Origin of the sequence: Pseudomonas sp. PS01301, from assembly GCF_029960215.1 — a bacterium.
GTDB classification, from domain to species: Bacteria; Pseudomonadota; Gammaproteobacteria; order Pseudomonadales; family Pseudomonadaceae; genus Aquipseudomonas; species Aquipseudomonas coleopterorum.
This window is the reverse complement of sequence record NZ_JASCPM010000009.1, coordinates 1-115,343: the sequence shown is the minus strand read 5'-3', so window position 1 is coordinate 115,343 and position 115,343 is coordinate 1. Positions and strand designations below refer to the sequence as shown.

The following is a 115,343-nucleotide window of genomic DNA, read 5'->3' as shown; positions in this document are numbered from 1 at the left end:
CCATCGGCTGTTGCGCGGGCTGGTGGAGGAGGGCATGGTCGAGCAGGATGCCCGCAGCAAACGCTATCGGCTGAGCCTGGAATTCTTCGCCCTGGCCGCGCGTGCCGGTAACGGCAGCAACCTGCGCGAGCTGGCACGGCCCAGCCTGCTGCGGTTGTCGGCCTCTTTGGGTGACTCGCTGTTCCTGCTCGCGCGCAGTGGTTTCGACGCGATCTGCCTGGACCGCAGCGAAGGGCCTTACCCGATTCGGACCTTCACCGGCGACATCGGTGGCCGCGTCGCACTGGGGGTAGGCCAGGGCAGTCTGGCCATCCTCGCGTTCCTGCCCGAGGATGAGCGCGAAACCGTGATCCACTACAACCTGCCGCGGCTCAGGGACCTGCACCTGTACGACGAAGTGCTGCTGCGTTCGGAGGTCGCCAGCGTGCGCCAGCTCGGTTATGCCGCGCGCAACACCGGCGTGTTGCCCGGCATGGCGGGCCTGGCGGTGCCGATACTCGACCGCGACGGCCATGCGGTCGCAGCCCTCAGCGTCGCCACCATCAGCGATCGGCTCGGCCCCGACCGACTGCCCACGGTGGTCGAGCTGCTCAAGCGCGAGGCTGCCGCCATCGGCCCGCGCCTGAACCCCTTCGACCCGACCCTGCGCCGACCGTCGCAGACTTTCGGCAAGAGCTGAATCCACAGCTCATACTCATAGCGCGTGGCCCTGAGCGCGCAAGCGCTTGTACAGGGTGTTGCGGCTGACACCGAGGCGCCGGGCCAGGCGGGAGATGTTGCCGTCGCTGGCCTGCAGCAGCTCACCCAGGTCGCTGACCTTGGCCAGGGTCAGCAGTGGCCGAGGCGAGGCAGGTGCCTGCGCTGGTTGCAGACCGGCTTCGAGGAGGAAATCTTCAGGCAGATGCTCAAGGCCAATGACGTCCTGATCGGCCAGCACCAGCGCCACCTTGACCACCGCTGCCAGCTGGCGCACGTTGCCCGGCCAGGGATGGACCATGAAGGCCGCCCACACCTCGTCGCTGAAACCGGCAGTCTGCTGTGCTTCGCGGTGCGTCTCCCACACCTGCTCGATCAGTTCACGCTTGTCGCTGCGTTCGTTCAGGGTCGGGAGGTGCAAGGTCATGCCCGCCAGGCGATAGTACAGATCCTCGCGGAATAACCCGGCCTGTACCCGTTGGCGCAGGTCTTCATGGGTCGCGGAAATCAGGCGGATATCGACCGGTATTGGATCGCCGCCCCCCAGCGGCTGGATGCAGCGCTCCTGCAGCACGCGCAACAGTCGCGCCTGGGTGGGCAGCGGCATGTCACCGATCTCGTCGAGGAACAGGATGCCTTTGTCGGCCTTGCGCACCAGGCCGGGGCTGCCCTTGTGGCTGGCGCCGGTGAAGGCGCCACGTTCGTAGCCGAACAGCTCCGACTCTACCAGATCGGCGGGAATCGCCGCACAATTGACCGCAATCAGTGGACACGACCCGCGGCTGCTGGCCCGGTGCAAGGCCTTGACCAGCACCTCCTTGCCGGTGCCAGTGTCGCCGCGCAGCAGCAAGGGCACATCCTTCTCCAGCAGGCGCAGCCCTTGTTGCAAGGCCTTGTCCAGGCGCGGGTCGGAACCACGTCGCGCGGCGGGCGGCGCAGGGCGCAGGGCGGGCTTCTTGAGCAGGCATTGCAGGCGGCTGCGTCCTGGCGGCTGCAGGGCAAAGGTGCGCTCCGGCGGATGGTCGAGCAGAGCCTGGGGCGTCAGTCGGAACAGCTGTTGCAGGGTCAGGCCAGGCAACTCGGCACCCAGCAGGCTGTCGGCGCGACGATTGGCGGCCAGCACGCGACCGCTGTCGTCGAACACCAGCAGCCCGGCCCACTGGCTGTCGAGGTTGTTCACCCCAGTGTTGAAAATCAGTTGGTGATGCCGATCGGCGAACGCCTCCAGGATCAGGCGGTTCTCGACCGTCTGGCTCATCATCTTCACCAGCCCCAGGGTGTGCGAAGGCGGCAGGTGGCTGTCACTGGAGACGTCCAGTACCGCCACCATCTGCCGCTGGGCATCGAAGATCGGTGAAGCCGAACCGTTCATCAGGCGGTTGGCCAGCAGGAAGTGTTCGTCCGGCTCGACATGCACGGCCTGGCGACAAGCCAGCGCCGTGCCGATCGGATTGGTCCCGGCGGCCGCTTCCAGCCAGCAGGCGCCGGGTGCGTGGCCCAGGTGACCGGCACCCGCGCCGGGCTGCGCACCCCAGGACCTGAGCAGACGGGCCTGCGGGTCGGCCAGGCGGATCAGACAACGCGAGTTGCCCAGGATGTGTTCGTAATAGGGCAACACTTCGCGGTGGGTGGTGTGCAGCAAGGCCTGGTGACCGTCGAGCATCTGTTGCAGCGCAACGCGCGCGAGTGGCTCGAACCGCGGCACGTGATGATGCTCCAGCCCCGCCTCGCGACAGCGCGCCCAGGAGCGTTGAATGAGTTGATCGTGGGCGAGGGTTGGGTTGGATACGGACATGATTCAGGTATCCCGGCGCGCGGCCTTGTTGTTTTTGTTCATGCAGTGTTGTTCACGGTTGTTCATTGTCAATGCGCCAGGCGTTCATTTTTGTTCAGGGGCGAACCTGACCTCCGGCCCACACCTGCGCCCGAACCGTTTGGCTCGCGCCTGCCGGCATGGCAGACGGCAATTGGCACGGTTATCGCTCTGGGTTTGCCAGCAGTCGTACCGACGCAAAGCTGCAACCGCTTCCAATAATAAAAAAGGCGCCGCCATGTCCCTTGTGCTCGAGCAGGTCACTCGTCGTGTGGAAAACCAGTTGTACATCGACAACGCATCGCTGGTACTGGAACCCGGTTCGTTCAATGTCCTGCTGGGACGCACGCTGTCCGGAAAGACCAGCCTGATGCGGCTGATGGCCGGCCTCGACAAACCCGATCAGGGCCGTGTGTTGATGAACGGTGTGGACGTCACCGGCAAGCCGGTACGCCAGCGCAACGTGTCCATGGTCTACCAGCAGTTCATCAACTACCCGACCATGACCGTCTTCGACAACATTGCCTCACCGCTGCGCCAGGCCGGCATGGCGCGCGAGCAGATCGAAGAGCGGGTGCTGCAGACCGCGCGCATGTTGCGCATCGAGCCGTTCCTCAAGCGCCATCCACTGGAACTGTCCGGTGGCCAGCAACAGCGCACGGCCATGGCCCGGGCGCTGGTCAAGGATGCCGAGCTGATCCTGTTCGACGAACCCCTGGTCAACCTCGACTACAAGCTGCGCGAAGAACTGCGCTTCGAAATGCGCGAACTGTTCCTGACCCGCCATACCATCGCCGTCTATGCCACCACTGAACCCAACGAAGCCCTGGCATTGGGCGGCACCACCACGATCCTCCACGAAGGGCGGGTGATCCAGAGCGGCAAGACGTCTGAGGTCTATCACCGGCCGGCCAGCGTGCTGGCGGCCGAACTGTTCTCCGAGCCGCCGATCAACCTGATCGATGGCCGCATCGGCGGCCAGGAAGTCAGCTTCGCCAATTTCGTTCACTTCGCTCGCAACGTCGATCTGTCTGCCGTGCCGGATGGCGATTACCGCTTCGGCGTACGACCCAGCCACATCGGCCTGACGCCAAGCAACGACGATGACCTGGAGCTGGCGGTGACCGTGGAGTTGGCGGAGATCAGTGGTTCGGAGACCTTCCTGCACGTACGCAACGAGTATTTCTCCCTGGTGCTGCACCTGCCGGGGGTCCACGACTACGCCGTGGACGCGGCGATACCGGTGTACATCCCGACCCACAAGCTGTTCGTGTTCCAGCCCGGTGGGCAATTGGTCCAGGCCCCCGGCCTGCGTGTGGCGAGGGCTGCCTGATGGCCGAGATCCGTTTGCAGCACCTGGCGCACAGCTACAGCACGCACCCGTCGGCGCCAGAAGACTATGCGATCCGCGAGATGGATCACATCTGGGAGCAGGGCGGCGCCTATGCCTTGCTCGGCCCGTCCGGCTGTGGCAAATCGACCTTGCTCAACATCATTTCCGGCTTGCTCAGCCCGTCCCACGGGCAGGTGCTGTTCGACGGCAAGGTGGTCAACGACCTACCACCGGAGCAACGCAACATCGCCCAGGTGTTCCAGTTCCCGGTGGTGTACGACACCATGACGGTGTTCGACAACCTGGCCTTTCCCCTGCGCAACCAGGGCAAGTCGCCTGAACAGGTGCAGGCCCGAGTGCAGGAAGTCGCCGAAGTCCTGGACCTGCAGCGACTGCTGCAGCGCAAGGCGCGCAATCTCAGCGCCGATGAGAAGCAGAAGGTGTCGATGGGTCGCGGCCTGGTCCGCGATGACGTGTCGGCGATCCTCTTCGACGAGCCGCTGACGGTCATCGACCCGCACCTGAAGTGGAAACTGCGACGCAAGCTCAAGCAGATCCACGAGCAGTTCAACATCACCATGGTCTACGTCACCCACGACCAGCTCGAGGCCTCCACCTTCGCCGACAAGATCGCCGTGATGTACGGCGGTCAGATCGTCCAGTTCGGCACCCCGCGCGAGCTGTTCGAACGACCGGCGCACACCTTCGTCGGCTACTTCATCGGTAGCCCCGGCATGAACCTGGTCGACGTGCTGCCCGAGCGTGGTGGCGTCGGCTTCGGCGGCATTCACGTGCCGTTGTCGGAAGCCTTGCAGGCGCGGATCGCCCAGGGCGGCTGGCAACGCCTGCAGATCGGCATTCGCCCCGAGTTCATCCGCGTCTGGGACGAGAGCTTCGAGGCCGCACTGCACGGCGAACGGGTGCACCTGGAAGACCTGGGTACCTACAAGATCCTGACCCTGGCGCTCGGCGGGCAGACCTTCAAGGTACGTCTGCCCGAGGACCGCGCCGTGCCGGAAGGCACCGTATTCATCAGCTTCCCCGCGCAGTGGCTGATGGTCTACGCCGATGATCGCTTGCTGGAGGTGCACCCATGAACAAGGTCCAGAACAACAAGGCCTGGTGGCTGGTGCTGCCGGTGTTCCTGCTGGTGGCCTTCAGCGCGGTGATCCCGATGATGACCGTGGTCAACTATTCGGTGCAGGACATCTTCGATCAATCCAGCCGCTATTTCGTGGGCGCCGACTGGTATCGCCAAGTCCTGCAGGACCCGCGCCTGCACGACTCGCTGTTGCGCCAGTTCATCTATTCGGCCTGTGTGCTGCTCATCGAAATACCCTTGGGCATCGCCATCGCCCTGACCATGCCGGCCAAGGGCCGCTGGTCGTCGCTGTGCCTGATCGTCATGGCCATCCCCCTGCTGATTCCGTGGAACGTGGTGGGCACCATCTGGCAGATCTTCGGCCGCGCGGACATCGGTCTGCTGGGCTACACGCTCAATGCCATGGGGATCAGCTACAACTATGCCTCCAATACCTTGGATGCCTGGGTCACGGTGCTGATCATGGACGTCTGGCACTGGACCTCGCTGGTGGCACTGCTGTGCTATTCGGGCCTGCGCGCCATTCCCGACGTGTACTACCAGGCCGCGCGCATCGACCGTGCGTCGAACTGGGCGGTATTCCGTCACATCCAGCTACCGAAGATGAAAAGCGTGCTGTTGATCGCGGTGATGCTGCGCTTCATGGACAGCTTCATGATCTACACCGAACCCTTCGTGCTGACCGGCGGCGGGCCGGGCAACGCCACCACGTTCCTCAGCCAGACCCTGACCCAGATGGCCGTGGGGCAGTTCGACCTGGGCCCGGCCGCGGCCTTCTCGCTGGTGTACTTCCTGATCATCCTGCTGGTGTCCTGGCTGTTCTATACGGCCATGACCCACAACGACAAGCAAGGTTGAGGCGGCCATGAACAAGCGCAAACTGATCCCCCTGCTGCTGTACATCCTGTTCCTGCTGGTGCCCATCTATTGGCTGCTGAACATGTCGTTCAAGAGCAACGGCGAAATCCTCGGCGGGCTGACGCTGTTTCCCCATGAGTTCACCCTGGCCAACTACCGGGTGATCTTCACCGACCCGAGCTGGTACACCGGCTACATCAATTCGCTGTACTACGTGAGCCTCAACACGCTCATTTCGCTCAGCGTTGCGCTGCCGGCCGCGTATGCCTTCTCGCGCTACCGCTTTCTGGGCGACAAGCACCTGTTCTTCTGGTTGCTGACCAACCGCATGGCCCCGCCGGCGGTGTTCCTGCTGCCGTTCTTCCAGCTGTATTCCTCCATCGGCCTGTTCGACACCCACATTGCCGTGGCCCTGGCGCACTGCCTGTTCAACGTGCCGCTGGCGGTATGGATCCTGGAAGGCTTCATGTCCGGCGTGCCCAAGGAAATCGACGAAACCGCCTACATCGATGGCTACAGCTTTCCGAAATTCTTCGTAAAGATCTTCATGCCCCTGATCGGCTCGGGGATCGGCGTGACGGCCTTCTTCTGCTTCATGTTCTCGTGGGTCGAGCTGCTGCTGGCGCGCACCCTGACCTCGGTCGATGCCAAGCCGATCGCGGCGGTGATGACCCGTACGGTTTCCGCCTCGGGTATCGACTGGGGCGTGCTGGCTGCTGCCGGTGTGCTGACCATCGTGCCCGGCATGCTGGTGATCTGGTTCGTTCGCAACCATGTGGCCAAGGGCTTCGCCCTGGGCCGCGTATGAGGAGCCTGTGATGGAGTGGATGGCCTGGACTCTACCGACTGCCCTGTTCTTCGGCGCCATTGCGCTGTTGCTCGCCGGCATGACGTTCTACGAACTGCGCGTGCCCTGCACCGAGCGGCGCGGATTTCTACCGATCGCCACCACCCGTGGCGACCGCTTGTTCATCGGTCTTCTCGGAAGCGCCTACCTGCACCTGCTGGTGATCGGCGTGACCGACTGGAACATCTGGGTCGCCTCGACGCTGTCCCTGGTGTGGTTGCTGGCGGTGATGCGTTGGGGCTGAGCCATGCGGGTCTGCGCAGCGCGAAAATTTCAAACAGGAGGTCACTATGTACAAGAACAACAACAAACTGCGACATAGCATTGCCCTGGCGACCGCACTGGCGTGCGCTGGCCTGAGCGCCGCAGCATGGGCGGATGCCTACGAAGACGCGGCGAAGAAATGGGTCGGCGCCGAATTCAAGCCGTCCACCCTCACGCCCGAGCAGCAGATGGCGGAGATGCAGTGGTTCATCGAGGCGGCCAAGCCTTTCCGCGGCATGAGCATCAACGTCGTGTCGGAAACGCTGACCACCCATGAATACGAAGCCAAGACCCTGGCCAAGGCGTTCAGCGAAATCACCGGGATCAAGCTCACCCACGACCTGCTGCAGGAAGGCGACGTGGTCGAGAAGCTACAAACGCAGATGCAGTCGGACAAGAACATCTACGACGGCTGGGTCAACGATTCGGACTTGATCGGTACGCACTTTCGCTACGGCAAGAGCGAGTCGATCACCGACATGATGGCCAGCCCCGAGGGCAAGAAAGCCACCTCGCCGACCCTGGACTTGAAGGACTTCATCGGTATCTCCTTCACCACCGCACCCGACGGCAAGATCTATCAGCTGCCCGACCAGCAATTCGCCAACTTGTACTGGTTCCGCGCCGACTGGTTCGAACGGCCCGAGTTGAAGGCCAAGTTCAAACAGATCTACGGCTATGAGCTGGGGGTTCCGGTCAACTGGTCCGCCTATGAAGACATCGCCAAGTTCTTCTCCGAAGACGTCAAGGAAATCGACGGCAAGCGCATCTACGGGCACATGGACTACGGCAAGAAAGACCCTTCACTGGGCTGGCGCTTCACCGATGCCTGGTTCTCCATGGCCGGTGGTGGCGACAAGGGCCTGCCCAACGGCTTGCCGGTGGACGAGTGGGGCATTCGCGTGGAGGACTGCCATCCGGTGGGTTCCAGCGTGACCCGTGGCGGCGACACCAACGGCCCGGCCGCCGTGTATGCCACCCAGAAGTACGTCGACTGGATGCGCGCCTACGCACCACCTGAAGCCCAGGGCATGACCTTCTCCGAATCCGGACCGGTACCGGCCCAAGGCAACATCGCCCAGCAGATCTTCTGGTACACCGCGTTCACCGCCGACATGACCAAGCCTGGCTTGCCGGTGATGAATGACGACGGCACGCCCAAGTGGCGCATGGCGCCATCGCCCAAGGGCCCGTACTGGGAGGAGGGGATGAAACTGGGCTATCAGGACACCGGTTCCTGGACCTTCCTCAAGTCCACCCCCGAGAAGCAACGTCTGGCCGCCTGGCTGTATGCGCAGTTCGTGACGTCGAAGACGGTGTCGTTGAAAAAGACCATCGTCGGTCTGACCCCGATTCGCGAATCGGACATCAATTCCCAGGCCATGACCGATCTGGCGCCGAAGCTGGGTGGTCTGGTGGAGTTCTACCGCAGCCCGGCCCGCGTGCAGTGGACCCCGACCGGCACCAACGTGCCTGACTATCCACGTCTGGCGCAGCTGTGGTGGAGTCACATTTCCGAGGCGGCCAGCGGCGAGAAGACCCCGCAGCAGGCGCTCGACGGCCTGGCCAAGGATCAGGACGCGATCATGACCCGCCTGGAACGCAGCAAGGTGCAGCCGGTGTGTGGGCCGAAGATGAACCCCGAGCGCGACGCCCAGTACTGGTTCGACCAACCCGGCGCGCCCAAGCCCAAACTGGCCAACGAAAAACCCCAGGGCCAGACCGTGGGCTACGCCGAACTGGTCAAGTCGTGGGAGGATGCAAGGAAATAGCAGCGCTACGGTGCGTCCGATGAACCGTGGCGCCTGCTTCGCGGCCAGGGACCGCTCCTACGGGACGTCGATTCATCCGTAGGAGCGGTCATTGGCCGCGAAAGGGGCTCAGATCACTTGTGCAAGGTCTGTGCTGCATAGAGGGTATTTTCCAGCAGGCAGGCGCGGGTCATCGGACCCACGCCGCCTGGCACCGGCGTGATCCAGCCGGCGCGAGGCAGGGCGGTTTCGTACACGACATCGCCCACCAGCTTGCCATCGGCCTGACGGTTGATGCCCACGTCGATGACGATAGCACCTTCCTTGATCCATTCGCCCTTCACCAACCCCGGCTTGCCAGCGGCGACCACCACCAGGTCGGCGCGGCCTACGTGGCCCGCCAGGTCTTTGGTGAAACGGTGCGTCACGGTCACGGTGCAGCCTGCCAGCAACAGTTCCATGGCCATGGGCCGACCGACGATGTTGGAAGCGCCCACTACCACCGCGTCCATCCCGTACAGATCCTGGCCGGTGCTTTCCAGCAGCGCCATGATCCCTTTGGGCGTGCAGGGGCGCAGCAACGGAATGCGCTGGGCCAGGCGGCCGACATTGTAAGGATGGAAACCATCAACGTCCTTGTCCGGGCGGATGCGCTCGAGCAGCAACGAGGCATCCAGGTGCTCGGGCAGCGGCAACTGCAACAGGATGCCGTCGATATCGGTATCGGCATTGAGGGTGTCGATCAGCGTCTCCAACTCCAGCTGCGAAGTCGTGCTCGGCAGGTCAAAGGCGCGGGAAACGAATCCGACTTCTTCGCAGTCCTTGCGCTTGTGCGATACATAGACCTGGGAAGCGGGGTCGGTGCCCACCAGAATCACCGCGAGCCCTGGCGTGCGCAGGCCCTGCTGACGACGCTCGGCAACCTGATGAGCGATCTGCTGGCGCAGGTTGGCGGCGATCGCCTTGCCGTCGATAAGTTGTGCAGTCATGACGCGTGATTAACCATCGAAAAGGAATGAAAATGTGCGCGCATTCTCGCATGTCGCACGCCCAGGGCAAAGGCGCTTGCTTCGCGAAACCTCCTAAGCCCTTTAATTAAATGAATTTTTTTGAAAAAAGAGTTGACGACCCCAAGGCTCGTCTATAACATTCGTCGCACTTGTCGGGCAGGGCCTAGCACTGGTGAAGAAGGTAGGGCAAAGCAAGCGGTTCCAAAGCTTGTTTGTCATCACCGACTGAAGCTCTGGATTTGTAATCTGCAAGGACTACAGACTCAAAAGCGCCCGTAGCTCAGCTGGATAGAGCATCCGCCTTCTAAGCGGATGGTCGCAGGTTCGAGTCCTGCCGGGTGCGCCATTAGGCAGCTTTGGCATAAGTAACGCAGTAAACGCAATATGGTGGGCGTAGCTCAGTTGGTAGAGCACAGGATTGTGACTCCTGTTGTCGTGGGTTCGATCCCCATCGTCCACCCCATATTCCGAAAGGCGCCCGATTCTTACCGATCCGGCGCCTTTGCTTTAAAAGCTACACGCGGACGTGGTGGAATTGGTAGACACACTGGATTTAGGTTCCAGCGCCGAAAGGTGTAAGAGTTCGAGTCTCTTCGTCCGCACCAACCAGAATGGCAAGGCCCACGCCTGCCGCTCAACGTGAAAGCCGCCTCAGGGCGGCTTTTTCGTGTCTGCGATTTGGCGAACGCTTCACCCGCTCAAGGCTTCACGCCTCCACCGGTTGGACCATGCTGAACGTGATGACATTGCCGTTCTGCTCGACGCTCAGGTTGCCGCTGTGGGCTACCGCGATTGCCTGGGAAATATACAGGCCGATCCCCAGCCCATTCTTGTTGCGCAGGTTCTCGGCGCTGTGCGGCTTGAACGGCTGGAACAGCGTCGCCAGTCGCTCGGGCGCCACCGGAGTGGTCTGATTGAGCACGGACAATCGCGTGTTCTGCTGTTCGGTGCTCAAGCTGATCAGTACCGGGGTGTCGGGCGTGCCGTGGTAGCGAGCATTGCCCAGCAGGTTGGTGATGACCTGCGCGTAGCGATCCGGATCGACCATGGCGCGTACTTCCGGCTCGATGCGGGCTTCGATGGTCAGGCCGGGAAAAGCCACGGCGGTTTCGTGGACGATGCTTTCCACCAGTGTCGACAGATCGGTCTCGACCCGATTGACCATGATGCCGAGGCCCGACTGCAGGCGACTCATCTCCAGGATCTGGCTGATCAGCCGTTCCATGCGACCGCTGGAGTGGCTGATGTGCTTGCGCAGTTCGGTGTCGCGCGTCTCGTTCGAAGACAGCATGGCGGCGGCCATGGAAATGGACTGCAGCGGGTTGCGCAGGTCGTGACCGAGCATCGCGATCAGGCGCTGGCGCATGCCATCGATCTCGCTGGCACGGCTCAGGCACAACTCGACCAGGTCACGTCGCAGCTTCTCGGCGATGGCGATGTCGGTATCCCCCCAGCTGGCCGAGCGTCCGCGCACCACTTCTTCCCAGGCTTCGAACGAGCCTCGGGGTGTCAGCCGGGCGCCCGAGGGCCCAACCTTGATGATCTTCTCCGGCTTGCCGCCCCAGCGCACGTTGTTGATTTCTTCCTTGCGCAGCCACATGACCCAACCCGATTCCTGTCGGTGGAAGCGGACCGCCAGAATGCCACAGTAGCCGCTGGTGTTGCGCTCGCTTGCCGAGCCTTGCCAATGCTCGGTATGGAACACCTCGAGGTTCGGGTCCTGTTCGACGTGTTCGAGCACCTGGCGGCACAGGGCGTCGAAATGCCCGCCGATGCTCTGGGTACGTCCCGACATCACCACCGCAGCGCCATCGCACGGAATCAGCGAGGCAATATTGTCCGGATCACCCGCCAACGCGCTGACCAGATCTTCGGAGTCGCGGGCCAGGGTCATGAGTCTCTGTTGCTGGTCGCTTGCCTGCTTCAGGGTCTGTGTGGCCAGGTTGTGTTCCAGGCGTTCGACCAGTGCGCTGCAGACCTGCGAGATGACCTGGAACGACATGCGCAAGGGGTGAGCCATCGTCTTGGGCGACATGTGGTGGCAGGAGAACAGCCCCCACAGCTTGCCACCCACGACGATGGAAACGCTCATCGAGGCGCGCACGCCCATGTTGGTGAGGTACTCGCAGTGGATCGGTGAAACGCTGCGCAGGGTGCTGAAGCTCAGGTCGAACGGCTGGCCGGTTCGCGGATCCAGTGACGGGATCAGTGGCGCTGGCGCATAGGTCACGTCGGCGATCAGGCGAATCGGATTCAATATATAGAGCAGGCGAGCCTGGGCAGGGATGTCCGAGGCCGGGTAACGCTGGCCCAGATAGCTTTCGAGGTCTTCGCGATGGGCCTCGGCGATGACTTCGCCTGACAGGTCGGGACGAAAGCGATAGGCCATGACCCGGTCGTAGCCCGTCATGTTGCGGATTTCCTGGGTCACGCGGCTCAGCAGGGCATCGATGTCGTGGCGGTTCTGCATCTGGCTGATGATGCGTTGCGCGTACAGGGCGAACTGGCTGAAGGAGCCGCTGGCCGTACGGCGCGGTTCGAATTCCAGATACAGGATCTGCAGATGGCGATGGGCAACCACGTCGAACAGGCGGCCGAGCAGCACGCTTTCGACACTGTTGGCCCAGTGATCGCTGCTGGCAAGCCCCTCGGCGATCAGTGCCAGGACATCGCCGCCCAGCAACTCGCCGTCCGGCGTGCTGCCCGGCAGTACATCCAGCCCGATGGTCGCCATCAAGTTGGCGCTGCGGCTCAATACGCGACCTTCGGCATCCAGCGCGATCAGTGCGCCATGAGGCTGGATCGCGCCCGGCCGATGGATGGGCTCGTCCTCGCAATTGGCGAGGGAAACCAGCGGCACGGGGTTTATGGCCATGAAGGTCCTGCGATGGTGGGCATTGTTACCGGAAACGACAGAATGGTCGTGCTCTCCGCATAGAGGTGCAAGGTAATGACTTTATCCGCTGACAGAATACCAGCGGGCCCATCATTGTCTTGCAAAAGTTGTCCGAGAGATCACTTTTCATCCCTGAACAGGCCTTGTTTTGCTGCCGTTGGACGGTTTCTGCAGCGACTTTCCGCGCATCCATGTGCATAGGGTGACTTCTTGAGTTCGAGCCACTAGAATGCTTGCCCTTGATCTGGGGTCGGAAATGGCCGGCTAACGTCTGTGCAACGAGGAAAATCCATGCAAGTTTCTGTTGAAAACACTTCCGCTCTCGAGCGCCGCATGACCATCGGCGTTCCCGCCGAGCGCATCGAGGCCGAAGTCAACAAGCGTCTGCAACAGACCGCCCGTAACGCCAAGATCCCGGGCTTCCGTCCAGGCAAGGTGCCTATGAGCGTCATCCGTCAGCGCTACGAGGCTGACGCGCGCCAGGAAGCTCTGGGCAACGTCATCCAGGCTTCCTTCTATGAAGCCGTGGTCGAGCACAAGCTCAACCCAGCCGGCGCACCCGCCGTCGAGCCGAAAGTGTTCGAGAAGGGCAAGGATCTGGAATACATCGCTACCTTTGAAGTGTTCCCCGAATTCGAAGTCGGCGCGTTCGACAGCATCGAAGTCGAGCGCCTGAGCGCCGACGTCGCCGACAGCGACCTGGACAACATGCTCGAAGTGCTGCGCAAGCAGAACGTGCGTTACGAGCAGGTCGAGCGCGCTGCCCAGACCGAAGACCAGCTGAACATCGACTTCGTCGGCAAGATCGAAGGCGAGGCGTTCTCCGGTGGTTCGGCCAGCGGTACCCAGCTGGTACTGGGTTCGGGCCGCATGATTCCCGGTTTCGAAGACGGTCTGGTCGGCGCCAAGGCCGGTGAAGAGAAGGTGCTGAACCTGAACTTCCCCGAGGACTACCAGAACCTCGAGCTGGCCGGCAAGGCCGCCGAGTTCACCGTCACCGTCAACAGCGTTTCCGAGGCCAAGCTGCCTGAGCTGAACGAAGAGTTCTTCGGCCAGTTCGGCATCAAGGAAACCGGTCTCGACGGCTTCCGCGCCGAAGTTCGCAAGAACATGGAGCGCGAGCTGCGTCAGGCCATCAAGGCCAAGATCAAGAATCAGGTCATGGACGGTCTGGTATCGACCAACCCGATCGAAGTGCCCAAGGCGCTGCTGGACAACGAAGTCGACCGTCTGCGCGTTCAAGCCGTGCAGCAGTTCGGTGGCAACATCAAGCCCGACCAACTGCCGGCCGAGCTGTTCACCGAACAGGCCAAGCGCCGCGTCGTGCTGGGCCTGATCGTCGCCGAAGTGGTCAAGCAGAACGAGCTCAAGCCTGACGAAGCACGCGTACGCGAGCTGATCCAGGAAATGGCCTCGGCCTACCAGGAGCCCGAGCAAGTTGTATCGTGGTACTACAAAAATGACGAGCAGCTGAACGAAGTCCGTTCGGTTGTGCTGGAAGAACAAGTTGTGGATACTGTTCTGCAGAAGGCTAAGGTGACCGATAAAGCGGTCTCTTACGAAGAAGCAGTCAAACCGGCGGAAGCAGCACAAGCCGACTGATTGTCCAACTCGTTGGAAATTCAACCACAAGCCAGCCTCGCGCTGGCTTGTGCGTTTTCAAGACATGACTATTTGGGAGTAACTGCAGAGCATGTTCCGTAATTCCTATATTCAGCAGAACTCTGATATCCAGGCCGCTGGCGGCCTGGTCCCGATGGTTGTCGAGCAATCCGCTCGTGGCGAACGCGCCTACGATATCTACTCACGCCTGCTAAAGGAGCGAGTGATCTTTCTGGTTGGCCCGGTAGAGGACTACATGGCCAACCTGATCTGTGCGCAGCTGCTGTTCCTTGAGGCGGAAAACCCGGACAAGGACATCCATCTCTACATCAACTCCCCAGGCGGTTCGGTCACTGCAGGCATGTCGATCTACGACACCATGCAGTTCATCAAGCCGAACGTGTCGACCACCTGCATTGGCCAAGCCTGCAGCATGGGCGCATTCCTGCTGACCGCCGGTGCCGAAGGCAAGCGTTTCTGCCTGCCGAACTCACGCGTGATGATTCACCAGCCACTGGGCGGCTTCCAGGGCCAGGCGTCGGACATCGAAATCCATGCCAAGGAAATCCTGTTTATCCGTGAGCGTCTCAACGCGCTGATGGCCAAGCACAGCGGGCGCACTCTGGAAGAAATCGAGCGCGACACCAACCGCGACAACTTCATGAGTGCCGAAGCTGCGCAAGCCTATGGCCTGATCGACAAAGTGATTGACCGTCGCCCCGCTTAACATGAGCCGCTCAAAATAGGGCTGGTTGGCATGCCCGACCATTGCCGGGCTTGAAAAAGCCCGCAATAGCCTTCATCTTGTGTTGCAAGCCTATCGGATTTGGATCGATCGAATGACTGACACCCGCAACGGCGAGGACAACGGCAACAAGCTGCTCTATTGCTCCTTCTGTGGCAAAAGCCAGCATGAAGTGCGCAAATTGATTGCCGGCCCCTCGGTCTTTATCTGCGACGAGTGCGTCGACCTGTGCAACGACATCATCCGCGAGGAGGTGCAGGAAGCCCAGGCCGAGAGCAGCGCGCATAAATTGCCCTCGCCCAAAGAAATAAGCGGCATCCTGGATCAGTATGTGATTGGCCAGGAGCGCGCCAAGAAGGTTCTCGCGGTAGCGGTGTACAACCACTACAAGCGCTTGAACCAGCGTGACAAGAAGAATGACGACGTAGAGCTCGGCAAGAGCAACATCCTGCTGATCGGCCCGACCGGTTCGGGCAAGACGCTGCTGGCCGAAACCCTGGCTCGCCTGCTCAACGTCCCGTTCACCATCGCCGATGCCACCACCCTGACCGAAGCCGGTTACGTGGGTGAGGACGTCGAGAACATCATTCAGAAGCTGCTGCAGAAGTGCGACTACGATGTCGAGAAGGCCCAGATGGGCATCGTCTACATCGACGAAATCGACAAGATTTCGCGCAAGTCGGACAACCCGTCCATCACTCGTGACGTTTCGGGCGAAGGCGTGCAGCAGGCGCTGTTGAAGCTGATCGAGGGCACGGTTGCCTCGGTACCGCCTCAGGGTGGTCGCAAGCATCCTCAGCAGGAGTTTCTGCAGGTCGACACGCGCAACATCCTGTTCATCTGCGGTGGCGCATTCTCCGGCCTGGAGAAGGTCATCCAGAATCGCTCCACCCAGGGCGGTATCGGTTTCAGTGCCCAGGTGCGCAGCAAGCAGGAAGGCAAGAAGGTTGGCGAGTCGCTGCGCGAAGTCGAACCCGATGACCTGGTCAAATTCGGTTTGATTCCCGAGTTCGTCGGTCGTCTGCCGGTGCTGGCTACCCTGGATGAGCTGGACGAAGCGGCACTGATCCAGATTCTCACCGAACCCAAGAACGCGCTGACCAAGCAATACGGCAAGCTGTTCGAAATGGAAGGTGTGGATCTCGAGTTCCGTACCGACGCGTTGAAATCGGTTGCCCGTCGCGCGCTCGAGCGCAAGACCGGTGCCCGTGGCCTGCGTTCGATCCTGGAAGGCATTCTGCTCGACACCATGTACGAGATTCCTTCGCAGACGGATGTCAGCAAAGTGGTCATCGACGAAAGCGTGATCGAAGGGACGTCCAAGCCGCTGTTGATCTACGAAAACAGCGAGCCGCCGGCGAAGGCTGCACCCGACGCCTGATCGAAAATCTGAGCTGAAACAAGGAAGGGGCCTACGGGCCCTTTTCGTTTTTCAGACAGCGAACTTGTTTTTTGCCGGGCAAGCCCCCACATTGAAGGCATGTTCAATTCCATCTGTTTACGGCCTTCGGGGCCGCTGTAGAGGCGAAATCATGAAGACAACCATCGAATTGCCTCTCCTGCCATTGCGCGATGTCGTCGTCTATCCGCACATGGTCATCCCGCTGTTTGTGGGTCGTGAGAAGTCCATCGAAGCCCTCGAGGCGGCGATGTCGGGCGAAAAGCAGATCCTTTTGCTCGCGCAGAAGAATCCCGCCGATGACGATCCAGGTGAAGACGCCTTGTACCGTGTCGGCACTGTCGCCACCGTCCTGCAGTTGCTCAAACTGCCCGATGGCACTGTCAAGGTGCTGGTCGAAGGCGAGCAGCGCGGCCGTGTCGAGCAGTTCCTGGAGATCGACGGCCACGTGCGTGCCGAAGTGCAGTTGATCGACGAGGTCGACGCTCCGGATCGCGAGTCTGAAGTGTTCGTGCGCACCTTGCTGGGCCAGTTCGAGCAGTACGTGCAGCTGGGCAAGAAGGTTCCGGCCGAAGTACTGTCCTCGCTCAACAGCATCGATGAGCCCGGTCGCCTGGTCGACACCATGGCCGCGCACATGGCGCTGAAGATCGAACAGAAGCAGGAAATACTCGAAATCATCGAACTGCCTGCGCGTGTCGAGCATGTGCTGGCCCTGCTGGATGCCGAGATCGACCTGCTGCAGGTCGAGAAGCGCATTCGCGGACGGGTCAAGAAGCAGATGGAGCGCAGCCAGCGCGAGTACTATCTGAACGAGCAGATGAAGGCCATTCAGAAAGAGCTGGGCGACGGTGAGGAAGGGCACAACGAAGTCGAAGAGCTGAAAAAGCGCATCGATGCGGCGGGCCTGCCCAAGGACGCCCTGGCCAAGGCCACGGCTGAGTTGAACAAGCTCAAGCAGATGTCGCCGATGTCGGCGGAAGCGACCGTGGTGCGCACCTACATCGACTGGCTGGTGCAGGTGCCATGGCAGGCGCAGAGTAAGGTGCGTCTGGACCTGGCGCGCGCTGAAAGCATCCTCGATGCCGACCACTACGGTCTGGAAGAGGTCAAGGAACGTATCCTTGAATACCTCGCCGTGCAGAAGCGGGTGAAGAAGATCCGCGGTCCGGTGCTGTGCCTGGTAGGGCCGCCGGGTGTGGGCAAGACTTCCCTGGCCGAATCCATCGCTCATGCCACCAACCGCAAGTTCGTGCGCATGGCCCTGGGTGGCGTGCGTGACGAGGCCGAGATTCGGGGTCACCGTCGCACCTACATCGGCTCGATGCCCGGTCGCCTGATCCAGAAGATGACCAAGGTGGGCGTTCGCAACCCGCTGTTCCTGCTCGACGAGATCGACAAGATGGGCGGCGACATGCGCGGCGATCCGGCCTCGGCGTTGCTGGAGGTGCTGGATCCGGAGCAGAACCACAACTTCAACGACCATTACCTGGAAGTGGATTACGACCTTTCGGACGTGATGTTCCTGTGCACCTCGAACTCGATGAACATCCCGCCGGCGCTGCTCGACCGCATGGAAGTCATCCGTCTTCCGGGCTACACCGAAGACGAGAAGATCAATATCGCGATCAAGTACCTGTCGCCCAAGCAGATCGAAGCCAACGGCCTGAAGAAGACCGAGGTCGAGATCGAGGTCGATGCGATTCGCGACATCATCCGTTACTACACCCGCGAGGCGGGCGTGCGTGGACTGGAACGTCAGATTGCCAAGATCTGCCGCAAGGTGGTGAAAGAGCATGCGCACCTGAAGAAATTCACGGTCAAGGTCACGCCCGATTCGCTGGATCACCTGCTGGGCGTGCGCAAGTTCCGCTACGGTCTGGCCGAGCAGCAGGATCAGGTCGGTCAGGTCACCGGCCTTGCGTGGACTCAAGTGGGCGGTGAGTTGCTGACCATCGAAGCGGCAGTCATCCCAGGCAAGGGCCAGTTGATCAAAACCGGTTCGCTGGGTGACGTGATGGTCGAATCCATCACTGCGGCGCAGACGGTGGTGCGCAGCCGTGCCAAGAGCCTGGGAATCGCCGCGGACTTCCACGAGAAGCACGACACGCATATCCACATGCCCGAAGGTGCGACCCCCAAGGATGGCCCGAGCGCCGGTGTCGGCATGTGCACCGCACTGGTCTCGGCGCTGACCCAGATTCCGGTACGCGCCGATGTCGCCATGACCGGCGAAATCACCTTGCGTGGCCAGGTATTGGCCATCGGCGGGCTGAAGGAGAAGTTGCTGGCGGCCCATCGTGGTGGAATCAAGACGGTAATCATCCCTGAAGAAAACGTGCGCGATCTCAAGGAAATTCCCGACAATATCAAGCAGGATCTGCAGATTAAACCTGTTAAATGGATTGACGAAGTCCTGCAAATTGCGCTGCAATACGCGCCGGAGCCCTTGCCCGATGTGGCTCCCGAGATTGTCGCCAAGGATGAGAAACGCGATACGGATTCCAAGGAACGAATCAGCACGCATTGAGCCTTGATTTGACTGGGTGGCTTTCTTGACAGCTTTTTTGAGCCCTTGTTATAAAGCGGCACTTGCTGTGTCGACAGCCACCCGGCGCACGTTTCACCACATACTTAGAAACAACTCAAAATATCGATATAAGGGGACTTATAGTGAACAAGTCGGAACTGATTGACGCAATCGCCGCATCTGCTGATATCTCCAAAGCTACAGCTGGCAAGGCGCTGGACGCCGTGATCGAATCCGTGACGGGTGCCCTGAAATCCGGTGATTCGGTTGTGTTGGTAGGTTTCGGTACGTTCTCCGTGACTGATCGCCCAGCGCGTACCGGTCGCAACCCGCAAACCGGCAAGGCCCTGGAAATCGCGGCTGCCAAGAAGCCCAGCTTCAAAGCCGGTAAAGCCCTGAAAGAAGCTGTCAACTAAGCTTCGGCTACGCCTTTGCTACCTGCTGCCAGGCAATGCCGGCAACAGGAGTGGAGCTGAGCAAGCTCCGCGAGTTACGAGAAGGCGCATCCTCGGATGCGCCTTTCTTCTATCCGGATTCCTATTACTCTCCGCGGTCGCTCTATCTGTACGGCCGTTTTCGGGGGATGCATGCTGCAGAACATCAGGGATAACTCCCAGGGCTGGATTGCCAAGACCATCATCGGTTTGATCATCGTATTGATGGCGCTGACCGGTTTCGACGCGATCTTCCAGGCCGCCAGCCATAGCCAGGACGCTGCAAAGGTCAACGGTGACGAGATCACCTTGAACGAACTCAGTCAGGCGACCGAGATGCAACGTCGCCAACTGATGCAACAGTTGGGCAAGGATTTCGATCCAGCCCTGCTCGACGACAAGATGCTGCGCGAAGCGGCCCTCAAGGGTCTGATCGATCGCAAGCTGCTGCTGCAAGGTGCCCATGACGCCAAGTTCGCCTTCTCCGAAGGTGCGCTCGACCAGATCATGCTGCAGACGCCTGAATTCCAGGTCGACGGCAAATTCAGCGCCGAACGCTTCGATCAGGTCATTCGCCAGATGGGCTACGGCCGTCTGCAGTTCCGTCAGATGCTCTCCGAAGAGATGCTCATCGGCCAGCTGCGTGCCGGCCTGGCGGGCAGCAGCTTCGTGACCGACGAGCAGGTTGCCGCGTTCGCTCGCCTCGAGAAGCAGACCCGTGATTTCGCTTCGCTGACGTTCAAAGCAGACCCGTCGGCGACCAAGGTCACCGACGACGAGGTCAAGGCGCATTACGACGAACACGCCAAGGAGTTCATGAGCCCTGATCAGGTGGTCATCGACTACGTCGAGCTGAAGAAGTCTTCGTTCTTCGACCAGGTCACCGTGAAGGACGAGGATCTTCAGGACGCCTACCAGAAAGAGATCGCCAACCTGTCCGAGCAGCGTCGTGCCGCGCACATTCTGATCGAGGTCAATGACAAGCTCGATGACGCGCAGGCCAAGGCCAAGATCGAGGAAGTGCAGGCACGTCTGGAGAAGGGTGAGGACTTTGCCAAGCTGGCCAAGGAAGTCTCCCAGGATCCAGGCTCGGCCAGCAATGGCGGTGACCTCGGTTTCGCCGGCAATGGCGTGTACGACCCGGCGTTCGAAACCGCGCTCAATGCCCTGAGCAAGGGCCAGGTTTCGGCGCCGGTGCGCACCGATTTCGGCTGGCACCTGATCAAGCTTGAAGACGTGCAGGCTCCGGACGTACCGACCTTCGCCAGCCTCAAGGCCAAGCTGACCAGCGACCTGAAGACTCAGGAAGTTGAACAGCGCTTCGTGACCGCCACCAAGCAACTGGAAGACTCGGCGTTCGAAGCCTCGGACCTGGGGCAGCCTGCGCAGGAGTTGGGCCTCAAGGTCCACACGTCCGAGCCGTTCGGCAAGGAAGGCGGCAGCCAGGGCGTGACTGCCAGCCGTGCCGTGGTGCAGGCCGCATTCAGCCCTGAAGTGCTGGAGGAGGGTTCCAACAGCGCTGCGCTGGAGCTGGACCCGGAAACTATGGTTGTGGTGCGCGTGAAGGAGCATCGCAAGCCTGAGCAACTGCCGCTGGAAGCCGTGGCCGGACCGATTCGTGCCGAGCTGGCCAGGCAGCACGCCGCAGCCCAGGTGAAAGCCAAGGGCGAAGCGCTGCTGGCCGGTCTGCGCGACGGCAAGGTGCCGCTGGCGGCCAGTCAGGAAGGTCAGTCCTGGAAAGTGCTGGAAGCGGTCAGCCGCGGCCAGGACGGCATCGAGCCGGCCGAGCTGCAGGCACTGTTCCGTATGCCCAAGCCGCAAGCCAAGGACAAGCCCGAGTTCAGCAGCGTGACGCTGAAGGACGGTAGCTTCGTGGTTCTGCGCCTGGACGGCGTGAACGAAGCTGCGGCGCCTAGCGATGAAGAGAAGACCCAGTACCGTCGCTTCCTGGCGTCGCGCATGGGTCAGCAGGATTTCGCGGCGTACCGCAAGCTGCTGGAAACCAAGGCGGACATCACCAAGTATTGAGGTGATGGATGTTTGAACAAAAGGCCGCGTATGCGGCCTTTTGTTTTTTGGTGGATTCAAGGGCCTCTTCGCGGGCAGAGCCCGCTCCCACATGTCACCACTACTCCTTGCGCCACCGATGAACCGAGCGATAAAAAAACGCCGCTGAAATCAGCGGCGTTTCTTCAACCGACCGAAGCCAGCTTACTCTTCGATATCACCCATGGCGGTGGTGTTGAAGCCGCCGTCCACGTACATGATTTCGCCGCTGATGCCCGACGCCAGGTCGGAGCACAGGAACGCGCCGGCGTTGCCGACTTCGTCGATGGTGACGTTGCGACGCAGCGGGGTCTGCGCTTCGTTGGCGGCCAGCATCTTGCGGAAGTTCTTGATGCCCGAGGCTGCCAGGGTGCGGATCGGGCCGGCCGATACGGCGTTGACGCGAGTGCCTTCCGGGCCCAGGGAGCCGGCCAGGTAGCGCACGCCGGCTTCCAGCGAAGCCTTGGCCATGCCCATGACGTTGTAGTTGGGCATGGTGCGCTCGGCGCCCAGGTACGACAGGGTCAGCAGGCTGCCGTTGCGGCCTTTCATCATTTCGCGACCGGCCTTGGCCAGGGCCACGAAGCTGTAGGCGCTGATGTCGTGAGCGATGCGGAAGCCTTCGCGGGTGGTGGCCTGGGTGAAGTCGCCATCGAGCTGGTCGCCCGGGGCGAAGCCGACGGAGTGAACGATGACGTCCAGGCCGTCCCACTTCTTGCTCAGGGCTTCGAAGACCGAGGCGATTTCAGCATCGCTGGCCACATCGCAAGGGAAGCACAGATCGGCGCTGGAGCCCCAGCCTGCGGCGAATTCCTCGACGCGGCCCTTGAGCTTTTCGTTCTGGTAGGTGAAGGCAAGTTCAGCACCCTCGCGATGCATGGCGGCAGCGATGCCGGATGCGATGGACAGTTTGCTGGCGACACCGACGATCAGGACGCGCTTACCGGCGAGAAAACCCATGTGTTGTTCCTCTTCAGGTTAATCGACAGCCGTTGGGGCCAAAAAGGCTGCTTCCAACAGCTGCTGTGTATAAGGGTGCTGCGGCGCGGCAAAGATCTCCCGCGCCGCCCCTTGTTCGACGACCTGACCGTGCCTGATCACCATCAACTGGTGGCTCAGCGCTTTGACTACCGCCAGATCATGGCTGATAAACAAATAGGTCAGGTTGTATTTCAGTTGCAGTGAACGCAACAGCTCCACTACCTGGCGCTGAACGGTGCGGTCGAGCGCCGATGTGGGCTCGTCCAGCAGGATCAACGCCGGCTTCAAAACCAAGGCCCGGGCAATGGCGATACGTTGCCGCTGCCCGCCGGAGAACTCGTGAGGGTAACGATGCCGGGTCTGTGGGTCCAGCCCAACCTCTTCGAGCGCGGCAATGATAGCCTGTTCCTGCTCGGCTTCGTTGCCGATCTTGTGTATTCGCAGGCCTTCGCCGACGATCTGGCTCACGCTCATCCGCGGGCTGAGGCTGCCGAAGGGGTCTTGGAACACCACCTGCATCTGCTTGCGCAGCGGGCGCACCTGCTGCTGGGGCAGGCCGTCCAGGGCCTCACCCTGAAAGCGGATCGAGCCACGGCTGGCGATCAAGCGCATGATGGCCAGGCCTAGTGTCGACTTGCCCGAGCCACTTTCGCCGACGATGCCCAGGGTCTGGCCACGAGGCAGCTCGAACTGGATGCCGTCGACGGCCTTGACGTGATCCACGGTGCGCCCCAGAAACCCCTTTTTGATGGGAAACCAGACGCGCAGGTCGTCGACCGACAGAATCGGCTCGCCGATCTGCGTTGCCGCAGGCGCTCCGCTGGGTTCGGCCCCCAGCAGCACCTGTGTGTACGGATGCTGTGGTGCACGAAACAATTCTTCGCAGCTAGCCTGTTCGACGATGCGACCGCGCTGCATGACACATACCCGGTGTGCAATTCTCTTCACCAGGTTCAGGTCGTGGCTGATCAGCAGCAGGGCCATGCCCAGTCGGGCCTGCAGTTCCTTGAGCAATTCGAGGATCTTCAGCTGCACCGTCACGTCGAGCGCGGTCGTGGGCTCGTCGGCGATCAGCAATTCAGGTTCGTTGGCCAGGGCCATGGCGATCATCACGCGTTGACGCTGGCCGCCTGACAGCTCGTGTGGCAATGCCTTGAGCCGTTTGTGCGGTTCACCGATGCCGACCAGTTCCAGTAACTGCAGGGTGCGCTGGGTAGCGGCTGCTCCGGTCAGCCCTTTGTGCAGAGCGAGCACTTCGCCGATCTGCTTGCCGATGTTGTGCAGCGGGTTGAGCGAGCTCATCGGCTCTTGGAAAATCATGGCGATGCGATTGCCGCGAATCTGCCTGAGTTGTTTTTCCGGCAGCGTCAACAGATCGCGACCATTGTAGGCAATGGTGCCGCTGGGGTGCTGGGCGAGCGGGTAGGGCAGCAGGCGCAGGATGGAGTGCGCCGTCACCGATTTGCCCGAGCCACTTTCGCCTACCAGCGCCAGGGTTTCGCCCCGGCGGATATCGAAGCTGATGTTCTCGACCACGCGTTGGCGGCTCTCACCGGCGACGAACTCGACGGCCAGGTCGCGGACCTCGATCAGATTGTCCTGGCGCATGTCATTTCCTCGGGTCGAAGGCGTCACGGGCGGATTCGCCGATGAACACCAGCAGGCTGAGCATCAGGGCCAGCACGGTGAAGGCGCTGATGCCCAGCCAGGGCGCTTGCAGGTTGGACTTGCCCTGGGCCACCAGCTCGCCCAGCGACGGTGAGCCGGCAGGCAGGCCGAAGCCGAGAAAATCCAGCGCGGTCAGGGTGCCGATCGCACCGGTGAGGATGAACGGCATGAAGGTCATGGTCGAAACCATGGCGTTGGGCAGGATATGGCGAAACATGATGGCGCCGTTCTGCATGCCCAGCGCGCGGGCGGCGCGCACATACTCCAGGTTGCGGCCACGCAGGAACTCGGCGCGGACTACGTCCACCAGGCTCATCCAGGAAAACAGCAGCATGATGCCCAGCAGCCACCAGAAATTGGGCTGCACGAAGCTGGCCAGGATGATCAGCAGGTACAGCACCGGCAGGCCGGACCAGATTTCCAGAAAACGCTGGCCGGCCAGGTCCACCCAACCGCCATAGAAGCCTTGCAACGCCCCGGCGATCACCCCGATGACCGAGCTGGCGATGGTCAGGGTCAGGGCGAACAGCACCGAAATGCGAAAGCCGTAGATCACCCGCGCGAGCACGTCGCGGCCCTGGTCGTCGGTGCCCAGCCAGTTCTGCGCGGACGGCGGCGCCGGTGCCGGTACGCTGAGGTCGTAGTTGATGCTCTGGTAGCTGAACGGAATCGGTGCCCACAGCGTCCAGCTCTGCTTGGCCGCCAGCAGCTCGCGGATGTAGGGGCTCTTGTAATTGGCTTCCAGGGGAAACTCGCCGCCAAAGGTGGTTTCCGGATAGCGCTTGAAGGCCGGGAAATACCATTCGCCGTCGTAGCGCACCGCGAGCGGTTTGTCGTTGGCAATCAGCTCGGCGCCCAGGCTCAGGCCGAACAGCACCAGGAACAGCCACAGCGACCACCAGCCACGCTTGTTCGCCTTGAACCGCTCGAAGCGGCGTCGGTTGAGGGGAGACAGGTTCATCTCAATGCTCCCGGTGGCCAAAGTCGATGCGTGGATCGACCAGGGTGTAGGTAAGGTCGCCGATCAGTTTCACTACCAGCCCCAACAAGGTAAAGATGAACAGGGTGCCGAACACCACCGGATAGTCACGGTTGATCGCGGCCTCGAAGCTCATCAGGCCCAGACCGTCGAGGGAGAAGATCACCTCCACCAGCAGGGAGCCGGTGAAGAAGATCCCGATGAAGGCCGAGGGGAAGCCGGCGATCACCAGCAACATCGCGTTGCGGAACACATGGCCGTACAGCACACGATGATTACTCAGGCCCTTGGCCTTGGCGGTGACCACGTATTGCTTGCCGATTTCGTCGAGGAAGCTGTTTTTTGTCAGCAGCGTCATGGTGGCGAAGTGGCCGATGACCAGCGCGCTGACCGGCAGCACCAGGTGCCAGAAGTAATCGAGTACCTTGCCGCCCCAGCTCAGCTCCTCGAAATTGTTGGAGGTCAGGCCGCGCAGTGGGAACCAGTCCAGGTAGCTGCCGCCGGCAAACACCACGATCAACAGGATGGCGAACAGGAACGCGGGAATGGCGTAGCCGATGATGATCGCCGAGCTGGTCCAGACGTCGAAATGGCTGCCGTGGCGGGTGGCCTTGGCGATGCCCAGGGGGATCGACACCAGGTACATGATCAAGGTGCTCCACAGGCCCAGCGAGATCGACACCGGCATCTTTTCCACGATCAGGTCGATGACCTTGGCGTCGCGGAAAAAGCTGCTGCCGAAGTCCAGTCGCGCGTAGTTCTTGATCATGATCCACAGGCGTTCGGGGGCCGGCTTGTCGAAGCCGTACATCTTCTCGATTTCCTGCACCAGGGCCGGATCCAGGCCCTGTGCACCGCGGTAACTGGAACCGGCGACCGCCACTTCGGCACCGCCACCGGCGATCCGGTTGGTGGCGCCGTCGAACCCCTCCAGCTTGGCGATCATCTGTTCCACCGGCCCGCCGGGCGCGGCCTGGATGATGGCGAAATTGATGATCAGGATCCCCAATAGCGTGGGGATGATCAGCAGCAGTCGGCGCAGGATGTAGGCCAGCATCTTATGGCGTCCCTGAAGGCGTGGTGGTGACCGCAGGCGTGGCCTGGGGCTTGCTCCACCAGGTTTCCACGCCGATGTCGTAGCGCGGCGTGATGGCGGGGTGGCCGATGTGGTTCCAGTACGCCACGCGCCAGGTCTTGATGTGCCAGTTGGGGACCACGTAGTGGCCCCAGAGCAGTACCCGGTCCAGGGCGCGGGTGTGGTCGATCAGGTCCTGGCGCGAGGAGGCATTGATCAGGCTCTCCACCAGGCTATCGATGGCCGGGTCCTTGAGGCCCATGAAGTTGCGGCTGCCCGGCTTGTCGGCACTGGAGCTGGCCCAGTACTCGCGCTGCTCGTTGCCGGGCGAGGTGGACTGGGCGAAGCTGCCGACCATCATGTCGAAGTCGCGCGAGCGAACCCGGGTGACGTATTGCGAGACATCGACACGCCGGATCACCAGTTCGATGCCCAGATCCGCCAGGTTGCGCTTGTAGGGCAACAGCACCCGGTCGAAGTCGGCCTGGGTCAGCAGGAACTCGATCTTCACCGGTGTGCCCTGGGCATCCACCATCTTGTCGTCGACGATGCGCCAGCCGGCCTCCTGCAGCAGTTTGTAGGCTTGGCGTTGCTGCTCGCGCAGCATGCCGCTGGCGTCGGTGACCGGGTTGCTGAACGGCGTATCGAAGACGCGTTCGGGAATCTGTCCGCGTAGCGGTTCGAGGATGTTCAGTTCGGCCGGGCTGGGCAGCCCGGAAGCCGCCATCTCGGAGTTCTCGAAATAGCTGTCGGTGCGCAGGTAGGCGCCGTTGAACAGTTGCTTGTTGGTCCACTCGAAATCGAACACCAACGCCAGAGCCTCGCGCACGCGCACGTCCTGGAACAGCGGCTTGCGCAGGTTGAAGACGAAGCCTTGCATGCCGGTCGGGTTGCCGTTGGGGATTTCCTCGCGCAACAGGCGTTTCTCGCGAACCGCCGGGATGTCGTAGGCGGTGGCCCAGTTCTTCGCACTGCTTTCCAGCCAGAAGTCGAATTGCCCGGCCTTGCCGGCTTGCAGGGCCACGGTGCTGTCGCGGTAGTACTCGATATCGAGCACATCGAAGTTGAACAGCCCGCGGTTCATCGGCAGGTCGCGGGCCCAGTAGTCCTTGACCCGCTCGTAGCGTATCGAGCGGCCCGCCTTGACCTCGGCAACCTTGTAGGGACCACTGCCCAGGGGGATGTCCAGGCTGCCCTTGGTGAAGTCTCGGCCCTGCCAGAAATGCTTGGGCAGTACCGGCAGCTGACCGAGGATCAGCGGCAGTTCCCGGTTGTTGCTGTGCTTGAACTTGAACAGAACCCGCAGCGGGTCTTCGGCGACGACATCGGCGACATCGGCGTAGTAGCCTCGGTAGAGCGGCGAGCCGCTTTGCATCAGGGTCTGGAAACTGAACACGACGTCTTCGGCGCGCATGGGCTGACCATCGTGGAAACGCGCCTCGGGACGCAGGTAGAAGCGCACCCAACTGTTGTCCGGAGCTTTCTCGATGCGGCCGGCCACCAGGCCGTACTCGGTGAAGGGCTCGTCCAGACTCCGCCGCGCCAGGGTGTCGTAGATCAGGTCTATGTCGTCGGCGGGCACGCCCTTGCTGATGAAGGGGTTGAGGCTGTCGAAGCTGCCCACGCCTTTCTGGCGAAAGGTGCCGCCCTTGGGGGCGTCGGGGTTCACGTAGTCATAGTGCTTGAAGTCCGCAGGGTATTTGGGCGCTTCGTCGTACAGCGTGAGTGCATGCTGCGGCGCGGCGTGCGCCACGCTGGCGGCGATGCACAGCGCGACAGCGCTCAGGGCCTTGCTCAGGGCACGTAAGGGCATCATCGAATCTTCTCCGTAGGCTTGATCCACCAGGCACTCAGGCCCAGGGTGTACGGCGGGGTGGTGACGAAGGCCAACCGGCTGCGGTACGCCAGGCGGTGGTAGTCCAGGTACCAGTTGGCAACCATGTAGTGCTGCGACAGGAGCACGCGGTCGAGCGCCCTGGCGGCGGCCACCTGGTCGTCGCGGCTCTGGGCGGCGAGCGACTGTTCGAGCAGACGGTCGACCACCGGGTTGGCGATGCCTGCGTAATTCTTGCTGCCGCGCACGGCGGCCTGGCTGGAGTGAAAGTACTGCCATTGCTCGAGCCCCGGACTCAGGGTCTGCGGCAGGGTCAGCGAGATCATGTCGAAATCGAACTGGTCCAAGCGCTGCTTGTACTGCGCGCGGTCCACGCTGCGCAGGTTGGCCTGCACGCCGATGCTGGCCAGGTTGGCGACATAGGGGCCCAGGATGCGCTCCAGATTGGAATTGACCAGCAGGATCTCCAGGCGCAGCGGCTGCCCCGCGGCATTGCGCAGGCGGTCGCCCTGCAACGTCCAGCCGGCCTCGCCAAGCAGGTGCAGTGCCTGGCGCAGCGTGGCCCGGGGAATGCCGTTGCCGTCGGTGGCGGGCATGCTTGGCGCCTCAAGGAACAAGGCCGGGCTCAGCGCGCTTTTGTACGCAGACAACAGCAGACGTTCCTTGCCGCTGGGCAGGCCGGTGGCGGCGAATTCACTGTTGGGGTAGTAGCTTTCGGTGCGCCGATAGGCGCCGCTGAACAGGGCGCGGTTGGTCCATTCGAAATCCAGCAGCAGGCCCAGCGCCTCGCGCACGCGTGGATCGCTATAGGCCGGGCGACGGGTATTGAAGAACAGGCCCTGGGTCTGCGTCGGGATCTTGTGGGGGATCTGCGCCTTGATCACGTCGCCGCGGCGCACGGCTGGAAAGTCGTAGCCGTTGGTCCAGTTCTTGGCCTGGTGCTCGATGTAGATGTCGAACTCGCCCGCCTTGAACGCTTCGAAGGCTACGTCGCTGTCCCGGTAGAACTCCACTTCCATGCGGTCGAAGTTGTACTTGCCGCGATTGACCGGCAGGTCCTTGCCCCACCAGTTGCGATCCCGCTCCAGCACCAGCCTTCTGCCCGGCACCACCTGGGTGATCCGATACGGGCCGCTGTTCACCGGCACCTCGAAGGTGGTGGCCTGGAAGTCCCGACCTTGCCAGTAGTGCTTGGGCAGGATCGGCAACTCGCCCAGGCGCAGGATCAGCAGCGGGTTGCCCGAACGCTTGAACACGAAGCGGATCCGCGTGGGGCTCAGCACATCGACCCGCAGCACTTCCTGCAGGTTGGTCCGGTACATCGGATGACCCTGGCTCAACAGCGTTCGGTAGGAGAACGCCACGTCCGCGGTGGTGATCGGATGGCCATCGTTGAAGCGCGCCTGCGGCCTGAGGTTGAACACGACCCAGCTGCGGCTTTCGTTGTATTCCACCGATTGGGCGATGAGGCCGTAGCTGGAGGTGGGTTCATCACCCGAAGGCGCGTATTGCCCGGTGCCGACCATCAACGGCTCGTTCAGCTCGTTGATGCCGTACTGCAGGAAGTTGGCGGTCTGGACTGGGCTGATGCCCTTGAAGGTGTAGGGGTTGAGCGTGTCGAAGGTGCCGAAGGCCATGGTGCGCAAGGTGCCGCCCTTGGGAGCGTCGGCGTTGACCCAATCGAAGTGGCTGAAGCGAGCCGGGTATTTGAGCGATCCGAATTGCGCATAGCCATGGCTCTGGGTGATCGTCGCGTTGGCACAGGTGCTCAACGCAAGGCCCAGCAGGCTGAGAAGGAGGGGACGCATCAATTCATGAATCCGAACCGGTCGGCAATGACTTTGTTGCGCTTACAGTAACAGTTTGTCTCAGCAGGAAGAAGAGTGGTGATGGCATGCGGCCGTCCCTGCAACGTCCGCCAGAGCGGATCGTTGCGGGGTCAGGCGCACTCAGCGACGGTTCAGGTAGACCGTGAGGGTCTGGCCGGGCTTGAGCGCGTGTCCGCTGCGCGGATTCCAGCGCTTGAGGTGCTGCATCTCGACGTTGAAGCGCTTGGCGACCAAGTACAGTGAATCACCCTTGCGCACCTTGTAGGTGGTGGTTTTCTGCGCATCGCTGGCGGCCGACCCAGCCTTGGCTACCACCCGACCCTTGGCTTGTGTCTCGGCCTGCATCACCAGGGTCTGACCAACCTTGAGGTTCTTGCCGGTCAGGCGGTTCCAGCGCTGCAGGTCACGGGTGTCGACCTTGTTCGCCTTGGCGATCGACGCCAGGTTGTCGCCGCGGCGCACGGTGTACGACTTGGGTCGGCTGGGCTGTACCACCGCCACTTCGTCGAAGATACGCTGGGCAGGGGCCAGGGTCAGCAGTTCTTCGGGCTTCATGTTCGACAGGCTGGCGGTCAGCAATTGCGCCTTGGCCGTGGGCACCAGCAGGTGCTGGGTGGGCTCCATGGTCACGCGCTTCTTGAACGCCGGGTTGAGCTGGAACATCTCGTCTTCGTCGATGCCGGCCAGTGCCGCAACGCGCGACAGGTCGACGCGCTGGTTGACCTCCACCACATCGAAGTAAGGTTGGTTGGCGATCGGGTTGAGGTTCACACCGTAGGCTTGAGGCGACTGCACCAGTTCGGCCAGGGCCAGCAGCTTGGGCACGTAGTCACGGGTTTCCTGCGGCAGTGGCAGGTTCCAGTAATCGGTGGGCAGGCCCAGTTTCTCGTTGCGCTCCATGGCCCGGCTGACCGTACCTTCGCCGGCGTTGTAGGCCGCCAGGGCCAGCAGCCAGTCGCCGTTGAACATCTCGTGCAGCTTGCTCAGGTAGTCCAATGCCGCGCCGGTGGAGGCGGTGACATCGCGACGGCCATCGTAGAAGTTGGTCTGGCGCAGGTTGAAGTAGCGACCCGTGGAGGGAATGAACTGCCACAGTCCGGAGGCATCGGAGCGCGAGTAGGCCATGGGGTTGAACGCGCTTTCGATGACTGGCAGCAGGGCCAGCTCCAACGGCATGTCGCGTTCTTCCAGGCGCTCGACGATGTAGTGCATGTACAGGCTGCCGCGACCGCTGGCGCTTTCCAGGAACGACGGGTTGCTGACGAACCACAGGCGCTGCTGCTCGACGCGCGGGTTCATGGCAATGCTGTCTTGCAGCTGGAAACCGTCGCGGATGCGCTCCCACACGTCGTGCGGAGCCTTCTTGGCCTGGGCCTGATTGACGAAGATCGGCTTGGGCCGCACGTGAGCGGTCAGCGCGTGGGGGCGGGCGTCCTGGCCAGTGCCTGAAGAGACGCTCGCCGTGCTCTGGCAACCGGCCAGACCGGCGCACAGGGTGACCGCGATCGCTTGGGCCAGTCGCGTCAATGCGTCGGACTTGAGGGTTGTGCGTATGGATGACGACATTGGCTGGAGGATAGTTCCGCGCGAAAATGTCGGGCGATTCTAGAAAGTGACCGAAGGTCGGTCAACCTTTGAGAAATTTCCGACACAAATCAGCGGCCTTCAGAACTTATCTTTCCAACTACGTAAGGTTGCGAACACCGCCTGCGCCGTGCCATGAGCCGTTCCGGCCCGTTCGTCCGCTTTTTGTTTAACGGATGTTTCAGCAACGCGCAGAAAAGGGTTGGTGCGCTTTTCCAGGCCGATCGAAGTGGGCAGGGTGATAGCGTTGCGCTCACGCAACGCGGTGACCTCTTGCAGCCGCTGAACGATGTCGGGATTGTTGGGCTCCACCGCCACGGCGAATTTCAGGTTGCTCAGGGTGTATTCGTGGGCACTGTAGACCTGAGTGTCGTCGGGCAGTTGGGCCAGGCGCGACAGCGAGGCGTGCATCTGCTGCGGCGTGCCTTCGAACAGGCGACCGCAGCCGGCGGCGAACAGCGTGTCGCCCGGAAACAGCAGGGGCTGGGTATCGCTGGCGTGATAGAAGGCGATATGACCTGCCGTGTGCCCTGGTACGTCGTGCACCTGCAGGTGCAGACCGAGCACGTCCAAGGTGTCGCCGTCGTGCAGCGCGCGGTCGCGGGCCGGTATCGATTCCTGGGCGGGCCCGCTGACCTGGGCGCCGGTGCGGCGCTTGAGCGCTTCGACGCCGCCCACATGATCATTGTGGTGATGGGTGATGAGGATGTCGGTCAGGCGCATGTCGGGGTGGGCGTCCAGCCATCGCTCGACCGGCCCGGCGTCGCCCGGATCCACCACTGCACATTCGCCCGCCGCAGTGTCTTGTAACAACCAGATGTAGTTGTCGGAGAAAGCGTTCAGCGCTTGAATCTGTATCATGGCTCGGTTCGCTTGATTTCGATTAATGGTCCATCTTAGTGCCGCGTCGGCATTAGGTGAACCTCAGCGTGGGAGATCGTCATGACCGATACCGCCTTTGCCCAGGCCGACCCACAGTGGCTGGACCTGATCGGCCAGGCCCGCGAGTGGTTTGCCGGGCCGCATGGCCAGTTGCTGCTGCGTGAGGAGCAGCGCCTGCTCGAGGAAGAGCTGGCGCGTTTCTTCGGTGGCTACCTGGTGCACTACGGCCCCAGCGCCGAGCCGCCACCGGTGGCCGGGCAGATCCACCGCAACGTGCGCATGGGCGCGCCGTTTCCTGGAGTCGAGATCGTCTGCGAGGAACAGGCCTGGCCTCTGGGTGAACACGCCGCCGACGTCGTGGTGCTGCAGCACGGGCTGGATTTCAGTCTGTCGCCCCATGGCCTGCTGCGCGAGGCGGCCAGCGCGGTACGGCCGGGCGGGCACCTGCTGATCGTCGGGATCAACCCGTGGAGCGCCTGGGGCGCACGGCGGGTGTTCGCCAAGGACGCCCTGCACAAGGCCCGCTGCTTCTCCGCCTCGCGGGTCGCCGACTGGCTGAACCTGCTGGGCTTCGGGCTGGAGAAACGCCGGTTCGGGTGTTATCGTCCGCCGCTTGCTTCGCCCAGCTGGCAGGCGCGTCTCGCCGGTCTGGAGCGAGTTGCCGGCAAGTGGCAGAGCGGCGGCGGAGGCTTCTATATATTGGTCGCGCGCAAGATGGTGGTGGGGCTGCGGCCACTGGTGCAGCAACGCCGCGAGCCCATGGGCAAGCTGTTGCCGCTGCCAATGGCCAAGGTCAACCGAGACAATCCGAACATCGATGGAAAAGCCTGATGAGTGACACTGTGGAAATCTTCACCGACGGCGCCTGCAAGGGCAATCCGGGCCCGGGTGGCTGGGGTGCGTTGCTGGTGTGCAAGGGCGTGGAGAAAGAGTTGTGGGGCGGCGAAAGCACCACGACCAACAACCGCATGGAGCTGACCGCTGCCATTCGCGGCCTGCAGGAGCTCAAGCGTGGCTGCAGCGTGCTGCTGGTGACCGACTCCGAATACGTGATGAAAGGCATCAACGAGTGGATGGTCAACTGGAAGAAACGCGGTTGGAAGACCGCCGCCAAGCAGCCGGTCAAGAACGCTGACCTTTGGCAGCAGCTCGATGAACAGGTCAATCGCCATGAAGTGAAATGGCAGTGGGTCCGCGGGCACAATGGCCATCCGGGCAACGAGCGCGCCGATGACCTGGCCAACCGCGGGGTCGATGAAGTGCGGGGGATGCGTCAGGCGTAGCCAGGCAGCCGGTCAGGTAGCCCGAGGCAGGTCGCTGGGAGCGCCTGCCGTGCTGTGCTAGAGTTTCACTGCTCCCGGTTCGATCTTCTCGAACCGACAGCTCTTCGTTTTACCCCCGATTTCCGCTTACCCGCTCGAGAGTTTTTGCCCATGGCCGTTCGTTCCGTAGTATTCGACACCGAAACCACCGGTATGCCGGTCACCGATGGCCATCGCGTGATCGAGATCGGCTGCGTCGAATTGATGGGACGCCGGTTGACCGGGCGCAACTTTCACGTCTACGTGCAGCCTGACCGGCCCAGTGACGAGGGCGCCATTGGCGTGCACGGCATCACTGACGAGTTTCTGGTCGGCAAGCCCCGTTTCGCCGAGGTTGCCGACGAGTTCTACGAATTCATCCAGGGCGCGCAGATCATCGCGCACAACGCGACCTTCGACGTCGGCTTCCTGAACAACGAATTCAAGATCGCCGGCATGCCCGAGCGGGCCAACATTGCCGAGTACTGCACGGTGATCGACAGCCTGGCCATGGCGCGTGAGCGTCATCCGGGGCAGCGCAACAGCCTCGACGCGCTGTGCAAGCGCTACGGCATCGACAACTCGGGGCGCGAACTGCACGGCGCTTTGCTCGACTCGGAGATCCTTGCGGACGTCTACCTGGCCATGACCGGGGGGCAGACCAGCCTGTCGCTGGCCGGCAACGCCAGCGATGGCGACAGCAGCAGCCAGCAGGGCAGCGAGATTCGTCGCCTGCCTGCGGACCGTCGGCAGACGGCGATCATCCGCGCCAGCCAGGCCGAGCTCGACGAGCACATGGCGCGGTTGCAGGTCATCGCCAAAGCCGCCGGAGCCGATGCGCTCTGGACGCAACTGGGCTCATAGGCCACCTCGGCGCACTCGGTGACGTTCTCTGCGCAAGTGTGCATCCGACTGGCCGACGCCAGCTTCGATGACTATGTACTGGGTGCCGATTTCAGTGCCCAGGTGTCTGGCTACGCCTCGCCCGAGCTCAATCGACCGGTAGCCGATTGGCCCCTGAGGTCCATACGGGCCTATCGCAAGGACTATGGCATCGATCCGGCCGAGTTCGCCCGTTATCGCGAGCCCGACACCGGCGGCGCCATCTTCATGGCCTGGCTGGGTGAGAAAGCGGTCGGTCATGTGGTGGTCAGTCGGCACTGGAACAACCTCGCCTATGTCGACGAGCTGGCCGTCGATGCTTCGGCGCGTAACCTGGGTGTGGCCAGGTCGCTGCTGGACGTGGTGCGATTCTGGGCCGTGAAGCAAGGCCTGCCGGGCATCATGCTGGAAACCCAGAACAACAACCTGCCGGCCTGCCGTCTGTACGAGCGCTGCGGTTTCCGGCTGGGCGGCATCGATTACCTGCGTTATCAGGCGATCGATGCGGCCAGCCACGAGACGGCGCTGTTCTGGTATCGGCTATTCGCGGACGGGTAAGAGCAGCGCCTGGGCATTGTGGGCGATGATTTCCAGCAGGGTCTTCTCGGCTGCCGAGCTCGACCCTGCGTTGCGCGTGAGGGCGTACAAGGTCACCGGTACGGCGGGTGACAGTGGGCAGGTGTCCAGCCCTTGATCACGCGCATCTGCCGCAGTGAACGGGTCGACGATGGCCAGGCCTTCGCCGGCTGCGACCATGCTGCGCATCAGCGGATAGGTCTGCACCCGCGTGTGGATTCGCGGCGGCGGATTGAGCGATTGCAGCTTGTGGTCGAGCACCAGGCTCAGCGGATCTTCCCCTTCCAGGCCGATCATCGCCTGTCCCGCCAGCTCATGCAGCGCGATATAGCGATGCTTGGGAGAAAGCCATCCCTGCGGCGCCAGAAGCTGCACCTTGCCCTCGGCCAGGACCTGACTGCTGATGGATGGATGCTGGGGGCAGTGCAGGCTGAGGCCGACGTCGGTCTGGTGCAGCAGCAGGCTGCGCACCATCTCGTCGGTGTTCTGGACTCCCAGGATGCATGGCGTTTCACGGAAGCGTCGGCGCAGGGTCGCGATGCTCTGCGGCAACAACTGGTGCGCCAGGGAGGCCGTGCACACCACGTGCAAACCAGGGTCCTGGTGCTCGCGCAAACCGTCGGCCAGGCGTTGCAAACGTTCGACCTGAGTCTGCACCGCGGCGATGTCGGCCTGCATGCGCAGGGTTTCCGGCGTGGGCTGGAAATGGCCGCGAACCCGTGCGAACAGCAGAAACCCCAGTTGCCGTTCGGCATCGTGCAGGGTCTGCTCCAGGGTTTGCGTGGAGATATCGAGCATCTGCGCAGCGCTCTTGAGTTCGCCGGTCTGGCAGAGCGCCTGGATGATTTCGATGTGGCGCAGTCTCATGCGCAGTCCGTACCAGCTAAGGGTTCGGAAGGTATGCTAACGCAAATCGGTGCACGGGCGATCAAGGGATTCGGATGATTTCCACGCCGCTCTGCACCAGTTGAAAACGGTCTTCGCCCAAGTGATTGACGCGATCGCCGATGGCCAGCTTGTAGGTGGAGGTCGGCGCGCTGCCTTCGACCGCCGGGGTCGATTCCTGAAACTCATGCACCGGGTAGATGCGACCTTCCGCATCGCGTGCATGAAATTGCCCAACCAGCACTGCAGCCATTTTATTTCCAACCTCTGAAGAATTTTGCGCGTATCTCGCTGGCACTGTAGACCTCTGTTTATTCAGGTAGTTTTGCCAGCGAGGAAAAATAGTGCGGGTTCCGGACTGGTGGCGGACAAACCGGGCCAAGTCATCTATAACTACCCCTCGATCAATCCACTACGAGGGTAACGACATGAGCAAGGTCTATTCGGTTGCGGTACTGGTCGGCAGCCTCAGGAAGGATTCCATCAACCGCAAGGTGGCTCTGGCGCTGCAGGCCATGGCGCCTGACAACCTGGCGCTGAAGATCGTCGAAATCGGCGATCTGCCGCTCTACAACGAAGACATCGATGTCACGCCCCCCGCTGCTTATAACACCTTTCGCCAGGCGCTGGGCGAAGCCGATGCCGTGCTCTTCGTCACGCCCGAGTACAACCGCTCGGTGCCGGCGCCGTTGAAGAACGCGATCGACGTGGGTTCGCGCCCCTATGGCCAGAGCCACTTCACCGGCAAACCAGGCGCGGTGATGAGCGTCTCGCCCGGCGCCGTCGGTGGTTTCGGGGCCAACCAGCACCTGCGCCAGTGCATGGTGTTTCTCGACGTGGCGATGATGCAGCAGCCCGAGGCGTACCTGGGGCACGCCGGTGGCCTGTTCGACGAGAACGGGCAGGTGGTGGAGAAGAGCCGGCCATTCCTGCAGGGTTTCATCGATGCGTTCGGGCGCTGGGTCGAACGCGTGGCGTGATGGCGGGCCCGGCGGATTTTGGTCGATCCGCTCCCGGCGGGCAGGTAAACTGCGCCGCAACGCGCGGGCAGCAGTCGCCCGCGCATGGGTCAAGCGAACAAGAGAGCGGGTAAATGGGCGCACAGTGGAAAGCTAAACATCGTGAAGCAGCAGCCAACGCCAAGGGGCGGATCTTCGGCAAGCTGTCCAAGGAAATTTCGATCGCGGCACGTTCCGGTACCGATCCGGACACCAACGCCCGCCTGCGATTGGTGATCGAACAGGCCAAGAAGGCCTCGATGACCCGCGAGACGCTGGAACGCGCCATCAAGAAAGGCGCCGGCGTGGGCGACGATGCGGTCAACTACACGCTGGTCAAGTACGAAGGCTTTGCGCCGCACCAGGTGCCGGTGATCGTCGAGTGCCTGACCGACAACGTCAACCGCACCGTTTCGCAGATTCGCGTGCTGTTTCGCAAGGGCACGCTCGGCGCCGAGGGTTCGGTGTCCTGGGATTTCCATCACTATGGGATGATCGAGGCGACACCGGATTCGGCCGATGTCGATGCCGAGGAAGCGGCCATTGAAGCCGGTGCCCAGGAAGTCGAGGCGGGCGACGAGGGCGCGTTCCTGTTCCTGACCGAGACCACCGATCTGGACGCTGTCTGCAAGGCATTGCCGGGCCAGGGTTTCACCGTGGTGTCGGCGAAGATCGGCTACGTGCCGAAAAACCCGGTGACCCTGGACGACGCCGCGCAGCTGGCCGAAGTGGAGGATTTCCTGGATGCCATCGACGGCAACGACGACGTGCAGAACGTCTATGTAGGCCTGGCCGGCTGATTCAATCGGCACCTGCGGTGCATCAGGTTGATCGCATGTACCGCCGACGCGGCTCGCGCCGCTGCTACAGGGATCGGCTCATGCCGTGGGCGTGGGTTTGTACCGCGGTGGGATTGTGCGCATGCCGTGGGCGTGGGTTTGCGCCGCGGTGGGATCGGCGCATGCCGTGGGCATGGGTTTGCGCCGCCGTGAGATCGGCGCATGCCGTGGGCGTGGGGTTGCGCCGCCGTAGGATCGGCGGCTGCCGTGGGCTTGGGTTTGCGCCGCCAGTGTAGCAGCGGCGCGAGCCGCGTCCGGGGTCGGCGCGGTAGGTCGGGCTGGACTCAGGCATCCAGGCTTCGGGTGATTTCCGCGAAGCTGGGGCGGGCCAGGACCTGAGGCTGGACGCATTGGCGTTGCAGCGCCCACAGGTCATCATCACTTTCGTTGCAACGGGTCAGTAACTCTTCGAACAGCAAGCCGAAGGCGCGGACTTCGATGCGCTCCAATGCCTGCGATACCTCGCCGCCGTCGCCGGGGTAGAACGAGGCGCCGCCGAAATCGCCGAACAGGCACTCGCCATTTTCCTGCCACAGCACATTGTGGGCGTAGAAATCACCGTGGTTGATCCCGCGCACATGCAGATGGGCGCCGACTCCGGCCATACCCCGCAGCAGGCGCCACAGGGCATCGCGGTCGATGGCGAAATCGGTCGAGTAGATGTCGCGCGTGCAGGACGCCAGGCTGGGCGGTCCTGCCAGGTTGGCAAACGACGGCTCGATCAGGGCCATGACCAGTCCGGCGGTACCGTCGGGATGCCCGCTCAGCCGGCCCAGTACCTCGATCAGTTGCGGATGCTCACCTGCGGCCATGCAGGCGTTGATTTCGTTGACCGGTGAACCGTCGCTGGTCATCGCTCCTTTGTACAACTTCACTGCCACCGGCTGCCCACTGTCCAGATGGGCGCGGTAGATGATGCCCGAAGCGCCTTCCCCCAGCTGCGCGTCCAGGCGCAGGTCGTCCCAGGCGATGTGTCCGCGCGTGCCTTCACTGTGCGGTGTGGTGAAGGCTTCGCTCATCGGGTTGCCGGCATAGGCCAGCCAGGCCAGCCGCGGCAGGCGCAGCAGCCAGTCGGGCAGGGCCGGCAGACGGTTGGCCGACAACCGCAGCAATTCGAGGTTTTCCAGTTGCGCCAGGCTGTCGGGCAAGGCCTGCAGACGGTTGCCCGAGAGCATCAGCTTCTGCATCTGCCGACAGTCGCCCAGTGCTTCGGGCAAGTGTTCGATACGGTTGTCGGTGAGAATCAGCCAGCGCAACTGAGCGGGCAGCGCCTCTGCCGGGACGTGTTCGATCCGGTTGGCCTTGAAGCCCACCATGCTCAACTGCGGACAGCGCCCGATGCAGGCGGGCAATTCGGTAAAGGGATTGTCCGAGCAGAACAGCACCTTGAGCTTGTGCAGCCGGTGCAGGTCATCGGGCAGGCGAGTCAGCGCGTTGCCGCTGAGGTTGAGCACCTCCAGGCTGTCGGCCAGGGTGAAGATGGCCTGGGGGAATTCGGTCAGGCCGCAGGACAGGTCCAGTCGGGTGGCGCCAGCCAGTTGGCCGGCTTCGAGCAGCTCGAGGGTATTCATGGGACAACCGTCGTCAAGGAAATCGCGGTGGCCATCATAGCGGTTCGTGGGCATCTCGCCACGTTCGCCGTTCGACCTTGGTCGGCTGGCAGCTCGGCCAACGCCAGCCATACTCAATGCTCGCCCTTCAATAACAACAATCCAGGGTTGGCTATCGATGAACTATCAGCAAGCGTACGCACGCTCCATTTCCGACCCGGCCGGGTTCTGGGCAGAACAGGCCCGGTCGGTCGCCTGGTCGCACCCTCCGCAGCACGTGCTCGATGTACAGCCAGACGGCACCCACCGCTGGTTCGCCGACGGCCGTCTGAATACCAGCTATCTATGCCTGGACCGGCAGGTGGCACTCGGTCGTGGCGCACAGACGGCGCTGATCTACGATTCACCGGTGACCGGGGTCCAGCAACGCTTTACCTATCAAGAACTACTCGACCACGTGGCGCGCCTTGCGGGCGTGCTCACTCGCCTGGGCGTGGGCAAGGGTGATGGCGTGGTGATCTACATGCCGATGGTGCCCGAGGCGGCCATGGCGATGCTGGCCTGCGCGCGGATCGGCGCGGTGCATTCGGTGGTGTTCGGTGGCTTTGCCGCCAACGAGCTGGCGCTGCGCATCGACGACTGCCGGCCCAAGCTGCTGCTGACGGCCTCCTGCGGTGTGGAATTCGACCGCGTGATTGCCTACAAGCCCCTGGTGGACAAGGCCCTGAGCCTGGCACATCACGCCCCGCAGCAAGTGCTGGTACTGCAACGGCCGCAGGCCCTGGCGCACCTGCAGAGCGGGCGCGATCTGGACTGGCAGACGCAGTTGCAGGATGCAGAACCGGTCGCAGCCGTGGACATGGCCAGCGGCGATCCGCTGTACGTGATGTACACCTCCGGCACCACCGGCAAACCCAAGGGCATCGTCCGTGAAACCGGTGGCAACGCGGTCGCCCTGACTTTCACGATGGGCGCCATCTACGGTATGCGCGCGGGCGATGTCTGGTGGGGGATTTCCGACGTCGGCTGGGTGGTGGGTCACTCGTTGATCGTCTACGGACCGTTGATGTGCGGCTGCACCAGCATTCTCTACGAGGGCAAGCCGATTCGCACGCCCGATGCCGGCAGCTACTGGCGCGTGATCGAGCAATACCGGGTCAATGCGCTGTTCTGCGCGCCCACCGCCATGCGCGCGATTCGCAAGGAAGACCCGGAAGGGCGGTTGTTGCGCGACTATGACCTGAGCTCGTTGCGCCAGCTGTTCCTGGCTGGCGAGAAGCTCGATTCCAGTACTCACCGCTGGCTGGAAGAGCGGACCGGCAAGCCGGTCCACGACCACTGGTGGCAGACCGAAACAGGCTGGCCGGTGACCGCGCCCTGCATGGGCCTGGAGGGTTCGGCAGTGCGTGTGGGTTCGAGCAACCGGGCGGTTCCGGGCTATCACGTGCAGGTGCTGGACGAGCAAGGCGAGCTGCTGGCGCCGGGCGAGCAGGGCGCCATCGTCATCGCGCTACCGTTGCCGCCGGGGTGCAGCCAGACCCTGTGGGGCGATCATTCGCGCTACCTGCAAAGCTACCTGGAACGCTACCCCGGCTACTACCACACCGGCGACGGTGGTTACCTGGACGCCGACGGCTATGTGCACATCATGGGGCGCACCGACGATGTCATCAACGTCTCGGGCCATCGGTTGTCGACCGGTGAAATGGAAGACCTGGTTGCCCGCCATGCCGACGTGGCCGAGTGCGCCGTGATCGGCGTCAGCGATGAAATCAAGGGCGAAGTGCCGTTGGCGCTGGTGGTGCTTAAGGACGGCAGTGACGTGAGCCCCAGCGTGCTGCAGACGCAACTGGTAGCGCAGGTACGTGAATCCATTGGCGCGCTGGCGTGTTTGCAACGGGTGCTGGTGGTCAAGCGCCTGCCCAAGACGCGCTCTGGCAAGATCCTGCGTGCGGTGCTGCGCAAGATTGCCGCGCAGGAAGTGTTCGTCGCCCCCTCGACCATCGACGACCCGGCGATACTGGAGGAGATCGCCCAGGTACTCGCTGCGCGTTAGCCGAGCCGTTATCGGGGCAGTTGTTCATCGAGCAGGATCAACTGACCCAGTCGGCTGCGTGTGCGCATCAGGTCGATGACCGAACCCGCCAGGCTCTCGGCCAGCGGGCGTTCGCCGACCAGTATCAAGGTCTTGTCCTGGTCGTACAGCACGTCGATGAGGTTGATGAAGCGTTGCTGCACAGCGGTCGAACACTCGTCCAGTAGCGGCAGATGGTCGATGCTCCACCGCTCGAAACGTTTGCACAACGCCAGGTAGTCGATGACCGCCGTGGGTTCTTCACAGAGGTCGGCGAAATTGAAATGGACACGGTCGTCGTCGATCAGGCGCGCGCGTAGCTGGCGGTTGCCGACGTCCAGCGGCACCGGCTCCAGATCCGCTGGCGGCAGTTGCAGCCGCGCCCGCTGCGCCGGGGTTCCGGGCCATACATAGTGGCCGCGGGTGAAGCGTTGTTGCGGTCGGTCTTGGGACAGGCTGCGGTAATCGGTGGCGCCGCCGACTTCCAGTACATCCATCCGGGCGTTGATCAGTTCGATAACGGGCAGGAAACGCTGGTGATAGAGGGGGTTGGGCAGCAGGCCTTCGGGTGGATAGTTGGAGGTCACGACCAGCAGGATGCCACGCTCGAAGAGGGCCTTGAACAGCCGCGTGATGAGCATGGCGTCGCCGATGTCGTGCACATGGAATTCGTCGAAACACAGCAGACGGCAGTTCTCCAGCAGCTCATCCAGGGTGCTAGCCAGTGGGTCGACGGCCTGCCGATGGCGGAACATACCCTGATGCAACTGGGCGAAAAAATCGTGGAAGTGCAGGCGGCGTTTTTCTTCCAAAGGAGCCGCCCTGAACAAGCCATCGAGCAGCCAGCTCTTGCCGCGCCCCACGGCGCCATGCAGGTACAGACTGCGCACTGCCGTGCTCTGCAGCAAGGCAGGCATGCGCTCGGCCATGCTGGCGATGACCCGCGTTTGATCGGCACCGAGGGTGTAGCCCGATTGCCTGGCCCGCTCGTCGAACCAAGTCTGCAACGCCACAGCGGCGTCGCCGGTTTCAGCCTTCGGCTCGGGTTTGAACAGGCGTTTGTACAGGGCGTGCAGCGACGGTAATGCGGTCAATCGGGGTGCTCCATGACGAACCGTGGGTCAACGCAGACCGGAGACCATTTGCGCAAGCACACTCAGCACATCGCCGCCCAGTCGCGCGGAGCGCTGGCCGTTCCAGCCGGTATGACTGTCCGGTGCGTCGTCGTGATCCTTGAACGGCATCTCCAGGGTCAACGACAGGCAGTCGAATCGCTCGCCGACGCTGTTGCAGGCCAGGGTCATGTTGGCCTCGCCCGGCTTGTCGCGGGTGTAGCCGTGCACTGCCTGGAAGTCAGGGGTACGGGCGCACAACAGGTCGCGGAAGGTCTGTTCCAGTTGGGCGATGCGTGGGGTATAGCCAGGGTTGCCTTCGCAGGCGGCGGTGAACACGTAGGGGATTTCTTCGTCACCGTGGGCGTCGATGAACAGGTCGACGCCATGCTTGTCCATTTGCTGCTGAACGAAGAACACTTCGGGCGTGTATTCGGCGCTTGAATCCTGCCAGGCGCGGTTCAGGTCGCGACCGCGGGCGTTGGTGCGCAGATGACCGTGCACGGCGCCATCGGGATTCATGTTCGGGACCAGGTACACGTCGGCCTTCTCCAGCAGCGCCTGGACCTCGGCATCATTAGCCTGCAGGCGATCGATCACGCCTTCCATGAACCACTGGGCCATGTGCTCGCCCGGATGCTGCTGGGCGATCAGCCACAGCCGACGCTTGCCCAGCGCACCATCGCCCTTGCGCAGCAACGGTATTTCCCGCCCCTCGCAGCTTTGGCCCACGGCAAGCAGCTGCAAACCGGCCTCCATCACCGCGCGATCGATCAGGGCGTCGTGACGCTCGCGGCTATAAGGTTCGAAATAGGCAAACCACATGTCGCTGTTCTGCGCTTCGAGGCCGAAGCGCAGGGCCTGGCCATCGAACGTGCTGGGGACGCGGAACCAGTGCTTCTGATCGCTGGAGGCTACGGCATGGTAGCCGTGCCAGGCGTGACCATAGGAAGACTGGGCGGCGTTCTGCAACCTGAATTCGTAGCGTTGGCCAACCTGCAGCGCTGTGGCCTTGAAGTGAAACCACTGGAAGTGCGCGCTCTGACGGTCCGGGCGAATCGCCAGGTGCACGTCGAGCGGATCGCGTGCGTCGATGACTTCGATGTTGCCGCTGTCGAAGTCGGCACTGATCTGCGGGGAGGGGCGGGTCACGGTCGTGTTCCTGTACCTGAGTTCTTGTACCGCCACTGTACACCGAGCAGTGGGCCATCCCGCAACTAGCGCACGAACTTCTTTCATGCTTTTCGCAATGAGGTGCGATGTCGCTGAATCGATGACAGGCCGGTTAAGGGATGGTTCGTGCAACTTGAAGTCGGGGTCAATGCTGGGCAGAGGCGAAGTCGGAGAGGTCTTTTTATTTTTTGCACAAACTAATGCTGTGCTGTTTTTTTCCGGATTAACGATGTTGGGTGATAGCGGTCTGATATCGTGAAATTGTTATAAATCGTCAGCCCCTGAGCGCCTTGACGTACTAGCCTATTGCTTATATGGCGCAGAGCCATAACGTCGACACCATATAAGGTTTTCAGAAAAGTCGACCTAGGACAGGCAGTTAGAAGTTTAAGGTGGTCTCGCCATGGAATCATGTCAATTATTCATCATGCAGCGGGATTGCTACGGATGAATCGTTTCGTCTAGCGACTTCCCGTTCGGGATATTTATTGGAATACACCTTGAATCACTGGCGCTGGCAATCGCCGCGTGCAGGTGAAGTTGCGTGTGCGGTGCCCTCTGGTGCACTGCAAGAATCTGCTAGGAGCAAATATGGACAGTATCGTTGTTGCTGCGAAGTCGGCGCAAAGCACCTCGGAAATGGCGTGGGGCAATATAAAGCTGTTGGATACCAGCCTGGTCAAACTGCCAGTGGACCCCAGCGATGTCGCTTCCACTGCGCGTTCCGGCAACAACCTGATCGTCACCCTCAAATCTGGCGAACAAGTCACCATCGGCGACTTTTTCAAGGTCGATGCGGCGGGTCAGCAGAGCGAGTTGGTGTTCGAAGGCCAGGATGGTTTTCTCTGGCAGGCCAACTACGGCGAGCCCTTCACCGGCTTTACCTTTTCGGAAGCCTCGACCGCCGATGAATTGCTCTTGGCCGGCGCGGCCGCCAGCGGTTCCACGCCTGGCTGGATGCTGGCCGCGTTCGGTCTGGCGGGCGTAGGTGCCGCGGGTGCTGCGGTATCGGGCGGCGGTGGTGGAGGCGGCGGTGGCGGCGCGGCATCACCTGTCACTCCGGTGCCACCGACCGATACCACGGCGCCCGGCGCGCCCACCGGGCTCATTTTCGCGGCCGATGGCAGTGGTGTTTCAGGCCGCGGCGAAAGCAATGCATCCGTAGTCGTTCGCGATGCTGAGGGCAACGTCGTGGGCAGCGGTACGGTGGATGCCGATGGCAACTTCCAGGTGGCGTTTCCTGCGCCTCAGACCAATGGCGAGCCGTTGCAAGTCGTCATCACCGACGGTTCAGGCAACAGCTCAGATACAGTGGTGATCACCGCACCCGATACCACGGCGCCCGCAGCGCCCGCCGGGCTGGCGCTGACCGCGGACGGCTCCACCTTGACCGGTACCGGTGAGCCTGGTGCCACGGTCACCGTGATCAATGCTTCGGGCGTGGTGCTGGGTTCGGCGGTGGTGGCGGCCGATGGGTCGTTCAGCCTGGTCCTGAACCCGCCGCAGGTCAACGGTGAAGCGTTGAGCGCAACACAGACCGATGCAGCGGGCAACCTATCGCCGGCCGCCAGCCTGGTCGCACCCGATCTGACACCTGACACCGCCCCTGATCCGACACCAGACCCTACGCCTGATCCAACACCCGATCCTACGCCTGACCCCACGCCTGATCCGACCCCTGATCCAACACCCGACACCACCGCTCCGGCGGTGCCGACGGGCCTCGCGGTCAGTGCCAACGGCGGTGTAATGGTCGGCCGTGGTGAAGCAGGCACTGTTGTCAACGTCACCGATGCTGTCGGTAACCTCATCGCCACCGGGACCGTGGACGCCAATGGCAATTTCCGCGTGGACCTCAATCCCGCCCAGGCCAACGGTCAGGGTCTGGAGGTGACCCTGACCGACGCCTCGGGCAATGTCTCGGCGCCCGGCAACGTCGTCGCGCCGGACATCGAAGCGCCTGCAGCACCTACCGGCCTGAGCATCGATGGCACAGGCCTGGTGTTCAGCGGACGCGCCGAAGCCGGTGCCACGGTGGTGGTGCGCGACGCGGCGGGCACTCTGCTCGGCTCGGGCACGGCCAATGCCAGCGGGAGTTTCCAGATCACCTTGAATACCCCTCAGGTCGACGGCCAAACCCTCAGCGTGGTGGCCACCGACGCGGCGGGCAATGCGTCGCTACCCGGCCAGTTGCAGGTGCCGGACCTGACGGTTTCCGAACCTATTTCCGAGTTCGTCATCAGCGCCGACGGGTTCTCCTGCGGCGGCCGTGGCCAGGCGGGCGATACCGTAACCATCACCAACGCGGCCGGGGATGTGGTCGGCAGCGCGCAGGTGAACGCATTCGGTCGGTTCTTCATTCGCTTCGCGCTGCGTCTGGCCCCCAACGAGCCCATTACCGCCACGCAGACCGATGACAACGGCAACGTTACCTCCACGCTCAGCGCGCTGGTGCCCGATGACATCGGCCCTGGCACTCCGGACAACCTCAGCCTCAGCCAGGACGGCCTGACCCTGACCGGTACTGGTACTGCCGGCGACACCGTACGTGTCTTCACCAGCCAGGGCGTGTTGCTGGGCAGTGCGCTGGTCAATGCCGACGGCACGTTCTCGATCACCCTCGGCCAGGCTCAGACCAATGGCGAGATCCTGACCCTCATTGCCACCGATTTCGATAACGAAAACTCGGTGCCCGTGCCGTTCGTGGCTGCCGACAGCACGGCTCCGGCCATCGTCGGCAACGTTGGCTTTGGCGCCGACGGGACGACCCTGACCGGCACCGGCGAGCCGGGTGCCACGGTGACCGTGCGCGATGCGCAAGGCAACGTGATCGGCACCGCTACGGTGGACCAGGCCGGCAATTTCGTCGTGGCGCTGGCTCCGGCCCAGGCCGATGGGCAAGTACTCAGCGTTACCCAGACCGACGCGGCGGGTAACGTTTCGGCCGCGGTGCAAACGACGGCGCCCGATATTACCGCTGGCGTGGAGCTGAGCCAGGTGACCATCAGTGCTGACGGCACTCTGGTCAGCGGCCGTGGCCAGCCCGGCGACACCATTACCGTCACCGGCACGGGCGGGGTGGTCCTGGCCAGCGGCCCGGTTGCAGCCGACGGCACCTTCAGCCTCGTCCTCGATCCGGCGCAGAGCAACGGCCAGGCGCTGCTGGTCGGTCAACAGGACGCGGCCGGCAATGCGTCGGCCACTGTCGGCCTGACCGCGCCGGACCTGGAAGCGCCCGTGGCGCCTGGCAACCTGGCGCTGGACGCCACCGGTACGCTGCTCTCGGGCCTCGGCGAGGCTGGTACTACGGTAACGGTCAAGAACGCTGCGGGCACGGTGCTGGGTACGGCACTGGTCGCTGCTGACGGTACCTTCCAGGTCACGCTTTCAGGGGCTCAGGCCAACGGCCAGGCATTGACGGTGAGTGCCGTGGATGCCGCTGGCAACAGCTCGCCTGCGGTACCCTTCACGGCGCCGGACACGACCGCGCCGAATGCGGTCACCAACCTGCTGGTCAGCGCCGATGGCCTGACCCTGACCGGTCGCGGTGAGCCCGGAGCCACGGTCACCATCACCAACGCCAGTGGCGCGATAGTCGGCACCGCTACGGTCGGTGCCAACGGTAATTTCAGCACGGGCCTGGCTCCCGCTGTGGTCGAAGGCGATGTACTCACCGCCGTGCAGGCCGACGCGGCGACCAATGTCTCGCTACCGGCGACCGTCGTTGCGCCCGATGCCATCGGCCCCGAAACGCCTGGCAATCTGGCCCTGAGCGGTGACGGTGTACAGCTGACCGGTACCGGCAGCGTGGGTAACACGGTCAATGTATTCGGCCCCCAAGGCAACCTGTTGGGCACCGCCATCGTCGGCGCCACTGGCACCTTCGTCATTACCCTCAACCCGGCCCAGACCAATGGCGAAGTGTTGTCGGTGGTCGCCACCGATGCGCGAGGCGAGGACTCGGTACCGGTCGAAATCACCGCATTCGATTCGACTGCGCCCGACCCCGTGGGTGGCGTGACCATCAGCGCCAACGGTACGACTGTGACCGGTACCGGCGAAGTCGGCGCCACCGTTACTGTACGTGGCGCCAACGGTGCCGTGATCGGCACGGCCACGGTGGCCACCGATGGCACCTTCAGCGTGACGTTGAACACGCCGCAACTCAATGCGCAGTTGCTGCAAGTCACGCAGACCGATGCAGCGGGCAACAGTGCTGACGCTGTCGATCTGATCGCGCCTGACCTGACCGCGCCTGCCGCGCTGTCGCAGTTGGCCGTGAGCACTGATGGCCTGACCCTGACCGGACGTGGCGAGGTCGGCGCGACGGTCACGGTGCTGGCACCCAACGGTGTGGCTTTGGGAACCGCGACGGTGGGCGGCGACGGTTTGTTCAGCGTCACCTTGAACACGGCACAGACCAATGGCCAGAGCCTGAGCGTGAGCCAGAGCGATGCCGCCGGCAACCGCTCGCCGATCGCCCTCGCGCAGGCACCTGACACCGATGCGCCTGCCGCGCCCAGCGCACTGCAGCTCAACGGCAGCGGCACCGTGTTGAACGGCCTAGGCGAGGCGGGCGCTACCGTGCGCGTGGTGGATGCCAATGGCGTTGCGCTGGGCACTGCCGTGGTCGGCGCCAACGGCACCTTCCAGGTCACCCTCGTTCCGGCCCAGGCCAACGGCCAATTGCTCGAAGTTACCCAGACCGATGGCGCCGGGCAGACCTCGGTACCGGTGGCAATCACCGCTGGCGACAGCACGGCGCCAGGCGCCTTGGCCAATGTGGCCCTGAGCCGCGATGGGCTGAGCGTGACAGGCACCGGTGAAAGCGGCGCCACGGTCACGGTACGCGCGGCTAACGGCGCCGTGCTCGGCAGCGCCGTAGTGCGCACGGACGGCACCTTCAGCGTCGAGCTTGCCAGTGCGCAGGTCAATGGCGAACGCTTGGGTGTGGCCCAGGCCGACCCAAGTGGCAATCTGTCGCCGACCACGTTCGTTACCGCCGCCGATGTCACCCCACCCGGCGCTCCGGCGACGCTGGCGCTGGACGCCAGCGGCCTGGTGCTGACCGGTACCGGCGAGGCCGGCGCCACGGTGCGTATCACCAACGCCCAGGGCACGCTGCTGGGCACTGGCACGGTTGCCGCCAACGGCACGTTCAGCATCACTTTGAGCGCGCCGCAGACCAACGGCCAGAGCCTCAAGGCCGTGGCCACCGACGCGGCCAGCAACAGCTCGGCGGCCAGTACCCTGGTCGCTGCAGACACCACAGCGCCAGTTCCGGTCGGCAACCTTGCGATCAGTCCCGATGGCCTGACGCTGTCGGGCACCGGTGAAGCGGGTGCCAGCGTGGCGGTACGTGCGGCCAACGGCGATCTGATCGGCACCGGTACCGTGGGGGCCAATGGCATCTTCCTGATTACCTTGACCCGCGCCGCGCTGCAGAGTGACGTGTTGAACGTGATCGAGACCGATGCGGCTGGCAATGCATCGACTCCTGTCACCGTCAACGGCCCGGACGGCAGCGAACCGGTCGCGCCAGGCAGCCTGGTGATAAGCCTCGACGGATCCACGTTGACTGGCACCGCGCTGGCCGGCAACACCGTGACCGTGGTCAATGCACAGGGCGCGTTGCTGGGCTCGGCCGTCGCCAATGCCGCCGGGCAGTTCAGCGTGACCCTCTCGCCCGCCCAGATCAACGGCGAGTTGCTGAGCGTGCAAGCCAGCGACGGTATCCGCGTGTCGGTACCGACCTTGCTCACTGCCTTCGACGATACCCCGCCGCAGGCGCTGGACAATGTACTGCTCAGCGCCAATGGCAGCACGCTTAGCGGGGCCGGTGAAGCCGGCGCCACGGTCAATGTCCGTGATGCCAACGGCCGACTGCTCGGTACCGGCACGGTCGCCACCGATGGCACGTTCAGTATCACCTTCGTTCCGGCCCTGATTGACCGGCAGGTGCTGACGGCTACCCAGAGCGACCCCAGCGGCAATGTGTCTGCGGCGGTCAGCCTGACCGCGCCGGACCTCACGGCGCCGCCCGCGCCCTCGGGCTTGAGCCTGAACGCTCAGGGCACGATTCTGAACGGTCTGGGCGAAGCCGGGACCACGGTCGTGGTGCGCGATGCGGCCGGTGCGATTGTCGGCAACGGCACCGTCGCAGCCGACGGTACGTTCCAGATCAGCGTGAGCCCGGCACAGTTGACCGGCACCACCCTGCAGGTGACCTTGACCGACACGGCCGGCAACATTTCGCCCGTCGCTGCTCTGCCAGTGGCGGATGTCACCGCGCCCGGCGTGGTGACCGGCCTGCAGCTCAACGTCGCGGGCACGGTGCTGACCGGCAAGGGCGAGGTGGGCGCGACGGTCAGCGTGACCGCAGCCGATGGCACCGTGTTGGGCACTGCCGTGGTCGGCGCGACCGGCAGCTTCGTGGTCAACCTGGTGCCCGCGCAGGCCAATGGCGAGCTGCTCGATGTGCAGCAGACGGACGCGGCCGGCAATCTGTCGTTGCCGGTGGCACTGATTGCCGCCGACGTCACCGCGCCAAATGCCTTGAACAACGTCGCCATCAGTGCCAACGGCGCGGTGGTCAGCGGGGTGGGTGAGGCGGGTGCCACGGTGCGGGTCTTGACCAGCGCCGGTGCCGAACTGGGCACGGCGACGGTCGGCACCGATGGGCGCTTCTCGATCACTCTGACGACGCCGCAGATCAATCTGCAGTCGCTCACCGTGACCCAGGCCGATGGCGCTGGCAACTTCTCGCCCAACGTCAACCTGCTCGCGCCCGACCTGCAGGCGCCGAACGCGCCGACCAATGTCGTGCTGACCGCGCAAGGCTCGGCCATGACCGGCCTGGCCGAGCCTGGCACGGTGGTGTCGGTGGTGGTCAGCGACGCCCAGGGTAATATCCTGGGCAGTGCAACCGTGGCCGCCAACGGCACTTTCCAAGTCAACCTGACCACGCCGCAAACCAACGGCCAGACCCTGCTGGTGACGTCCACCGATGCCGCTGGCAATGTGTCTACATCCATCACGGTGATTGCCGCCGACCTCACGGCGCCCACCCAGGCCACCGACCTTGCGGTCAACCCGGGCGGTACGCTGTTGGCCGGTAAAGGCGAAGTGGGTGCCACGGTCACGGTGTTCGATGCCCAGGGCACGCAGATCGGCACCGGTACCGTCGGGCCGAACGGAAGCTTCCTGGTCAACGTGACGCCGGTAGCGCAGAACGCCGTATTGAGCGTGATTCTCACCGATGGTGTTGGCAATGCTTCGTTGCCGGCCACGGTGACCGTGCCCGACGCCAACGGACCCGATCAACCGACCGCGCTGGTGCTCAGCGCCGATGGCCTGCGCCTGAGCGGTCTCGCCGATGCGGGCAATACCATAACCGTACGCGGCCCCAATGGCGTGCTCGGCACCACCACGGTCAATGCCGATGGTACGTTCCAACTGACTTTGAGTGCTGCGCAGACCAATGGCGAGTTGCTGGATGTGGTTGCCAGCACCGGTGGTTTCAACTCGCTGCCTGGCCAAGTCACGGCCGTGGACAGCACCGCGCCGGCGTTGACCAACGTGGTCATCAGCAACGACGGCAGCCTGATCACCGGGCGCGGCGAAGCCGGTGCCACGGTGACCGTGCTCAACCCGGTCGGTGTGGCGATTGCCACCGCCACCGTTGGCGTCACTGGCCAGTTCAGCGTGACCTTGACGCCGCCGCAGATCGACGCGCAACGCTTGCAAGTGAACCAGGTCGATGCGGCCGGCAACAGCTCGACGCCGTCCACCGTGACCGCGCCAGACCTGACGGCGCCTGCAGGGGTGCTGCAGCCACTGGTAAGCGCTGATGGCCTGGTCGTCACCGGGCGCGGTGAAGCCGGTGCGACAGTCACCGTGTTCGCCAGCAATGGCGTGGTACTGGGCAGCGGCGTGGTCGATGGCAATGGCGTGTTCAGCGTCAACCTCAACCAGGCACAGAACAACGGCCAGACCCTGACCCTGTTGCAGCGCGATCTGGCGGGCAATGAATCGCCGGTCGTCAACGTGCAGGCCGGCGACACCTCGATTCCCCTGGCGCCCGCTGCGCTGGTACTCGACAGCAGCGGGTTGTTGCTCAGTGGTATTGGTGAGCCGGGCGCGAGCGTGCAGGTCAGGAATGCCAACGGTGACGTTGTCGGCAGCGGGGTGGTAGGCGCCAATGGTCGCTTCCAGATTACCCTGGACACGCCACAGGTCGCCGGGCAGTTGTTGGCCGTCACGCAGAGCGATACGGCCGGTAATACTTCACCTTCCACACCCGTGACCGCAGCGGACACCACGCCACCGACCGTGCTGATCAACGTTGCGTTGAGCAGCGATGGACGGGTGGTGACCGGTACCGGTGAAGCCGGTGCCAACGTGACGGTACGCAGCGCTGCTGGCGTGCCCCTGGGCAGCGCCTTAGTGGCCGCCGATGGCAGTTTCAACGTCATCCTCAGCAGTCCGCAAATCAATGGCCAGACGTTGTCGCTGGTGCAGGTCGATGCCGCCAGCAATGCTTCACCCACGTTTACCCTGCAGGCCGCCGACATCACCGCGCCTGCCGCGCCGACCGAGTTGTCGTTGAGCCGGGCGGGTACGCTGTTTTCCGGTGTCACCGAAGCGGGCGCCACCGTCAGCATTACCGGCGCGCAGGGCCAAGTGCTCGGCACAGGTGTGGCCGGCACTGACGGTACCTTCGCCATCACGCTGGCGCCGGCCCAAGCCAATGGCCAGACACTGCGGGTCACAGCCACTGACGGTGCGGGCAATACCTCGCTGCCAGGCACCCTGGTGGCTGCCGACATCACGCCACCGGTCGCGGTCAGCAATCTGGTGGTCAGCGCCGACGGCAACGTGCTCGGCGGTTCGGGCGAGGCCAATGCCACGGTGCGTGTCACCGCCGCCAATGGCGATCTGCTCGGCACCGGCACGGTGAACGCGGGCGGTACCTTCCTGATTACCTTGAACCGGCCGGCCACGCTGGGCGACGTGCTGACCGTGATCGAAACCGATGCGGCGGGCAATCCGTCGTTGCCGGCCCAGGTCAACGGTCCGGATGGCGGCGCCCCGAGCGCGCCGGCCAATCTGCTGCTGACGCTGGAGGGCGCCATTCTCACCGGCACCGGTTCGGCCGGTGCGATCATTCGTGTCACCAGCACGACCGGCGTGCTGCTGGGCACTGGCACGGTCGATGGGTCAGGTGCGTTCAGTATTCTGCTCGATACCCCGCAACGCAACGGCGAAGTGCTCAGCGTGCAAGCCAGTGACGCGATCGGCCGCGTGTCGATTGCAGTACCCTTCGCGGCCGCTGACACCACCGCGCCCGATACCCTGGCCAATGTGCAGATCAGCGCCAATGGTGCCTTGATCACCGGCACGGGCGAGGCGGGTGCGCAAGTGACGGTGCGCGATGCGCTGAACCAGTCGGTGGGCACCGCGACGGTGGCAGCGGATGGCACGTTCACGATCGCCTTGACGCCAGCCCAGACCAACCTGCAGGTGCTCAACGTGACCCAGGCCGATACGGCCGGCAATCTGTCGCCGGGTGTGGCCGTGACCGCACCGGACCTTACGGCGCCCGAAGCGCCGGTCGCCCTGGTGCTCAACGATGTCGGTACGGTCTTGACCGGCACCGGCGAGGCAGGCGCCAACATAGTGGTACGCAATGCCGTGGGCGCCCAGGTCGGCGCAGGCATCGTGGGCGCCAACGGCAGTTTCCAGATTACCCTGGACACCCCGCAGATCGACGGCAGTGCGTTGCGGGTCACGCTGAGCGATGCTGCAGGCAACGTCTCCCTGGCGGGCAGCGTGATCGGCCGCGATACCCTGGCGCCGGTGGCCGTGATCACCCCGGTCATCAACGCCGACGGCACCATGATCAGCGGGCGTGGCGAGACGGGTGCGACCGTTACGGTTACCACCGTCAGCGGTACCGTGCTCGCCTCGGCCCTGGTTGCCGCCAACGGGACCTTCAGCGTGGCGCTCGACCCGGCGCAGGCCAACGGCCAGCTTCTGGACGTGCTGCAGACCGATGCGGCCGGCAATGCTTCGGTACCCGTGGCGCTCACCGCGCCGGACATCACACCGCCCACGGCCCTCAGCGCTGTGCTCATCAGCGGCGATGGTGTAGTGGTCACCGGGCGTGGCGAGGCTGGTGCGCTGGTTCGCGTACTGGTAGGGAATACCGAACTGGGCCGCGCCCAGGTCGACGCCAGCGGTCAATTCTCGATCACGTTGAACACTGCGCAGGTGAACCTGCAGCAACTGACCGTCACTCAGGTCGATGGGGCAGGCAACTTCTCCGCTAACGTCACCCTGAATGCCCCGGACTTGCAAGCGCCGCCCGCACCGACCAATGTCGTGCTCAGTCCCCAAGGCGGTGCGGTCATTGGCCAGGCAGAGCCCGGCACCGTGGTATCGGTGGTGGTCAGCGACGCCCAGGGCAATGTGCTGGGCAGCGCTATCGTGGCCGCCAACGGCACCTTCCAGGTCGACCTGGCATTCCCGCAGACCAACGGCCAGACACTGCTGGTCACTTCTACCGATGCCGCCGGCAACACCTCGACCAGTGTCACGGTGATCGCCGCCGACCTCACCGCTCCGGACGCACCGACCGCGCTGGTGGTCGGCCTCGATGGCCTGACCGTGGCAGGCCAGGGCGAAATAGGCGCTACCGTCAACGTGCGCGCTGCCAATGGCGATCTGCTCGGCATCGGTCGGGTGGGTGCGAATGGCACCTTCAGTATCACGCTCAATCGCCCTGCCACCGAAAACGAGGTGCTCAACGTCACCTTGATCGATGCGGCCACCAACGTTTCGACGGCGGCCACCGTCGTGGCGCCGGACGTGAACGGTCCTGATCAACCCACTGCACTGCTCCTGAGCGGCAACGGCTTGAGCCTGAGCGGGCAGGGCGATGTGGGCAACACCATCACTGTACGCAGCGCGACCGGCGTAGTCCTGGGCACGACTGTGGTCGACGCCAACGGCAACTTCTTGGTTGCACTGAGCGCGGCGCAAACCAACGGCGAGACGCTGGAAGTCGTCGCCACCAGCGGCGCCCTGGTGTCGTTGCCAGCACTGATCACCGTGGCCGACATCACGCCTCCCGGTCTCATCACCAACCTGCAGGTCAGCCTCGACGGCACCCAGGTCAGCGGGCGCGGCGAAGCAGGAGCCACCGTGACCATTCGCGGCCCTGACAACGCCGTACTGGGCACGACGACGGTGGGCGTCACCGGCGCATTCAGTGTGACGCTCGACGACGCGCAAACCAACGGCGAGGTGCTCACGGCCGTGCAGGTCGACGGTAGCAACAACCCGTCGGCTGCAGCCACCGTCACTGCTCGCGACAGCACGCTGCCCGATGCTCCGGTAGCGATTCTCAATGCTGGCGGCACGGCGGTCAGCGGCACTGCCGAGGCGGGTACCGTGGTCAGGGTCATCGTCAGCGATGCCCAGGGCAACGTACTCGGCACCACAATCGTGGCGCCCGATGGCAGCTATCAGATCGATCTGCTTGAAGCCCAGGCCAACGGCCAGACCTTGCTGGTGACCTCGACCGATGCGGCAGGCAATGTATCGGCGACCACCACGCTGTTTGCGCCGGACATCACGCCACCGGCGCAGGTGACCGGTCTGGTCATCAGCCCCGACGGCGACCTGCTGGCCGGGCGCGGCGAGCCAGGTGCTCAAGTGACCGTGCGCGATGCTGGCGGGAACCCCATCGGTACCGGCCTGGTCGGTGCCAGCGGCAGCTTCATCGTCACCCTGACTACCCCCGTCGTTCCTGGCGCCGTGCTCTCGGTGGTGCAGCAAGATGCTGCCGGTAATCCGTCGATTGCACTGAACATCACTGCACCGGACGGTACTGGGCCGGATCAACCGAGCGCCTTGGTGCTCACTACCGATGGCCTGCAACTGAGCGGCCAGGCCGACGCCGGCAACACCGTGACCGTGCGCAGTGCCACTGGTGTGGTGCTGGGCACGGCCGTGGCCGACGCCAACGGTGCGTTCACGATCTTGCTGTCGGCCGCGCAACTCAACGGCGAACGGCTTGAAGTGGTTGCCAGCCTGGGTGCGCAGGTCTCGGTACCTGCGCCATTCCAGGCGCTCGATGTGACCGCGCCGGAGGCGCTGACCGATCTGGTGGCCAGTGCAGATGGCACCCAATTGACCGGTCGCGGTGAAGTGGGCGCGACGGTTACGGTCATTGCACCCAATGGTGATGTACTGGGCAACGTGGTCATCGGTGTCACCGGCACCTTCACTGTGCCGTTCACTGCGAGGCAACTGAGCGGCGGCAATCTTGCGGTGTCGCAAGTCGACGCGGCGGGCAACGTTTCGCCGACGGCGCTGGTGCCTGCGGTGGACAGCACACCGCCCGTGGCGCCGAGCGCCACCGTGGAGCTCGACGGCGGCGCCGTGGTAGGTACGGCGGAACCGGGCAGCGTGGTCACGGTGATCGTCAGCGATGCTCAAGGCAATGTCCTGGGGACCGCCACGGTCGCCTCCGACGGCACCTACCAGGTCGTGCTCGATGCAGCGCAGAACAATGGGCAGACGCTGCTGGTCACCTCCACCGATGCGGCCGGCAATGTGTCCTCGACAACCATTGTGGTCGCACCCGACATCACGGTGCCCGATCCGGTTACCAACCTGGTGGTCAGCGCCGATGGGACACTGTTGACCGGCAAGGGCGAGGTCGGTGCCCGAGTCACGGTGCTGGGGGCGGGCGGTCTGTCCGTAGGCACGGCCACGGTCGATGCCAATGGCAACTTCACGGTCACCCTCGATCCGGTCTCCGTAGACCGCACCCTGCTCAGCGTTACCCAGGCCGACCAGACCGGCAACGTTTCAGCCATCGCCACCGTCACCACGCCCGACATCAACGGTCCTGATGTGCCGACGGCGCTGGTGCTCAGCACCGACGGTCTGCAGGTGGTTGGCCAGGGTGACATCGGCAACCTGATCACCGTGCGCAACCTGCAAGGCACCGTGCTGGGTACGGCGACCGTCGATGGCAACGGGGCTTTCCAGGTCCAGCTTGCCACCGCGCAGCTCAATGGCGAGATCCTTCAGGTCACTGCCGCCGACGGCGCGCTGACCTCGCTGCCCGCGCAATTGGTAGCGCCGGATGTGACGGCGCCGACCAACCTCGCCGAGCTGTCGGTCAGCCTTGACGGCACGCTGTTGACCGGTCGTGGCGAAGCCGGCGCCACCGTGGTCGTCACTGGCCCCGGCAATGTCATTCTGGGCACCGCCGTTGTGGCCGTGACCGGAATTTTTACCGCCAACCTGACCACGCCGCAGCTCAATGGCCAAGCCTTGAGCGTGGTGCAGACCGACACGGCCGGCAACACCTCGGCGGCGCTCGTCACCCTGGCCGGCGACCGTACGCCACCGTCGGCGCCTGTCGATCTGGCTGTGATCAACCAAGGTCTGGTACTCACCGGCAGCGGGGAGCCAGGTGCGCAGGTCACGGTCAGCAACGCTCAGAACATCGTGTTGGGTACGGGCACAGTGCTGCTCGATGGTAGTTTCCAGGTTGTATTGAGCCAGGCGCAGGTCAATGGCCAGGCGCTGGGCGTGACCCTGACCGATGCTGCGGGCAACGTGTCGGTGCCAGGCGCCGTGCTGGCCGGCGACACCACCGCGCCGGTGGCCTTGACCAACATCACCATCAGCAACGACGGCGCTTTGACCAGCGTGCTGAACGGCAAGGGTGAACCGGGGGCTGTCGTCACCGTGACACGCCTGGACGGGACCGAACTGGGCAGTGGCACGGTGTCGGCGGCAGGTAATTTCAACATCATCCTGACGCCGGCCGTCACCACTGGCGAGCCGCTGAACCTGGTGCAGGTCGACGCAGCGGGCAACGTCTCGCCAATCGCGACGATCAACTCGCCAGACACCACTGCACCCGATCCGCTGACCCAGGTGGCGATCAACCTCACCACTGGGGCGACCGTGACCGGGCGTGGCGAGGCTGGGGCGACCGTGACGGTCAAGGATGCCGCGGGCGTGGTACTGGGCACCGCGCAGGTGGCGGGCGACAACAGCTTCGTGGTGACCTTGTCGCCAGCGCAGATCAACAACCAACCGCTGACCGTCGCGCAGACGGACCTGTCCGGCAACGTCGGCGCGAGCACGCCGATCTTCGCGCCTGACCTGACGCCTCCGTCAGCCCCCACGCAACTGGCGCTCAATGGCAGTGGCACCGTGCTCAGCGGGCTGGGCGAAGCCAACGCCACTGTCATCGTCAAGAATGCGGCAGGCGCAACGCTGGGCGCGGCGACCACGGTGGGTGCTGATGGTACTTTCCAGGTCACCTTGCCAGCGCAGCAAAACGGTCAGTCGCTGGTGGTGACCCTGACCGACGCGGCCGGCAATGTGTCGGGGCCGGGCAGTCTGACCGCCCCTGATGTGACACCACCAGCGGCACCGACCATTCTGGCGCTGAACGCCAATGGCACCTTGATCACAGGTACAGGGGAGGCCGGCGCGCAGATAGTCGTGCGCAACAACCTCACCGTCTCGGTGGGCACCGGTACGGTCAGCGCCGACGGCACTTACAGCGTCACCCTGAGCGTGCCGCAGATCAATGGCGAGGTGCTCAGCGTCCGCCAGGTCGATGCCGCAGGCAATGCCTCGGTGGCGGTCACCGTCACCGCCAGCGACCTCCAGGCCCCGAGCGCCTTGGTCAACCTGACGGTGTCGAGCAACGGTCTGCAACTCATCGGCAGCGGTGAAGCCCTGGCTCGCATCGTGGTCAAGAACGTGCTGGGCGTGCAGATCGGCGCAGCGACGGCCGATGCCGACGGTCTCTTTACGGTCAACTTGGCCACCCCTCAACTCAATGGCCAGTTGCTGGTCGTGACCCAGGCCGACGTGGCCGGCAACGTCTCGTTGCCATTCAACTTCTCGGTACCCGACGTCACCGCGCCTGTGGCCCTGACGCTGGCGGCGGTCAGCGCCGACGGTCGAATCGTCACCGGGCGTGGCGAGGCCGGCGCGACAGTCAGCGTCACCGGCCCGCTCAACGCATCGCTGGGCACGGCAGTCGTGGCCGCCGACGGTACGTTCAGCGTGACCCTGAGCACGCCGCAGACCAACTTCGAGGCCTTGCTGCTGGTTCAGCGCGACGCTGCGGGAAATGTCTCCACAGGCGTCACCGTCAATGCCCCGGACCTCACGCCGCCGGCGCTGCCGACCGGCCTGGGCCTGAGCGTCGACGGGCTGGTGTTCAACGGCACGGCCGAAGCCGGTGCGCGGGTGTTCGTGACCAACGCGCAGGGTGCGTCGCTGGGCAATGTCCTGGTCGGCACCAACGGCACCTTCAGCGTGCCGCTGAGCTTGGCCCAACTCAACGGCGGGACCCTGGAGGTGTATGCCCAGGATGCCGCTGGCAACAAGTCGGCACTGGCACGCTTGAGCGTCCCTGATATCACCCCGCCAAGCCTGGCCACGCAACTGGTGGTGAATGCCGATGGTACCCTGTTGACCGGCAAGGGCGAGGCCGGGGCGACCGTCAGTGTCGGGCTGGTGGTTGGCCAGACGCCTGTCGTGTTGGGCACCGCTGTAGTCGATGCCAACGGCAACTTCCAGGTGCCGCTGGTGCCGGCTGCGCTGGGCGGGCAATTGCTCACGGTCATCCAGACCGATGCGGCAGGCAATCCGTCGGCGGGCGCTGCGTTGAACATTCCCCTGGAGCTGCCACCCGCGGCTCCGCTGGCAAGCGCCATCACCAGCAATGGTGTGACCCTCACCGGCACCACCGAGGCCGGCACCACGGTGATCGTGCGCAACGCCGGTGGAACCGTATTGGGCAGCGCGATCGCCACGGGTACCACCTTCACCGTGACCCTGAACCCGCCGCAAGCCAACGGCCAGGTGCTGGAACTGCACGCGACCAAAGGCGCGCTGACGTCGGTGGCGACCTTCTTCACTGCCGTGGACAGCACCGCGCCGGTCCCGATCACCGAACTGAACGTCAACGGTACCGGTACCGTGGTCACCGGTCGCGGCGAGGTGGGCGCTACCGTGCGGGTCAGCAATGGCGCCGGCGTGGTGGTCGGAACCGGGTTGGTTGGCGCGAACGGCACCTTCGCCGTGCTGCTGCCGGTGGCACAGGCGAACGGTGGCGTACTCACGGCGGTTCAGGTCGATGCGGCGCAAAACGTCTCCACAGCTGTGACGGTCGCCGCGCCGGACATCATCGCGCCCGTCGCGCCGGTAGTGACCGGCCTGGGCAATGCCGGGCTGACCCTCAGCGGCACCGGTGAAGCAGGTGCCATCGCTACGGTCTACAACGCAGTGGGCGTGGCCATCGGCAACACTACCGTACTGCCCAACGGCACCTTCGCGGTGACGTTGAGCAGCCCGCAACTCAATGGGCAGTTGCTCAGCGTCAAGCTGACCGACGCGGCGGGCAATGTGTCGGTGGCAACGCCGTTCCTGACGCTCGACACCACGCCTCCTGCTGCCTTGGTCAATGTGGCCCTGGCGACCATTGGCAGCACCGTGACCGGGCAGGGCGAGGCGGGCGCGCGGGTGACCGTCAGCGTCGGTGGCGTGGCTCTGGGCACTGCCGTGGTCGACGCCAGCGGTAATTTCAGCGTCAACCTCAGCGCCGCGCAGCTCAATGGTCAGCAATTGACTGTAGTGCAGACCGACGCCGCCGGGCTGACATCGCCGGTCACTGCGCTGACGGCCCGCGACGCAACCGCGCCGAATGCACCGACCGCACTGGTGCTGGTCGGTGGCGTCAGCCTCACGGGTGTGGGTGAGGCCAACAGCACCGTAAAAGTCTACGGCGCCAACAATGCCTTGCTGGCCGAGGGGCCGGTGAATGGCCTGGGCCTGTTCAGCGTGACCCTGGCATCGCCGCAGCTCAACGGCGGCGCTTTGCGGGTGACGCTGACCGACGCGGCTGGCAACGTGTCCGCTGCGGGTCAACTGGGTGTGGCCGATACCACACCTCCGGCTGCGCCCACCGCGACCATCAGTGCCAGCGGCACCGTGGTTTCGGGCACAGGCGAGGCGGGTGCCACGGTCAGCGTGCGCAGCGGCGCCAGCGTCCTGGGTACTGCCGTGGTCGCTGCCAACGGCACCTACAGCGTTACGCTCAATGCCGCGCAGATCAACAGCCAGGTCCTGACCGTCACTCAGGCCGACGCTGCAGCCAACGTTTCACCCGCGACCACCACCACAGCGCCGGACCTGACCCCGCCGAACGTGGCCAGCGGGCTGGCCGTGGCTGGCAATGGCCTGACCTTGAGCGGCACCGGCGAGCTCGGCGCCACTGTCAGCGTCAAAGCCGCCAACGGCGTCGTGCTCAATGTCGCGCCTGTCACCGTCGGCACCGACGGTACGTTCACCGTGGCCTTGAACGCCGCGCAGATCAACGGCGAACGCCTGAGCGTCACCCTGACCGATGCACGCGGCAACGTCAGCGCCGGTGCAGCGGTGGTGGCTCCGGACATCGACGTCAACGAACCGGTGATCGCTTCCAGCAACCTGGCGACGGCAACCGTCAACATCACCCCGGTGACGGTGGACAGCACTTACACCAACACCAGCGTCAGCCTGCTGCTGGGCCAAGTCAAAGCCTTCGGCTTTACTGTCGCCTCCGGTACCGTGACCGATCCGTTGATCACAGTGACCAACAATGCGGCGCTCGGTGTGTTGCCTGCTTCGGCCTTCGCCTTGGAGGTGCAGAACGCTGCAGGCAATTGGGTTACCTTGGCCAACAGCGTCACCAATCCGCAGTTGCTCAACCTGATTGGACTGGGCACCAACCAGGTCCAGGCCGACATCAGCCCGCTGCAAGCTGGCAACTACCGGCTGACCGTGGCCAGCAACCTGGTGTCGCTGCTCGACAGCCTGACCACCCAGATCCAGTTCTCCACCACCAGCCTGACCCAGTTCACCGGCACGCCCACCGCGCTCAACGGTAACGTCGTCACCGATCCCGGCGTGAACGGCCTGGCCGACCGCACCGGGCCGGACAACGGTGCGGTGCTGCAGGTGCTCAAGAACGGTATCTACGTGAGCGCCGGTGCAGGCACCGTGGTGCAGGGGCTGTACGGTCAACTGACCATCGATGCCACCGGCAAGTACACCTACAACCCGAGCGGGGCTGTCGCCAGCGTGGGCAAGGTCGAGGACTTCCAGTACCAGTTGGTGCATCCCAACGGCCTGAGCTCCAGTGCTCACTTGTATGTGCGCATCGACAGCGCCAACGTCACCGAGGTGTGGAACCCCGATGACCTGGCCGCCAACGCCACGCTGGTGGATGCCGTCAACGACACCGCAACGAGCGCTTTGAGTCTGGTTGGCCAGTTCACTGACAACACGGCTACCTTAGGTAGCTACACCAGCGGTACGCTAGGCGGTCGCGGCGAATTTACCTTCAATGTGGCACCCAACACCTCCAGCGACCTGACCTTGTCCGTCACCGGCAGCGGCCTGTCGCTGTTGTCGCCGGTCAACTTCGTGTTGTCCAAGTTGCAGGCTAACGGCAGCTACGTGCAGGTGGGTTCCTACTCGGGCGCCAACCTGATCGCGGTCGGTAGCGCAGGCCTGGGAGTGCGGGTCGAGGACCAGACGGCGGGTACCTACCGCCTGACGATCACCAACGGCGGCCTGGGCGTCGGATCGACTTACACTGCGAGCGTGCGCCAGGAAGCGACTTCCACCAACACCTTCGTCGTCGGCAGCGCGACCACTGCCACGGGCAACCTGCTGACCGGTGTGGGCGCCGATGTGGTGGGCTCTCCCTACACCTCGCTCAGCGTCCTGAGCGCCGGGGCCTTCGTGCTGCCGGGGGTGAACGGGGTGAGCATCGCCGGTGCCCACGGCGCGCTGCTGGTCAACGCCGACGGCAGCTACGCCTACACGCCGACCTTGAACCAGAGCGGCACGGCGGTGGGGCAGAGCGACGTGTTCACCTACCAGCTCAACCATCCGACCGGGGCGAGCGATACCGCGACCCTGACCATCAACCTCAGCAACGCGGCTGCGCCGACCAGCTTCGCGCGCCTGGCGTCGTTCGACAGCGACGATGCCAGCGCCGTCCACGTCGCCGCTGCCGGCAGCGACCTGCACGACCAGCAGGGCACTTCGGCCGACGATGTGCTCGATGGAGCCCAGGGCGGTGCGCTGACCCTGCAGGGGCATGAAGGCAACGACACCTTGGTCATCTACGACCAGGCTTTCGCCTCGGTGGATGGGGGTGCCGGGATCGACACCCTGAAGTGGAACGGCGGCGATGCCGACATCGACCTGAGCAATCTGGCCGCGCGCATCAACAACATCGAGGTCATCGACCTGAACCAGTCGAGCAAGGTCAACCTGACCTTGAGCCTGAGCGATCTGCTGTCGGTCACCGACGCCAGCACCGACAAGCTGCTGATTCTGGGCGACAGCCACGACACCGTGCACATGACCGGCGCGACCTGGGCTCCGGGCGCCATCCAGACCGACAATGGCGTGCAGTACAACGTCTACACTGCGCAGGAGGATCCATCGCACCATCTGTGGGTGCAGAGCGGTATCAGTGTCGTCTGATACTCGCAATCCACGTCAGGCCTTCGGGCCTGGCGTTGCGGCAGGAAGTCGCACGTCGCCTGTCTCGGGCGTGTCATGGACAACAGGAAGTGGAGGATTGGCTTGAAGTGGACCTTTTTGGCAGCACAGTTTTCGGTGGCCGTTCTGGCCTTGAGTAGCACAACGCTGTACACCCTGTCGGCACAGGCCGCAGACACCGTCGAACCCGAACTGCGGGTCATCAGCCCCAGCCGTCTGGAAACCCGCCCCGACTCGCGCATCGGGCTTCATCCACGCCCCACCGCCCGGCCCGCAGCCGTGCCTGGTCCTGCTCAGCGCGATGACACCGACCTGGCTGCGCCGATAGCCGGCAGCCAGCTGGGCCTGGCCCAGGCGGTTCGCCTGGCGGTGGAATGGCATCCGAGCATCGCTGAAGCGATCGGCACCCTCTACCAGCAGGGCGAGGGCATCAACGTCGCGCGCGCCGGTTATTACCCGCGCATCACCGGCGGCCTGCGCGGTGGCCTCGACAGCTCCTACGGCGGTAACGGCACCAGTCAGGCGGTGAACATTTCGCTCAAGCAGATGCTGTATGACTTCGGCAAGGTCGACAGCGCCGTCGATGTGGCCAAGGCGCGGGTCGCCCGCAGCCAGGCGCAGGTGCTGCTGAGCATCGATCAAGTGGCGCGCGACACCTCCCAGGCCTACATCGAGGTGCAGCGCTACAAGCGCCTGCTCGAGATCGCCCGAGAGCAGATCAAGGGCATCGCCGGCATCGCCGAGCTTGCCCGTCAGCGCAGCGACATGGGCGCCGCGACCCGTTCCGACGTGGTCCAGGCCAAGTCGCGCGAAGACGGCGCGCGGGCCACGCTGTTGCAGTATCAGGCGCTGTACAACCGCTGGCGGGCCAACCTGATCAACCTGGTCGGGCGCGCCGCGCCGTTCGACGTCAACGACGACTTTCCGTCCTCACTGCTGGCCTCCTGCAGCACCGCCGGGCCGGACATGAACGCCTTGCCGGGGATTCTGGTGGCCAACGCGCAACGGGTCGAAGCCCAGGCGGCCATCCGCCAGGCCCGCGCCGACGGACTGCCGACCCTGTCGGTCGACCCCACGCTTAACCATTATCTGGACAGCAATTACAACAGCAACAATTCCAACATCGACCGGACCCAGGCCGGCATCTTCATCAACCTCGACGTACCGTTCTACCAGGGCGGCGCCACCACCGCCCGCACCGCAGCGGCCACCTACGCCCTGACCGCCGCCGATTCGGCCGAAGACGCCGCAAGGCTGCAGGCGCGCCAGGGGCTGTTCGAAGCCCAGGCGCAGACCGCCAGCCTGGACCGTCGACTCGGTTCGCTGCAGTACCGCCAGACCAGCATCGTCGAAGCCCGCGAGTTGTATGGCCAGCAGTACCTGGAATTGGGCACGCGGCCGCTGCTGGACCTGCTCAACGCCGAGCAGGAAATCCACCAATCACGTTTCGACCTGGCCAATACCGAGGCCGACCTGCGCCGCCTGCAGGTGGACTGCCTGTACAGCACCGGCGCCCTGCGCAGTGCCTATCGGATCGATCGGAGCACCATCCAAGGCGTGGAGATCCTGCCATGAACGATGCCGTGAACCTGCCGCTGGACCCGGAAACGGCGCAACCCCACGAAACCTTTTCGCGCCAGGACTACCAGGTCTGGCTCGACGCGATTCTGGGGGTGGCGCGCCACTACCGCCTGGAATGCTCGGCCGAAAACGTGCGCATCGCGTCGATGCGCGCCGACGATTCGAGCGTCGAGGACGTGCTGCGGCAGATGGCCCGTCAGGCTGGGCTGACCATCAAGTTCGCCCACTACGACCCCACCACCCTGACCCAATGGCGCACGCCATTGGTGGTGCAGCTCAAGGACGGTCAGGTGGGCATCATCCAGGTGCTCGGCGACGACGAGCAGATCGGCATCGCCTACAGCGGCGACCTAGGACTGCAGAGCAGCATCGACCGCCAGACCCTGCTGGACAACGCCCTGCGTACGGTGATCCTGCGTCCGGCCCGACCGGTCAGCGACGTGCGCACCAATGACTACATCAAGCCCTACGACGAGCACTGGTTCCGCAAGATCGTCCTGCGCGACCTGCGGCCCTACGGTCACGTCATGCTGGCCTCGCTGGTGGCCAACGTGCTCGGGCTGGGCGGGGTGCTGTTCTCCATGCAGGTGTACGACCGGGTCATCCCGGCCGAATCCCTGCCCACGCTGTACGTGCTGTTCGGCGGTGTGCTGCTGGCGATCGTCTTCGATTTCATCATGCGCATCATGCGCATGAAGATCACCGACCTGCTGGGCAAGCGCGCCGACCTGCGGGTCAGCGACCTGGTGTTCGGTCACGCCCTGCGCCTGCGCAACTCGGCACGGCCCAAGTCGACCGGCTCGTTCATCTCGCAGTTGCGCGAGCTGGAATCGCTGCGCGACCTGATCACCTCCAGCACCGCCACGGCGCTGGCCGACCTGCCGTTCTTCCTGATCTTCCTGGTGGTGTTCTACCTGATCGGTGGGCCGCTGGTGCTGATTCCCTTGTGCGCGCTCGTTGCCATGGTGGTGCCGGGGCTCTTGGCCCAACGCAAGCTGGCGCGTCTGGCCAACGAGTCCATGCGCGAGTCGGCCCTGCGCAACGCCATGCTGGTGGAAACCGTGCAGGGCATGGACGACATCAAGAGCCTGCAGGCCGAACAGCGCTTCCAGCAGCAGTGGAACCACTACAACGCCGTGGCAGCGGACAGCAGCCTGCGCCTGCGCACCTTGACCAACGGCCTGGTGGCCTGGACACAGAATGTGCAGAGCGCGGTGTTCGCCATCGTCATCGTGTTCGGCGCCCCCATGGTGATCGCCGGTGACCTCACCACCGGCAGCCTGGTGGCGGCCTCGATCCTGGCCTCGCGGATGATGGCGCCGGTGTCGCAACTGACCCACGTGCTGACGCGCTGGCAACAGGCCAAAGTGGCCCTGGAAGGGCTCAACCGTCTGATGCTGCTGCCTGTCGATCACCCCGAAGGCGCCCAGCGCGTGCACCTGCCGGTGATCGGCGGGCGCTACGCGCTCAAGCGTGCCAGCTTCAAATACAGTGAGGAATCGCGCACCCCGGCGCTGACCGTCAACGACCTGACCATCGCGCCCGGCGAACGCATCGCCGTCCTCGGCCGCAACGGGGCAGGCAAGTCGACCCTGCTCCAGGCATTGGCCGGTGGCCTGGACCTGAGCGGCGGCAGTATCACGCTCGACGGTGTGGCCCTGGGACACATAGACCCGGCCGACGTGCGTCGTGACATCGGCCTGCTCACGCAGAATTCACGGCTGTTCCACGGCAGCCTGCGCGAGAACCTGATCATGGGCGCCGGGCAGGCCTCGGATCAGGAAATCATTGCGGCGCTGGAGATCACTGGCGCGCTGGATTTCGTCCGCCAGTGTCCGACCGGCATGGATCACTTGATCCTGGAAGGTGGCCTCGGCCTGTCGGGTGGCCAGCGCCAGTCGCTGCTGCTGTCGCGCCTGTTGATCCGTCAGCCGCACATCCTGCTGCTCGACGAACCCACCGCGTCCCTGGACGAGACCACCGAGCGCCGGCTGATCCACAACCTGGCCACCTGGGGGCAGGGGCGCACGATCATCGTCGCCACCCACCGCACCAGCGTGCTGGCGCTGGTCGACCGGATCATCGTGGTCGACAATGGCCAGGTGGTCATCGACGACACCAAGGAAAACGCCATCGCCACGCTGTCGCGTCCCAAGGGCGCGGCTTAATCAAGGAGGGCAGGGCAAATGGACACAGGCAAGGGTTTCAAGGTGCTGGGCTCCGGTGAATTCAAGCGCATTCCGCTGCTCAGCGAAGACGGTGCGCCCGGCCAGTCGTATTATCAGGACGGTGTCGACGACTCCACCGTGGTGCGCGCGACCCGCGTGGTGTGGGTATCGGTCGCCATGCTCCTGGCGTTCTTCGTCTGGGCCTTCTTTTTCGAAGTGGTGGAAGTCTCCACCGGCACCGGCAAGGTGATTCCTAGCTCGCGGGAGCAGGTGATCCAGTCGCTCGAAGGCGGGATCATCGCCGAGATGAATGTGACCGAAGGGGCGATCGTGGAGCGCGGGCAAGTGCTGGCCCAGTTGGATCCGACCAAGACCGAATCCAACTTCGGCGAAAGCGCGGCCAAATACCGGGCCACGTTGGCCAGCGTCGCCCGGCTGCAGGCCGAGGTCGGGCTCAAGCCGCTGAAATTTCCCCCCGAGCTCGATGCCTACCCGGCACTGCTCAAGGCTGAAACCGAGCTGTACAACGCCCGCCGTCGTGGCCTGGACGATTCCCTGACCGGCATCAACGAGTCGCTGCGTCTGGTGCGCAGCGAGTTGCAGATCACCGATAACCTGGCCAGGACCGGGGCGGCCAGCCGCGTGGAAGTCCTGCGCCTGAATCGGCAGCGGTCGGAACTCGAACTCAAGCTCACCGAGGCGCGCTCCGATTACATGGTGCGTGCCCGCGAGGAACTGGCCAAGGCCAACGCCGACGTCGAAACCCTCACCGCCGTGCTCAAGGGCCGCTCCGATTCAGTCTCGCGCCTGACCCTGCGTTCGCCGGTACGGGGCATCGTCAAGGATATCGAGGTCACCACCATCGGTGGCGTGGTACCGCCCAACGGCCAACTCATGCAAATCGTGCCGCTGGACGAGCGTCTGCTGATCGAGGCGCGCATCTCGCCTCGCGACATCGCCTTCATCCATCCCGACCAGCAGGCCAAGGTGAAGATCACCGCCTACGACTATTCGATCTACGGCGGGCTTGACGGCAAGGTCGTCACCATCTCGCCCGACACCCTTCAGGATGAGGTCAAACCGGAAGTGTTCTATTACCGCGTGTTCATCCGCACCGATTCCGACTCGCTGGAAAACAAGGCCGGCAAGACCTTCGCCATCGTCCCCGGGATGATCGCCACGGTGGACATCACCACGGGGCACAAGACGGTATTGGATTACCTGATCAAGCCACTGAACCGGGCCAAGGAAGCCCTGCGCGAACGCTAGCAGCAGCAGGGGGGCTTGCCAGCCAGGCCCGTCGGCGATTTCCAGCTCGGGCAATAGGCAGCACGCACCACCTGGGCCAGGCAGTAGCCACGGTTGCGTACCGAGCGGATCAGGCGTTCACCACCGCTGCATTGGCCAAACTTGCTTTGCAGGCGGCTCAGGGACATTTCCAGGCCGTTGTAGTGGCTGGGGTCCTTGCCCAGTCCGGCAATCAGCGCTTCCTTGCTGATGACCCGCTCGCTGCTGAAGGCGAGCAGGCTCAGCAGCCAACATTCGGTACGTGTCAGACCCACGGTGATACCGTTCTGGGTCAGGGTGCAGTCGACGTCATTGAACCACCAGAAACCACGCGCCAGCTGCGCTTCGTCGGTTGTCTGGTGGGCTGTATAGAGCTGATTGTTGATGGATGAAAATTTGTCGCCAAGATCCGTAGGCATGAGGTCGTTCCTTCAAAACGTAGAGCTGGATACAGTTGTCGTATCACTCCAAGCCTAGTACGCCGTGAAAAAACCGCCAATGCCCATCGGTCTGGTGAAAACCGCCTTTCAGTGGAAAGCGCTGGGCGGCGGCGAAATGCACCCACGGTTCAGGCGGTAGCCGCTGCCGCGCACACTCTGGATCACATTGGTGCCGAAGACTTGGCGGATGCTGCTACGCAGGCGACTGACGAATTTCTCCACCACACGCATGTCGTAGGTCCGCAGATTCAGCCCCAGCAGTTGCGCCAGATCGTCGAAGCTCAGTTGGTGATGCGGCGCGTACAGCAGCGCCAATATGACCTGAACCTGCGCAAAGGTCAGGTCCAGCCGCCGGGTTTCATCCTCCAGACACAGACGCGCGGGGTCCACCACCGGCGGCGTCAGGTTCCAGTAGTCCGGGTTCTGGAACAGCTCTACGTAAAACGTCTCGCGCGCAGGCTCAGTGCTTGGCAGTCGCAAGACATGGTCGGCTCCGGCCTGCTGATAGTCCTGGCGAATGGCCGCATCGGCGCCCGTCAAGGCCACCAGTATCGAAGCCCAGCTGTTGCCGCGGCGGATATTGTCGACCCAGCGCACGCCTTTCTGGCGTTCACCACGGCCAGGCTCGACGAGAATGGCCTTGTGCCGGCTTTTTTCGTAGTCGTACGCCGGCTGCAATTCCGGCTGCAGGCCCTCGACGGGTAGAGAAAGATCTTGAAGGTAGCGTTCGAGCGAGTCGGTCCGTGAAGTATCGCTGCAGAGCATGAGAAGGCGTGGTTCGAGCGGGTGAAACAGTGCAGCAAAAACATCCATGTGTATCATTCCTGATGTCCGCCGAGCCGGCGAACAAGGCGCAGCATCGAGCTGCTTTTATCCAAGCCGTTACACTGTGTACTGGCGCTACGCTATCGGCAAGCGACTTTGGTCGTAGCTCTGCTTGCCGATGGCTTGCCACGCGCCTGCTGCGTTGCGTATTTTGTGCCCATCGCCGCGTGCGGCATTCAACGTCAAGGACAGAGACATGAGTATCGAAGGACCGCGTACGGTCGCCGAGCACCTGCGCGGTGTCGATGAAGTCGAGTGCGTCACACCTGACCTCAACGGCGTGCCGCGCGGCAAGGTGATGACTGCCGAGGGTTTTCAGGAGGGGCGGCGGCTGCAACTGGCCAGCGGCGTGTTGCTGCAGTGCATCATGGGCGGCTATCCGCCCAGCCGCTACTACGGTGCCGATGACGGCGACGTCGCGCTGGTGCCCGACCTGACTCGGCTGCACCGCCTGCCGTGGAGCGAGCCGCCCCGCGCCTGGGTGGTCTGCGATGCCGAGGAGCTGACCGGTGGCTTCTCCCCGCTGTCGACCCGCGGCCTGCTCAAGACAGTCCTGGCTCGCTATGGCCGTCTAGGGTTGGCGCCAGTGGTGGCCACCGAGCTTGAGTTTTTCGTGTTCGCCGCCAATCCCGACCCGTTGCTGCCGTTCCAGGCGCCGATCGGCCTGGATGGTCGACGGGAGGACGGCAGCAGCGCGTTCAGCGTCGGCTCCAACAACGGTCTGCGACCGTTCTTCACCGAGGTCTATCGCAGCATGGCGGCGATGGGCCTGCCACGCGACACGGTGATGCACGAAATGGGCGTCAGCCAGTTCGAAATCAACCTGCTCCATGGTGATCCGCTGCTGTTGGCCGACCAGACCTTTCTGTTTAAGCACCTGCTCAAGGAAGTCGGGCTCAAGCATGGGCTCAGCGTGGTGTGCATGGCCAAGCCGCTGGCGCGGGTGGCCGGAAGCTCCATGCACATACACCAGAGTGTGGTAGCGGTGGACAGCGGCCTGAACGTGTTCAGCGACGCTTGCGACCAGCCCACCGATGCCTTCCGCCACTTCATCGGTGGGCAACAGGCGGCCATGGCCGATTTCACCGCGCTGCTGGCGCCCAACGTGAATTCCTACCAGCGCCTCTGCCAGCCGTATGCGTCGCCCAACAATGCCTGCTGGTCCTACGACAATCGCGCCGCCGGGCTGCGCATCCCCGCCAGCGTGGCCAGTGCGCGGCGGGTCGAGAACCGCCTGCCAGGTGCGGACGCCAATCCCTACCTGGCGATCGCCGCCAGCCTTGCCGCCGGTCTGCACGGCATCGAACAGCGACTGGAGCCGTCCCCGCCCATGCAGGGCGACCTCGCGGTGCCCGATGAATTGTCCTTGCCATGTACCTTGCATGCCGCTCTGGAGCGTCTGAAACGAAGCCTGTTGGCCAGGGAACTGTTCGGTGATGTGTTCATCGAAGGCTACATCGCGACCAAGACCCTGGAGCTGGCGAGTTTCTTCGATGAAATCACCCCTTGGGAGCGCCGGGTACTGGCGGCCCAGGCTTGATCCTGCAACAGCTTGATGCAGGTGACGCTCCTTTCCCGCAGCGGTCCGCCGAAGTGGCGGGGGGGGGCGTCGCCCGTGACCTGATCGTTCCGATACCCTTTACCGCGGACCTGCAATGCGCCAAATCTGGAAAAACTTTCGAGCCCTGTATTTCGCTTCACTGATGATGCTGATCGGCTCTGGTCTATTGAGTACCTACCTGGCCCTGCGCCTGTCGGCCGAGCAGGTCGACAGCCTGTGGGTCGGTGCCCTGATGGCAGCCAACTATTTCGGTCTGGCTCTGGGCGGCAAGATTGGCCACAGGCTGATCGCCCGCGTGGGGCACATACGCGCCTACGCCACCTGCGCCGGTATCGTCGGCGCGGCCGTGCTGGGCCATGGCCTGGTGAATTACCTGCCAGCCTGGCTGTTCCTGCGGGTCATCGTTGGCCTGGGCATGATGTGCCAGTACATGGTGATCGAAAGCTGGCTCAACGAGCAGGCTGACACCAAGCAGCGTGGGGCGGTGTTCAGCGGTTACATGATCGCGTCCTACCTCGGCCTGGTACTGGGTCAGCTGATCCTGGTCGTGCATCCGCAACTGGGCCTGGAACTGCTCATGCTGGTTGCCCTGTGCTTCGCCCTGTGCCTGGTACCGGTTGCGCTCACGCGACGGATTCACCCGGCGCCGATGCACCCGGCGCCCATGGAACCGCGCTTCTTCCTCAGTCGGGTACCGCAGTCGCTGAGCACCGTGCTCGGATCCGGTCTGATCGTTGGCTCGTTCTATGGCCTGGCACCGCTGTATGCCTCACAGCAGGGGTTGAGCACCGAGCAGGTGGGCTTGTTCATGGGTTCGTGCATCTTTGCCGGCCTGCTGGTTCAATGGCCACTGGGCTGGCTGTCGGACCGCTACGACCGTGCTCTGCTGATCCGATGCGTGGCCGTGGGTATCGCCATTGCTGCACTGCCTTTGGCGCTGATTCCGACCGTGCCGCTGGAAGTGCTGTTTGCCGCCGGCTTCCTGGTATCGTTGCTGCAGTTCTCGTTGTATCCATTGGCCGTGGCGTTTTCCAACGACCACGTGGAAGCCGATCGGCGCGTGTCGCTGACCGCGATGCTGTTGGTGACCTACGGGGTGGGTGCCAGTGTCGGCCCGCTGGTGGCCGGCGTGCTGATGAAGCAGTTCGGCAGCCAGATGCTGTATGCCTTCTTCTGCTTCTTCGCCGTGGTGCTGGTCTGGCGAATCCGGCCGAAGGCGGTGACCAACCTGCATGTGGTGGACGATGCGCCGCTGCATCACGTCGCCATGCCCGCGGCCAACTCGCCGCTGGCCGCGGCCCTGGACCCCCGTGTCGACGAGCATTTGGTGCAGGAGCAGATGCAGAACACCGAGCCTGCCGACGAGGAGCCGGCCAAGCCCGTGTAGGGAGCCGCAGGGCCGCGCGTGATGCGCGGCCTGGGTTCAGAAGTCGTCTCTGTCGAAGCGCTGCGCTTCACGTTGCAATTGATGCACGAAACGTTCGATCTGGCGTTGTACCAAGCCAGGAATGTTGTGGAAGCGCACACCCACGAAGGTGGTGTCGATGCGTTCCTCGAAATGCAGGTGGCGCAGCTCGACCGACGTGGTCATGGCGCCGAAGGGCAGGGCGGCCATGAAACGCTCGTAGATCTGCCCCAGTTGCAGACGCTCGCTGATGTCGCCTTCGAAGCGCAGTTTGCAACCGTGGGCCGAGATGTCCAGCAGCTTGCCGACCAGGGTGTTCTTCAGTCGGCTGCCGGCAATTTCCACATCCACCAGCTGCGAAAGCTTGAGCGCTGCACGAAAGGCGTTGCGTCGCTGGTGATAGACCACCTGGCCCGGCAGCGCGCCGACATAGCAGCGGCCGCATTCCTTCTGGGTGATGGTCCAGTTGCCATGGCTTTCCCACGCCACCCGCACACCTTCATGAAACCCTTCGACCTTGAACGGCTCGCCCGCTTCCAGGTACTTTTCGCCTTCGCGCGGGATCATTTCATCGAGCACGATGCGCAGGTTGTCTCGGTCCACTTCCACCAGAAAGCTCTGGCAGCGCAGGGGGCGGTCCTGGAAGGTGATGATCAGGGGGTCATGGCTTTCCTGAAGCAGGCGCAGGTTGGCGGCGACTTCCAGAGGCGTAGCCAGTACCTTTGGCGGTTGCGGAGCGTCTTCCAGGTTCGATGCGTTTGACACGTTCTTGTCCACTCCGGATCGCGCCGACTGCGCAGGTGCGGCATTCTGCCAGCTCGTTGAAAAGGTTTAAAGATGTCGGGCGCGCGTTGCGTTTTGCCAACACGCACCGCATCGCCCGCCGACGCGGCTCGCGCCGCTGCTACAGGGACCGCGTGTACCGCCGACGCAATGTGCGCCGTTGCCACGGGAACCGCGTGTACTGCTGGCGCGACGTGCGCCGTCGTTGCGGAGGCGTGCGGTGTGCATCGCGTGGGTGTACGCGATCCCTGTAGCAGCGACGCGAGCCGCGTCCGGGGGCGACGCGCTTGTTACGCCTGGCTGAGCGCCCGGTAGGTGGCCATCTTCGCGGTCGACCCACGGCTGTTGTAGAGCGACGGTGGCTCTGCGCCAGTGAGAATACGGATCTGGTTGGCGGTCGCCACCTGCTGGCGCGCGATACCTTGGCCAACCTGGGCATTGATCGCCTGACACTGCGCCAGCAACTGACTCAACGCATCACCCCTGGCCAGCAACGCATCGCCCAGGTGCGACTGACGCGCGAGCGCCTGCAGCCCCTCGCGATCGGCCGACAGGCCCATCTGCATCAGCAAATGGCTGCGCCGCCGCCCGTTCTGTTCCAGCAACACGATCAACGACTGCTTCTGCGCCAGAATCGTTTCCAGAAGCTCCATGTCGCGGCTTTGCAAAGCCAGCGACTCATCACGCAGCAGCTCGAGCAGTTGCCCTGCGTAAGGGAGGTCTTCTTCAATCAGCTGCAACAGCGTTTGATCGTGCATGGTGAGCCCTGGCGTTGACGCGTCCAGAAGCCCCGGCGCCTAGACTGAACTAGCGCTGGGCTTCGAAATTGAGCATTTTGCTGGCAACGCGCTCGCTGTCGACCTTGTAGCTACCCTCGGCGATGGCCTGCTTGAGCTCGGCGACGCGGGCGCTGTCGACAGTTGGCTGATCGCTCAGCTTGTCGGTGATTTTCTGCATTTGCTGGGCCTGATCGCTCAAGGTGACCGGTTCCCCGCTCTTCACGGCTGGCGTGCTTGGCACGGGCGTGTCGGCGGCCACTTCCTTGGCAGCGCCGGTACGTGGCGTACCTTGCACTGACGGCGAGTTTCCTACTCGGTTGAAGTCGATAACCATTGTTCTGAACCTCTGGGTATTTGGACGCTTGCCTTGTTTTCGGCCAAATCCCGATTAACTTTAGGCGCAATTTCGCAAATGCCCGATGCTGCGGCGGCGGGCTTGTATAGCCCCCTAGTGTAGGAAAACTCCGCTTCGCCGACCAGCGTTTACATTGCCACTTCCACCTGGCCAGGGCCGGTCACCCGTGCCTTGACCACCCGTTTGGAGTTCAGGTTGCGTACGCGGATCTGCTCGCTCATGCCACCCTGGGCCAGCGCCTCACCCGGCATGCGCACCGCCAGGGTGCCGCTACGGGCGATGATTACCACCTGGTCACCCTTGAGCACGAGTGCCTGCTGTTCAAGGAACACCGGCGTGAGCACCTGATCGACAACCGTCGGTCGGATCAGCTTCATGCCCACCGCTTCGTCCAGCGAAACCAGAAAGCCTTGCCCCATCGCCCCGACGTCCCGTTCGCGCAGCGCCACATCGGCCTCGGTCAGCACGCTGTCGCGCTTGAGCGGCCGGGTGGTAGTGACCACCTCGCGGAACAGCCGGACCTGGGCCGGAACGAATACCGTCCAAGGCGCGCCGCCTTCGCAACGCACACGTACGGTCACCCGGCCCAAGGGTTGCGCCGGACTTTCCAGGGTGGCCGACAGCTGCCGATCACAGCCCGGCATGCGCAGGCGCGGGTCAAGATTGTTCACCTCGATCTCGTAGCGACCCTGGATCTGCGAGGTCGCCAGATAATCTTCGACAGTGAACTCAAGAAAACCCTGGGTGACACCGATAAGCTGTTCGGGCAATGTGACATTGTCGGCGCGCGCCGTACTGCCGAGCACCGCGCCACCCACCGTGGCAACGGCCCAGAATAAATACGCAGCGATGTGTCGAGAAACCGTCGTTTTTGCGTTCATGCAGTGCTAATAGCAAGGCCCGTGCCGATATCGTCCGGGTCGCAAGAGGAGTTTGGGCATGGCCGGTGTTATGGATTCGGTGAACCAGCGCACGCAGCTGGTTGGACAGAATCGCCTCGAGTTGTTGTTGTTTCGCCTCAATGGCAAGCAGCTCTACGGGATCAATGTCTTCAAGGTCAGGGAGGTGCTGCAATGCCCCAAACTGACGGTATTGCCTAAGTCCAACCCGGTGGTTCGCGGCGTGGCCAACATCCGCGGGGCGACCATTCCGATCCTCGATCTGGACATGGCCACAGGCTCCGTGGGGCTTGAGGCATCCACCGACACCTTCGTCATCATCACCGAGTACAACACCAAGATTCAGGGCTTTCTGGTGCACTCGGTGGAACGCATCGTCAACATGAACTGGGAGGAGATTCATCCGCCGCCCAAGGGCACCGGCCGCGATCACTACCTGACCGCTGTCACCCGCGTGGACAACCAGTTGGTCGAGATCATCGACGTCGAGAAGATCCTCGCCGAAGTGGCGCCGACTTCCGAAGCGATCTCGGTCGGCGTGGTCGACGAAGAGACCCACAGCAAGGCCGTGTCGCTGCGCGTGTTGACCGTCGACGACTCATCGGTGGCGCGCAAGCAGGTGACCCGTTGCCTGCAGACGGTCGGCGTGGAAGTGGTAGCGCTCAACGACGGTCGGCAGGCGCTGGAGTACCTGCGCAAGCTGGTCGACGACGGCAAGCGTCCGGAAGAGGAATTCCTGATGCTGATTTCCGATATCGAGATGCCGGAAATGGACGGCTACACCTTGACCGCCGAGATTCGCAGCGACCCGCGCATGCAGAAACTGCACGTGATCCTGCATACTTCCCTGTCAGGGGTGTTCAACCAGGCCATGGTGAAGAAAGTCGGCGCCGACGATTTCCTTGCCAAGTTCCGCCCCGACGATCTGGCGGCTCGTGTCGTCGATCGCATCAAGGCAGCAGTATGAATGCCGGGCGCCAGCGCCCGGCCTACCGAACCAGCAAGAGGCGGCACCGTGTCTACGGGTAATTTGGATTTTGATCAATTCCGGGTCTTCCTGGAAAAAGCCTGTGGCATTCTCTTGGGCGAGAACAAGCAGTACCTCGTCGCCAGCCGCCTGAACAAGCTGATGGAGCAGCAGGGCATCAAGTCTCTGGGCGAGCTGGTGCAACGCATCCAGAACCAGCCGCGCAGCGGTTTGCGCGAGCAGGTGGTGGACGCCATGACCACCAACGAAACCCTGTGGTTTCGCGACACCTACCCGTTCGAAGTGATGAAGAACAAGGTCCTGCCCGAAAGCATCAAGGCCAGCCCCGGCGCGCGCCTGCGCATCTGGTCGGCGGCCTGTTCCTCGGGCCAGGAACCCTATTCGCTGTCGATGACCATCGACGAATTCGAGCGCAGCAATCTGGGCCAGTTGAAGTCGGGCGTGCAGATCGTGGCCACTGACCTGTCCGGCAGCATGCTGACCAACTGCAAGAGCGGCGAGTACGACAGCCTGGCGATCGGTCGCGGCCTTTCCCAGGAGCGCCTGCAGCGCTACTTCGATCCCAAGGGGCCGGGGCGCTGGGCCGTCAAGGCGCCGATTCGCAGTCGCGTCGAGTTTCGCGCGTTCAACCTGCTCGACAGCTACGCCGCCCTGGGCAAGTTCGATATCGTCTTCTGTCGCAACGTGCTGATCTACTTTTCCGCGCAGGTGAAGAAAGACATCCTCACCCGCATCCACGGCACCCTCAAGCCAGGTGGATACCTGTTTCTGGGCGCATCCGAAGCCTTGAACGGTCTGCCCGAGCTCTACCAGATGGTGCAGTGCAGCCCCGGCATCATCTATCAGGCCAAGTGACCCCGTACCTCGTCTGACGAGGTGCGCCACTGCAGCGCCATGCGGCAATTTTTCTGACGCCGGCGTTGCCGCTTTTCCCCTCCAGCGGAAATTTCTTGCCGCTTTTCTGGCATCCCCCCTCGGCTGACCGGCCCGCAACCCGCACAGGGCGGGCATTTCGAGACTTGGCACAGTGATTGCTATCTATCCTGCACGAACCATCTGGTCTGCCGCATAGGTACCAACATGAGCATCAGTTTCGACAAAGCGCTGGGCATTCACGAGCAGGCATTGGGGTTTCGCGCCAAGCGCGCCGAAGTGCTGGCCAACAACATCGCCAACGCCGATACCCCCAACTACAAGGCTCGTGACCTGGACTTCGCCTCGGTGCTGGCTGCCCAGAGCGAGCAGAACGGCAAAGGTGCCTTCGGCCTGCAGACCACCAACGGCAAGCACATCGCCGCCCAAGGGTTCAGCTCCGGTGACGAGGAGCTGCAGTACCGCATTTCCACTCAGCCGTCGCTGGACCAGAACACCGTCGATGCGCAGATCGAGCAATCGAACTACGCCGAGAACTCGGTGAACTTCCAGGCCAGTTTCACCCTGCTCAACAGCAAGTTCAAAGGGCTGGTATCGGCCCTTCGCGGAGAGTAAGCCATGTCCCTTGCCAGTGTCTTCAACATCGCCGGTAGCGGCATGAGTGCCCAGACCACGCGCCTGAACACCGTGGCCAGCAACATCGCCAACGCCGAAACCGTGTCGTCCAGCATCGATCAGACCTACCGTGCGCGGCACCCGGTGTTCGCGACCATGCTCCAGGGCCAGCAAAACGGCGACAGCGGTTCGCTGTTCCAGGACCAGGACTCGGCGGGGCAGGGCGTGCAGGTCACCGGCGTGGTCGAGGACCAGAGCAACCTCGAGGCGCGCTACGAGCCCAACCATCCGGCGGCGAACAAGGACGGCTACGTCTACTACCCGAACGTCAACGTGGTCGAGGAAATGGCCGACATGATCTCGGCCAGCCGTTCCTTCCAGACCAACGCTGAACTGATGAACACCGCAAAGACCATGATGCAGAAGGTCCTGACCCTGGGTCAGTGATAGAGGCGAGCGCAGATGACGACTACCAGCAGTACTACCGGCGTGAGCTCCTCGGTCCTGGACTCATTGCAGAAAACCACCAGCAGCACCAACAGCTCGACCGGCACCGCCGGCAGTGCCCTGGGCAAGGACGCGTTCCTGCAGTTGCTGGTGACCCAGATGCAGAACCAGAACCCGCTCGATCCCCAGGACAACGGCGAGTTCGTCGCCCAGCTCGCGCAGTTCAGCAGCCTGGAAAGCATGCAGAGCCTGAATTCGTCGGTGAGTACCATCGCCAACAACTACCAATCGTCCCAGGCGCTGCAGGCCTCGTCCCTGGTGGGCCGTTCGGTCATCGTGCAGACCGACAAGGCGGTGGTCGACCCCACCACAGGCCTCACCGGCTCCGTGGCGCTGACCTCGTCGAGCAGCAACACCACGGTCGGCGTGTACAACAGCAAAGGCGACCTGGTGCGCAGCATCGACCTGGGCAGCCAGTCGGCCGGCAACGCCAGCTTCACGTGGGATGGCAAAGACAGCAACGGCGCGGTCGCCGCCGCTGGCACCTACACCTTCAAGGCCGCAGCCACCGTCGACGGTACCGCCACGGCCATGAGCACCTACCTGCCTGCCACGGTGAACAGCGTCACGATGGGCACCAATGGCGGTGAACTGACCCTCAACCTCGCTGGACTGGGTGGCATCGCGCTGTCGAAAGTCCAAACCATCGGAATTTGAGCCGCTTCGTTCGGCGCAGGAGTACAGCATGACTTTCAACATCGGCTTGAGCGGTCTTTCGGCAGCCAACAAGGCGCTCAACGTGACCGGCAACAACATCGCCAACGTCGCCACCACCGGCTTCAAATCCTCGCGCGCGGAGTTCGCCGACCAGTATGCCGCGTCGATCCGCGCCACGGCCGGCAAGACCAGCGTGGGCAGTGGTGTGACCACAGCGGCCGTATCGCAGCAGTTCACCCAGGGCAACATCACCTCGACCGGACAGAGCCTGGACCTGGCCATCAACGGCAACGGTTTCTTCGTGCTCAACGATGGCGGCCAGAAGCTCTACACCCGCGCCGGTGCCTTCTACAGCGACAAGGACGGCAACGTCGTCGACGTGTCCGGCAACAACCTGCAGGGCTACAACGCAGAAGACGGCGTGGTGCAGACTGGCGTGTTGACCAACCTGAAGATCGATTCGTCCAACCTGCAGCCCAAAGCCACCACGAAGATCTCCGAAACCGTCAACCTGAACTCCAGCGCTGTGCAGCCGACCATTACGCCGTTCGATCCGAGCAACGTCAGCAGCTACAACTACACCTTCAACACCGACGTCTACGACAGCCTGGGCAACGCGCACCAGATGAATCAGTATTTCGTCAAGGACGAGGCGGCCAACAGCTGGACGATGCACACCACCATCGACGGTCGCAATCCAGCCGATTCGACGCTCACCACACCGCTGGTGAACAAACTGACCTTCAAGTCCGACGGCAGCCTCATCGTTCCCGATCAGGGCGATGTCGCCGGCGGCCTGGGCATCAACGCCGACAAGAGCTTCAACCTGGCCGACTGGGTTCCCGCCAGCAAAGGCGCCGACGGTACCTGGACGCCCAACGGCGCAACGGCCAATGCCGCTGGCGTTGCTCTGGACATGCTGAAGACCACGCAATACAACTCCGCCTCCGCCACCTCGGCCAAGACTCAGAACGGTTATGCGACCGGTGAGCTCACCGGCCTGTCGGTGGACGGCACCGGCAACCTGTTCGCCAACTTCACCAACGGCCAGAACAAGGTCATCGGTCAGGTCGCCATGGCCAGCTTCGCCAACATGCAGGGTCTGGCGCCCAACGGCGGCACCAACTGGAAGGAGTCGTTCGCGTCCGGTACCGCCGTGATCGGCACTCCGGACACCGGCGTCATGGGCAACCTGCAATCGCAATCGCTGGAAGACTCCAACGTCGACCTGACCGCTGAACTGGTGAACCTGATCAAGGCGCAGAGCAACTACCAGGCGAACGCCAAGACCATCTCCACCGAAAGCACCGTGATGCAGACCATCATTCAGATGACCTGATGAGGGCAGGGCAGTGATGCGGTGTCTGTGTGCAGCCCTGGTCATCGCGGCAACCTGTACGATGGCGGTCGCTGCGCCAGCGCCCTGGTACAAATACCAGAGCCTGGAGACCGGTCGGTACCTGTGCAGTCAGGTCGACCCCGGGCCGCATTACCGGCGCTTTGCCGGGCCCTTCGGCAACGCCGGTTGCCGTCTTTGACAGCACACCTGCCACGCTTCGCCGTGGCAGAGTGACGTAAATCCTTTCTTCCTTTGCCGCTAGCGGCAATGTCGCGCCGACTTTTCGGCGTCAAGCTTCCAGTTAGTCTCTCCAGAATCGCTGCAGGCCCCGTCCCAGAGGGGCTGCAGGTATCTGTCGAAAGTTGGCCCGCATATTGCTCTACCTCTCTCAGTACAGCAGTAGACGGCATTCGCCCGTCGATGGAGAGACCTGTGGACAAGATGCTCTACGTGGCAATGACCGGTGCCAGCCAGAACGCGCTGGCGCAGAAGGCCCATGCCAACAACCTGGCCAACATTTCGACCACTGGCTTCAAGCGTGACCTGGAACAGGCGCGTTCCATGCCGGTGTTCGGCGACACCTTTCCTTCGCGGGCCTATGCGCTTACCGAACGCCCGGCGACCGATTTCAGCGGCGGTGCCTTGCAGGAAACCGGCCGAGACCTGGACGTGGCAGTGGGCGGCAACGGTTTCATCGCCGTGCAGACACCCGACGGCGGCGAAGCCTATGTGCGTACCGCCAGCATGAACGTCGATGCGCTCGGTGTACTGCGCGCCGGCAACGGTTTGCCGGTCATGGGCAACGGCGGTCCGATCGCCGTTCCGCCGGACGAGAAAATCGAGATCGGCATGGACGGCACCATCAGCATTCGCGGTCTGGGACAGGCACCCAACGTCATGGCCCAGGTCGACCGCATCAAGCTGGTCAATCCCGATGTGAAAACCCTGACCAAGGGGCTGGACGGCCTGATCCACACCACCAGCGGCCAGCCGGCGCCTGCCGATGCCGCCGTGCGGGTCGAGTCCGGTTTCCTGGAGGCGAGCAACGTCAACGCGGTCGAGGAGATGACCTCGGTGCTGGCGCTCTCCAAGCAGTTCGAGCTGCACATCAAGATGATGAGCACCGCCAAAGAAGGCGACGAGGCCATGGCCCGGGTCTTGCAAATCTAATTCCAGCGTAGCGATCGCGCCGTAAACCAGGCGCTCCAGGAGATGACACATGCTTCCAGCACTTTGGGTCAGCAAGACCGGCCTCCAGGCCCAGGACACCAACCTGACCACGATTTCCAACAACCTGGCGAACGTATCGACCACCGGCTTCAAGCGTGATCGCGCCGAATTCCAGGACCTGCTCTATCAGATCAAGCGTCAGCCCGGCGCCCAGTCGACCCAGGACAGCGAATTGCCGTCGGGTCTGCAGGTCGGTACCGGTGTGCGCATCGTCGGCACCCAGAAGAACTTCACCGCCGGCAGCCTGCAGACCACCGAGCAGCCGCTGGACATGGCCATCAACGGTCGCGGTTTCTTCCAGGTGATGCAGCCTGACGGTACCGTTTCGTACACCCGCGACGGCACGTTCCACCTGAACTCCGACGGCCAGATCGTCACCGCTCAGGGCCTGGCCCTGGAACCGGCCATCGTCGTCCCCAACGACGCACAGACCTTCACCGTGGGCACCGACGGCACCGTCTCCATCACCACCGCCGGCAACCCTGCTTCGCAGGTGATCGGCAACCTGCAGACCGCCGACTTCATCAACCCGGCAGGCCTGCAGGCCATCGGTGGCAACCTGTTCCTGGAAACCGCCTCCAGCGGCGCGCCGCAGGTAGCGACCCCCGGTCTGAACGGTGCGGGCACCGTGCTGCAGAACACCCTGGAGAACTCCAACGTGAGCACCGTGGAAGAACTGGTCAACATGATCACCACCCAGCGTGCCTACGAGATGAACTCCAAGGTGATCTCCACTGCCGACCAGATGCTGCAGAACCTGACCCAGAACCTGTAACCCTGGGCTATCCGTAACCCCCAAGCTACCTGGGCGCCGTGTGCGCCGGCTACACCGTGAGGTCTGTGTCATGCGTCGTGTCTCGATTGTTCTTGCCCTGAGTGGAATGGCCCTGCTGACCGGATGCGTCGCGCCACCGGCCAAGCCCAACGACCCATACTACGCCCCGGTGCTGCCGCGCACGCCGATGCCTGCTGCCGCCAACAACGGCTCGATCTACCAGGCCGGCTTCGAGCAGAACCTGTACAGCGACCGCAAGGCGTTCCGCGTCGGCGACATCATCACCATCACCCTCAACGAGCGGACGAGCGCCAGCAAGAGTGCCAATTCCAAGGTCGGCAAGGACAGCAGCAACAGCCTGGGCCTGACCTCGCTGTTCGGCGCCGGTGTGAACACCAACAACCCGCTGGGCAGTGGTGATCTGAGCCTCAACGCGGGCTACAGCGGCACGCGCGCCACCAACGGCACCGCCGCGGCGGCGCAGAACAACAGCCTGACCGGCTCGGTCACGGTGACGGTGGCCGACGTGCTGCCCAACGGCATCATCTCGGTCCGCGGAGAAAAGTGGATGACGCTCAACACCGGCGAAGAGCTGGTGCGCATTGCAGGGCTGGTCCGGGCCGATGACATCGCTACCGACAACACCGTGTCCTCAACCCGCGTGGCCGATGCGCGCATCACCTATTCGGGCACCGGTTCCTTCGCCGAAGCCAGTCAGCCGGGTTGGTTCGACCGGTTCTTCGCCAGCCCCCTGTTTCCTTTCTGAGTGCGTCCGTCCATGCTCAACTTCAAACACCTGATCGCCGCTGCACTGCTGATGTCCGCCGCGTTCGGCGTTCAGGCCGAGCGTCTCAAGGACATCGCCAGCATTTCCGGCGTGCGGACCAACCAGCTGATCGGCTACGGCCTGGTCGTGGGCCTCAACGGCACCGGCGACCAGACCACCCAGACCCCGTTCACCCTGCAGACTTTCAACAACATGCTGTCGCAGTTCGGCATCAAGGTGCCGCCAGGCTCGGGCAACGTGCAGCTCAAGAACGTCGCTGCGGTATCGATCCACGCTGATCTGCCCGCATTCGCCAAGCCGGGGCAGCTGATCGACATCACCGTGTCGTCCATCGGCAACTCGAAGAGCCTGCGCGGCGGCAGCCTGTTGATGACCCCGCTCAAGGGTATCGACGGCAACGTCTACGCCATTGCCCAAGGCAACCTGGTCGTCGGTGGTTTTGACGCCGAAGGCCGCGACGGGTCGAAAATCACCGTCAACGTGCCGTCGGCAGGACGGATTCCTGGCGGTGCCAGCGTCGAGCGCTCCGTGCCCAGTGGCTTCAACCAGGGCAACAGCCTGACGCTGAACCTCAACCGGCCTGACTTCACCACGGCCAAGCACATCGTCGACAAGGTCAACGAGCTACTTGGCCCGGGAGTTGCACAAGCTGTCGATGGGGGCTCGGTACGCGTCACTGCACCGGTCGACCCCAGCCAGCGTGTGGACTACCTGTCGATTCTCGAGAACCTCGACGTCGACGTGGGCCAAGCGGTGGCCAAGGTGATCATCAATTCGCGCACCGGCACCATCGTGATTGGCCAGAACGTCAAGGTATCGCCTGCGGCAGTGACCCACGGCAGCCTGACGGTGACCATCACCGAAGATCCGATCGTCAGCCAGCCCGGGCCTCTGTCCGGCGGCCAGACGGCGGTGGTGCCACGTTCGCGGGTCAGCGCCCAGCAGGAAGCCAAACCGATGTTCAAGTTTGGCCCTGGCACCACGCTCGACGAGATCGTCCGCGCGGTCAACCAGGTAGGCGCGGCGCCCGGTGACTTGATGGCCATTCTCGAAGCCCTGAAACAGGCCGGCGCCTTGCAGGCCGACCTGATCGTGATTTGAGGTAGCAGCTGATGGAAATGCCGAATGGCGGAGTATCGGGAACACGGGATTCGGGGGCTTACACAGACCTCAATCGCCTGAGCTCGTTGAAAGTCGGGGATCGCGACAGCGAGGCCAACCTGCGCAAGGTGGCCCAGGAATTCGAGTCGCTGTTCCTCGGTGAAATGCTCAAGTCCATGCGTTCGGCAAATGACGTGTTGGCCAAGGACAACCCGCTGAACACCGAAACCACCAAGCAATACCAGTCCATGTACGACCAGCAGCTGTCCGTGACCCTGTCCAAGGAAGGCGGCGGCATTGGCCTGCAGGACGTGCTCATGCGCCAGTTGTCCAAGACCAAGGGCGTGGCCCGTGCCGGGGCCAATCCGTTCGCCCATGCCGACAACAGCCTGACCAAGCCGCTGGGCGCCACTCGCGATGCCTCGGCCGATGCCAAGGCTGCTGGCACCACGGCGCACAACGACATGGCCTTGCTGAACCAGCGGCGCCTGTCGCTGCCGAGCAAGCTGGCCGACCGTCTCGTGGCCGGCATCGTGCCTTCCACGGCGACCGATGCGAGCGCCGCCACCGGCAGCAAGAACCTCATCAACGTCCCGGCCAGCGCACCGGCCAACAGCATTGCCAATGCCGTGCGCAGCGGTGCCGCGGTCGAGGGCAGCAGCCTGGCGAAAAGCGTCGCCCAGCCACCCCTGGCGCCGGCCAAGCGCGCCTTCGGATCGTCCGACGAATTCATCGCGACCATGCTGCCGATGGCCGAAAAAGCTGCAGCGCGCATCGGTGTCGATCCCAAGGTGCTGGTGGCCCAGGCGGCGCTTGAAACCGGATGGGGCAAATCGATCATGCGTGCCGACGACGGCAGCAACAGCCACAACCTGTTCGGCATCAAGGCGACCGGCAACTGGAAGGGCGAGAACGCCCGTGCGATCACCAGCGAGTTCCGCGACGGCCAGATGGTCAAGGAAACCGCCGATTTTCGCTCCTACGATTCATACGAAGACAGCTTCCACGACCTGGTCAGCCTGTTGCAGAACAACGACCGCTACCAGGGCGTGGTCAAGTCCGCGGACAACCCCGAACAATTCGTCAAGGAACTGCAGAAGGCCGGCTACGCCACCGACCCGAACTACGCCAGCAAGATCTCTTCGATCGCCAAGCAGATGCAAGGCTATGAGACCTACGCTCGCAGCAGCACCAGCGCTACCACGAATCTATAAGGTTTGAACCCATGTCGAATCTGATCTCCATTGGGCTGTCCGGTCTGGCGTCCAGCCAGGCATCCCTGGCGACCACCGGTAACAACATCGCCAACGTCGCGACCGCCGGCTATTCCCGGCAGTCGGTGGTGAATACTGCCAGTGGCTTGCAGAACATCGGCGTGGGCTACCTGGGTACCGGCACTACCATTTCCGACGTGCGCCGCATCTACAGCAGCTACATGGACACCCAGTTGCAGACCAGCACTGCACTGAGTGCCGACGCGACCGCGTATAGCACCCAGATCAACAGCATCGACAAGTTGCTGTCCGATGGCAGCACGGGTATCAGCGCCGTGCTCAGCAGCTTCTTTTCCGCCGTGCAGACCGCATCGGCCAACCCCAGCGATACCTCGGCGCGGCAGTTGCTGCTGACCCAGGCGCAGACCCTGAGCAATCGCTTCAACTCGATTTCCTCGCAGTTCAGTCAGCAGAACGACAGCATCAATGCCTCGCTGACCACCCTGACCGGGCAGGTCAACAAGCTCAGCGGCAATATCGCCGAGCTCAACCGGCAGATCACCGAGATGTCGGGCAGCGGTTCCACGCCCAACAGCCTGATCGATGCGCGCAACGAGAACGTCCGCCAGCTCAACGAGCTGGTCGGCGTGACCGTGCAGCAGCGCGACGGCAACTACGATGTCTACCTGGGTTCGGGGCAGTCGCTGGTCACCGGTAGCTCGGCGAACTCGCTGGTGGCAACGCCTGGCGTAGCCGACAAGAGCCAGTACGGCTTGACCATCCAGTACCAGGGTTACAGCACCGACGTGACCTCGGTGACCACCGGCGGCGAGATCGGCGGCCTGTTGCGTTTTCGCAGCGACGCACTGAACCCGGCGATCAATGAACTGGGGCGCACGGCAATCGTCGTTGCCGACAGCCTGAACAGCCAGTTGGGTAAAGGCATCGACCTCAACGGTGACTTCGGCTCGTCGCTGTTTTCCAGCATCAACAGCGCGACCGCCGTTGCCAACCGCAGCCTGGCGTCGTCCAACAACAGCGCAGGTTCGGGCAACCTCAATGTCACCGTGGCCGATTCCAGCAAGCTGACCATCTACGATTACAACGTCAAGTTCAGCAGCGCCACTGCCTACAGCGTGACCCGTTCCGACGGCACTTCCATGGGCAATTTCGACCTGGGCACGAACCCTGCGCCGGTGATCGATGGCGTTACCCTGGGTCTGAAAGGCACTGTAGCGACTGGCGACAGCTTCGTGGTCACGCCGACCCGCAGTGGCGCGAGCGCCATCACCAATACACTGACCGACTCGAACAAGCTGGCCTTCGCCGCGCCACTCACCGGCACGGCGACCGTCGGCAACTCGGGCACCGGCACCTTCACCCAACCGGTGCTCAGCAGCAAGCTGGACATCTACAGCGGCACGGCTCTGAGCCAGTTGCAGAGCGGCATCGAAACCTCGTCGCCGGTCAAGCTGGTGTTCGGCAAGACCACCGACGGTGCGCAGAGCTACAGCCTGTTCAATGCCTCGGGCACCAGCATCGGCAGCGGCACCATCGTGCCCGGCCAGAGCAACAACCTGAGCCTGACCGTGCCGGTGGTGGGTGCCGATGGCCAACCGGTCAACGGCGCCGACGGCAAGCAACTGACCTTCACCTTCGAAACCACCGTGGGTGGCTCGCCTGCAGTCAACGACAGCTACACCGTGTCGTTCAACGCCGACGGCAAATCCGACAACCGCAATGCCACGCAACTGCTGGCGTTGCAGACCAAGGCCACCGTGGGCGCCACGGCGGGCAATCCCGGCATGAGCTTCACCAGTGCCTACGCGTCACTGGTTGAGCGGGTCGGCGCCAAGGCCAGTCAGGCCACCGTCGACACCAAAGCCACCGGCGCCGTGTTGACCCAGTCCAAGACCAATCGCGACTCGGTATCCGGCGTCAACCTGGACGACGAAGCGGCATCCCTGGTGAAGTTCCAGCAGTACTACACCGCGTCCTCGCAGATCATCAAGGCCGCTCAGGAAACCTTCAGCGTCCTGATCAACGCCCTCTAAGGAATAGTCGACCATGCGAATTTCCACTTCTCAGTACTTCGAGACCAGCGCGACCGGCTATTCCCAGAATTTCTCGGACACCGCCAAGACCCAAGCACAGATCAGCTCGGGTAACCGTATTCAGAGCGCCGGCGACGATCCGGTCGGCGCGGCCAAGTTGTTGCAGTTGCAGCAGCAGAGCAGCTTGCTGACCCAGTACAGCGGCAACATGACCAGCGTCACCAACTCGCTGACCCAGGAAGAGAGTGTGCTCGACAGCATCACCACAGCCTTGCAGCGGGCGCAGGAGTTGACCATCCAGGCCGGTAACGGTGGCCTGAGCGACGCCGACCGGACGTCGATCGCCAGTGAAATCGGCGAGATCGAAAAGAACGTCCTGGGCCTGCTCAATACCAAGGATTCCAACGGCCAGTACATGTTCTCCGGGTCCAAGACCGGCACGCCGCCCTATGTGCAGAACAGCGACGGCAGCTACACCTATCAGGGCGACCAGACCCAGCTCAGCCTGCAGGTGTCCGACACCCTGCAACTGGCCACCAACGACACCGGCTACAGCATTCTGGAAACGGCGGTGAACACCAGCCGCACGCAGACCACCATGACCGCGCCGGTGGATGCCAACGGCGCGGTGGTCGACGACGGTCTGGTCACGGTGTCCGACGGCCGCCTGGAATCGCTGACGACCTACAACAAGGCCTTCACCGATGGCCAGCCGTACAAGTTGACGTTCACCAGCAGCACCCAGTTCACCCTCACCAACAGCAGCGGCAAGGACGTGACGTCCCAGGTCAGCGGCAATGGCACCTTCGACCCGAAGGCCGACGGCGGCACCACCGTCAGCCTGTACGGTGTGGAATTCGACATCGATGTGGCCACCAAGCAAAGCGAGCTGGGCACCGTCACCGATGCCGACATCGCCGGGCGCACGTTCAGCCTCGGTAGCAAGCCGGACAGCATCAGTTCGACGCGCAACGCGGCCAACACGTCCACGGCGCAGTTGGTCAGTGCGAACGTGACCGATACCCAGGGCTATGCGGCGGGCTTCCCGGCCGGGGGGGCGGTGATCAAGTTCACCAGCAGCAGCGAGTACGAGGTTTATGCCCAGCCCTTGACCGATTCCAGCCGAGCCATCGGCAAGGGTGCGGTGGTCGCCGGGGCCAATGGCAGCACGATCACGGCTGCAGGCGTGACTTTCAAGCTCTCCGGCGAGGCCAATACGGGTGACAGCTTCAGCGTCAACGCCAACAGCCACAAGACGCAGAACGTGCTGGACACCCTGCATCAGCTCAAGACAGCTCTGGAGATACCGGTGACGGACGCCAAGTCCGCGCTGGCGCTGAAGAATGCCACCGACTCGGCGCTGGGCAACCTGGCCAGCGCCAATGAGAACATCGACATCTCCCGCGGGCAGATTGGCGCACGGCTCAATTCGCTGGCCATTCAGAACGACGAGAACGTGAGCTTGGCTCTTGCCAACAAGGGGACACAGTCGGCGATAGCCGACACCGACTTCGCCACGGCCTCGGTCACCCTGAGCCTGCAACAGACCATGTTGCAGGCCTCCCAGCTGGCTTTCGCAAAGATCTCCCAGCTTAGTCTGTTCAACAAGCTGTAAGCGGCGGGGCGCAGGCCCCGTCTTCCCTCTACCACCCCGCGTCGCGCCATTTCCTACGGCCTATGGCACAATATCCCTGTGACCAATGAGTCGGATCGTGCATCTTCACCCTTATGTATTACCAGGTCGCTGCATCAGCGGCCTGCAGCTGCTTGTTTTTCGGCAGCGCTGGCGCCGTCCCGTAGAGGTCGGCGCCGCCTGAGACCCTTTTCGATGGCATCGCGCACATGCCCCGCGTGATGACCTCCAGCTACCTTTGTATTGGGAAGCCACAATGATTGGCATAAAAAGCATCGCGAGTTACGTGCCTGCCGAAGGCCTGGACAACTACGCCCAAGGTGCCAAATTCGCCAAGGATGAAGAATTCATCATCGGCAAGATCGGCTCGGCCTTCCTGCCGCGCAAGGCTGCCGACCAGGAAACCTCCGACCTGTGCGTGGAAGCGGCCAACGCGCTGTTCGCCAGCAATCCGCAGCTGTCGCGCGAGTCCATCGACGCATTGATCGTCGTGACCCAGAACGGAGACGAGGAGGGCTTGCCGCACACCGCCGCCATCGTTCAGGACAAGCTCGGCCTGCCGACCCACGTCGCAGCGTTCGACATCAGCCTGGGTTGCTCGGGCTATGTGTACGGCATCTATGCACTCAAGGGCTTCATGGAAGCGGCCGGCCTGAAGAACGGTCTGCTGATCACTGCCGACCCGTACTCCAAGATCGTCGACCCTGAAGACCGCAACACCACTATGCTTTTCGGCGATGCGGCCACCGCCACCTGGATGGGTGAAGACGCGCCCTGGCAGTTGGGCAAGGCCAAGTTCGGTACCGACGGTTCCGGCGCGCCGCATCTGAAGGTGACCGATGGCGTGTTCTTCATGAACGGCCGTCAGGTGTTCAACTTCGCGCTGCTCAAAGTGCCGGCGCATTTGCATGAACTGCTCGACGAATCCGGGCTGACCAGCGCCGATGTCGACGCGTACTGCATCCACCAGGGCAGTGCGGCGATCGTCGACGCCGTGGCGCGGCGCTTCGAGGAAGAGCCTGAGAAGTTCATCAAGGACATGGTCGAGACCGGCAACACGGTATCGAGCAGCATTCCGCTGTTGCTGGAAAAGCACATCCTCGATTCCTCCTGGAAGCGAGTCGCCCTGAGCGGCTTCGGCGTCGGCCTGTCCTGGGGCTCCGCGCTCATCTACCGCCCCTGATACCGCCCCTGATACCGCGCCGCCTGCCGACGCGGCTCGCGCCGCTGCTACAAAACCTGGGCCGCCTGCCGACACGGTGTTCATTCGGGCCACCGCGTTGCACGCCGCCGTGTTGACCGTCCACGCGGACAACACGATCCCTGTAGCAGCGGCGCAAGCCGCGTCCGGCCGCACTGCGGTCATCCATACACACCGCGTATCCACCCACGCAAACACCGCGGTCGTCCATTCACACCGCGTTACCCGCCCACGCGAACACCGTGATCCCTGTAGCAGCGGCGCAAGCCGCGTCCGGCCGCACCGCGGTCGTCCATACACAATGCGCATCTACCAACGCGACCGGCGCCACCGCGACCGTCTATCCGTTGACGCCAGAAATCCCCGCTTTTCCCACGCATCTCCCTCAAGTTCCCCCTTCCCCGGACGAAATAGTTATCAAGAGAGATCAAGCCAACGCTTGCTTTTTCCGGCTACAGCGGCTCGAAGGTGAAAAAACATTGCAATCACCCTCAAGCAAAGCGCTGAACCGACGATAACTACTACGAAGGTTCTCTAGGCCACACCCGGCGCTCGCCAGGGCCGGAAGCCACAGCTAACAATCCCGAGGAATTTGTCATGGCCTTATCCGTAAACACCAACACCGCTTCCTTGACCGTTCAGAAAAACCTGAACAAGGCTTCCGATGCGCTGAGCACCTCGATGACCCGTCTTTCCTCGGGCCTGAAAATCAACAGCGCCAAGGACGATGCCGCCGGCCTGCAGATCTCCAACCGCCTGACCAGCCAGATCAACGGCCTGTCGGTTGCAGTCAAGAACGCCAACGACGGTATCTCCATCGCCCAGACCGCTGAAGGCGCGATGCAGGAATCCACCAACATCCTGCAGCGTATGCGTGAACTGGCTCTGCAATCGGCGAACGGTTCGAACAGCAGCGAAGACCGTTCTTCCCTGCAGTCCGAATACTCGCAGTTGACTTCGGAATTGACCCGTATCTCCACTACCACCACGTTCGGTGGTCGTAACCTGCTTGATGGTTCTTTCGGCTCCACCGCCTTCCAAATCGGCGCTAATGCCAACGAAACAATCAATGTGACGCTTGGCGACATCTCTGCGAACAAGATTGGCTCCCAGCAGCTGAAGTCCGCAACCATAGCTCCGACCACGGCCGGCGTGACGGGTGAATTGACATTTAATGTGACCGGTGGTGGTTCTGCCAAATCAGTCGTGATCGGCGCTGCCGACGTAGCTAACTCCGCGAAGTCTGTTGCAAGCGCACTCAACAACGCTGTGCCGGGTCTTTCCGCAACTGCAAGCACAACAGTTAGTCTTTCTGTTGCTAAAGATGCGGGGGCTTCTTTCAGTATCAAAGTTGGCGACGCCGATGCTGTTGATATCATCGGTGCGAACAGCACTGCCGAGCTTGCGGATCAATTGAGCTCGAATGCTGCTGCGCTGGGTATATCTGTTGACTTTGATTCGTCGAAAGGTACCCTCAAAATTACTTCGGCTTCAGGGGAGAACGTGTCCTTTGGTAATCTGTCTACAGCAGGTGGCGGTGCTGCGGCTACTGAATTCGTAGGGTTGAGCGCAGCAGTCGCTGATGGTAGTGGAACAACTCCTGCTCTTTCTGGTGGTGCGGTTACTGATGCCACGACGCTCACGGGCGCAGTTCAGATGAACTCAGCCAAGGCGTACTCGGTGACTGGTACTGGTGCCACAGCATTTCTGGGCGGCGCTACGGCCGCTTCAACGCTCACCAGCATCGATAAGACGTCGATTACTACCGCCGACGGCGCGCAGAATGCTCTGGCCGCAATCGACAAGGCAATCTCCAACATCGATTCGCAGCGTGCAGACCTCGGTGCGATCCAGAACCGCTTCGACAGCACCGTTTCCAACCTGCAGAGTATTTCGGAAAACTCCAGCGCTGCCCGTAGCCGCGTACAGGACGCCGACTTCGCTTCGGAAACCGCTGAGCTGACCAAGCAGCAGACCCTGCAGCAGGCATCCACCGCGATCCTGTCCCAGGCCAACCAGCTGCCATCGTCGGTACTGAAGCTGCTTCAGTAATTCGCCACTTGGCTGACTGACGGAAGGGTGCCCACGCACCCTTCCGTTTTTTGATTTCCGGGGTGATGAACATGGACATGAGCGTTACAGCGAGACCGCCTCTTGCCGTCACGTCAGCGCCAGCCGGCGCCGCCTCCCTGCCTGGCCGGCAGGTCACGCAAGACGAACCCGCGGCGCAACCCGTTGCACCCGAGCGGGCCGAATTGGAACAAGCGGTGAAGGATATCCAGGCGCACGTGAACACCTCACAGCGCAACTTGGAGTTCTCTATCGATGACTCGACGCATCACGTCGTGGTCAAAGTCATCGCTACGGACAGCGGTGAAATCATTCGTCAGTTGCCGACCGAGGCCGCGCTCAAGCTGGCGCAGAGCCTTGCGGACGGTCGCAGCGGTCTGCTTGACGCGAAGATCTGAACTGGCACGAAAAATGTAGCTAGGTGTGCTTGGGGCGGTATCCGTCAAAAACACGCCTGACTCAGTTCTAGGAGATTGCGATGGCTACTGTTTCCTCCACCACTGGCACCACGGCCGCTACCACCGCTGCCAGCACCGCAAGTACCAGCAGCACCACCAGCTCGACCAGCACCAGCGGCGCGATCAAATCCAGCGGCGTGGGCTCGGGTATCGACACCGATGCCATCGTCAAGGCCTTGGTGAACGCCGAGAAAGCGCCCAAGCAAAAGCAGATTGATACCCAGACGCTAACTACGACCACGACGTTGACCGCTGTTGGTACCGTCACCAGCGCGCTGGAAACCTACCGCACGGCCGTCGCGGCGATGAACAAGGCCTCGACCTTCAGTGGTTTGACCGGTGCCTCGTCCAATGACAAGACCGCTTCGGTGACGGTGACCGATTCCGCCTCCGACGGTACCTACTCGCTGGAAGTGACCAGCCTGGCCAGCGCCTCGAAGATCTCTTCCGGCGTGTATGCCGAGAAGAGCGCGGCGGTGGTCAACGCCACGTCGTCGGCTCAGGACCTGACGATCAGTCAATCCGGCAAGGACAGCAAAGTCAGCATTCCGGCAGGTGCCACGTTGGCGCAAACCCGTGATCTGATCAATACCCAGATGGCCAGCCGTGGCATCAGTGCCAACATCCTGACCGACGCCAGTGGCTCGCGTCTGGTACTCAGTTCGTCGACCACAGGCTCGGGCACCGAAATTTCCATGTCGGCCAACGCTGACAGCGGGCTCGACAAACTGACCGCTACCACCACCGTCACCGCGCCAGGCAATGCGAAATACAAGATCGACGGCATCGAGATGGAATCGTCGACCAACACGGTGGCAGCTGCTATCAGCGGCGTGTCGATCAAACTGTTGGAGGCCGGTAGTGAAAAGACGACCATCAGCGTCACCACCAACACCGACACCCTGAAAAAAGCCACCACCGGATTCGTGGACGCCTACAACGCGCTCATGACCCAGCTCAACACCTTGACCAAGGTCAGTACAGCGGCCGACGGCACGACCAGCGGGGGAGGGCTGACCGGAGATTCCACCGTGCGTCACCTGATCCAGTCGATGCGCAACGAGCTGGTCACTTCCTCGGGTTCGAGCAAGCTGACGTTGTCTCAATTTGGCATCAACACCGACCAGAAGACCGGCCTGCTGGTATTGGACGACGCCAAGTGGACCAAGGCCATGGGCGACACCGCCAATGTGGCTGCCATCCAGGAGATGTTCACCGGCAAGGACGGCCTGCTTGCGCGCATGACCAGCGCAACTGATTCCTACGCAGTGAAGGGCGGCATTCTTGCCGCGCGCTCGGACGCGCTCTCCGGCACGCTGACCAAACTGACCGAGCAGCAGGAAGCCCTGGATCGCCGGATCAAGAACCTCACGGACACCTTGAATGCCAAGTACACCGCGATGGACACCCTTGTCGCACAGCTGAACGCCACCAGCAAAAGCATCATGACCACGCTTAATGCGCTGAACAAAACCGACAGCGATTGATGCTTCGCGAAAATCCAGAAGCCCGGTTCATACCGGGCTTTTGCTTATTCTGCCGTTTCTCGAATGCCTCCATATCGCCGACGTTGCCGGTATGATTTCAGTTTCATGCGCATATTCCCCCAGGCCCGCTAAAGTTTTCCCCGCCCGCGACGACATAGTAATCAAGCGATACAACATCAAATACTGTGTGACGAGGTCCACCGCAATGAACGCCATGAGAGCGCTGAGCCAATACCAGAAGGTCGATTCCCATGCCCAGACATCCGAAGCCACGCCTCACCGGCTGGTGCAGATGCTGATGCAGGGCAGTCTCGATCGCATGGCCCAGGCCAAGGGCGCGATGAGCCGCGGTCAGGTTGCACAGAAGGGCGAGATGCTCGGCAAGGCCGTCGCCATCATTGGCGGCCTGCGCCAAGGGCTGGATGCCACCAAGGCGGCCAACGAACAGTCCGTCAAGGACCTCGATGATCTGTACGCCTACATGTCCGGACGCCTGACCGAAGCCAACATCAAGAACGATCCACAGCTGATCGACGAAGTCGCTCGCCTGATGATCACCGTCAAGAGCGGCTGGGACGCCATCGCCAGCCACGAATCGGCCCTGCCGGCCTGAGGAGTTCGTCATGAGTGCACTACAGCGGATTCAGCAGACTCGCCACGCTCTGGTAGACGCCATGCAGGCTGGAGACTGGGATGCGATCGGCGTGCTGGACATCGAGTGCCGTGCCTGCGTCGACAGCGTGCTGCAGGAAGTCCCGGAAGACCCTTCCCAGTTGCGCAGCCACCTGGAAGATCTGCTCGAGGTCTACCGTCAATTACTCAACGTCACTCGTTTAGCGCGTCAGTCGGTTGTCGACGAAATGTCACAGTTCAACCAAGCGAAGAACGCTGCAAAGGTTTACCATCTGTTCCGTTGACAGCCATTGCGCCATAAATTTGACTAAGTCGATTTTTTTGCCTTTACTAGTGGCTGTTGTGATTCGTCTGGCGTCTGTTAGCTGAAACCATGGCCAAAAACGTCGAGAGCGCCCTCCGGGCTTCGAGTTGACTAGGGAAGTTGCTATTGCATGTGGCGTGAAACGAAAATTCTGCTGATCGATGACGATAGCGTTCGCCGCCGGGATCTGGCGGTCATCCTGAACTTTCTTGGCGAAGAGAACCTGGCCTGCGGCAGCGGCGACTGGCAGATGTCGGTCGACTCGCTGTCGTCCAGCCGCGAGGCGCTCTGCGTTCTGGTGGGGGACGTGTCTTCGGGCAATCTGGCCGGGCTGCTGAAGACCCTTGCCAACTGGGATGAATTCCTTCCGGTGCTGTTGCTGGGTGATCCAGGCGCCGTCGAGCTTCCCGACGACCTGCGTCGTCGCGTGCTCTCCCATCTGGAAATGCCGCCCAGCTACAGCAAGCTGCTCGATTCCCTGCACCGCGCCCAGGTCTATCGCGAGATGTACGACCAGGCCCGCGAACGCGGCCGTCAGCGTGAACCCAACCTGTTCCGCAGCCTGGTCGGCACCAGCCGCGCGATCCAGCACGTTCGGCAGATGATGCAGCAAGTGGCCGATACCGACGCCAGTGTGCTCATCCTTGGCGAATCGGGTACCGGCAAGGAAGTCGTCGCGCGCAACCTGCATTACCACTCAAAGCGTCGCGACGCGCCGTTCGTGCCGGTCAACTGCGGCGCCATTCCCGCCGAGTTGCTCGAAAGCGAGCTGTTTGGCCATGAAAAAGGCGCTTTCACCGGGGCGATCACCAGTCGCGCCGGCCGTTTCGAACTGGCCAACGGTGGCACCCTGTTCCTCGACGAGATCGGCGACATGCCGTTGCCGATGCAGGTCAAGCTGCTGCGAGTGTTACAGGAACGGACATTCGAGCGCGTGGGCAGCAACAAGACCCAAAGTATTGACGTGCGCATCATCGCGGCCACCCACAAGAATCTGGAAAGCATGATCGAGGTCGGCACGTTCCGTGAAGACCTGTACTACCGCCTGAACGTGTTCCCCATCGAGATGGCACCGTTGCGTGAGCGTGTGGAAGACATTCCACTGCTGATGAACGAGCTGATCTCGCGCATGGAACATGAGAAGCGCGGGTCGATCCGCTTCAACTCGGCGGCCATCATGTCGCTGTGCCGCCACGGCTGGCCGGGCAACGTACGCGAGCTGGCCAATCTGGTCGAGCGCATGGCGATCATGCACCCGTACGGCGTCATCGGCGTGGTCGAGTTGCCGAAGAAATTCCGCTACGTGGACGACGAAGACGAGCAGTTGGTCGACAGCCTGCGCAGCGACCTGGAAGAGCGGGTGGCAATCAACGGCCATACCCCCGACTTCGCTTCCAGTGCCATGCTGCCGCCTGAAGGCCTGGACCTGAAGGATTACCTCGGCGGCCTGGAGCAAGGCCTGATCCAACAGGCGCTGGACGATGCCAACGGTATCGTTGCCCGGGCTGCCGAGCGCCTGCGCATCCGCCGCACCACGCTGGTGGAAAAAATGCGCAAGTACGGCATGAGCCGGCGCGAAGGTGAGGGCGAAGAGCAACAGGCAGACGATTGACGCCTGTGGCTGCAACGGCCGCTGCTTGCAAGGCAGCGGCCACGCTTCACATCCCATCTGCTACTTCGTATTAACCGCGCCAAGCCGCTGAAATCGCGGGCTTTAACCCAGCGCATCCGCCTCATTCTTTCCCCTGACTTGCGCCTTTCGAGTTCCATTCGGCACGGCTATTGCTTTTGCCCCTGTCACGATACCGTTTTTGACGGTGAGCCAAGTGAGAGAGAGCCATGCCACAGGCCGCTATCCAGCCGTCCGCTGCCCAGCCCCATCGCGACGTTAGCGCATCAGCAGCGCAGCCTGACAGCCGCCAGGGTCTGAATCAGGCCTTCGCTCTGTTCGACCAGATGTCCGATCGCCTGAGCGACTCCTACAGCCTGCTCGAAGAGCGTGTGGCAGCGCTCAAGGGTGAGCTGGAAGTGGTCAGCGCGCAGCGCCTGGCCGAGCTGGCGGAAAAGGAACGCCTTGCCAATCGCCTGCAGAACCTGCTCGATCTGTTGCCTGGCGGGGTCATCGTCATCGATGGTCAAGGTCACGTACGCGAGGCCAACCCGGCAGCCCTGGAAATGCTGGGTGCACCGCTGGAAGGCGAGCTGTGGCGTGAGGTGATCGTGCGCAGTTTCGCGCCGCGCCGGGATGACGGCCACGAGATCTCTTTGATCGATGGGCGACGCCTGTCGATTGCCACGCGCTCGCTGGATGCCGAGCCTGGCCAGTTGGTGTTGCTCACCGACCTGACCGAAACACGTCGGCTGCAGAGTGAGGTGGCGCGCAGCGAGCGCCTGTCGTCGCTGGGCCGCATGATGGCTTCGCTCGCCCACCAGATTCGAACGCCGCTGTCGGCTGCGCTGCTGTACGCCAGCCACCTGACCGATAAGCCTTTACCGGTCCAGACCCAGCAGCGTTTCGCCAGCCGCCTCAAGGAGCGTCTGCACGAGCTGGAGCATCAGGTCTGCGACATGCTGGTGTTCGCCCGCGGCGAGCTGCCGCTTCCGGATCGCTTGGCGCCCAAGCAATTGCTGCAGGCTTTGCAGGCTGCCGCTCAGCCCCATGTGCAGGAAGTACCTGTGCGTTGGCAATGCGACAGCCACGCCGGCGAGCTGCTGTGCAACAAGGACACCCTGGTGGGCGCCGTGCTCAACCTGGTGAATAACGCCATTCAGGCCAGCAACGGTCAGGCCCGTCTGAAAATCCACCTGTATACCCGCGGCGATACGCTGCGCCTGTGCGTCAGCGACGACGGGCCTGGCATGGCGCCGGCGATCCTGGCGCGTCTGGGTGAGCCGTTCTTCACCACCAAGCCCACTGGAACCGGGCTCGGCCTATCGGTGGTCAAGGCTGTGGCGCGCGCGCATCAGGGTGACCTGGTCTTGCGTTCCAGAGTCGGGCGGGGTACCTGCGCAACCTTGACCTTGCCGCTGGTCGTTCAGCAGGAGCCCATTCGATGAATATCAAGGTGCTGTTGGTCGAGGATGACCGTGCCCTGCGCGAGGCGCTGGGCGATACCCTTGAACTGGGCGGTTTCGAATTCGAAGCGGTGACCTGTGCTGAGGAGGCCTTGCTGGCGGTGGCACGCGAAGCCTTTGGCATCGTCATCAGCGACGTCAACATGCCCGGAATCGATGGACATCAGCTACTGGCACTGCTGCGCGCTCGCCAACCGCAACTGCCGGTGTTGCTGATGACAGCCCATGGCGCGGTCGAGCGGGCGGTGGATGCCATGCGCCAGGGCGCGGCCGATTACCTGGTCAAGCCGTTCGAGCCGAGTGCGTTGCTCGATCTGGTGACCCGGCATGGTCGTGGTCTGGTTCCGGCGGGAAGCGAGCAGGGGCCGGTGGCGCTGGAACCCGCCAGTCAGGCTCTGCTCGAGCTGGCCGCGCGGGTCGCGCGCAGTGATTCCACGGTGCTGATATCCGGTGAGTCGGGTACCGGCAAGGAAGTGCTTGCGCGCTATATCCATCAACAGTCGAACCGCTCGCAGCAGGCCTTCGTTGCCATCAACTGCGCGGCGATTCCGGACAACATGCTCGAAGCCACCCTGTTCGGCCACGAGAAAGGCGCGTTCACCGGCGCCATTGCGGCCCAGGCCGGCAAGTTCGAGCAGGCCGATGGCGGTACCCTGCTGCTCGATGAGATTTCCGAGATGCCCCTGGGGCTGCAGGCCAAGTTGCTGCGTGTGCTGCAGGAGCGCGAGGTCGAACGTGTCGGCGCGCGCAGGCCCATTGCCCTGGACATCCGGGTCATCGCCACCACCAACCGCAACCTTGCGCAAGACGTCGCAGCGGGGCGTTTCCGCGAAGACCTGTTCTATCGGCTTTCGGTGTTCCCGTTGGCCTGGGCGCCGCTGCGCGAACGGCGTGGCGACATTCTGCCGCTGGCCCGACGGTTGCTGGCCCGTCACATCGACAAGATGAAGCACGCGCCGGTGCGCTTCGCGCCCCAGGCCGAACAGTGCCTGCTCGATCATCCCTGGCCGGGTAATGTCCGCGAGCTGGACAACGCCATTCAGCGCGCGTTGATCCTGCAGCACGGTGGCCTGATCCAGGCCGCCGACTTCTGCCTGGTCGGGCCCGCCGGTGCAGCGCCGTCGGCACCGTTGGGGCGGGTGGTGCAGGCGCCCGCGCCCGCCGAGCCACAGACGCCGCCCGGCGTGCTGGAGGACGATCTGCGCCGACGCGAATTCGAGATGATCATCGATACCCTGCGCAGCGAGCGCGGTCGGCGCAAGGAAGCCGCCGAGCGCCTGGGTATCAGCCCGCGGACCCTTCGCTACAAGCTGGCCCAGATGCGCGATGCCGGAATGGACGTGGAGGCCACCCTGTTCGCCTCTTGAAAGCCGTCCGATGAGCGACGGTCGGTGCGGTGATTTGTCGCCGCCGATCCGTTTCGCCACCCTGCGACTGCAACTGGCACCCTCCTTGCTACTACCTCTGTAGTGAATGCAGCAGTGTCAAAAAAACGCAGGTCGTCGCAGAGGGTCACCCATGAGCCAAGGTATTGAATTCAACCGCTTGATGCTGGACATGCGCGCCATGCAGGCGGACGCCATGGCCAGACCCAAGGCGGTTGCGGCGCCGGAAGTCGGCGCCAGCAGCTTTGCCGACATGCTCGGCGGCGCGATCAACAAGGTCGCCGACGTACAGGGTGCCTCCAGCCAGTTGGCCACTGCCTTCGAGATCGGCAAGAGCGGTGTCGACCTCACCGATGTGATGATCGCCTCGCAGAAAGCCAGCGTCTCTTTCCAGGCCTTGACCCAGGTGCGCAACAAGCTGGTCCAGGCTTACCAAGACATCATGCAGATGCCGGTCTGAGGACGAATTGAGTCATGGCTGAAGCGACCACCGACAATCTTCCGGCCAAGAGCGGCAACAAATCGCCGCTCATGGGTCTGTCCGTCCTGCAGAATCTGTCACAGATGACCATGCTGCGTCAGGTCGGCCTGTTGGTCGGCCTGGCGGCCAGCGTGGCCATCGGCTTCGCCGTGGTTCTGTGGTCGCAGCAGCCCGACTATCGTCCGCTGTACGGCAGCCTGGCGGGCATGGACACCAAGCAGGTGATCGATACCCTGACCACCGCCAACATTCCCTACACCGTGGAACCCAACTCCGGTGCCTTGCTGGTCAAGGCCGACGATCAGTCGCGCGCGCGCATTGCCCTGGCCTCGGCCGGCGTGGCACCCAGCGACGGCAATGTCGGCTACGAATCGCTCGACAAGGAGCAAGGCCTGGGCACCAGTCAGTTCATGGAAACCGCGCGTTATCGCCGCAGCCTGGAAGGTGAACTGGCCCGTACCATCGGCAGCCTGAACAACATCCGCGCAGCGCGTGTGCACCTGGCCATTCCGAAAAGCTCGGTGTTCGTCCGCGACGAGCGCAAGCCCACCGCGTCGGTCTTGGTGGAAATGTACCCCAATCGTACCCTGGACGCCGGCCAGGTGGCGGCCATCGTCAATCTGGTGGCGACCAGCGTTCCGGAACTGAACAAGTCGAACGTCTCGGTCGTCGACCAGAAGGGCACGCTGCTTTCGGCGCAGCTGGAAGACAACGCGTTGACCATGGCCGGCAAGCAGTACGACTACAGCCGTCGCCTGGAAAGCATGCTGACCCAGCGGGTGCAGAACATCCTGCAGCCGGTGGTGGGCAGCGATCGATTCAAGGCTGAAGTTTCGGCAGACCTGGATTTCAGCGCGGTCGAATCGACCTCCGAGCAGTTCAATCCGGACCAGCCGGCGTTGCGCAGCGAGCAGTCCACCACCGAGCAGCGTTCCAGCGGTTCGGGCCCTTCGGGTGTGCCGGGGGCCCTGAGCAACCAGCCTCCGGGGCCTGCCACCGCGCCGCAGAATGCCGCTCAGGGGCAGGCAGCCGCAGGCGCCATCCAGCCGGGCCAGCCGCTGCTCGACGCCAACGGCCAGCAGATCATGGACCCGGCCACCGGCCAACCGATGCTGGCACCGTATCCGGCCGACAAGCGTCAGCAGTCGACCAAGAATTTCGAGCTGGACCGTTCCATCAGCCACACCAAGCAGCAGCAGGGTCGTCTGAGCCGGTTGTCGGTGGCGGTGGTGGTCGACGACCAGGCCAAGGTTAACCCGGCCGACGGTACCGTGACCATGACACCGTGGAACGCCCAGGAGCTGGCCCGTTTCACCCGCCTGGTGCAGGACGCCGTGGGCTTCGATGCCAGCCGCGGCGACAGCGTGACCGTGATCAACGTACCGTTTGCGCCCAATTCCGCCGAAGTCATCACCGAACCTGCGTTCTACAAGGAACCCTGGTTCTGGGACATCATGAAGCAGGTACTGGGCGTGGTGTTCATCCTGGTTCTGGTATTCGGCGTGCTGCGTCCGGTGCTGAACAACATCACCGGCGGTGGCAAGGGCAAGGCGGGCGATGCGGAACTCGGGGCCGCCGGCGCGATGGGCGGTGTGGCCGCCCTGGGCATGGACGGCGAGCTGGCCAACGATCGGGTCAGCCTGGGTGGGCCGCAGAGCATTCTGCTGCCCAGCCCGACCGAGGGCTATGACGCCCAGTTGAATGCGATCAAGAGTCTTGTGGCCGAAGACCCGGGCCGAGTGGCCCAGGTCGTGAAAGAGTGGATCAATGCCGATGAGTAGTTCACAAGCCGTCACCCCCAAGCTGACCAAGGTCGACAAGGCCGCCATCCTTCTGCTGTCGCTGGGTGAAACCGATGCGGCGCAGGTGCTTCGCCACATGGGCCCCAAGGAGGTCCAGCGCGTGGGCGTGGCCATGGCGCAGATGCGCAACGTGCACCGTGAGCAGGTCGAGCAGGTGATGAGCGAATTCGTCACCGTGGTCGGCGATCAGACCGGTCTGGGCGTCGGTTCCGACAACTACATCCGCAAGATGCTGACCTCGGCCCTGGGCGAAGACAAAGCCAACGGCCTGATCGACCGGATCCTGCTGGGCGGCAACACCAGCGGCCTGGACAGCCTGAAGTGGATGGAGCCCCGGGCCGTGGCCGACGTCATTCGCTACGAGCATCCGCAGATCCAGTCGATCGTCGTGGCCTACCTCGACCCCGACCAGGCCGGCGAAGTGCTGGCGCATTTCGAGCACAAGGCGCGGCTGGACATCATCCTGCGCGTGTCGTCGCTCAACACCGTACAGCCGGCAGCATTGAAAGAGCTCAACACCATTCTGGAGAAGCAGTTCTCCGGCAATTCCAACGCCACCCGGACGACCCTGGGTGGGGTCAAGCGCGCTGCCGACATCATGAACTTCCTCGACAGCTCGTCCGAAGGCCAGTTGATGGATTCCATCCGTGAGGTCGACGAAGAACTGTCCGGGCAGATCGAAGACCTCATGTTCGTCTTCAACAACCTCAAGGATGTCGACGACCGGGGTATCCAGGCGCTGCTGCGTGAGGTTTCCTCGGACGTGCTGGTGGTGGCCCTCAAGGGTGCCGACGAGGGTGTGCGCGAGAAGATCTTCAAGAACATGTCCAAGCGCGCGGCCGAGCTGTTGCGTGACGACCTCGAGGCCAAGGGGCCGGTGCGGGTCAGCGATGTCGAGTCGGCGCAGAAGGAAGTGCTCACCATTGCCCGGCGCATGGCCGAAGCAGGTGAAATCGTGCTCGGTGGCAAGGGTGGGGAAGAGATGATCTAATCATCCCTCTCCCAGACCTCTGTCGTGGAGGCCGGCTGCCCTGGGGTGGTCGGCTCCGAGCGACCCCACTTCGCACCCAGGCGTCAGGAATCGCAAGCCATGTCCCGCCCCACCCAAGAACCCGTCAGTGAACTGATTCGCGCCATCGACGCGCGCAGTGCCGACCTGTGGGCGTTGCCCAGCTTCGATCCCGAGCGGCCTGCCGAAGAGGTGATGCCGGAGCCCGTGTCGGTCGAGGAAATCGAAGAGGTGCCCCTCGATGAGGTGCAGCCCATTACCTTGGAAGAGCTGGAAGCCATTCGCCAAGAGGCCTACAACGAGGGCTTCGCCACCGGTGAAAAGGAAGGCTTTCACAGCACCCAGCTCAAGGTCCGTCAGGAAGCCGAAGCGGCGCTGGCTGGCAAGCTTGCCCAGTTCGACCGGCTGTTGGGACACCTGCTGACGCCTATTGCTGATCAAGATACCCAGATCGAGAAATCACTGGTCGAGCTGGTGGGCCACATTGCCCGCCAGGTCATCCGCCGCGAACTGCTCACCGATTCCAGCCAGATCGAAAAAGTCCTGCGCGAAGCGTTGAAGTTGCTGCCCATGGGCGCCAACAATATCCGCATCTTCATCAACCCTCAGGACTTCGAGCAGATCAAGTCGCTGCGCGAGAAGCACGAGGAAAACTGGCGAATCCAGGAAGACGACTCGCTACAGCCCGGTGGCTGCCGTATCGAAACCGAACACAGCCGCATCGATGCGAGCATGGAGACGCGCATCACCCAGGCCATTGCGCAATTGTTCGATCAGTTGCACGAGCAGAACATGCACCCGGCCCCGGCCGACATCACCGTCGATCTGGACGCGCCCGATGAAGCTTGATCGCACCAGCTTCGGCAAGCGCCTGGGCAGCTACGAGGCGGCCATCGACCTGCCGCGCCAGCCTATCGTCGAAGGGCGCTTGCTGCGCATGGTCGGCCTGACTCTCGAAGCCGAAGGGCTGCGCGCGGCCATGGGCAGTCGCTGCGTGGTGATCAACGACGACAGCGACCAGCCGGTGCAGGTCGAAGCGGAAGTCATGGGCTTCTCCGGCAGCAAGATCTACCTGATGCCCGTGGGCAGCGTCAGCGGCATCGCGCCCGGCGCGCGGGTGGTGCCGGTGGCCGATACCGGGCGTCTACCGATGGGCATGAGCATGCTTGGGCGCATCCTCGACGGCGCCGGGCGAGCCCTGGACGGTAAGGGCGGCATGAAGGCCGAGGACTGGGTGCCGATGGACGGGCCCACCATCAACCCCCTCAAGCGCGACCCCATCAGTCAGCCGCTGGATGTCGGCATCCGCAGCATCAACGGTTTGCTGACCGTGGGCCGTGGCCAGCGTCTGGGCCTGTTCGCCGGTACCGGCGTGGGCAAGAGTGTGCTGCTGGGCATGATGACGCGGTTTACCGAAGCCGACATCATCGTCGTCGGCCTGATCGGCGAGCGGGGCCGCGAGGTCAAGGAGTTCATCGAACATACCTTGGGCGAGGAGGGGCTGCGCCGTTCGGTGGTGGTGGCGTCACCGGCTGACGAAGCGCCACTGATGCGCCTGCGCGCCGCCATGTATTGCACGCGCATCGCCGAATACTTTCGCGACAAGGGCAAGAACGTCTTGTTGCTGATGGACTCGTTGACCCGCTTCGCTCAGGCCCAGCGGGAAATCGCCTTGGCCATCGGCGAGCCGCCGGCGACCAAGGGCTATCCGCCTTCGGTGTTCGCCAAGCTGCCCAAGCTGGTCGAGCGCGCCGGCAACGCCGAGGCGGGCGGCGGCTCGATCACCGCGTTTTACACCGTATTGTCCGAAGGCGACGATCAGCAGGATCCGATTGCCGACTCGGCGCGTGGCGTGCTCGACGGCCACATCGTGCTGTCACGTCGTCTGGCAGAAGAGGGGCATTACCCGGCCATCGATATCGAGGCGTCGATCAGCCGAGTGATGCCCAGCGTGGTCAGCCCCCAGCACCTGGGCCAGGCACAACAGTTCAAGCAACTGTGGTCGCGCTATCAGCAGAGCCGCGACTTGATCAGCGTTGGCGCCTACGTCGCGGGCGGTGATCGCGAGACCGACCTTGCGATCGCCCTGCAACCGCAGCTGGTGCGTTACCTGCGCCAGGGCCTCAACGACAATGAAAGCCTGCAGGCCAGCGCCGAGCGCCTGGCTGCGGTGTTCACGCCTGTGGCGCCGGGGTAAGCGCGGATGGCGATGAGTCGCGCAGCGCGCCTGGCTCCCGTGGTGGAGATGGCCGAAAGCACCGAGCGCAAGGCTGCCCAGCGCCTGGGTCATTTTCAGGGGCAAGTGAACCTGGCCGAAGCCAAGCTGGCGGAGCTCGAGCGTTTTCGCAACGACTATCAGCAGCAGTGGATCAACAACGGCAGCCGCGGTGTGTCCGGCCAGTGGCTGATGAACTACCAGCGCTTTCTCAACCAGCTGGAAACCGCTGTCGGCCAGCAGCGCCAGAGCCTTGCATGGCACCAGAACAACCTGAACAATGCGCGCGCCACCTGGCAGCAGGCCTATGCTCGTGTGGAAGGGCTGCGCAAGCTGGTCCAGCGCTATATCCTCGAGGCCCGGCAGTTGGAGGACAAGCGTGAGCAGCGCTTGCTTGACGAGTTGTCGCAGCGACTGCCCAGGCACGACAGCTTCTAGTCAGATTTAGTCAGTACCCTGTTGAACGCCCCGTCATGCAGTGTTAAACCTTGCCTGCACGGCACACCCAAGGAGCATTACTACATGGCTGTAACCCAGAGTTCGGTAAGCCACAGTTTCAATGGCGAAAACAATACGTCATCGATTGCCGTCAAGGGTCGATTCGACTTCAGCCTGCACCAGCAATTTCGTGAGAGCTACGAGCGCGAGGGCAAGTCCACCCGCTATGTCGTCGACCTGAACGAAACCACCTACATGGACAGCTCGGCACTGGGCATGTTGCTGTTGCTGCGCGACCACGCCGGTGGTGACCACGCCGATATCACGCTGTCGAACATTTCCTCCGACGTGCGCAAGATTCTGGCGATCTCCAACTTCGACAAGTTGTTCAAGATCCCTTGAAACCGCCCGTCAATGATGAAGCACTGACGGTTCTGATTGCCGACGACAACATGACCGACCGCATGCTGCTGTCGAGCATCGTGCGTCGGCAGGGACACGCGGTGATCACCGCCAGCAACGGTCAGGAAGCCATCGAACTGTTTCGCCAGCAACGACCGCAGCTGGTGTTGCTCGACGCCATGATGCCGGTGATGGACGGCTTCGAGGCAGCGCGCACGATCAAGCAATTGGCCGGCGAGGCGCTGGTGCCGGTCATCTTCCTGACGTCGTTGACCGAAGAACAGGCGCTGGTCCGCTGCCTGGACGCCGGTGGCGACGACTTTCTGGCCAAACCCTACAACCAGGTGATTCTGGCCGCCAAGATCAAGGCCATGGATCGCCTGCGGCGTCTACAGGCCACGGTGCTGGAGCAGCGTGACCTGATCACCCGTCACCATGATTACCTGCTCAACGAGCAGCGCGTGGCCAAGGCGGTGTTCGATCAGATCGCCCACTCCGGCTGTCTCGATGCGCCCAACGTGCGTTATCTGCAATCACCCTACGCGCTGTTCAATGGTGATCTGCTGCTCGCCGCCTATACACCGTCGGGCGACATGCATGTGCTGCTCGGCGATTTCACCGGGCATGGGCTACCGGCAGCGGTGGGGGCCATGCCGCTGGCCGAGGTGTTCTACGGCATGACCGCCAAGGGATACGGACTGGCCGAAATCCTGCGCGAGATGAACGCCAAGCTCAAGCGCATCCTGCCGGTGGACATGTTCTGCTGCGCCACCCTGCTGCGCCTGAGCTTTCAGCGTTGCACCGTGGAAGTCTGGAACGGTGGCATGCCCGATGGCTACCTGCACCGCCAGGACGGCTCGAAGCGCGTGGCGCTGGTATCGCGGCATTTACCGCTGGGCGTACTGCCAGCTACCCGTTTCGAGGACCAGACCGAAGTCTGGCCGCTGGCGCCGGGTGATCGGGTGCTGCTGCTGTCCGACGGCGTTATCGAAACGAGCAATGCGCAGGACGAATCCTTCGGGGTGGAACGGCTCGAACGGGTATTCGACACCCACAAGGACCCCGAGTCACTGTTCGAAGGCATCCTGCAGGCTCTCGAGGATTTTCGCGGTGAATCGCGCGACGACGTGAGCATGGTGCAGTTGGCCTTGATCGACGCCCAACGCCAGCCGCCGGCCAGCCTGATCTATTCCGACAGTGGTCAATCCAGTCCGCTCGACTGGTCGGCCATGTTCGAATTTCGTGCCGACACCCTGCGTCGTTTCAATCCGCTGCCTTACATCCTGCAACTGTTGCAGGAGATTCACGGCCTGCGCTCGCAGAGTGGTGAGCTCTACAGCGTGTTGGCCGAGCTATACTCCAATGCCTTGGAGCACGGGGTGCTGGAGCTCGACTCCGCACTCAAGCGCGATGCCGCTGGCTTCTCCCGGTACTACGCACTGCGCAACGAGCGTCTGGCCGCTTTGGAAGACGGCTATATACGCTTACACTTGCAGGTACGTCCGCAAGGCGTTGGCGGCGTGCTGCGCATCGTGGTCGAAGACAGTGGCAAGGGCTTCGATCCGGCCAAGGTGCTGGCCAGAGCGCCGAGCGTGCATGGGTTGTCGGGGCGCGGGGTCAACCTGGTCCGCCACCTCAGCAGCAGTTCGGGGTGGTCGGAAGACGGACGCAGTGTCCACGTTGAATTTACCTGGGAGTCTCAAGCGTAACCGGCTTGATCAAGGAGCGAACAAGTGACTATCGAACATCTAGCTGGCGAACCGCTGACGGTGCAAAAGCCCAGCCATGAACAGCCGGAAAAGCCCCATGTCGACCCCACGGCCCTGGCCGCTCTGGAGGATGTCATGGAAGATGAATACCCCCTGTTGCTCGATACCTTCCTCAGTGACTCGCAACTGCGCCTGAACGAACTGCATCGATCCCATGATGTGGTCGAGCTCGGCCATGCTGCCCACAGTTTCAAGGGCAGCAGCAGCAACATGGGCGCCATGCGCCTGGCGCAACTGTGCAGCGAATTGGAGCAGTACTGCCGTCAGGGCACGCCGGATGGCGTGGATGCCTACGTGCAGCGTATCGACAGCGAGTTCGCGCTGGTCCTGAAACTGTACTCCGAAGAGCGTGCACGATTCCCTGACTGAGCGACACCTTCAGCCGTTGACTGCCAATGGCCCGATACTTGCTTCCTCTAGGCTATCAGCGTTAACGCTACCGTATCGGGGAGATCTTCATGGCTGTCGCTTCAAACCCTCTGCTGCTGCAACTGGGCGCTGCCGCACGCGCGGCCTCCGCCACCGGAGCGGCCAAGCCCGCTGCAGCGGACACCGATTCGTCGCCGCGTTTCGCCGATCTCTATGCCCGCCAAAACCACGCAACCACAGTCAAGGCCAAGGCCGACCCTGCGTCCGTGGCTGCACGGGAAACGGCTGCTACTCCTGCCAACAAAGCTGCCGGAGCCAGCTCGACGGTTGCCGATAGCGGCAAGAAGTTGCCAGTGGCCAAGGCAGACAAGCCGGAGAAACCTGAAAAGATCGACAAGGCTGACAAGTCCGGTAAGGCCGACAAGGTTGCCGACAAGGACGACGACAAGGTCACCGCTGCCGACGATAAGGATGATTCTGCTGTCGCCTCGACGACTGCGTCGGTCGATTCCGCGGCTGCGCCGGTCCCTGCCGACCCGGCCAGCAACCCTGCGCTGGTTCAGGCGCCGCCGGCGGCACTCACTGCTGCCAGTCTCACCGACAGCGACACCGATACCCCGTCCGAAGATTTCGATCCGACCCAGGACGTCCTGGCTGACCTGCCTGCACTGCGTCTGGCCCTTGAGCAGACCGCCAAAAACAATGGCACCACCTCCGCACATGCCAGCCAAACGTCACCGAACGACCCTTCTGCAACCAACGAGCGAGGTCTGGAGGGCAGTTTCGTCAACGGTCTGGCGGCGATGATGGGCAAGGAGCAGGCAGGTGAAGCGGGCGAGGGCGGTGATACCGGCTTTGCCGGTTTGCTCGACAGTGGCTTGAAAGACCCCGACGCGGCTGCCAGCGACAGCCACATCGACAATTTTGCCGATCGCCTGCAGGCCCTGGCTCAGGCCGCCCCGGCCAAGGCCGGCGGTGCCGCACCGCTGGCCGGTCCGCTGGGCCAGCCTCTGGCCATGCAGCAGTCAGGATGGACCGAAGGCCTAGTCAATCGGGTCATGTACCTGTCGAGCCAGAACCTCAAGTCGGCCGATATCCAGCTCACACCTGCGGAGCTTGGACGTCTGGACATTCGTGTCGACATCACACCCGACCAGCAGACACAGGTGACCTTCTCGAGCGCTCACATCGGCGTACGCGAGGCGCTGGAAAGCCAGCAGCATCGCCTCAAGGACATGTTCAACCAGCAGGGCATGGGACAGTTGGATGTCAACGTATCCGACCAGTCTCGCCAGTCTCAGGGCGAGCAGCAGCAGGCCCAGCAGAGTCGCCGCAGCACTGGTGAACGCTCAGGCGGTGACGCGATCGACACCAGCGAGTCCGCGGTGGCTGCTGTCCAGCCCGTGACCTCCAGCACGGTGCTGGGCAGCAGTGCGGTGGATTACTACGCCTGATCCAGCCGCCTGATCCAGTCGGTCGATCCTGGCGACGTGCCGCGCAGGCACGTCGCGATGAGTGTTGGCATAACCCTTGCTCCATCGTCGCCATGGGTACGCTTACCCCTCAATGGTGACGGATTATTGGCATGGCAAAGACCGAAGAAGCAAAGGACCCCGCAGCCAAGGAAGGCAAGGGCAAACTCAAGCTGATCATCCTGGTGGTCGTAGGCCTGTTGCTGGCTGTCGGCCTTTCGGTGGGCGCCACCTGGTACTTCATGCACAAATCCGCCAGTGCGCCCGCAGAGGAAACCCCGGCGGCAGCCACCAACGTCAAGCCTGCGGCAATCTACGAATCGATGACTCCCGCCTTTGTGGTCAACTTCAAGCAGAACGGCCGTGATCGCTACATGCAGGTCAGCATTGTCCTGCAGGCGCGCGACAAGGCTGACATGGAGGCCTTGAAAGTGCACACCCCGGTGATCCGCAACAACCTGGTCATGCTCTTCTCCGGGCAACCGTTCGACACCCTGACCACGCCGATCGGCCAGGAAATGCTGCGCCAGAAAGCGACCGCTAGCGTGCAGGAAGTGGCGCAGAAAGAAGTGGGCAAGCCAGTCATCGACCAGGTGCTCTTCACTAACTTCGTATTGCAGTAGGAACAACTCATGGCCGTGCAGGACCTGCTGTCCCAGGACGAGATCGATGCGCTGCTGCATGGTGTCGACGATGGCCTGGTGCAAACCGAAGGCAATGGCGAGCCCGGAGGCATCAGGAGCTACGACCTGACCACCCAGGATCGCATCGTGCGTGGGCGCATGCCCACGCTGGAAATGATCAACGAGCGCTTCGCCCGCTATACCCGTATCAGCATGTTCAACCTGTTGCGTCGCTCCGCCGATGTGGCGGTTGGCGGCGTGCAGGTGATGAAGTTCGGCGAGTACGTCCACTCGCTGTACGTCCCCACCAGCCTCAACCTGGTGAAGATCAAGCCGCTGCGTGGCACCGGTCTGTTCATTCTCGATGCCAAACTGGTGTTCAAGCTGGTCGACAATTTCTTCGGCGGCGACGGTCGCCACGCCAAGATCGAGGGTCGCGAGTTCACTCCGACCGAGCTGCGCGTGGTGCGCATGGTGCTGGACCAGGCGTTCCTCGACATGAAGGAGGCCTGGCAGGCGATCATGGAAGTCAACTTCGAGTACATCAACTCGGAGGTCAATCCGGCCATGGCCAACATCGTCGGCCCCAGCGAGGCGGTGGTGGTGTCCACGTTCCACATCGAGCTCGATGGCGGTGGCGGTGACCTGCACGTGACCATGCCGTATTCGATGATCGAGCCGGTGCGCGAGATGCTCGATGCCGGCTTCCAGTCCGACCTGGACGACCAGGACGAGCGCTGGAGCAAGGCGCTGCGTGAAGACGTGCTGGACGTCAGCGTGCCGTTGAGCGCCACCGTGGCGCGACGCCAGCTGAAACTGCGCGATATCCTGCACATGCAGCCCGGCGACGTGATTCCGGTGGAGCTGCCGGAAGAGCTGGTGCTGCGCGCCAATGGCGTACCCTCGTTCAAGGCCAAGCTGGGCTCGCACAAGGGCAACCTGGCTTTACAAGTAATCGAACCGATCGAGCGTCGCTGATCGCTTCAATCCGATGATTTAGATGCCCGTCGAGGACCACTGATGGCTGATCAAGATGAAACAATTTCCGCCGAAGACCAGGCGCTCGCCGATGAATGGGCCGCTGCACTGGGTGAGTCCGGGGACGCGGGGCAGGACGACATCGATGCGCTGCTGGCCGCCGATGCCCGTGGCGGTTCCGCTTCCTCGCGCCTGCCCATGGAAGAGTTCGGCAGTTCGCCCAAGTCAGGTAACGGCCCGGTCACCCTCGATGGACCGAATCTGGATGTGATCCTCGACATTCCGGTGACCATCTCCATGGAAGTCGGGGCGACCGACATCAGCATCCGCAACCTGCTGCAGCTCAACCAGGGTTCGGTGATCGAACTCGACCGGCTGGCGGGCGAAGCGCTGGATGTGCTGGTCAACGGGACATTGATCGCCCACGGCGAAGTGGTAGTGGTCAACGAGAAGTTCGGCATCCGCCTGACCGACGTGATCAGTCCCAGCGAACGCATCAAGAAGCTGCGGTGATGGGCCGCCTTCTGTGGGCCCTGCTGCTCCTGCCCATGGTCGTTCTGGCTGCGCCCGAAGCGGCGCCGGCTGCGGCGCCGGTGGTGGCGTCGGGTGGAACTGGCCTGGCCGGTCAATTGACCCAGACGGTGCTGGGGCTGTTGGCCGTGGTGGCGTTGATCTTCGGTCTGGCCTGGCTGATGCGCCGAGTGCAGCAGGTCGCACCGCGTCAGGGGCAGGTCATCGACGTGATCGGCGCCAAGGCGTTGGGTCCGCGTGACCGGCTGGTGCTGGTGCAGGTGGGCGAGGAGCAGATCCTGTTGGGCGTCAGCCCCGGTCGCATCAGCGCCCTGCACGTGATGAGCACGCCGGTCATGCCGCCCGACCGAACCACGCAGGCCACACCCGAATTCGCCCAGCGCCTGATGGAACTGCTGGGCAAGGACCAGAAGGATAAGAAGTGATGGGTGCGTTGCGCGTAGTCCTGCCCCTGGCCTTGATGTTGGCGGCGCCTTTGGCGCTGGCCGCCGATCCGCTGCAGATTCCGGCGTTGACCATGACCAGCGGCGCCAACGGCCAGCAGGAGTATTCGGTCAACCTGCAGATCCTGCTGATCATGACCGCGCTGAGTTTCATCCCGGCGTTCGTCATGCTGATGACCAGTTTCACCCGCATCATCATCGTCTTTTCCATCCTGCGCCAGGCACTGGGCCTGCAGCAGACCCCGTCCAACCAGTTGCTGACCGGCATGGCGCTGTTCCTGACCATGTTCATCATGGCGCCGGTGTTCGACAAGGTGAACCAGCAGGCCCTGCAGCCCTACCTGAACGAACAGCTCAGCGCCCAGGACGCGGTTGCCCGCGCCGAAGGTCCGATCAAGGACTTCATGCTGGCGCAGACGCGGCAGAGCGACCTCGAGCTGTTCATGCGGCTGTCCAAGCGCACCGACATCGCCAGTGCCGACCAGGCGCCGCTGACCATCCTGGTACCGGCCTTCGTCACCTCGGAGCTGAAGACGGCGTTCCAGATCGGCTTCATGATCTTCATCCCGTTTCTGATCATCGACCTGGTGGTCGCCAGTGTGCTGATGGCCATGGGTATGATGATGCTCTCGCCGCTGATCATCTCGCTGCCGTTCAAGATCATGCTGTTCGTCCTGGTCGATGGCTGGGCGCTGATCATCGGGACCCTGGCGGGGAGTTTCGGTGGTGTCTGACTTTGCGATGTGCTGTGTTGTCGAGGGCTTCTTCGCGGGCAGAGCCCGCTTCCACATCAGTCGCGGCGCTACCCATTGTGTGGGAGCGGGCTCTGCCCGCGAACAAGCCAGATCTGCCTTGCCCAGGAGCCTGAACCCATGACCCCGGAAGTCGCTGTCGACCTGTTTCGCGAAGCGCTGTGGCTGACCACGGTAATGGTCGCAATCCTCGTGCTGCCGAGCCTGATCGTCGGCCTGATCATCGCCATGTTCCAGGCGGCCACGCAGATCAACGAACAGACCCTGAGCTTCCTGCCGCGCCTGCTGGTCATGCTGGTGACGCTGATCGTCATCGGACCGTGGATGGTGCGCACCTTCATGGAGTACATCACCACCCTGTATTCCAACATCCCGCAGGTGATCGGCTGATGCAGCCATTGCTGCAGCTGACCGACGCGCAGATCGGTGGCTGGGTGGCCAGCTTCATCCTGCCGCTGTTCCGGGTTGCCGCAATGCTGATGACCATGCCGATCTTCGGCACTCAGGTGCTGCCGCAGCGGGTGCGCCTGTACGTTGCCGTGGCGATCACCGTGGTCATCGTGCCGGGGCTGCCGCCCGCGCCGACGGTCGACGCCATCAGTGTCCAGGCGCTGCTGCTGGTGGCCGAACAGATCATCATCGGCGCGCTGTTCGGCTTCTCCCTGCAGTTCCTGTTCCAGGCCTTCGTGGTCGCCGGGCAGATTCTGGCGATCCAGATGGGCATGGCCTTCGCGTCCATGGTCGACCCCACCAACGGCGTATCGGTGGCGGTGGTCGGCCAGTTCTTCAGCATGCTGGTGACCTTGGTGTTCCTGTCCATGAACGGCCATCTGGTGATCTTCGAGGTGCTGACCGAGAGCTTCACCACGTTGCCCATCGGCGGCGGCCTGCTGACCGCGCATTACTGGGATGTGGTGCTGCGCATGGGCTGGGTTCTGGGTGCCGGTGTGCTGCTGGTGCTGCCTGCCATCACTGCCTTGCTGGTGGTCAACATCGCCTTCGGCGTGATGACCCGTGCCGCACCGCAGTTGAACATCTTTTCCATCGGTTTCCCGCTGACCCTGGTGCTGGGGATGTTCATCCTCTGGGTCAGCCTGGGCGATATCCTCAACCAGTATCAGCCGCTGGCGACCAACGCCTTGCAGTGGCTGCGCGAATTGGCGCGAGCGGAGTAGGCAATGGCCGAAAGCGAAAGCGGTGCCGACAAGACAGAAGACCCCACGGACAAGCGCAAGAAAGACTCGCGCGAAAAAGGCGAGATCGCCCGTTCCAAGGAGCTCAACACCCTGGCGGTGATGGTCGCCGGGTGCGGCGCGCTGCTGGCGTTCGGCGGGCATTTGGCGCAGAGCCTGCTGGAGCTGATGCGCAGCAACTTCACCCTGAGCCGCGAGGTGCTGCTCGACGAGCGCTACATGGGCATCTTTCTGCTGCAGTCGGGCAAGGTGGCGATCCTGGCCACCCAGCCGATTCTGGTGACGATGCTGCTCGCAGCCCTGATCGGGCCGGTTGCATTGGGCGGGTGGTTGTTCGCGGCCAGCTCCATGGCACCCAAGTTCAGCCGCATGAACCCGGCCGCGGGCCTCAAGCGCATGTTTTCCATGCATGCGCTGACCGAGTTGCTGAAGGCCCTGGCCAAGTTCGCCATCATCCTCATCGTTGCCATAGCTGTCCTGGCCAAGGACCGTGCCGACCTGCTGGCCATCGCCAATGAGCCACTGGAAATGGCGATCATCCACAGCGTGCAACTGGTCGGCTGGAGCGCCTTGTGGATGTCCTGCGGGCTGGCGCTGATTGCTGCCGTGGACGTGCCGTTCCAGCTGTACAGCAGCAAGCAGAAACTGATGATGACCAAGCAGGAGGTCAAGGACGAGCACAAGGACGCTGAAGGCCGTCCCGAGGTGAAAGGGCGGGTGCGCCAGTTGCAGCGCGAGATGTCGCAACGACGAATGATGACGGCCATTCCCGAGGCGGACGTGATCATCACCAACCCAACCCACTACGCCGTGGCGCTCAAGTACGATCCGGAGAAGGGCAATGCCCCGGTGCTGCTGGCCAAGGGCTCGGACTTCATTGCCCTGAAGATTCGCGAGATCGGCAACGAGCACCGTATCCAGGTGCTCGAATCACCGGCCCTGGCACGCTCGATCTTCTATTCCACGGACATCGAGCAGCAGATCCCGGCCGGGCTGTACCTAGCGGTGGCGCAGGTACTTGCCTATGTCTACCAGATTCGCCAGTACCAGGCCGGACGCGGCAAGCGACCCGATCCGCTGAAGGACCTGCCGATTCCGCCGGATTTGCAGCGAGACAGTTAGACGGCGCCGCGGCCTTCGCGGGCAGAGCCCGCTCCCACAAGTGCCAACCCTGTGGGAGCGGGCTCTGCTCGCGAAGGGCACACCGCCGAATCGCCTGACACCCAGCACTCGACCAT

88 protein-coding genes and 3 tRNA genes (1 of these 91 running past the window's edge) are annotated in these 115,343 nt (G+C 63.2%); 69 read left to right on the top strand and 22 right to left on the bottom strand.

What is annotated here, in order from left to right:
- Positions 1-679, top strand: the 3' portion of a protein-coding gene (locus QMX89_RS07170) for an IclR family transcriptional regulator (protein ID WP_282347610.1). 152 nt of this gene lie to the left of the window's left edge; the window shows 679 of its 831 coding nt (coding positions 153-831); the start codon falls outside the window, past its left edge; its stop codon occupies positions 677-679.
- A 15-nt stretch (positions 680-694) separates the two neighbouring features.
- Here QMX89_RS07170 and QMX89_RS07165 read toward each other — a convergent pair whose 3' ends face one another.
- Positions 695-2,491 carry a sigma-54-dependent Fis family transcriptional regulator gene (locus QMX89_RS07165; protein WP_282347609.1) on the bottom strand — a complete coding sequence of 599 codons (1,797 nt, stop codon included), beginning with the start codon at positions 2,489-2,491 and terminating at the stop codon, positions 695-697.
- A 256-nt stretch (positions 2,492-2,747) separates the two neighbouring features.
- Here QMX89_RS07165 and QMX89_RS07160 point away from each other — a divergent pair, with 256 nt between their 5' ends.
- Genes QMX89_RS07160 through QMX89_RS07135 form a run of 6 tightly spaced genes read left to right on the top strand, consistent with a single transcriptional unit; the run spans position 2,748 to position 8,685 of the window.
- Positions 2,748-3,842 carry an ABC transporter ATP-binding protein gene (locus tag QMX89_RS07160; RefSeq protein WP_049858859.1) on the top strand — a complete coding sequence of 365 codons (1,095 nt, stop codon included), beginning with the start codon at positions 2,748-2,750 and terminating at the stop codon, positions 3,840-3,842.
- Complete coding sequence (locus tag QMX89_RS07155; RefSeq protein WP_049858858.1) at positions 3,842-4,939, top strand: ABC transporter ATP-binding protein; 1,098 nt, start codon at positions 3,842-3,844, stop codon at positions 4,937-4,939. The genes QMX89_RS07160 and QMX89_RS07155 overlap by 1 nt, the downstream gene beginning before the upstream one ends.
- Positions 4,936-5,802, top strand: coding sequence for a sugar ABC transporter permease (locus QMX89_RS07150; protein ID WP_049858857.1), 867 nt, complete (start codon positions 4,936-4,938; stop codon positions 5,800-5,802). The genes QMX89_RS07155 and QMX89_RS07150 overlap by 4 nt, the downstream gene beginning before the upstream one ends.
- A 7-nt stretch (positions 5,803-5,809) precedes the next feature.
- Positions 5,810-6,610 carry a carbohydrate ABC transporter permease gene (locus QMX89_RS07145; RefSeq protein WP_049858856.1) on the top strand — a complete coding sequence of 267 codons (801 nt, stop codon included), beginning with the start codon at positions 5,810-5,812 and terminating at the stop codon, positions 6,608-6,610.
- 10 nt (positions 6,611-6,620) lie between these two features.
- Entirely contained in the window at positions 6,621-6,893 is a 273-nt protein-coding gene (locus QMX89_RS07140; RefSeq protein WP_049858855.1) for a DUF2160 domain-containing protein, read from the top strand.
- 46 nt (positions 6,894-6,939) lie between these two features.
- Positions 6,940-8,685 (top strand): ABC transporter substrate-binding protein, encoded by a 1,746-nt coding sequence (locus tag QMX89_RS07135; protein WP_049858854.1) that lies wholly within the window; start codon positions 6,940-6,942, stop codon positions 8,683-8,685.
- Between the two features lie 113 nt (positions 8,686-8,798).
- On the opposite strand, the gene folD is transcribed toward QMX89_RS07135, so the two are convergent.
- Positions 8,799-9,653, bottom strand: a complete 855-nt coding sequence (folD, locus tag QMX89_RS07130; protein WP_282347608.1) for a bifunctional methylenetetrahydrofolate dehydrogenase/methenyltetrahydrofolate cyclohydrolase FolD — start codon at positions 9,651-9,653, stop codon at positions 8,799-8,801.
- A gap of 290 nt (positions 9,654-9,943) precedes the next feature.
- Between folD and QMX89_RS07125 the strand changes: the two genes are divergently transcribed.
- The 3 genes from QMX89_RS07125 (at position 9,944) to QMX89_RS07115 (ending at position 10,279) form a co-directional block, all read left to right on the top strand.
- Positions 9,944-10,020: transfer RNA gene (locus QMX89_RS07125), tRNA-Arg, on the top strand.
- Positions 10,021-10,061: 41 nt separating this feature from the next.
- Positions 10,062-10,137, top strand: a tRNA-His gene (locus QMX89_RS07120).
- Positions 10,138-10,194: 57 nt separating this feature from the next.
- Positions 10,195-10,279: transfer RNA gene (locus tag QMX89_RS07115), tRNA-Leu, on the top strand.
- 101 nt (positions 10,280-10,380) lie between these two features.
- Here QMX89_RS07115 and QMX89_RS07110 read toward each other — a convergent pair.
- Positions 10,381-12,549, bottom strand: coding sequence for a GAF domain-containing protein (locus QMX89_RS07110; RefSeq protein WP_282347607.1), 2,169 nt, complete (start codon positions 12,547-12,549; stop codon positions 10,381-10,383).
- Between the two features lie 312 nt (positions 12,550-12,861).
- Between QMX89_RS07110 and tig the strand changes: the two genes are divergently transcribed.
- The 6 genes from tig to QMX89_RS07080 all read left to right on the top strand — a co-directional run bounded on the left by tig (position 12,862) and on the right by QMX89_RS07080 (position 21,308).
- Positions 12,862-14,172, top strand: coding sequence for a trigger factor (tig, locus tag QMX89_RS07105; RefSeq protein ID WP_049858851.1), 1,311 nt, complete (start codon positions 12,862-12,864; stop codon positions 14,170-14,172).
- 91 nt (positions 14,173-14,263) lie between these two features.
- On the top strand, positions 14,264-14,899 hold the full coding sequence (clpP, locus tag QMX89_RS07100; protein WP_049858850.1) for an ATP-dependent Clp endopeptidase proteolytic subunit ClpP: 636 nt from the start codon (positions 14,264-14,266) through the stop codon (positions 14,897-14,899).
- Positions 14,900-15,011: 112 nt separating this feature from the next.
- The gene (gene clpX / locus QMX89_RS07095) at positions 15,012-16,298 is read left to right on the top strand and encodes an ATP-dependent Clp protease ATP-binding subunit ClpX (RefSeq protein ID WP_049858849.1); all 1,287 of its coding nucleotides are present in this window, start codon (positions 15,012-15,014) and stop codon (positions 16,296-16,298) included.
- Positions 16,299-16,449: 151 nt separating this feature from the next.
- Positions 16,450-18,846 carry an endopeptidase La gene (gene lon, locus QMX89_RS07090; protein ID WP_282347606.1) on the top strand — a complete coding sequence of 799 codons (2,397 nt, stop codon included), beginning with the start codon at positions 16,450-16,452 and terminating at the stop codon, positions 18,844-18,846.
- A 143-nt stretch (positions 18,847-18,989) separates the two neighbouring features.
- A complete protein-coding gene (locus tag QMX89_RS07085; RefSeq protein WP_049858847.1) occupies positions 18,990-19,262 on the top strand; it encodes an HU family DNA-binding protein in 273 nt (90 codons plus the stop codon).
- A gap of 171 nt (positions 19,263-19,433) precedes the next feature.
- The gene (locus tag QMX89_RS07080) at positions 19,434-21,308 is read left to right on the top strand and encodes a SurA N-terminal domain-containing protein (protein ID WP_049858846.1); all 1,875 of its coding nucleotides are present in this window, start codon (positions 19,434-19,436) and stop codon (positions 21,306-21,308) included.
- 183 nt (positions 21,309-21,491) lie between these two features.
- On the opposite strand, the gene fabI is transcribed toward QMX89_RS07080, so the two are convergent.
- The 8 genes from fabI to gloB all read right to left on the bottom strand — a co-directional run bounded on the left by fabI (position 21,492) and on the right by gloB (position 32,137).
- Entirely contained in the window at positions 21,492-22,286 is a 795-nt protein-coding gene (gene fabI / locus QMX89_RS07075; RefSeq protein WP_043185915.1) for an enoyl-ACP reductase FabI, read from the bottom strand.
- 18 nt (positions 22,287-22,304) lie between these two features.
- Entirely contained in the window at positions 22,305-23,915 is a 1,611-nt protein-coding gene (locus QMX89_RS07070; protein WP_282347604.1) for an ABC transporter ATP-binding protein, read from the bottom strand.
- Position 23,916: 1 nt separating this feature from the next.
- Entirely contained in the window at positions 23,917-24,936 is a 1,020-nt protein-coding gene (locus tag QMX89_RS07065; RefSeq protein ID WP_049858843.1) for an ABC transporter permease, read from the bottom strand.
- Between the two features lies 1 nt (position 24,937).
- Positions 24,938-26,011: a microcin C ABC transporter permease YejB gene (locus tag QMX89_RS07060; RefSeq protein WP_049858842.1), complete on the bottom strand. Its 1,074-nt coding sequence runs from the start codon at positions 26,009-26,011 to the stop codon at positions 24,938-24,940.
- A 1-nt stretch (position 26,012) separates the two neighbouring features.
- Positions 26,013-27,845 (bottom strand): extracellular solute-binding protein, encoded by a 1,833-nt coding sequence (locus QMX89_RS07055; protein WP_049858841.1) that lies wholly within the window; start codon positions 27,843-27,845, stop codon positions 26,013-26,015.
- Positions 27,842-29,674, bottom strand: a complete 1,833-nt coding sequence (locus QMX89_RS07050) for an extracellular solute-binding protein (protein WP_282347603.1) — start codon at positions 29,672-29,674, stop codon at positions 27,842-27,844. The genes QMX89_RS07055 and QMX89_RS07050 overlap by 4 nt, the downstream gene beginning before the upstream one ends.
- Before the next feature lie 138 nt (positions 29,675-29,812).
- Positions 29,813-31,258 (bottom strand): lytic transglycosylase domain-containing protein, encoded by a 1,446-nt coding sequence (locus QMX89_RS07045; RefSeq protein ID WP_282347602.1) that lies wholly within the window; start codon positions 31,256-31,258, stop codon positions 29,813-29,815.
- Between the two features lie 99 nt (positions 31,259-31,357).
- Positions 31,358-32,137 (bottom strand): hydroxyacylglutathione hydrolase, encoded by a 780-nt coding sequence (gene gloB / locus QMX89_RS07040; protein ID WP_282347600.1) that lies wholly within the window; start codon positions 32,135-32,137, stop codon positions 31,358-31,360.
- A gap of 81 nt (positions 32,138-32,218) precedes the next feature.
- Here gloB and QMX89_RS07035 point away from each other — a divergent pair, with 81 nt between their 5' ends.
- From QMX89_RS07035 to QMX89_RS07020, 4 genes are all read left to right on the top strand, one after another.
- The gene (locus QMX89_RS07035; RefSeq protein ID WP_049858837.1) at positions 32,219-32,989 is read left to right on the top strand and encodes a methyltransferase domain-containing protein; all 771 of its coding nucleotides are present in this window, start codon (positions 32,219-32,221) and stop codon (positions 32,987-32,989) included.
- Complete coding sequence (gene rnhA, locus QMX89_RS07030) at positions 32,989-33,441, top strand: ribonuclease HI (protein WP_043185945.1); 453 nt, start codon at positions 32,989-32,991, stop codon at positions 33,439-33,441. The genes QMX89_RS07035 and rnhA overlap by 1 nt, the downstream gene beginning before the upstream one ends.
- Positions 33,442-33,591: 150 nt before the next feature.
- Positions 33,592-34,323, top strand: coding sequence for a DNA polymerase III subunit epsilon (dnaQ, locus tag QMX89_RS07025; protein ID WP_282347597.1), 732 nt, complete (start codon positions 33,592-33,594; stop codon positions 34,321-34,323).
- Between the two features lie 18 nt (positions 34,324-34,341).
- Complete coding sequence (locus tag QMX89_RS07020) at positions 34,342-34,899, top strand: GNAT family N-acetyltransferase (RefSeq protein WP_282347596.1); 558 nt, start codon at positions 34,342-34,344, stop codon at positions 34,897-34,899.
- Here the strand turns inward: QMX89_RS07020 and QMX89_RS07015 are convergent.
- Both QMX89_RS07015 and QMX89_RS07010 read right to left on the bottom strand, forming a co-directional pair.
- Positions 34,882-35,784, bottom strand: coding sequence for a LysR family transcriptional regulator (locus QMX89_RS07015; protein WP_282347595.1), 903 nt, complete (start codon positions 35,782-35,784; stop codon positions 34,882-34,884). The two genes, QMX89_RS07020 and QMX89_RS07015, sit on opposite strands and share 18 nt — an antisense overlap.
- Before the next feature lie 61 nt (positions 35,785-35,845).
- On the bottom strand, positions 35,846-36,055 hold the full coding sequence (locus tag QMX89_RS07010) for a hypothetical protein (RefSeq protein ID WP_043185963.1): 210 nt from the start codon (positions 36,053-36,055) through the stop codon (positions 35,846-35,848).
- Between the two features lie 175 nt (positions 36,056-36,230).
- On the opposite strand from QMX89_RS07010, the gene QMX89_RS07005 reads away from it, so the two are divergent.
- Together QMX89_RS07005 and QMX89_RS07000 are read left to right on the top strand one after the other, a co-directional pair.
- The gene (locus QMX89_RS07005) at positions 36,231-36,782 is read left to right on the top strand and encodes an NAD(P)H-dependent oxidoreductase (RefSeq protein WP_056843571.1); all 552 of its coding nucleotides are present in this window, start codon (positions 36,231-36,233) and stop codon (positions 36,780-36,782) included.
- Positions 36,783-36,895: 113 nt separating this feature from the next.
- Positions 36,896-37,600 (top strand): YebC/PmpR family DNA-binding transcriptional regulator, encoded by a 705-nt coding sequence (locus QMX89_RS07000; protein ID WP_282347593.1) that lies wholly within the window; start codon positions 36,896-36,898, stop codon positions 37,598-37,600.
- 323 nt (positions 37,601-37,923) lie between these two features.
- Here QMX89_RS07000 and QMX89_RS06995 read toward each other — a convergent pair whose 3' ends face one another.
- On the bottom strand, positions 37,924-39,210 hold the full coding sequence (locus tag QMX89_RS06995; protein WP_282347592.1) for a leucine-rich repeat-containing protein kinase family protein: 1,287 nt from the start codon (positions 39,208-39,210) through the stop codon (positions 37,924-37,926).
- 157 nt (positions 39,211-39,367) lie between these two features.
- Between QMX89_RS06995 and QMX89_RS06990 the strand changes: the two genes are divergently transcribed.
- Positions 39,368-41,245: a propionyl-CoA synthetase gene (locus QMX89_RS06990; RefSeq protein ID WP_282347591.1), complete on the top strand. Its 1,878-nt coding sequence runs from the start codon at positions 39,368-39,370 to the stop codon at positions 41,243-41,245.
- Between the two features lie 8 nt (positions 41,246-41,253).
- Here QMX89_RS06990 and zapE read toward each other — a convergent pair whose 3' ends face one another.
- Entirely contained in the window at positions 41,254-42,318 is a 1,065-nt protein-coding gene (zapE, locus tag QMX89_RS06985) for a cell division protein ZapE (protein ID WP_244636450.1), read from the bottom strand.
- Between the two features lie 66 nt (positions 42,319-42,384).
- A complete protein-coding gene (locus QMX89_RS06980; RefSeq protein ID WP_282347590.1) occupies positions 42,385-43,527 on the bottom strand; it encodes a M14-type cytosolic carboxypeptidase in 1,143 nt (380 codons plus the stop codon).
- 612 nt (positions 43,528-44,139) lie between these two features.
- Here QMX89_RS06980 and QMX89_RS06975 point away from each other — a divergent pair.
- From QMX89_RS06975 to QMX89_RS06960, 4 genes are all read left to right on the top strand, one after another.
- Positions 44,140-63,141: a BapA/Bap/LapF family large adhesin gene (locus QMX89_RS06975; RefSeq protein WP_282347589.1), complete on the top strand. Its 19,002-nt coding sequence runs from the start codon at positions 44,140-44,142 to the stop codon at positions 63,139-63,141.
- Between the two features lie 144 nt (positions 63,142-63,285).
- A complete protein-coding gene (locus tag QMX89_RS06970; protein ID WP_349012168.1) occupies positions 63,286-64,734 on the top strand; it encodes a TolC family outer membrane protein in 1,449 nt (482 codons plus the stop codon).
- The gene (locus QMX89_RS06965; RefSeq protein WP_090359239.1) at positions 64,731-66,908 is read left to right on the top strand and encodes a type I secretion system permease/ATPase; all 2,178 of its coding nucleotides are present in this window, start codon (positions 64,731-64,733) and stop codon (positions 66,906-66,908) included. The genes QMX89_RS06970 and QMX89_RS06965 overlap by 4 nt, the downstream gene beginning before the upstream one ends.
- Positions 66,909-66,926: 18 nt before the next feature.
- Positions 66,927-68,177, top strand: a complete 1,251-nt coding sequence (locus QMX89_RS06960; protein WP_056843561.1) for an HlyD family type I secretion periplasmic adaptor subunit — start codon at positions 66,927-66,929, stop codon at positions 68,175-68,177.
- Here QMX89_RS06960 and QMX89_RS06955 read toward each other — a convergent pair.
- Positions 68,174-68,614 (bottom strand): helix-turn-helix domain-containing protein, encoded by a 441-nt coding sequence (locus QMX89_RS06955; protein WP_049858823.1) that lies wholly within the window; start codon positions 68,612-68,614, stop codon positions 68,174-68,176. The two genes, QMX89_RS06960 and QMX89_RS06955, sit on opposite strands and share 4 nt — an antisense overlap.
- Positions 68,615-68,722: 108 nt before the next feature.
- Entirely contained in the window at positions 68,723-69,448 is a 726-nt protein-coding gene (locus QMX89_RS06950) for a winged helix-turn-helix domain-containing protein (RefSeq protein ID WP_282347585.1), read from the bottom strand.
- A 310-nt stretch (positions 69,449-69,758) separates the two neighbouring features.
- Here QMX89_RS06950 and QMX89_RS06945 point away from each other — a divergent pair, with 310 nt between their 5' ends.
- Both QMX89_RS06945 and QMX89_RS06940 read left to right on the top strand, forming a co-directional pair.
- Positions 69,759-71,000: a glutamine synthetase family protein gene (locus QMX89_RS06945; protein ID WP_177327936.1), complete on the top strand. Its 1,242-nt coding sequence runs from the start codon at positions 69,759-69,761 to the stop codon at positions 70,998-71,000.
- Positions 71,001-71,115: 115 nt separating this feature from the next.
- Positions 71,116-72,408 (top strand): MFS transporter, encoded by a 1,293-nt coding sequence (locus QMX89_RS06940; RefSeq protein WP_082223528.1) that lies wholly within the window; start codon positions 71,116-71,118, stop codon positions 72,406-72,408.
- A gap of 36 nt (positions 72,409-72,444) precedes the next feature.
- Here QMX89_RS06940 and QMX89_RS06935 read toward each other — a convergent pair whose 3' ends face one another.
- The 4 genes from QMX89_RS06935 to flgA all read right to left on the bottom strand — a co-directional run bounded on the left by QMX89_RS06935 (position 72,445) and on the right by flgA (position 75,224).
- Positions 72,445-73,191, bottom strand: coding sequence for a flagellar brake protein (locus QMX89_RS06935; RefSeq protein WP_049858976.1), 747 nt, complete (start codon positions 73,189-73,191; stop codon positions 72,445-72,447).
- Between the two features lie 308 nt (positions 73,192-73,499).
- Positions 73,500-73,967 carry a flagellar protein FlgN gene (locus QMX89_RS06930; RefSeq protein ID WP_056843558.1) on the bottom strand — a complete coding sequence of 156 codons (468 nt, stop codon included), beginning with the start codon at positions 73,965-73,967 and terminating at the stop codon, positions 73,500-73,502.
- A gap of 49 nt (positions 73,968-74,016) precedes the next feature.
- On the bottom strand, positions 74,017-74,322 hold the full coding sequence (gene flgM / locus QMX89_RS06925) for a flagellar biosynthesis anti-sigma factor FlgM (RefSeq protein WP_049858819.1): 306 nt from the start codon (positions 74,320-74,322) through the stop codon (positions 74,017-74,019).
- Positions 74,323-74,471: 149 nt separating this feature from the next.
- On the bottom strand, positions 74,472-75,224 hold the full coding sequence (gene flgA / locus QMX89_RS06920; protein ID WP_056843556.1) for a flagellar basal body P-ring formation chaperone FlgA: 753 nt from the start codon (positions 75,222-75,224) through the stop codon (positions 74,472-74,474).
- Between the two features lie 58 nt (positions 75,225-75,282).
- On the opposite strand from flgA, the gene QMX89_RS06915 reads away from it, so the two are divergent.
- The 40 genes from QMX89_RS06915 to flhB all read left to right on the top strand — a co-directional run bounded on the left by QMX89_RS06915 (position 75,283) and on the right by flhB (position 115,227).
- The gene (locus tag QMX89_RS06915) at positions 75,283-76,209 is read left to right on the top strand and encodes a chemotaxis protein CheV (RefSeq protein ID WP_049858817.1); all 927 of its coding nucleotides are present in this window, start codon (positions 75,283-75,285) and stop codon (positions 76,207-76,209) included.
- Positions 76,210-76,257: 48 nt separating this feature from the next.
- On the top strand, positions 76,258-77,085 hold the full coding sequence (gene cheR, locus QMX89_RS06910) for a protein-glutamate O-methyltransferase CheR (RefSeq protein WP_049858975.1): 828 nt from the start codon (positions 76,258-76,260) through the stop codon (positions 77,083-77,085).
- A gap of 225 nt (positions 77,086-77,310) precedes the next feature.
- Positions 77,311-77,718, top strand: coding sequence for a flagellar basal body rod protein FlgB (gene flgB / locus QMX89_RS06905; RefSeq protein WP_049858816.1), 408 nt, complete (start codon positions 77,311-77,313; stop codon positions 77,716-77,718).
- A gap of 3 nt (positions 77,719-77,721) precedes the next feature.
- A complete protein-coding gene (gene flgC / locus QMX89_RS06900) occupies positions 77,722-78,165 on the top strand; it encodes a flagellar basal body rod protein FlgC (RefSeq protein WP_049858815.1) in 444 nt (147 codons plus the stop codon).
- A 15-nt stretch (positions 78,166-78,180) separates the two neighbouring features.
- Positions 78,181-78,882, top strand: a complete 702-nt coding sequence (gene flgD, locus QMX89_RS06895) for a flagellar hook assembly protein FlgD (RefSeq protein WP_282347583.1) — start codon at positions 78,181-78,183, stop codon at positions 78,880-78,882.
- Between the two features lie 28 nt (positions 78,883-78,910).
- Positions 78,911-80,221 (top strand): flagellar hook protein FlgE, encoded by a 1,311-nt coding sequence (gene flgE, locus QMX89_RS06890; protein WP_282347582.1) that lies wholly within the window; start codon positions 78,911-78,913, stop codon positions 80,219-80,221.
- Between the two features lie 432 nt (positions 80,222-80,653).
- A complete protein-coding gene (locus tag QMX89_RS06885; protein WP_049858812.1) occupies positions 80,654-81,391 on the top strand; it encodes a flagellar basal body rod protein FlgF in 738 nt (245 codons plus the stop codon).
- Positions 81,392-81,440: 49 nt separating this feature from the next.
- Complete coding sequence (gene flgG / locus QMX89_RS06880; RefSeq protein ID WP_049858811.1) at positions 81,441-82,226, top strand: flagellar basal-body rod protein FlgG; 786 nt, start codon at positions 81,441-81,443, stop codon at positions 82,224-82,226.
- Positions 82,227-82,296: 70 nt separating this feature from the next.
- Complete coding sequence (gene flgH, locus QMX89_RS06875) at positions 82,297-82,992, top strand: flagellar basal body L-ring protein FlgH (RefSeq protein WP_049858810.1); 696 nt, start codon at positions 82,297-82,299, stop codon at positions 82,990-82,992.
- 12 nt (positions 82,993-83,004) lie between these two features.
- Positions 83,005-84,114 carry a flagellar basal body P-ring protein FlgI gene (locus QMX89_RS06870; RefSeq protein ID WP_282347578.1) on the top strand — a complete coding sequence of 370 codons (1,110 nt, stop codon included), beginning with the start codon at positions 83,005-83,007 and terminating at the stop codon, positions 84,112-84,114.
- An 11-nt stretch (positions 84,115-84,125) separates the two neighbouring features.
- Positions 84,126-85,328 (top strand): flagellar assembly peptidoglycan hydrolase FlgJ, encoded by a 1,203-nt coding sequence (gene flgJ, locus QMX89_RS06865; RefSeq protein ID WP_049858808.1) that lies wholly within the window; start codon positions 84,126-84,128, stop codon positions 85,326-85,328.
- A gap of 11 nt (positions 85,329-85,339) precedes the next feature.
- Complete coding sequence (gene flgK, locus QMX89_RS06860) at positions 85,340-87,382, top strand: flagellar hook-associated protein FlgK (protein WP_282347577.1); 2,043 nt, start codon at positions 85,340-85,342, stop codon at positions 87,380-87,382.
- Positions 87,383-87,395: 13 nt separating this feature from the next.
- Complete coding sequence (locus tag QMX89_RS06855) at positions 87,396-88,997, top strand: flagellar hook-associated protein 3 (protein ID WP_282347576.1); 1,602 nt, start codon at positions 87,396-87,398, stop codon at positions 88,995-88,997.
- A 274-nt stretch (positions 88,998-89,271) separates the two neighbouring features.
- Positions 89,272-90,198, top strand: a complete 927-nt coding sequence (locus QMX89_RS06850; RefSeq protein WP_049858805.1) for a ketoacyl-ACP synthase III — start codon at positions 89,272-89,274, stop codon at positions 90,196-90,198.
- 615 nt (positions 90,199-90,813) lie between these two features.
- Positions 90,814-92,268 (top strand): flagellin, encoded by a 1,455-nt coding sequence (locus QMX89_RS06845; RefSeq protein WP_282347575.1) that lies wholly within the window; start codon positions 90,814-90,816, stop codon positions 92,266-92,268.
- 71 nt (positions 92,269-92,339) lie between these two features.
- Positions 92,340-92,684, top strand: a complete 345-nt coding sequence (locus QMX89_RS06840) for a flagellar protein FlaG (RefSeq protein WP_282347574.1) — start codon at positions 92,340-92,342, stop codon at positions 92,682-92,684.
- 80 nt (positions 92,685-92,764) lie between these two features.
- Entirely contained in the window at positions 92,765-94,231 is a 1,467-nt protein-coding gene (gene fliD, locus QMX89_RS06835) for a flagellar filament capping protein FliD (RefSeq protein WP_282347573.1), read from the top strand.
- A 205-nt stretch (positions 94,232-94,436) separates the two neighbouring features.
- Entirely contained in the window at positions 94,437-94,844 is a 408-nt protein-coding gene (gene fliS / locus QMX89_RS06830; protein ID WP_056843549.1) for a flagellar export chaperone FliS, read from the top strand.
- A 10-nt stretch (positions 94,845-94,854) separates the two neighbouring features.
- Complete coding sequence (locus QMX89_RS06825; RefSeq protein WP_049858802.1) at positions 94,855-95,148, top strand: flagellar protein FliT; 294 nt, start codon at positions 94,855-94,857, stop codon at positions 95,146-95,148.
- 150 nt (positions 95,149-95,298) lie between these two features.
- Positions 95,299-96,780 carry a sigma-54 dependent transcriptional regulator gene (locus QMX89_RS06820; protein ID WP_056843548.1) on the top strand — a complete coding sequence of 494 codons (1,482 nt, stop codon included), beginning with the start codon at positions 95,299-95,301 and terminating at the stop codon, positions 96,778-96,780.
- 227 nt (positions 96,781-97,007) lie between these two features.
- Positions 97,008-98,225 (top strand): ATP-binding protein, encoded by a 1,218-nt coding sequence (locus QMX89_RS06815; protein WP_282347569.1) that lies wholly within the window; start codon positions 97,008-97,010, stop codon positions 98,223-98,225.
- Positions 98,222-99,610, top strand: coding sequence for a sigma-54 dependent transcriptional regulator (locus tag QMX89_RS06810; protein ID WP_282347568.1), 1,389 nt, complete (start codon positions 98,222-98,224; stop codon positions 99,608-99,610). Before QMX89_RS06815 ends, QMX89_RS06810 begins: the two co-directional genes overlap by 4 nt.
- Positions 99,611-99,761: 151 nt before the next feature.
- On the top strand, positions 99,762-100,088 hold the full coding sequence (gene fliE, locus QMX89_RS06805) for a flagellar hook-basal body complex protein FliE (protein ID WP_049858798.1): 327 nt from the start codon (positions 99,762-99,764) through the stop codon (positions 100,086-100,088).
- A 14-nt stretch (positions 100,089-100,102) separates the two neighbouring features.
- The gene (gene fliF, locus QMX89_RS06800; RefSeq protein WP_049858797.1) at positions 100,103-101,890 is read left to right on the top strand and encodes a flagellar basal-body MS-ring/collar protein FliF; all 1,788 of its coding nucleotides are present in this window, start codon (positions 100,103-100,105) and stop codon (positions 101,888-101,890) included.
- Positions 101,883-102,902, top strand: a complete 1,020-nt coding sequence (fliG, locus tag QMX89_RS06795; protein ID WP_043193255.1) for a flagellar motor switch protein FliG — start codon at positions 101,883-101,885, stop codon at positions 102,900-102,902. Before fliF ends, fliG begins: the two co-directional genes overlap by 8 nt.
- A gap of 99 nt (positions 102,903-103,001) precedes the next feature.
- Complete coding sequence (gene fliH / locus QMX89_RS06790) at positions 103,002-103,769, top strand: flagellar assembly protein FliH (protein WP_282347567.1); 768 nt, start codon at positions 103,002-103,004, stop codon at positions 103,767-103,769.
- Positions 103,759-105,117: a flagellar protein export ATPase FliI gene (fliI, locus tag QMX89_RS06785; protein WP_049858795.1), complete on the top strand. Its 1,359-nt coding sequence runs from the start codon at positions 103,759-103,761 to the stop codon at positions 105,115-105,117. Before fliH ends, fliI begins: the two co-directional genes overlap by 11 nt.
- Before the next feature lie 6 nt (positions 105,118-105,123).
- On the top strand, positions 105,124-105,573 hold the full coding sequence (fliJ, locus tag QMX89_RS06780) for a flagellar export protein FliJ (RefSeq protein WP_049858794.1): 450 nt from the start codon (positions 105,124-105,126) through the stop codon (positions 105,571-105,573).
- Between the two features lie 84 nt (positions 105,574-105,657).
- Positions 105,658-105,975: an STAS domain-containing protein gene (locus QMX89_RS06775; protein ID WP_282347566.1), complete on the top strand. Its 318-nt coding sequence runs from the start codon at positions 105,658-105,660 to the stop codon at positions 105,973-105,975.
- Positions 105,972-107,684: a fused response regulator/phosphatase gene (locus QMX89_RS06770; protein WP_282347565.1), complete on the top strand. Its 1,713-nt coding sequence runs from the start codon at positions 105,972-105,974 to the stop codon at positions 107,682-107,684. The genes QMX89_RS06775 and QMX89_RS06770 overlap by 4 nt, the downstream gene beginning before the upstream one ends.
- Positions 107,685-107,819: 135 nt before the next feature.
- A complete protein-coding gene (locus tag QMX89_RS06765) occupies positions 107,820-108,113 on the top strand; it encodes an Hpt domain-containing protein (protein WP_049858972.1) in 294 nt (97 codons plus the stop codon).
- Between the two features lie 89 nt (positions 108,114-108,202).
- The gene (locus tag QMX89_RS06760; protein ID WP_282347564.1) at positions 108,203-109,567 is read left to right on the top strand and encodes a flagellar hook-length control protein FliK; all 1,365 of its coding nucleotides are present in this window, start codon (positions 108,203-108,205) and stop codon (positions 109,565-109,567) included.
- 131 nt (positions 109,568-109,698) lie between these two features.
- Complete coding sequence (gene fliL, locus QMX89_RS06755) at positions 109,699-110,208, top strand: flagellar basal body-associated protein FliL (RefSeq protein ID WP_282347563.1); 510 nt, start codon at positions 109,699-109,701, stop codon at positions 110,206-110,208.
- Between the two features lie 9 nt (positions 110,209-110,217).
- Positions 110,218-111,186 (top strand): flagellar motor switch protein FliM, encoded by a 969-nt coding sequence (fliM, locus tag QMX89_RS06750; RefSeq protein ID WP_056843540.1) that lies wholly within the window; start codon positions 110,218-110,220, stop codon positions 111,184-111,186.
- 42 nt (positions 111,187-111,228) lie between these two features.
- The gene (gene fliN / locus QMX89_RS06745; protein WP_049858788.1) at positions 111,229-111,699 is read left to right on the top strand and encodes a flagellar motor switch protein FliN; all 471 of its coding nucleotides are present in this window, start codon (positions 111,229-111,231) and stop codon (positions 111,697-111,699) included.
- Positions 111,699-112,142 (top strand): flagellar biosynthetic protein FliO, encoded by a 444-nt coding sequence (fliO, locus tag QMX89_RS06740; protein ID WP_049858787.1) that lies wholly within the window; start codon positions 111,699-111,701, stop codon positions 112,140-112,142. The genes fliN and fliO overlap by 1 nt, the downstream gene beginning before the upstream one ends.
- Positions 112,142-112,894, top strand: a complete 753-nt coding sequence (fliP, locus tag QMX89_RS06735; protein ID WP_049858786.1) for a flagellar type III secretion system pore protein FliP — start codon at positions 112,142-112,144, stop codon at positions 112,892-112,894. The genes fliO and fliP overlap by 1 nt, the downstream gene beginning before the upstream one ends.
- A 138-nt stretch (positions 112,895-113,032) precedes the next feature.
- The gene (gene fliQ / locus QMX89_RS06730) at positions 113,033-113,302 is read left to right on the top strand and encodes a flagellar biosynthesis protein FliQ (RefSeq protein WP_043186065.1); all 270 of its coding nucleotides are present in this window, start codon (positions 113,033-113,035) and stop codon (positions 113,300-113,302) included.
- Positions 113,302-114,087 carry a flagellar biosynthetic protein FliR gene (gene fliR / locus QMX89_RS06725; protein ID WP_049858785.1) on the top strand — a complete coding sequence of 262 codons (786 nt, stop codon included), beginning with the start codon at positions 113,302-113,304 and terminating at the stop codon, positions 114,085-114,087. Before fliQ ends, fliR begins: the two co-directional genes overlap by 1 nt.
- Before the next feature lie 3 nt (positions 114,088-114,090).
- Positions 114,091-115,227, top strand: a complete 1,137-nt coding sequence (flhB, locus tag QMX89_RS06720; RefSeq protein ID WP_049858784.1) for a flagellar biosynthesis protein FlhB — start codon at positions 114,091-114,093, stop codon at positions 115,225-115,227.
- Positions 115,228-115,343 lie beyond the last annotated feature (116 nt).

Coding starts and splice junctions, on each gene's coding strand:
- QMX89_RS06850 (WP_049858805.1), top strand. CDS start 89,272: ATGATTGGCATAAAAAGCATCGCGAGTTACGTGCCTGCCGAAGGCCTG.
- rnhA (WP_043185945.1), top strand. CDS start 32,989: ATGAGTGACACTGTGGAAATCTTCACCGACGGCGCCTGCAAGGGCAAT.
- flgC (WP_049858815.1), top strand. CDS start 77,722: ATGTCCCTTGCCAGTGTCTTCAACATCGCCGGTAGCGGCATGAGTGCC.
- QMX89_RS06930 (WP_056843558.1), bottom strand. CDS start 73,967: ATGCACGATCAAACGCTGTTGCAGCTGATTGAAGAAGACCTCCCTTAC.
- fliQ (WP_043186065.1), top strand. CDS start 113,033: ATGACCCCGGAAGTCGCTGTCGACCTGTTTCGCGAAGCGCTGTGGCTG.
- QMX89_RS06870 (WP_282347578.1), top strand. CDS start 83,005: ATGCTCAACTTCAAACACCTGATCGCCGCTGCACTGCTGATGTCCGCC.
- flgB (WP_049858816.1), top strand. CDS start 77,311: ATGAGCATCAGTTTCGACAAAGCGCTGGGCATTCACGAGCAGGCATTG.
- QMX89_RS07070 (WP_282347604.1), bottom strand. CDS start 23,915: ATGCGCCAGGACAATCTGATCGAGGTCCGCGACCTGGCCGTCGAGTTC.
- QMX89_RS07165 (WP_282347609.1), bottom strand. CDS start 2,491: ATGTCCGTATCCAACCCAACCCTCGCCCACGATCAACTCATTCAACGC.
- flgH (WP_049858810.1), top strand. CDS start 82,297: ATGCGTCGTGTCTCGATTGTTCTTGCCCTGAGTGGAATGGCCCTGCTG.
- QMX89_RS06810 (WP_282347568.1), top strand. CDS start 98,222: ATGAATATCAAGGTGCTGTTGGTCGAGGATGACCGTGCCCTGCGCGAG.
- fliS (WP_056843549.1), top strand. CDS start 94,437: ATGAACGCCATGAGAGCGCTGAGCCAATACCAGAAGGTCGATTCCCAT.
- fliO (WP_049858787.1), top strand. CDS start 111,699: ATGGGCCGCCTTCTGTGGGCCCTGCTGCTCCTGCCCATGGTCGTTCTG.
- QMX89_RS07080 (WP_049858846.1), top strand. CDS start 19,434: ATGCTGCAGAACATCAGGGATAACTCCCAGGGCTGGATTGCCAAGACC.
- QMX89_RS07005 (WP_056843571.1), top strand. CDS start 36,231: ATGAGCAAGGTCTATTCGGTTGCGGTACTGGTCGGCAGCCTCAGGAAG.
- QMX89_RS06975 (WP_282347589.1), top strand. CDS start 44,140: ATGGACAGTATCGTTGTTGCTGCGAAGTCGGCGCAAAGCACCTCGGAA.
- flgG (WP_049858811.1), top strand. CDS start 81,441: ATGCTTCCAGCACTTTGGGTCAGCAAGACCGGCCTCCAGGCCCAGGAC.
- QMX89_RS07150 (WP_049858857.1), top strand. CDS start 4,936: ATGAACAAGGTCCAGAACAACAAGGCCTGGTGGCTGGTGCTGCCGGTG.
- fabI (WP_043185915.1), bottom strand. CDS start 22,286: ATGGGTTTTCTCGCCGGTAAGCGCGTCCTGATCGTCGGTGTCGCCAGC.
- fliE (WP_049858798.1), top strand. CDS start 99,762: ATGAGCCAAGGTATTGAATTCAACCGCTTGATGCTGGACATGCGCGCC.
- fliN (WP_049858788.1), top strand. CDS start 111,229: ATGGCTGATCAAGATGAAACAATTTCCGCCGAAGACCAGGCGCTCGCC.
- flgK (WP_282347577.1), top strand. CDS start 85,340: ATGTCGAATCTGATCTCCATTGGGCTGTCCGGTCTGGCGTCCAGCCAG.
- QMX89_RS06965 (WP_090359239.1), top strand. CDS start 64,731: ATGAACGATGCCGTGAACCTGCCGCTGGACCCGGAAACGGCGCAACCC.
- fliR (WP_049858785.1), top strand. CDS start 113,302: ATGCAGCCATTGCTGCAGCTGACCGACGCGCAGATCGGTGGCTGGGTG.
- QMX89_RS07045 (WP_282347602.1), bottom strand. CDS start 31,258: ATGTCGTCATCCATACGCACAACCCTCAAGTCCGACGCATTGACGCGA.
- QMX89_RS06995 (WP_282347592.1), bottom strand. CDS start 39,210: ATGAATACCCTCGAGCTGCTCGAAGCCGGCCAACTGGCTGGCGCCACC.
- QMX89_RS07035 (WP_049858837.1), top strand. CDS start 32,219: ATGACCGATACCGCCTTTGCCCAGGCCGACCCACAGTGGCTGGACCTG.
- QMX89_RS07015 (WP_282347595.1), bottom strand. CDS start 35,784: ATGAGACTGCGCCACATCGAAATCATCCAGGCGCTCTGCCAGACCGGC.
- tig (WP_049858851.1), top strand. CDS start 12,862: ATGCAAGTTTCTGTTGAAAACACTTCCGCTCTCGAGCGCCGCATGACC.
- QMX89_RS06955 (WP_049858823.1), bottom strand. CDS start 68,614: ATGCCTACGGATCTTGGCGACAAATTTTCATCCATCAACAATCAGCTC.
- QMX89_RS06855 (WP_282347576.1), top strand. CDS start 87,396: ATGCGAATTTCCACTTCTCAGTACTTCGAGACCAGCGCGACCGGCTAT.
- QMX89_RS06950 (WP_282347585.1), bottom strand. CDS start 69,448: ATGGATGTTTTTGCTGCACTGTTTCACCCGCTCGAACCACGCCTTCTC.
- QMX89_RS06775 (WP_282347566.1), top strand. CDS start 105,658: ATGGCTGTAACCCAGAGTTCGGTAAGCCACAGTTTCAATGGCGAAAAC.
- flgD (WP_282347583.1), top strand. CDS start 78,181: ATGACGACTACCAGCAGTACTACCGGCGTGAGCTCCTCGGTCCTGGAC.
- fliH (WP_282347567.1), top strand. CDS start 103,002: ATGTCCCGCCCCACCCAAGAACCCGTCAGTGAACTGATTCGCGCCATC.
- QMX89_RS07140 (WP_049858855.1), top strand. CDS start 6,621: ATGGAGTGGATGGCCTGGACTCTACCGACTGCCCTGTTCTTCGGCGCC.
- QMX89_RS06990 (WP_282347591.1), top strand. CDS start 39,368: ATGAACTATCAGCAAGCGTACGCACGCTCCATTTCCGACCCGGCCGGG.
- QMX89_RS06760 (WP_282347564.1), top strand. CDS start 108,203: ATGGCTGTCGCTTCAAACCCTCTGCTGCTGCAACTGGGCGCTGCCGCA.
- QMX89_RS06945 (WP_177327936.1), top strand. CDS start 69,759: ATGACTGCCGAGGGTTTTCAGGAGGGGCGGCGGCTGCAACTGGCCAGC.
- fliL (WP_282347563.1), top strand. CDS start 109,699: ATGGCAAAGACCGAAGAAGCAAAGGACCCCGCAGCCAAGGAAGGCAAG.
- QMX89_RS07110 (WP_282347607.1), bottom strand. CDS start 12,549: ATGGCCATAAACCCCGTGCCGCTGGTTTCCCTCGCCAATTGCGAGGAC.
- flgA (WP_056843556.1), bottom strand. CDS start 75,224: ATGAACGCAAAAACGACGGTTTCTCGACACATCGCTGCGTATTTATTC.
- QMX89_RS06825 (WP_049858802.1), top strand. CDS start 94,855: ATGAGTGCACTACAGCGGATTCAGCAGACTCGCCACGCTCTGGTAGAC.
- QMX89_RS06765 (WP_049858972.1), top strand. CDS start 107,820: ATGGAAGATGAATACCCCCTGTTGCTCGATACCTTCCTCAGTGACTCG.
- folD (WP_282347608.1), bottom strand. CDS start 9,653: ATGACTGCACAACTTATCGACGGCAAGGCGATCGCCGCCAACCTGCGC.
- flhB (WP_049858784.1), top strand. CDS start 114,091: ATGGCCGAAAGCGAAAGCGGTGCCGACAAGACAGAAGACCCCACGGAC.
- QMX89_RS06815 (WP_282347569.1), top strand. CDS start 97,008: ATGCCACAGGCCGCTATCCAGCCGTCCGCTGCCCAGCCCCATCGCGAC.
- QMX89_RS07065 (WP_049858843.1), bottom strand. CDS start 24,936: ATGAACCTGTCTCCCCTCAACCGACGCCGCTTCGAGCGGTTCAAGGCG.
- flgJ (WP_049858808.1), top strand. CDS start 84,126: ATGGAAATGCCGAATGGCGGAGTATCGGGAACACGGGATTCGGGGGCT.
- QMX89_RS07155 (WP_049858858.1), top strand. CDS start 3,842: ATGGCCGAGATCCGTTTGCAGCACCTGGCGCACAGCTACAGCACGCAC.
- fliG (WP_043193255.1), top strand. CDS start 101,883: ATGAGTAGTTCACAAGCCGTCACCCCCAAGCTGACCAAGGTCGACAAG.
- QMX89_RS06940 (WP_082223528.1), top strand. CDS start 71,116: ATGCGCCAAATCTGGAAAAACTTTCGAGCCCTGTATTTCGCTTCACTG.
- dnaQ (WP_282347597.1), top strand. CDS start 33,592: ATGGCCGTTCGTTCCGTAGTATTCGACACCGAAACCACCGGTATGCCG.
- QMX89_RS06915 (WP_049858817.1), top strand. CDS start 75,283: ATGGCCGGTGTTATGGATTCGGTGAACCAGCGCACGCAGCTGGTTGGA.
- QMX89_RS07055 (WP_049858841.1), bottom strand. CDS start 27,845: ATGATGCCCTTACGTGCCCTGAGCAAGGCCCTGAGCGCTGTCGCGCTG.
- clpP (WP_049858850.1), top strand. CDS start 14,264: ATGTTCCGTAATTCCTATATTCAGCAGAACTCTGATATCCAGGCCGCT.
- QMX89_RS07000 (WP_282347593.1), top strand. CDS start 36,896: ATGGGCGCACAGTGGAAAGCTAAACATCGTGAAGCAGCAGCCAACGCC.
- QMX89_RS07145 (WP_049858856.1), top strand. CDS start 5,810: ATGAACAAGCGCAAACTGATCCCCCTGCTGCTGTACATCCTGTTCCTG.
- QMX89_RS07135 (WP_049858854.1), top strand. CDS start 6,940: ATGTACAAGAACAACAACAAACTGCGACATAGCATTGCCCTGGCGACC.
- fliD (WP_282347573.1), top strand. CDS start 92,765: ATGGCTACTGTTTCCTCCACCACTGGCACCACGGCCGCTACCACCGCT.
- QMX89_RS06960 (WP_056843561.1), top strand. CDS start 66,927: ATGGACACAGGCAAGGGTTTCAAGGTGCTGGGCTCCGGTGAATTCAAG.
- flgE (WP_282347582.1), top strand. CDS start 78,911: ATGACTTTCAACATCGGCTTGAGCGGTCTTTCGGCAGCCAACAAGGCG.
- fliJ (WP_049858794.1), top strand. CDS start 105,124: ATGGCGATGAGTCGCGCAGCGCGCCTGGCTCCCGTGGTGGAGATGGCC.
- QMX89_RS06840 (WP_282347574.1), top strand. CDS start 92,340: ATGGACATGAGCGTTACAGCGAGACCGCCTCTTGCCGTCACGTCAGCG.
- QMX89_RS06820 (WP_056843548.1), top strand. CDS start 95,299: ATGTGGCGTGAAACGAAAATTCTGCTGATCGATGACGATAGCGTTCGC.
- QMX89_RS07160 (WP_049858859.1), top strand. CDS start 2,748: ATGTCCCTTGTGCTCGAGCAGGTCACTCGTCGTGTGGAAAACCAGTTG.
- fliF (WP_049858797.1), top strand. CDS start 100,103: ATGGCTGAAGCGACCACCGACAATCTTCCGGCCAAGAGCGGCAACAAA.
- gloB (WP_282347600.1), bottom strand. CDS start 32,137: ATGATACAGATTCAAGCGCTGAACGCTTTCTCCGACAACTACATCTGG.
- QMX89_RS06845 (WP_282347575.1), top strand. CDS start 90,814: ATGGCCTTATCCGTAAACACCAACACCGCTTCCTTGACCGTTCAGAAA.
- fliP (WP_049858786.1), top strand. CDS start 112,142: ATGGGTGCGTTGCGCGTAGTCCTGCCCCTGGCCTTGATGTTGGCGGCG.
- fliM (WP_056843540.1), top strand. CDS start 110,218: ATGGCCGTGCAGGACCTGCTGTCCCAGGACGAGATCGATGCGCTGCTG.
- flgM (WP_049858819.1), bottom strand. CDS start 74,322: ATGGTTATCGACTTCAACCGAGTAGGAAACTCGCCGTCAGTGCAAGGT.
- QMX89_RS07060 (WP_049858842.1), bottom strand. CDS start 26,011: ATGCTGGCCTACATCCTGCGCCGACTGCTGCTGATCATCCCCACGCTA.
- QMX89_RS07010 (WP_043185963.1), bottom strand. CDS start 36,055: ATGGCTGCAGTGCTGGTTGGGCAATTTCATGCACGCGATGCGGAAGGT.
- lon (WP_282347606.1), top strand. CDS start 16,450: ATGAAGACAACCATCGAATTGCCTCTCCTGCCATTGCGCGATGTCGTC.
- clpX (WP_049858849.1), top strand. CDS start 15,012: ATGACTGACACCCGCAACGGCGAGGACAACGGCAACAAGCTGCTCTAT.
- fliI (WP_049858795.1), top strand. CDS start 103,759: ATGAAGCTTGATCGCACCAGCTTCGGCAAGCGCCTGGGCAGCTACGAG.